The 113422-nt window shown below is 70.6% G+C and carries 99 protein-coding genes and 7 pseudogenes (1 of these 106 cut by a window edge); 64 read left to right on the forward strand and 42 right to left on the reverse strand.

Annotated elements, in window-relative coordinates:
- Window positions 1–163: 163 nt before the first annotated feature.
- Both OHA11_RS37520 and OHA11_RS37525 read left to right on the forward strand, forming a co-directional pair.
- Window positions 164–904 (forward strand): NUDIX domain-containing protein, encoded by a 741-nt coding sequence (locus tag OHA11_RS37520; RefSeq protein WP_266503962.1) that lies wholly within the window; start codon window positions 164–166, stop codon window positions 902–904.
- Window positions 901–1920, forward strand: coding sequence for an ADP-ribosylglycohydrolase family protein (locus OHA11_RS37525; RefSeq protein ID WP_266503964.1), 1020 nt, complete (start codon window positions 901–903; stop codon window positions 1918–1920). Before OHA11_RS37520 ends, OHA11_RS37525 begins: the two co-directional genes overlap by 4 nt.
- A gap of 45 nt (window positions 1921–1965) precedes the next feature.
- Here the strand turns inward: OHA11_RS37525 and OHA11_RS37530 are convergent, their stop codons facing one another.
- The 3 genes from OHA11_RS37530 to OHA11_RS37540 all read right to left on the reverse strand — a co-directional run bounded on the left by OHA11_RS37530 (window position 1966) and on the right by OHA11_RS37540 (window position 3784).
- On the reverse strand, window positions 1966–2412 hold the full coding sequence (locus OHA11_RS37530) for a Rieske (2Fe-2S) protein (RefSeq protein WP_266503967.1): 447 nt from the start codon (window positions 2410–2412) through the stop codon (window positions 1966–1968).
- Window positions 2409–2993, reverse strand: coding sequence for a DUF6529 family protein (locus OHA11_RS37535; protein ID WP_266503970.1), 585 nt, complete (start codon window positions 2991–2993; stop codon window positions 2409–2411). Before OHA11_RS37535 ends, OHA11_RS37530 begins: the two co-directional genes overlap by 4 nt.
- A 110-nt stretch (window positions 2994–3103) precedes the next feature.
- A complete protein-coding gene (locus tag OHA11_RS37540; protein WP_266503971.1) occupies window positions 3104–3784 on the reverse strand; it encodes a hypothetical protein in 681 nt (226 codons plus the stop codon).
- A 314-nt stretch (window positions 3785–4098) separates the two neighbouring features.
- Between OHA11_RS37540 and aroH the strand changes: the two genes are divergently transcribed.
- From aroH to der, 5 genes are all read left to right on the forward strand, one after another.
- Complete coding sequence (aroH, locus tag OHA11_RS37545; protein ID WP_266503973.1) at window positions 4099–4461, forward strand: chorismate mutase; 363 nt, start codon at window positions 4099–4101, stop codon at window positions 4459–4461.
- Entirely contained in the window at window positions 4458–5543 is a 1086-nt protein-coding gene (locus OHA11_RS37550; RefSeq protein ID WP_266503976.1) for a prephenate dehydrogenase, read from the forward strand. Before aroH ends, OHA11_RS37550 begins: the two co-directional genes overlap by 4 nt.
- Before the next feature lie 216 nt (window positions 5544–5759).
- Entirely contained in the window at window positions 5760–6455 is a 696-nt protein-coding gene (cmk, locus tag OHA11_RS37555; RefSeq protein WP_266503979.1) for a (d)CMP kinase, read from the forward strand.
- A 53-nt stretch (window positions 6456–6508) separates the two neighbouring features.
- Window positions 6509–7096 carry a 1-acyl-sn-glycerol-3-phosphate acyltransferase gene (locus OHA11_RS37560; protein WP_266507728.1) on the forward strand — a complete coding sequence of 196 codons (588 nt, stop codon included), beginning with the start codon at window positions 6509–6511 and terminating at the stop codon, window positions 7094–7096.
- Window positions 7097–7171: 75 nt separating this feature from the next.
- Window positions 7172–8644, forward strand: coding sequence for a ribosome biogenesis GTPase Der (gene der / locus OHA11_RS37565; protein WP_266503982.1), 1473 nt, complete (start codon window positions 7172–7174; stop codon window positions 8642–8644).
- A 94-nt stretch (window positions 8645–8738) separates the two neighbouring features.
- Here the strand turns inward: der and OHA11_RS37570 are convergent, their stop codons facing one another.
- Both OHA11_RS37570 and OHA11_RS37575 read right to left on the reverse strand, forming a co-directional pair.
- Window positions 8739–9170 (reverse strand): hypothetical protein, encoded by a 432-nt coding sequence (locus tag OHA11_RS37570; protein WP_266503985.1) that lies wholly within the window; start codon window positions 9168–9170, stop codon window positions 8739–8741.
- A 113-nt stretch (window positions 9171–9283) separates the two neighbouring features.
- Window positions 9284–10075, reverse strand: coding sequence for a hypothetical protein (locus OHA11_RS37575; RefSeq protein WP_266503987.1), 792 nt, complete (start codon window positions 10073–10075; stop codon window positions 9284–9286).
- A gap of 591 nt (window positions 10076–10666) precedes the next feature.
- Here OHA11_RS37575 and OHA11_RS37580 point away from each other — a divergent pair.
- Both OHA11_RS37580 and OHA11_RS37585 read left to right on the forward strand, forming a co-directional pair.
- Window positions 10667–11323 (forward strand): transglycosylase family protein, encoded by a 657-nt coding sequence (locus OHA11_RS37580; RefSeq protein ID WP_266503989.1) that lies wholly within the window; start codon window positions 10667–10669, stop codon window positions 11321–11323.
- A gap of 116 nt (window positions 11324–11439) precedes the next feature.
- Window positions 11440–12231, forward strand: a complete 792-nt coding sequence (locus OHA11_RS37585; protein ID WP_323186726.1) for a transglycosylase family protein — start codon at window positions 11440–11442, stop codon at window positions 12229–12231.
- Window positions 12232–12244: 13 nt separating this feature from the next.
- On the opposite strand, the pseudogene OHA11_RS37590 reads toward OHA11_RS37585, so the two are convergent.
- The 3 genes and pseudogenes from OHA11_RS37590 to OHA11_RS37600 form a co-directional block, all read right to left on the reverse strand.
- Window positions 12245–12895: pseudogene (locus OHA11_RS37590) on the reverse strand (ATP-binding cassette domain-containing protein); the annotation flags it as partial.
- The gene (locus OHA11_RS37595; protein ID WP_266503991.1) at window positions 12892–16071 is read right to left on the reverse strand and encodes an ATP-binding cassette domain-containing protein; all 3180 of its coding nucleotides are present in this window, start codon (window positions 16069–16071) and stop codon (window positions 12892–12894) included. The pseudogene OHA11_RS37590 and the gene OHA11_RS37595, both read right to left, overlap by 4 nt.
- A gap of 55 nt (window positions 16072–16126) precedes the next feature.
- A complete protein-coding gene (locus tag OHA11_RS37600) occupies window positions 16127–16624 on the reverse strand; it encodes a hypothetical protein (RefSeq protein ID WP_266503992.1) in 498 nt (165 codons plus the stop codon).
- Window positions 16625–16752: 128 nt separating this feature from the next.
- Here OHA11_RS37600 and OHA11_RS37605 point away from each other — a divergent pair, with 128 nt between their 5' ends.
- The 4 genes from OHA11_RS37605 (at window position 16753) to OHA11_RS37620 (ending at window position 20849) form a co-directional block, all read left to right on the forward strand.
- Window positions 16753–17307 (forward strand): hypothetical protein, encoded by a 555-nt coding sequence (locus tag OHA11_RS37605; RefSeq protein ID WP_266507729.1) that lies wholly within the window; start codon window positions 16753–16755, stop codon window positions 17305–17307.
- Window positions 17282–18574 (forward strand): ABC transporter substrate-binding protein, encoded by a 1293-nt coding sequence (locus OHA11_RS37610; RefSeq protein ID WP_266503994.1) that lies wholly within the window; start codon window positions 17282–17284, stop codon window positions 18572–18574. Before OHA11_RS37605 ends, OHA11_RS37610 begins: the two co-directional genes overlap by 26 nt.
- 143 nt (window positions 18575–18717) lie before the next feature.
- Window positions 18718–19986 (forward strand): glycosyltransferase family 4 protein, encoded by a 1269-nt coding sequence (locus OHA11_RS37615; RefSeq protein WP_266503996.1) that lies wholly within the window; start codon window positions 18718–18720, stop codon window positions 19984–19986.
- Entirely contained in the window at window positions 19983–20849 is an 867-nt protein-coding gene (locus OHA11_RS37620) for a hypothetical protein (protein WP_266503998.1), read from the forward strand. Before OHA11_RS37615 ends, OHA11_RS37620 begins: the two co-directional genes overlap by 4 nt.
- Here OHA11_RS37620 and OHA11_RS37625 read toward each other — a convergent pair.
- A pseudogene (locus OHA11_RS37625) lies at window positions 20838–21981 on the reverse strand (epoxide hydrolase N-terminal domain-containing protein). The gene OHA11_RS37620 and the pseudogene OHA11_RS37625 sit on opposite strands and share 12 nt — an antisense overlap.
- Window positions 21982–22044: 63 nt before the next feature.
- On the opposite strand from OHA11_RS37625, the gene OHA11_RS37630 reads away from it, so the two are divergent.
- Both OHA11_RS37630 and OHA11_RS37635 read left to right on the forward strand, forming a co-directional pair.
- On the forward strand, window positions 22045–23064 hold the full coding sequence (locus tag OHA11_RS37630; protein ID WP_266503999.1) for a YafY family protein: 1020 nt from the start codon (window positions 22045–22047) through the stop codon (window positions 23062–23064).
- Window positions 23065–23387: 323 nt separating this feature from the next.
- Entirely contained in the window at window positions 23388–23603 is a 216-nt protein-coding gene (locus tag OHA11_RS37635; protein WP_266504001.1) for an I78 family peptidase inhibitor, read from the forward strand.
- Window positions 23604–23757: 154 nt separating this feature from the next.
- On the opposite strand, the gene OHA11_RS37640 is transcribed toward OHA11_RS37635, so the two are convergent.
- Entirely contained in the window at window positions 23758–24780 is a 1023-nt protein-coding gene (locus OHA11_RS37640) for a phosphatase PAP2 family protein (protein WP_266504003.1), read from the reverse strand.
- 237 nt (window positions 24781–25017) lie between these two features.
- The gene (locus OHA11_RS37645; RefSeq protein WP_266504005.1) at window positions 25018–26187 is read right to left on the reverse strand and encodes a glycosyltransferase family 39 protein; all 1170 of its coding nucleotides are present in this window, start codon (window positions 26185–26187) and stop codon (window positions 25018–25020) included.
- 436 nt (window positions 26188–26623) lie between these two features.
- On the opposite strand from OHA11_RS37645, the gene OHA11_RS37650 reads away from it, so the two are divergent.
- Both OHA11_RS37650 and OHA11_RS37655 read left to right on the forward strand, forming a co-directional pair.
- Entirely contained in the window at window positions 26624–28246 is a 1623-nt protein-coding gene (locus OHA11_RS37650) for an MFS transporter (RefSeq protein WP_266504007.1), read from the forward strand.
- 318 nt (window positions 28247–28564) lie between these two features.
- Window positions 28565–29737, forward strand: a complete 1173-nt coding sequence (locus OHA11_RS37655) for an acyl-CoA dehydrogenase family protein (protein WP_266507731.1) — start codon at window positions 28565–28567, stop codon at window positions 29735–29737.
- A 49-nt stretch (window positions 29738–29786) separates the two neighbouring features.
- On the opposite strand, the gene OHA11_RS37660 is transcribed toward OHA11_RS37655, so the two are convergent.
- A complete protein-coding gene (locus OHA11_RS37660) occupies window positions 29787–30233 on the reverse strand; it encodes a cell division protein SepF (RefSeq protein WP_266504008.1) in 447 nt (148 codons plus the stop codon).
- A gap of 290 nt (window positions 30234–30523) precedes the next feature.
- Here OHA11_RS37660 and OHA11_RS37665 point away from each other — a divergent pair, with 290 nt between their 5' ends.
- From OHA11_RS37665 to OHA11_RS37710, 10 genes and pseudogenes are all read left to right on the forward strand, one after another.
- A complete protein-coding gene (locus OHA11_RS37665) occupies window positions 30524–31696 on the forward strand; it encodes a DUF5685 family protein (RefSeq protein ID WP_266504010.1) in 1173 nt (390 codons plus the stop codon).
- Window positions 31697–32334: 638 nt separating this feature from the next.
- Window positions 32335–34179 carry an FAD/NAD(P)-binding domain-containing protein gene (locus OHA11_RS37670; protein ID WP_266504012.1) on the forward strand — a complete coding sequence of 615 codons (1845 nt, stop codon included), beginning with the start codon at window positions 32335–32337 and terminating at the stop codon, window positions 34177–34179.
- Between the two features lie 105 nt (window positions 34180–34284).
- Window positions 34285–35166 carry an amino acid ABC transporter permease gene (locus OHA11_RS37675; RefSeq protein WP_266504014.1) on the forward strand — a complete coding sequence of 294 codons (882 nt, stop codon included), beginning with the start codon at window positions 34285–34287 and terminating at the stop codon, window positions 35164–35166.
- A gap of 62 nt (window positions 35167–35228) precedes the next feature.
- Window positions 35229–36013 (forward strand): annotated as a pseudogene (locus tag OHA11_RS37680) (amino acid ABC transporter ATP-binding protein).
- A gap of 90 nt (window positions 36014–36103) precedes the next feature.
- Window positions 36104–37075 (forward strand): ABC transporter substrate-binding protein, encoded by a 972-nt coding sequence (locus tag OHA11_RS37685; RefSeq protein ID WP_266504015.1) that lies wholly within the window; start codon window positions 36104–36106, stop codon window positions 37073–37075.
- Window positions 37076–37161: 86 nt separating this feature from the next.
- A complete protein-coding gene (locus OHA11_RS37690) occupies window positions 37162–38277 on the forward strand; it encodes an LLM class flavin-dependent oxidoreductase (protein WP_266504017.1) in 1116 nt (371 codons plus the stop codon).
- A complete protein-coding gene (locus tag OHA11_RS37695; protein WP_266504019.1) occupies window positions 38274–39611 on the forward strand; it encodes an NtaA/DmoA family FMN-dependent monooxygenase in 1338 nt (445 codons plus the stop codon). The genes OHA11_RS37690 and OHA11_RS37695 overlap by 4 nt, the downstream gene beginning before the upstream one ends.
- Window positions 39612–39615: 4 nt before the next feature.
- The gene (locus OHA11_RS37700; protein WP_266504021.1) at window positions 39616–40476 is read left to right on the forward strand and encodes a DUF1684 domain-containing protein; all 861 of its coding nucleotides are present in this window, start codon (window positions 39616–39618) and stop codon (window positions 40474–40476) included.
- Between the two features lie 237 nt (window positions 40477–40713).
- Window positions 40714–41619: a S1 family peptidase gene (locus OHA11_RS37705; protein ID WP_266504022.1), complete on the forward strand. Its 906-nt coding sequence runs from the start codon at window positions 40714–40716 to the stop codon at window positions 41617–41619.
- A gap of 254 nt (window positions 41620–41873) precedes the next feature.
- Window positions 41874–42146, forward strand: a complete 273-nt coding sequence (locus tag OHA11_RS37710; protein ID WP_266504023.1) for a hypothetical protein — start codon at window positions 41874–41876, stop codon at window positions 42144–42146.
- A gap of 69 nt (window positions 42147–42215) precedes the next feature.
- On the opposite strand, the gene OHA11_RS37715 is transcribed toward OHA11_RS37710, so the two are convergent.
- Entirely contained in the window at window positions 42216–43097 is an 882-nt protein-coding gene (locus tag OHA11_RS37715) for an alpha/beta fold hydrolase (protein ID WP_266504025.1), read from the reverse strand.
- A gap of 89 nt (window positions 43098–43186) precedes the next feature.
- Here OHA11_RS37715 and OHA11_RS37720 point away from each other — a divergent pair, with 89 nt between their 5' ends.
- Window positions 43187–44203 carry a slipin family protein gene (locus OHA11_RS37720; RefSeq protein WP_266504026.1) on the forward strand — a complete coding sequence of 339 codons (1017 nt, stop codon included), beginning with the start codon at window positions 43187–43189 and terminating at the stop codon, window positions 44201–44203.
- Window positions 44204–44488: 285 nt separating this feature from the next.
- Window positions 44489–45571, forward strand: coding sequence for a S1 family peptidase (locus OHA11_RS37725; protein WP_266504028.1), 1083 nt, complete (start codon window positions 44489–44491; stop codon window positions 45569–45571).
- 259 nt (window positions 45572–45830) lie between these two features.
- Here OHA11_RS37725 and OHA11_RS37730 read toward each other — a convergent pair.
- Window positions 45831–46016, reverse strand: a pseudogene (locus OHA11_RS37730) (FBP domain-containing protein); the annotation flags it as partial.
- Window positions 46017–46087: 71 nt separating this feature from the next.
- Between OHA11_RS37730 and OHA11_RS37735 the strand changes: the two are divergent.
- The 5 genes from OHA11_RS37735 (at window position 46088) to OHA11_RS37755 (ending at window position 50701) form a co-directional block, all read left to right on the forward strand.
- Window positions 46088–46657: a TetR/AcrR family transcriptional regulator gene (locus OHA11_RS37735; protein WP_266504031.1), complete on the forward strand. Its 570-nt coding sequence runs from the start codon at window positions 46088–46090 to the stop codon at window positions 46655–46657.
- A 94-nt stretch (window positions 46658–46751) separates the two neighbouring features.
- Entirely contained in the window at window positions 46752–47927 is a 1176-nt protein-coding gene (locus OHA11_RS37740; RefSeq protein WP_266504034.1) for a GDSL-type esterase/lipase family protein, read from the forward strand.
- Between the two features lie 137 nt (window positions 47928–48064).
- Entirely contained in the window at window positions 48065–48805 is a 741-nt protein-coding gene (locus OHA11_RS37745; protein WP_266504036.1) for a 2-phosphosulfolactate phosphatase, read from the forward strand.
- 66 nt (window positions 48806–48871) lie between these two features.
- Complete coding sequence (locus tag OHA11_RS37750; RefSeq protein ID WP_266504039.1) at window positions 48872–49705, forward strand: SDR family oxidoreductase; 834 nt, start codon at window positions 48872–48874, stop codon at window positions 49703–49705.
- 273 nt (window positions 49706–49978) lie between these two features.
- The gene (locus OHA11_RS37755; RefSeq protein WP_266504041.1) at window positions 49979–50701 is read left to right on the forward strand and encodes a dienelactone hydrolase family protein; all 723 of its coding nucleotides are present in this window, start codon (window positions 49979–49981) and stop codon (window positions 50699–50701) included.
- A 28-nt stretch (window positions 50702–50729) separates the two neighbouring features.
- Here the strand turns inward: OHA11_RS37755 and OHA11_RS37760 are convergent, their stop codons facing one another.
- On the reverse strand, window positions 50730–50873 hold the full coding sequence (locus tag OHA11_RS37760) for a hypothetical protein (protein WP_266504044.1): 144 nt from the start codon (window positions 50871–50873) through the stop codon (window positions 50730–50732).
- A 39-nt stretch (window positions 50874–50912) separates the two neighbouring features.
- On the opposite strand from OHA11_RS37760, the gene OHA11_RS37765 reads away from it, so the two are divergent.
- The gene (locus OHA11_RS37765; protein ID WP_266504046.1) at window positions 50913–51566 is read left to right on the forward strand and encodes a M15 family metallopeptidase; all 654 of its coding nucleotides are present in this window, start codon (window positions 50913–50915) and stop codon (window positions 51564–51566) included.
- 29 nt (window positions 51567–51595) lie between these two features.
- The gene (locus OHA11_RS37770; RefSeq protein WP_266504049.1) at window positions 51596–52120 is read left to right on the forward strand and encodes a GNAT family N-acetyltransferase; all 525 of its coding nucleotides are present in this window, start codon (window positions 51596–51598) and stop codon (window positions 52118–52120) included.
- 54 nt (window positions 52121–52174) lie between these two features.
- Here the strand turns inward: OHA11_RS37770 and OHA11_RS37775 are convergent, their stop codons facing one another.
- A complete protein-coding gene (locus tag OHA11_RS37775; protein WP_266507733.1) occupies window positions 52175–53170 on the reverse strand; it encodes a dipeptidase in 996 nt (331 codons plus the stop codon).
- A 221-nt stretch (window positions 53171–53391) separates the two neighbouring features.
- Here OHA11_RS37775 and OHA11_RS37780 point away from each other — a divergent pair, with 221 nt between their 5' ends.
- The 4 genes and pseudogenes from OHA11_RS37780 to OHA11_RS37795 all read left to right on the forward strand — a co-directional run bounded on the left by OHA11_RS37780 (window position 53392) and on the right by OHA11_RS37795 (window position 59241).
- Window positions 53392–57018 carry a DNA polymerase III subunit alpha gene (locus tag OHA11_RS37780; RefSeq protein ID WP_266507734.1) on the forward strand — a complete coding sequence of 1209 codons (3627 nt, stop codon included), beginning with the start codon at window positions 53392–53394 and terminating at the stop codon, window positions 57016–57018.
- Window positions 57015–57989, forward strand: coding sequence for a hypothetical protein (locus tag OHA11_RS37785; RefSeq protein ID WP_266504052.1), 975 nt, complete (start codon window positions 57015–57017; stop codon window positions 57987–57989). The genes OHA11_RS37780 and OHA11_RS37785 overlap by 4 nt, the downstream gene beginning before the upstream one ends.
- 28 nt (window positions 57990–58017) lie before the next feature.
- Window positions 58018–58194 (forward strand): annotated as a pseudogene (locus OHA11_RS37790) (MarR family transcriptional regulator); the annotation flags it as partial.
- Between the two features lie 171 nt (window positions 58195–58365).
- Window positions 58366–59241: a triacylglycerol lipase gene (locus tag OHA11_RS37795; RefSeq protein WP_266504054.1), complete on the forward strand. Its 876-nt coding sequence runs from the start codon at window positions 58366–58368 to the stop codon at window positions 59239–59241.
- Between the two features lie 14 nt (window positions 59242–59255).
- On the opposite strand, the gene OHA11_RS37800 is transcribed toward OHA11_RS37795, so the two are convergent.
- Window positions 59256–60350, reverse strand: a complete 1095-nt coding sequence (locus OHA11_RS37800) for a lytic polysaccharide monooxygenase (protein ID WP_266504057.1) — start codon at window positions 60348–60350, stop codon at window positions 59256–59258.
- Between the two features lie 165 nt (window positions 60351–60515).
- Here OHA11_RS37800 and OHA11_RS37805 point away from each other — a divergent pair, with 165 nt between their 5' ends.
- A complete protein-coding gene (locus OHA11_RS37805) occupies window positions 60516–61004 on the forward strand; it encodes a GNAT family N-acetyltransferase (RefSeq protein ID WP_266504059.1) in 489 nt (162 codons plus the stop codon).
- 29 nt (window positions 61005–61033) lie between these two features.
- Here the strand turns inward: OHA11_RS37805 and OHA11_RS37810 are convergent, their stop codons facing one another.
- On the reverse strand, window positions 61034–61168 hold the full coding sequence (locus OHA11_RS37810) for a hypothetical protein (protein WP_266504061.1): 135 nt from the start codon (window positions 61166–61168) through the stop codon (window positions 61034–61036).
- Window positions 61169–61383: 215 nt separating this feature from the next.
- On the opposite strand from OHA11_RS37810, the gene OHA11_RS37815 reads away from it, so the two are divergent.
- Complete coding sequence (locus OHA11_RS37815) at window positions 61384–62070, forward strand: bifunctional 2-polyprenyl-6-hydroxyphenol methylase/3-demethylubiquinol 3-O-methyltransferase UbiG (protein WP_266504063.1); 687 nt, start codon at window positions 61384–61386, stop codon at window positions 62068–62070.
- A 127-nt stretch (window positions 62071–62197) separates the two neighbouring features.
- On the opposite strand, the gene OHA11_RS37820 is transcribed toward OHA11_RS37815, so the two are convergent.
- Both OHA11_RS37820 and OHA11_RS37825 read right to left on the reverse strand, forming a co-directional pair.
- Window positions 62198–62698, reverse strand: coding sequence for a DUF402 domain-containing protein (locus tag OHA11_RS37820; protein WP_266504066.1), 501 nt, complete (start codon window positions 62696–62698; stop codon window positions 62198–62200).
- Window positions 62679–63599 carry a GNAT family N-acetyltransferase gene (locus OHA11_RS37825; RefSeq protein ID WP_266504069.1) on the reverse strand — a complete coding sequence of 307 codons (921 nt, stop codon included), beginning with the start codon at window positions 63597–63599 and terminating at the stop codon, window positions 62679–62681. Before OHA11_RS37825 ends, OHA11_RS37820 begins: the two co-directional genes overlap by 20 nt.
- Before the next feature lie 71 nt (window positions 63600–63670).
- Here OHA11_RS37825 and OHA11_RS37830 point away from each other — a divergent pair, with 71 nt between their 5' ends.
- Complete coding sequence (locus OHA11_RS37830; protein ID WP_266504071.1) at window positions 63671–64051, forward strand: GntR family transcriptional regulator; 381 nt, start codon at window positions 63671–63673, stop codon at window positions 64049–64051.
- Window positions 64052–64340: 289 nt separating this feature from the next.
- Window positions 64341–64715, forward strand: a complete 375-nt coding sequence (locus tag OHA11_RS37835; RefSeq protein ID WP_266504074.1) for a hypothetical protein — start codon at window positions 64341–64343, stop codon at window positions 64713–64715.
- A gap of 194 nt (window positions 64716–64909) precedes the next feature.
- Here OHA11_RS37835 and OHA11_RS37845 read toward each other — a convergent pair whose 3' ends face one another.
- Window positions 64910–66004, reverse strand: coding sequence for a DUF5925 domain-containing protein (locus OHA11_RS37845; protein WP_266504077.1), 1095 nt, complete (start codon window positions 66002–66004; stop codon window positions 64910–64912).
- Window positions 66005–66252: 248 nt separating this feature from the next.
- Here OHA11_RS37845 and OHA11_RS37850 point away from each other — a divergent pair, with 248 nt between their 5' ends.
- Complete coding sequence (locus OHA11_RS37850; protein WP_266507736.1) at window positions 66253–67674, forward strand: xylan 1,4-beta-xylosidase; 1422 nt, start codon at window positions 66253–66255, stop codon at window positions 67672–67674.
- 148 nt (window positions 67675–67822) lie between these two features.
- On the opposite strand, the gene OHA11_RS37855 is transcribed toward OHA11_RS37850, so the two are convergent.
- From OHA11_RS37855 to OHA11_RS37880, 6 genes are all read right to left on the reverse strand, one after another.
- Window positions 67823–71767, reverse strand: a complete 3945-nt coding sequence (locus OHA11_RS37855) for a lipopolysaccharide biosynthesis protein (RefSeq protein WP_266504080.1) — start codon at window positions 71765–71767, stop codon at window positions 67823–67825.
- Window positions 71760–72578 (reverse strand): polysaccharide deacetylase family protein, encoded by an 819-nt coding sequence (locus OHA11_RS37860; protein ID WP_266504082.1) that lies wholly within the window; start codon window positions 72576–72578, stop codon window positions 71760–71762. The genes OHA11_RS37855 and OHA11_RS37860 overlap by 8 nt, the downstream gene beginning before the upstream one ends.
- The gene (locus OHA11_RS37865) at window positions 72575–73570 is read right to left on the reverse strand and encodes a glycosyltransferase family 2 protein (protein WP_266504084.1); all 996 of its coding nucleotides are present in this window, start codon (window positions 73568–73570) and stop codon (window positions 72575–72577) included. Before OHA11_RS37865 ends, OHA11_RS37860 begins: the two co-directional genes overlap by 4 nt.
- Window positions 73567–74385: a glycosyltransferase family 2 protein gene (locus tag OHA11_RS37870; protein ID WP_266504087.1), complete on the reverse strand. Its 819-nt coding sequence runs from the start codon at window positions 74383–74385 to the stop codon at window positions 73567–73569. The genes OHA11_RS37865 and OHA11_RS37870 overlap by 4 nt, the downstream gene beginning before the upstream one ends.
- A gap of 366 nt (window positions 74386–74751) precedes the next feature.
- Window positions 74752–75846: a GNAT family N-acetyltransferase gene (locus tag OHA11_RS37875; protein ID WP_266504090.1), complete on the reverse strand. Its 1095-nt coding sequence runs from the start codon at window positions 75844–75846 to the stop codon at window positions 74752–74754.
- 1 nt (window position 75847) lies between these two features.
- Complete coding sequence (locus tag OHA11_RS37880) at window positions 75848–76225, reverse strand: hypothetical protein (RefSeq protein WP_266504093.1); 378 nt, start codon at window positions 76223–76225, stop codon at window positions 75848–75850.
- Between the two features lie 340 nt (window positions 76226–76565).
- Between OHA11_RS37880 and OHA11_RS37885 the strand changes: the two genes are divergently transcribed.
- Entirely contained in the window at window positions 76566–77375 is an 810-nt protein-coding gene (locus tag OHA11_RS37885) for an SGNH/GDSL hydrolase family protein (protein WP_266504094.1), read from the forward strand.
- 47 nt (window positions 77376–77422) lie between these two features.
- Here the strand turns inward: OHA11_RS37885 and OHA11_RS37890 are convergent, their stop codons facing one another.
- From OHA11_RS37890 to OHA11_RS37905, 4 genes are all read right to left on the reverse strand, one after another.
- Entirely contained in the window at window positions 77423–79099 is a 1677-nt protein-coding gene (locus tag OHA11_RS37890) for a serine/threonine-protein kinase (protein WP_266504097.1), read from the reverse strand.
- A gap of 44 nt (window positions 79100–79143) precedes the next feature.
- Window positions 79144–80856: a sulfite exporter TauE/SafE family protein gene (locus OHA11_RS37895; protein WP_266507737.1), complete on the reverse strand. Its 1713-nt coding sequence runs from the start codon at window positions 80854–80856 to the stop codon at window positions 79144–79146.
- 44 nt (window positions 80857–80900) lie between these two features.
- Entirely contained in the window at window positions 80901–82349 is a 1449-nt protein-coding gene (locus tag OHA11_RS37900) for a lipopolysaccharide assembly protein LapB (protein WP_266504099.1), read from the reverse strand.
- 134 nt (window positions 82350–82483) lie between these two features.
- The gene (locus tag OHA11_RS37905; RefSeq protein WP_266504101.1) at window positions 82484–84025 is read right to left on the reverse strand and encodes a DUF4331 domain-containing protein; all 1542 of its coding nucleotides are present in this window, start codon (window positions 84023–84025) and stop codon (window positions 82484–82486) included.
- Between the two features lie 258 nt (window positions 84026–84283).
- Between OHA11_RS37905 and OHA11_RS37910 the strand changes: the two genes are divergently transcribed.
- The 3 genes from OHA11_RS37910 (at window position 84284) to OHA11_RS37920 (ending at window position 85996) form a co-directional block, all read left to right on the forward strand.
- On the forward strand, window positions 84284–84826 hold the full coding sequence (locus tag OHA11_RS37910; protein ID WP_266504104.1) for a sigma-70 family RNA polymerase sigma factor: 543 nt from the start codon (window positions 84284–84286) through the stop codon (window positions 84824–84826).
- Window positions 84823–85611, forward strand: coding sequence for an anti-sigma factor (locus tag OHA11_RS37915; protein WP_266504106.1), 789 nt, complete (start codon window positions 84823–84825; stop codon window positions 85609–85611). The genes OHA11_RS37910 and OHA11_RS37915 overlap by 4 nt, the downstream gene beginning before the upstream one ends.
- A 115-nt stretch (window positions 85612–85726) precedes the next feature.
- A complete protein-coding gene (locus tag OHA11_RS37920; RefSeq protein ID WP_200399247.1) occupies window positions 85727–85996 on the forward strand; it encodes a hypothetical protein in 270 nt (89 codons plus the stop codon).
- Window positions 85997–86052: 56 nt separating this feature from the next.
- Here OHA11_RS37920 and OHA11_RS37925 read toward each other — a convergent pair whose 3' ends face one another.
- The 3 genes from OHA11_RS37925 to OHA11_RS37935 form a co-directional block, all read right to left on the reverse strand.
- Window positions 86053–87273, reverse strand: a complete 1221-nt coding sequence (locus OHA11_RS37925; protein WP_266504112.1) for a CaiB/BaiF CoA-transferase family protein — start codon at window positions 87271–87273, stop codon at window positions 86053–86055.
- A gap of 121 nt (window positions 87274–87394) precedes the next feature.
- Window positions 87395–88177 (reverse strand): ABC transporter permease, encoded by a 783-nt coding sequence (locus OHA11_RS37930; protein ID WP_266504114.1) that lies wholly within the window; start codon window positions 88175–88177, stop codon window positions 87395–87397.
- Window positions 88174–89154: an ATP-binding cassette domain-containing protein gene (locus tag OHA11_RS37935; protein WP_266504116.1), complete on the reverse strand. Its 981-nt coding sequence runs from the start codon at window positions 89152–89154 to the stop codon at window positions 88174–88176. Before OHA11_RS37935 ends, OHA11_RS37930 begins: the two co-directional genes overlap by 4 nt.
- 83 nt (window positions 89155–89237) lie before the next feature.
- Between OHA11_RS37935 and OHA11_RS37940 the strand changes: the two genes are divergently transcribed.
- Together OHA11_RS37940 and OHA11_RS37945 are read left to right on the forward strand one after the other, a co-directional pair.
- Window positions 89238–89957, forward strand: a complete 720-nt coding sequence (locus OHA11_RS37940) for a TetR/AcrR family transcriptional regulator (RefSeq protein ID WP_266507738.1) — start codon at window positions 89238–89240, stop codon at window positions 89955–89957.
- A 999-nt stretch (window positions 89958–90956) separates the two neighbouring features.
- A complete protein-coding gene (locus OHA11_RS37945; RefSeq protein ID WP_266504118.1) occupies window positions 90957–91505 on the forward strand; it encodes a snapalysin family zinc-dependent metalloprotease in 549 nt (182 codons plus the stop codon).
- A 194-nt stretch (window positions 91506–91699) separates the two neighbouring features.
- Here the strand turns inward: OHA11_RS37945 and OHA11_RS37950 are convergent.
- From OHA11_RS37950 to hmgA, 4 genes and pseudogenes are all read right to left on the reverse strand, one after another.
- Window positions 91700–91971: pseudogene (locus OHA11_RS37950) on the reverse strand (hypothetical protein); the annotation flags it as partial.
- A 62-nt stretch (window positions 91972–92033) separates the two neighbouring features.
- On the reverse strand, window positions 92034–93233 hold the full coding sequence (locus tag OHA11_RS37955) for a type ISP restriction/modification enzyme (protein ID WP_266507739.1): 1200 nt from the start codon (window positions 93231–93233) through the stop codon (window positions 92034–92036).
- Window positions 93234–93274: 41 nt separating this feature from the next.
- On the reverse strand, window positions 93275–94024 hold the full coding sequence (locus OHA11_RS37960; RefSeq protein ID WP_266504120.1) for a GntR family transcriptional regulator: 750 nt from the start codon (window positions 94022–94024) through the stop codon (window positions 93275–93277).
- A 93-nt stretch (window positions 94025–94117) separates the two neighbouring features.
- On the reverse strand, window positions 94118–95548 hold the full coding sequence (gene hmgA / locus OHA11_RS37965; protein WP_266504122.1) for a homogentisate 1,2-dioxygenase: 1431 nt from the start codon (window positions 95546–95548) through the stop codon (window positions 94118–94120).
- Between the two features lie 179 nt (window positions 95549–95727).
- Between hmgA and OHA11_RS37970 the strand changes: the two genes are divergently transcribed.
- The 9 genes from OHA11_RS37970 to OHA11_RS38010 all read left to right on the forward strand — a co-directional run bounded on the left by OHA11_RS37970 (window position 95728) and on the right by OHA11_RS38010 (window position 107543).
- Entirely contained in the window at window positions 95728–96360 is a 633-nt protein-coding gene (locus OHA11_RS37970) for a hypothetical protein (RefSeq protein WP_266504123.1), read from the forward strand.
- A gap of 130 nt (window positions 96361–96490) precedes the next feature.
- Complete coding sequence (locus OHA11_RS37975) at window positions 96491–97111, forward strand: TetR/AcrR family transcriptional regulator (RefSeq protein WP_266504126.1); 621 nt, start codon at window positions 96491–96493, stop codon at window positions 97109–97111.
- A gap of 278 nt (window positions 97112–97389) precedes the next feature.
- Complete coding sequence (locus OHA11_RS37980) at window positions 97390–99645, forward strand: molybdopterin oxidoreductase family protein (RefSeq protein ID WP_266504128.1); 2256 nt, start codon at window positions 97390–97392, stop codon at window positions 99643–99645.
- Window positions 99646–99767: 122 nt separating this feature from the next.
- Window positions 99768–101243: a CitMHS family transporter gene (locus OHA11_RS37985; RefSeq protein ID WP_266504131.1), complete on the forward strand. Its 1476-nt coding sequence runs from the start codon at window positions 99768–99770 to the stop codon at window positions 101241–101243.
- Window positions 101244–101299: 56 nt separating this feature from the next.
- On the forward strand, window positions 101300–102595 hold the full coding sequence (locus tag OHA11_RS37990) for an MFS transporter (RefSeq protein WP_266504133.1): 1296 nt from the start codon (window positions 101300–101302) through the stop codon (window positions 102593–102595).
- A 202-nt stretch (window positions 102596–102797) separates the two neighbouring features.
- On the forward strand, window positions 102798–104141 hold the full coding sequence (locus OHA11_RS37995) for an ABC transporter ATP-binding protein (RefSeq protein WP_266504134.1): 1344 nt from the start codon (window positions 102798–102800) through the stop codon (window positions 104139–104141).
- 257 nt (window positions 104142–104398) lie between these two features.
- Entirely contained in the window at window positions 104399–104887 is a 489-nt protein-coding gene (locus OHA11_RS38000; RefSeq protein WP_266504137.1) for a DUF3574 domain-containing protein, read from the forward strand.
- Between the two features lie 149 nt (window positions 104888–105036).
- On the forward strand, window positions 105037–106425 hold the full coding sequence (locus tag OHA11_RS38005; RefSeq protein ID WP_266504139.1) for an aldehyde dehydrogenase family protein: 1389 nt from the start codon (window positions 105037–105039) through the stop codon (window positions 106423–106425).
- Window positions 106426–106439: 14 nt separating this feature from the next.
- Complete coding sequence (locus tag OHA11_RS38010; RefSeq protein ID WP_266504141.1) at window positions 106440–107543, forward strand: Zn-dependent alcohol dehydrogenase; 1104 nt, start codon at window positions 106440–106442, stop codon at window positions 107541–107543.
- 37 nt (window positions 107544–107580) lie between these two features.
- Here the strand turns inward: OHA11_RS38010 and OHA11_RS38015 are convergent, their stop codons facing one another.
- Window positions 107581–108243: a helix-turn-helix transcriptional regulator gene (locus tag OHA11_RS38015; protein ID WP_266507741.1), complete on the reverse strand. Its 663-nt coding sequence runs from the start codon at window positions 108241–108243 to the stop codon at window positions 107581–107583.
- Window positions 108244–108495: 252 nt separating this feature from the next.
- A complete protein-coding gene (locus OHA11_RS38020; protein ID WP_266504142.1) occupies window positions 108496–109134 on the reverse strand; it encodes a TetR/AcrR family transcriptional regulator in 639 nt (212 codons plus the stop codon).
- A 122-nt stretch (window positions 109135–109256) separates the two neighbouring features.
- Between OHA11_RS38020 and OHA11_RS38025 the strand changes: the two genes are divergently transcribed.
- The 3 genes from OHA11_RS38025 to OHA11_RS38035 all read left to right on the forward strand — a co-directional run bounded on the left by OHA11_RS38025 (window position 109257) and on the right by OHA11_RS38035 (window position 111487).
- Window positions 109257–110408 carry an acyl-CoA dehydrogenase family protein gene (locus tag OHA11_RS38025; protein WP_266504144.1) on the forward strand — a complete coding sequence of 384 codons (1152 nt, stop codon included), beginning with the start codon at window positions 109257–109259 and terminating at the stop codon, window positions 110406–110408.
- Between the two features lie 60 nt (window positions 110409–110468).
- The gene (locus tag OHA11_RS38030) at window positions 110469–110756 is read left to right on the forward strand and encodes a YiaA/YiaB family inner membrane protein (RefSeq protein ID WP_266504147.1); all 288 of its coding nucleotides are present in this window, start codon (window positions 110469–110471) and stop codon (window positions 110754–110756) included.
- 104 nt (window positions 110757–110860) lie between these two features.
- Window positions 110861–111487, forward strand: coding sequence for a TetR/AcrR family transcriptional regulator (locus OHA11_RS38035; RefSeq protein WP_266504150.1), 627 nt, complete (start codon window positions 110861–110863; stop codon window positions 111485–111487).
- Window positions 111488–111594: 107 nt separating this feature from the next.
- Here OHA11_RS38035 and OHA11_RS38040 read toward each other — a convergent pair whose 3' ends face one another.
- On the reverse strand, window positions 111595–112056 hold the full coding sequence (locus tag OHA11_RS38040; RefSeq protein ID WP_266504153.1) for a MaoC family dehydratase: 462 nt from the start codon (window positions 112054–112056) through the stop codon (window positions 111595–111597).
- 162 nt (window positions 112057–112218) lie between these two features.
- Here OHA11_RS38040 and soxR point away from each other — a divergent pair, with 162 nt between their 5' ends.
- Window positions 112219–112728: a redox-sensitive transcriptional activator SoxR gene (soxR, locus tag OHA11_RS38045; RefSeq protein WP_323186727.1), complete on the forward strand. Its 510-nt coding sequence runs from the start codon at window positions 112219–112221 to the stop codon at window positions 112726–112728.
- Window positions 112729–112978: 250 nt separating this feature from the next.
- Here soxR and OHA11_RS38050 read toward each other — a convergent pair.
- A pseudogene (locus tag OHA11_RS38050) lies at window positions 112979–113422 on the reverse strand (RNA ligase (ATP)) (its annotated part continues 284 nt past the right edge of the window); the annotation flags it as partial.

Here is a 113422-nt window from a genome sequence, read left to right on the forward strand (position 1 = left end):
GGGGTTGTGGCGACCCGTTCCGCTATTTATAGTCGTACTGACCATTAAGGGAACGCCCTCGCCGGGCGCGGCCGTTGGAGCAGGGCCCACGGGGGTGGTCCCGGTCCGGAGGCCGTCGCCCGGCGAGGTGCAGGACGGCCGTGCAGGCCACGAGGAGGGGGCAATGGAGGGCTACGACAAGCACGCCTTCGAGCCCTTCGCCGTCACCGTGGATCTCGCGGTGTTCACGGTCCGGGCGGGCGTACTGCAAGCCCTGCTGATCGAGCGAGGGCAGGAGCCGTACGCGGGCCACTGGGCGCTGCCCGGAGGGTTCGTGCTGCCCGAGGAGTCCGCCGGGACGGCCGCCCGGCGCGAACTCGCCGAGGAGACCGGTCTTGCGGACGTCTCGGGGCTGCATCTGGAGCAGTTGCGCACGTACAGCGAACCGGACCGCGATCCCCGGATGCGGGTCGTCTCCGTCGCGTACACCGCGCTTCTGCCGGACCCGCCCGAACCGCGTGGCGGCGGCGACGCGGCGAGCGCGCGCTGGCTGCCGTACGACGGGCTCGGGCCGCTCGCCTTCGACCACGACCGGATCCTCGCCGACGCCCATGAACGGGTCGGGGCCAAGCTCGAATACACCTGCCTCGCCACGGCGTTCTGCCCGCCGGAGTTCACGCTCGGGGAACTCCAGCAGGTCTACGAGACCGTGTGGGGGACCGCGCTCGACCGGCCGAACTTCCGGCGCAAGGTCCTCGCCACTCCCGGATTCGTCGAGCAGATCCCCGGTGCGGCCCGGCTGACCGGAGGCCGGGGGAAGCCCGCCGCGCTGTATCGCGCGGGCGACGCCACCGCACTGCACCCACCACTGCTGCGACCGGCATCACCGTCACCGTCACTGTCGTCGAAAGGACGATCCTCATGACCACCACCGTCAGGAAGCACGCCGCCACCGGGGCGCTGGTCGGGCTCGCCCTCGGGGACGCGCTCGGCTTCCCGACCGAGTTCAACGACGTGCCCTCGATCCTCGCCAAATGCGGGCCCTGGCGGGAGATGGAGCTGCCTACCCCCGCGTTCGTCACGGACGACACGCAGATGACACTGGCGCTGGGACGGGGGCTGCGGACGGCCATGGACAGGGGGCTGCTGGGCCCCAAGCGACTGGAGCGGCCCGTACGCGAGGAGTTCGTGGACTGGTATCAGTCGCCGGAGAACAACCGCGCACCCGGGCGTACGTGTCTGGTCGCCTGCGAGAAGCTGAAGCGTGAGGATCTGCCCTGGCAGGACGCCAGCCAGATCCACTCCAAGGGCTGCGGCGCCAACATGCGTGTCGCGCCCCTCGGCCTCATCTCCGGGCTCAGCGACGAACAGCGCGCGGGCGCCGCCCAGTTGCAGGCCGCGCTCACGCATGGGCACCCCACGGCGCTCGCCGCGTCCGACCTCACCGCGCACGCGGTGCGGCTGCTCGCGCGGGGCGCCGAGCCGACGGGACTGGTCGGCCTGCTGCGTTCGTACGCGTACGAGAACCGCACGCGGTACCACGAGCGCTGGCTCGGCGACCTGTGGACCCGCGCCCAGGACCCGAACCCGACGCACTTCATCTCGCGGGGCTGGGACGAGTGTCTGGAGGTCCTGGAGCGGCTTCAGCGGGCCCTGCGGTCGCCGTCGCCCGAGACCGACCCCTGTCTCGCCACGGGGGCCGGCTGGATCGCCGAGGAGGCCCTCGCCACCGGCCTGTTGTGCTTCCTGCTCTTCGTGGACGAGCCGGTGACGGCCCTGCGCCGGGCTGCCTGTACTTCGGGTGACTCGGACTCGATCGCGTGTCTGGCCGGCGCCTTCGCGGGGGCATACCTCGGCGCCGATGCGTGGCCTACGGAGTGGGCCGACAGGATCGAGTACCAGGGGGACCTGATGGCGTTGGGCGCGCTCTGGGACGACTGACCCGTCCCCGCAACCCACCGTGGGCGGTGGGTCGGGCGAGGCGGATCAGGCGAGGCTGATCGAGTCGCCCGTGACCGTGATCTGCTTCGCGGGGAGCGGCTTCTGGGCCGGGCCCTTGGCCACCGAGCCGTCGGCGATGCGGAACTTGCTGCCGTGGCAGGTGCAGTTGATCGTGCCGTCCGAGACGTTGGCGACGATGCAGCCCATGTGTGTGCAGACCGCCGAGAAGGCCTTGAAGCCGCCCTGCTCGGGCTGGGTGACGACGACCTTCTCGTCCTTGAAGATCTTGCCGCCGTCGACCGGGATGTCGCCGGTCTTGGTCAGCGCCTCACCGGCGGGCGCCTCGCTCCCGGTCCCGCTCTCCGCGGGGGCGACGGAGGACGCCTCCTCCTCGCCGCCCCCGCCGTTCTCGTCCCCGTAGTTGCTGCAGCCGGCGATCAGCGCGGCCGCGCCCGTCGCGAGAACCGCGCGCCGCGTGGAGGGGTTGGTCATGTCGTCACTCCGAACGTGCGGAAGAACCAGAGGGCGGAGGTCAGCCAGACCACCGTCAGGGCCGAGAAGACCAGTCCGCCGACGATGGGCAGCACCCAGCCGGGCAGACGCTCCGAGCGGAGCAGCAGCATCTTGGCACTGAATGCACCGAAGAAGAAGCAACCTAGGACCGAGTGCCACAAAACGCGCGGTTCGTACGTCTGGTAGCCCAAAGCGTAGAGACAGTGCACAGCGACCGGAACCGCCAAAAGGAACGCGATTCGGCCCGACCAGCGGTGCAGCACTCCCGACCAGCTCGGGCCCGGCAGTCGGCCGTACATCATGAGCGCCGAGACGAACTGCGCGACCGCGAAGGTCATCGCGGCCGTGGCGAGCCACGACTTGACCGCGCCCGTGCTGCTGAACCCCGCCAGGTTGAAGGCGGTGCCCGCCGGGTCGTGCACTTTGCCGTAGACGCCGAGACCGACCGCGACCGCGCCCGCGACGAGGGCCGGTACGAGATAGCGGGCGGCTCCCGGGGGCTTGCGCGTGCGGTCGGGCGACGGGAAGCCCTGGGTGGCGGCGTTCGGGTCCACGGTCATGGTCGGCTCCCTGCGGTCACGAGGTCACGAGGTCATGGAGCAAGGGGCGGAGCGAAGAGCGCAGTGCGGGGTGGAGCGGAGGAACGGGCGAGGGGATCACGGGGTCGGGATCACGGGGTCACGGGCTTGGCCGTGAGCCGCTGTCCGTCGACCGTCACGGCGCCGGTCTCGGGGTCGATGCGGGGTGCGGGGGAGGGCTTGCCCGCGCGGTTGAGGATGCCGACCTGCTGTCCGCTCGGCAGGACGATCCAGCCGCCGTCGACCTCGGCGCCGCGCACGGTGGCGGTGGCGCGGTACAGCCCGGAGGGCTTGATGGCCTTGTCGGCCGTGAAGCCGTACTTCCGCTGTCCCATGTCGACCGTGCCGCTGATCCGCTTGCCCTTCAGCCGGCCGGTGAGGACGTTGCCCTTCTGGCCGGTGAGCCGCATGCTGCCGTCGGCCTTGACGTCGCCCTTCAGCCACGACTCCTGGTCCTTGCCGTCGCAGAAGTACGCGATCGCCTTGCCGTCGCGCAGGGTGACCGCGACCGCGGAGGAGTCGTCGTCGGTGCGGCCCGCGTAGTCGCCGTTGGGCACGGCGGTCTTCGACGGGCTGGGTGACGGCGACGGTGACGGCGACGGCTTGCCCGACGGGGGCGAGGCCGTGGGTGTCGGGCTCGCCGACACGACATCGGCTGAGGACTCGCTCCCGGTAGACGTACTGCGCGTCCCTGTCGTCGCGTTGAGCGACAGCATGAACAGGGCGAGCAGCAGTCCCGCGAGGAGCGTGAAAAGTGGTCCGGAACGCTTCATCGTGCCTCCCCCGAGGCCTGGCGCGGACAGCCTCACCATGCAAGCGGACCCGCGGCCCCTGCGTCCAGAGGCGCACAGGAGCGACTTCGCGGAGATTGAAGGACGATCTCACCGTAGAGGACAACTTCACTCCAAATAGCACTAAGGAGTGATTCAGGTGACATTGACGGAATCCGGGATGTGCGGGTGCCCCTTTCGGGAGCGCGCGGCGGTCGTCTCGGCAGGCGGGCGCCGACTGCCGGGCCACCGGGGGCTGACTAGGCTGGACGCACCGAGAGCCGAAAGCGGTACGTAGATCAGTGAGGAGCATCACCGTGGCGGTACGAGCGGTCCGGGGCGCCGTCCAACTGGAGCGGGACGAGGCCGGCCACATGGACGAGCAGGTCAGCGACCTGCTCACCGCCATCCTTGAGCGGAACGGGCTGACCACCGACGACCTGATCAGCATCTGGTTCACGGCGACGCCCGACCTGCACAGCGACTTCCCGGCGGCCGCGGCACGCAAGCTCGGCATCGTCGACGTACCGCTGATCTGCGCGCAGGAGCTGGACATCGAGGGCGCGATGCCCCGGGTCGTCCGGGTGCTCGCGCACATCGAGTCCGACCTGCCGCGCTCCGAGGTCGCACACGTCTACCTGGGTGCCGCGGGCGCGCTCCGCAAGGACATCGCCCAGTGAGAACCGCACTCGTCATCGGTACCGGACTCATCGGTACGTCGGCCGCGCTGGCCCTGGCGGGACGTGGCGTCTTCGTGCACCTCGCCGACCACGACCCGGAGCAGGCCCGTACGGCCGCCGCGCTCGGCGCGGGTACGGACGAGGAGCCCTCGGGGCCCGTCGACCTCGCGATCATCGCGGCGCCGCCCGCGCACGTGGCCGCGGCGCTCGCCGACGCGATGCGGCGCGGTCTCGCGCGCGGCTACCTCGACGTGGCCAGCGTGAAAGGCGGGCCGCGCCGCGAACTGGAGTCGCTGGGCCTCGACCTGTCCGCGTACATCGGCTCGCACCCCATGTCGGGCCGCGAGAAGTCGGGCCCGCTGGCCGCGACCGGTGACCTCTTCGAGGGGCGCCCCTGGGTGCTGACGCCGACCCGGGACACGGACACCGAGGTGCTCAACCTCGCGCTGGAGCTCGTCTCGCACTGCCGGGCGGTCCCGGTGGTGATGGACGCGGACGCCCACGACCGTGCGGTCGCCCTCGTCTCCCACATGCCGCACCTGGTGTCGAGCATGGTCGCCGCGCGACTGGAGAACGCCGAGGAGGCGGCCGTACGCCTCTGCGGGCAGGGCATCCGTGACGTGACCCGGATCGCCGCCTCCGACCCGCGGATGTGGATCGACATCCTCTCCGCGAACCCCGGCCCGGTCGCCGACCTCCTCGCGGACGTCTCGGCCGACCTGGACGAGACCGTGCAGGCCCTGCGCGCCCTGCAGTCCTCCGACGAGGCCAAGCGGAGCGAGGGCGCCACCGGCATCGAGGACGTCCTGCGCCGGGGCAACGCCGGCCAGATCCGCGTCCCCGGCAAGCACGGCGCAGCCCCGACCGTGTACGAGAGTGTCGTCGTCCTCATCGACGACCAGCCGGGCCAGCTGGCCCGCATCTTCGCCGACGCGGGCCGCGCGGGCGTCAACATCGAGGACGTCCGCATCGAGCACGCGACCGGCCAGCAGGCGGGTCTCGTCGAGCTGATGGTGAAGCCCTCGGCGGCGCCCGTACTGTCGGCGGCGCTGCGGGAGCGGGGCTGGTCGATCCGGCAGTAGGGCATCCACCGGTCCGGCAGTAGGGCATCCGCAGGCAGGGCCGCGCGGGAGCTGTGACAGCGGTGCTCCGGGGGCTGTGGCAGAGGCGGTGGCAGGGGCCGTGGCAGGGGCACCGCGGGGTCCGTAAATCGGGCTCCGGGGAGCCAGTAACCTTGTTCGGGGCGCGATCGTGCCCGTTCCAGCCCACCACCCCGTACCAGGAAGGTGTCCGCACCCGTGGAAACCACCGCCGCCCGGACCGCCCCGGCCGTGATTGTCGCCATCGACGGTCCCTCCGGCACGGGCAAGTCGAGCACCTCCAAGGCCGTCGCCGCGCAGCTCGGCCTGAGCTACCTGGACACGGGCGCCCAGTACCGGGCGATCACCTGGTGGATGGTGACCAACGGCATCGACGTCACCGACGCCTCCGCGATCGCGGCCGCGGCCGGTAAGCCCGAGATCGTGTCCGGTACGGACCCCTCGGCGCCGACGATCACGGTCGACGGCACGGATGTCGCGGGCCCGATCCGCACGCAGGAGGTCACCGCCAAGGTCAGCGCGGTCAGCGCGGTGCCCGAGGTGCGGGCCAAGATCACCGAGCTGCAGCGCTCGATCGCCTCGGCGGCCGAGGGCGGCGTCGTCGTCGAAGGCCGGGACATCGGTACGACCGTGCTGCCCGACGCCGACCTGAAGATCTTCCTCACCGCGTCCCCGGAGGCCCGCGCGGCCCGCCGCAGCGGTGAGCTCAAGGGCGCCGACGTCAACGCCACCCGCGAGGCCCTGATCAAGCGGGACGCGGCCGACTCCAGCCGCAAGACTTCGCCGCTGGCCAAGGCGGACGACGCGGTCGAGGTGGACACCTCCGACCTCACGCTCCAGCAGGTCATCGAGTGCGTCGTCACTCTCGTCGAGGAGAAGCGGGCAGCGAAGTGACAGCACCTTCGGAGCGGGGCGCCGAGGTCGGGCGCCGCATCGGTGTCGGCCTGATGTACGGGCTGTGGAAGCCGCGCGTCCTGGGCGCCTGGAAGGTTCCCGCGACCGGCCCGGTGATCTTCGCCCCCAACCACTCCCACGTCCTCGACGGCCCGATGGTCATCGGCGTGGCGCCCCGGGCATCGCACTTCCTGGTCAAGAAGGAGGCGTGGATCGGCCCGATCGCCTCCTTCATGCACGCCACCGGTCAGCTGAAGGTGGACCGCTCGATCGCCGACCGTACGGCCATCACCCAGGCCCTGGACGTACTGGCGGCCGGCGGAGTCCTCGGGATCTTCCCGGAGGGCACCCGCGGCGAGGGCGACTTCTCCTCACTGCGCGCCGGGCTCGCGTACTTCGCGGTGCGCAGCGGCGCTCCGGTCGTCCCGATCGCCGTCCTGGGAAGCGCGGACCGGCCCGGACGGTTGATAAAGGGGCTGCCTCCGCTGCGCAGCCGGATCGACATCGTCTTCGGCGACCCGTTCGAGGCGGGCGACGGCAGCGGACGGCGTACGCGCAAGGCGCTCGACGAGGCGACCGAACGCATCCAGAAGCAGCTCTCCGCGCACCTGGATAACGCCAGGCGCCTCACGGGGCGCTAACTGACACTTGAGTAGTGGATCACCCGATACGGGCTGTCCACCGATCACCACGATGAACGACGAGGTACGGACTTCATGAACGACCACATCCAGCCCGACGGCTCTGCCGAGCACGAGCACGGGGCACTTGGCGATGCCGAGTACGCGGAGTTCATGGAGCTCGCCGCGGAAGAGGGTTTCGACGCCGAGGACATCGAGGGCGCGATCGACGCGGCGGGTCACGGCCCGCTCCCGGTCCTCGCCGTCGTCGGCCGCCCGAATGTCGGCAAGTCGACCCTGGTGAACCGCATCATCGGCCGCCGTGAGGCGGTCGTCGAGGACAAGCCGGGCGTCACCCGCGACCGCGTCACCTACGAGGCCGAGTGGGCGGGCCGCCGTTTCAAGCTCGTCGACACCGGCGGCTGGGAGCAGGACGTCCTCGGCATCGACGCGTCCGTGGCCGCGCAGGCCGAGTTCGCGATCGACGCGGCCGACGCGGTCGTCTTCGTCGTCGACGCCAAGGTCGGTGCCACCGACACCGACGAGGCGGTCGTGCGCCTGCTGCGCAAGGCCGGCAAGCCCGTCGTCCTGTGTGCCAACAAGGTCGACGGCCTGAGCGGCGAGGCCGACGCCGCGTACCTGTGGGCCCTCGGCCTCGGCGAGCCGCACCCTGTCTCCGCGCTGCACGGCCGCGGTACCGGCGACATGCTGGACGCCGTCCTGGAGGCGCTGCCCGAGGCCCCGGCGCAGACCTTCGGTGCCGCGCTCGGCGGCCCGCGCCGCATCGCCCTCATCGGCCGTCCGAACGTGGGCAAGTCGTCCCTGCTGAACAAGGTGGCGGGGGAGGAGCGCGTGGTCGTCAACGAGGTCGCGGGCACCACCCGCGACCCGGTCGACGAGCTCATCGAACTCGGCGGTGTCACCTGGAAGTTCGTCGACACGGCCGGTATCCGCAAGCGCGTCCACCTCCAGCAGGGCGCCGACTACTACGCCTCGCTGCGCACGGCCGCCGCCGTCGAGAAGGCGGAGGTCGCGGTCATCCTGCTGGACGCCAGCGAGACCATCAGCGTCCAGGACCAGCGCATCGTGACGATGGCCGTCGAGGCGGGCCGCGCGATCGTCCTCGCCTTCAACAAGTGGGACTCCCTGGACGAAGAGCGCCGCTACTACCTGGAGCGGGAGATCGAGACCGAGCTCCTCCAGGTGGCGTGGGCGCCGCGGGTGAACGTCTCGGCGCGTACGGGCCGGCACATGGAGAAGCTGGTCCCGGCGATCGAGGCCGCGATCGCGGGCTGGGAGTCGCGCGTACCGACGGGCCGGCTGAACGCCTTCCTGGGCGAGCTGGTCGCCGCCCACCCGCACCCGATCCGGGGCGGCAAGCAGCCGCGCATCCTCTTCGGCACCCAGGCGGGCACGAAGCCGCCGCGGTTCGTGCTCTTCTCCTCGGGCTTCATCGAGCACGGCTACCGCCGCTTCGTGGAGCGCCGACTGCGCGAGGAGTTCGGCTTCGAGGGCACGCCGATCCACATCTCGGTGCGGGTGCGCGAGAAGCGCGGCAAGAAGAAGTAGCCGCCCGGGACGTGTACGGGTGTACGGACATGGGTGAGGGCCCCGCAGCACTGCTGCGGGGCCCTCACCCATGTCCCTCAGCGCTCCCGGTGGATCAGCGCTCCCCGCGCGGCCCGGGCGGCAGGGCCGGGATCAGACCGGTGGCGTGCTGCCGCGCCACCGGCTGCCAGACGGACGGGACGGTCGGGCTCTGGTGGGGCGACACCTGCCCGGTCTGGTGCTGCCCGACGCCGTGCCGCGTGCCGTACGAAGTCGGCGTGTACGCACCCGAGTGGTACGAGCTCGCGCTGAGCAGCCCCGAGCCGTACAGCCCCGTGCCGTGCGGCCCGGTCCCGAAAGCCGTGAAACCGTGCTCCTCCTCGCCACTGCGGTCGCCCGGCAGGGTCCGGAAGGACTTGCGGTACTCCGTGCAGAGCGCGTCGTAGATCGGCGTGGCCGAATGGATGCCCGCAGTGTCCGGTACCGGCCGCATGGCCGGGATCGGGGACGTGTACGGCAGGCGGCGGGGGGCGTCGTAGGTGTGCACGTCTGTGCCAACGACCCCGCCGCCCTTCGGATGCGGTCGACGGTCCGTACGGGCCGGTCACCAGGAGCGTTTCCGGCGCATTCGTGGACCGGGGCCCGCGTTCACGTACCGGCTCAGGTGCCGGCCAGGGGCATCGCGCTCGCCACCAGCTGGCCATTCGCGGCGGCCTTGTCGAGGGCGTTGCGCAGCAGGTCCTCGCGGGGCTGGCGGCCGATCGAGCCGACCGGGGCCGCGAACAGCAGCACCTGCTGGTGCTTGTTGGCGGCCGCCCGCCAGCTCTCGGTGACCTGGAGCGGCTGGTGGGCCTGCCACCAGGCGAGGGGCGAGGTGCCGCCGGTGCCGGGCTGCAGGATCGCGTGCAGCTGGCCCATGGCGAGCAGCACGGACCAGCCGTGCAGCACCGGCGGCACCTCGGTGAGCCGGCTCACCGGCATGAAGCCCTGCTCGATGAGGAGCGGCAGGAAGTCGTCGCCGCTGCCTCCCGTCGTGCCGGGCCGGGTGATACGGCCGGTCGGCTCGACGACGAGCGCGGGGTGCAGTTTGCCGCCGAGCATGACGAGTCCGCTGGTGACACCGAGGACGGCCTGCTCGGGCAGGGCCTCGGCGGGGCGCTCGTCCCCGGTCATGGAGTCGCCGGTGATGGAACGGACGGCGCCCTGCAGTTGCTCCTCGGTCACCTGGACGACCTGCGAGGGCAGGCAGGTGGCGTGGGCGAAGGCGAGTACGGCGGTCTCGTCGCCGATGAACAGGACGGTGCTGGTGCGCTCCTGTTCGGAGTCGCCCTGGGTGCGGCAGGAGGTGCAGTCGTAACTGCCCGGGGCGTTCTCTCCGGCGAGCAGCCGGGCGGCTTCTTCGTCGCCGATCTCGGCGCGTACGTCGTCGCTGACGTCGAGCATGCGCGGCACGGGTGGCTCCTCGGGATGCGGTGCGTGTGTGCGGCCGGGGGGCTCCCGGCCCATGAACCGGATGGGTTCCCGGCTCATGAAGAAGACAACGGACGATCTGTGGCCGGAGTCACGCCCGAGAGCGAACGGAATCGAACCATCCTGCGCACAGGGTGAAGCCGGCCGCGGAATCTGTTACTCCACGCCAACTTCTCGGGGTTCCAAGGAAGTTGATCCGGTGAGGTGAGTCACAGATCGTCAGGTCCGTTGGTCGACAAATCCGGAAATCAGCGAATGAAGTGGGTGGCTGAATTTCGACGATACTCCGGGTAACGGCTAACTGGCCTGGAATGACAAGGAGTTGGTTGATTTCGGGCCTCCCGAGTCCCTACATTGCTCCGCCGTGTGCAACGAGCACCGCTCGGGTACGTCCGCCGAACCGCACCGCAAGCAAGCCAGAAGCACCACCCGCACCACCAGAAGCGCCACCAGTACCAACCAGCACCACCAGCACGATCTCCGGCGGACGGGGTGAAACGGGAAGGGCCGCGTCGAAACGCGGTCCGTTCCGTGCCGCCTTGGGGGAGCCCGGGTCCTTGGAGAGGGAACTACATGTCCGAATGTGCCGATACCACTCGTAAGACCCGCACCACGGCGGTCCTCGCCGGGGCGGCACTGCTCGCCCCGCTCGGACTGCTTGCCGCCACCGGCAACGCCGCGGCGGCGGACAGCGGAGTGTGGGACCGCATCGCCCAGTGCGAGAGCGGCGGCGACTGGCACATCAACACCGGAAACGGCTACTACGGAGGGCTTCAGTTCTCCGCCGGCACCTGGCGCGCGTACGGCGGTTCGGCCTACGCGTCCACCGCCGACAAGGCCTCCAGGGCGCAGCAGATCGCTGTCGCCACCAAGGTGCAGCGCGGGCAGGGCTGGAGCGCCTGGCCCAGCTGCTCGGCACGCGCGGGAGCGTCGGGCAGTGCGCCCGCGGCGGGCGCGCCCGGCACCCCGACCACGAAGGCCGCTCCTTCGAAACCGTCGAAGCCGGTGAAGGCGGCGAAGGCGGCGAAGGCGGTGAAGGCGCCGGAACGGCCGACCGGCCACACCGGCCGCGGCTCGTCCCGCGGCGACTACACCGTCCGCAGCGGCGACACGCTGAGCGCCATCGCGGCGCGGCACGGGACCACCTGGGAGGGGATCTACTCCGCCAACAAGGCCGTCATCGGCGGGGACCCCGACGTGATCGTCCCCGGGCAGCAGCTGGAGCTGTGAGCACGAAGCTGTGAGGGCGAAACGGTACCCCACCCGGTCCTCCGACCGGGTGGGGCACCGCCGGACGCCTGCGCGGCTCGCCCAAGGGCCGACACCGGCCCGCATAACGTGGCCCGATGTCGATCAAGCGCATGCGGTACGTGGCTGTCGTCGCCGTCGTCCTGGCCGTACTCGCCCCCGCGGCGGAGGCGGTAGCGGCGCCACCGTCTCCGGCACCCGGTTCGGCGGCGGTGCCAGTGTCCGAGTCCCTGCCCCTGCCCGTGCTGTACGGCTGTGCGAAGGACCAGAGGCCGTGGGGCTGTCTCGCGCAGTGCGAGAGCAGTGGCCGCTGGGACACGAACACCGGGAACTCCTTCTACGGTGGGGTGCAGTTCTGGCAGCCCACCTGGAAGGCGTTCGGCGGTCTCGCCTACGCGCCGCGCGCGGACCTTGCCACGCGGGCCGAGCAGATCCGGGTCGCGGAGGAGGTGGTGAGCGTCCAGGGATGGGAGGCGTGGCCCGTCTGTGCCAAGAGGTACAAACTCAAGGGCCGGGCCCACTTTGTGAAGCGCGGCGAGTCCCTCACGTCGCTCGCCCGCCGGTACCGCATCAAGGGCGGCTGGCCGGCGCTCTACAAGCTCAACCGGAAGCTGGTCGGGGCGGATCCGGATCGACTGAAAACCGGCACCATGCTGGCGCTGCCCAAGGGGGCGGCATCGGGACGGCAGGTCACTTCGTCGGCTCCTCCCACGCTCCCTCCCGCGGTCACCCCGGAGGACACGGTCAGCGACTCCCAGAGTCTCCCGGGCGTGTCGGACCCGGCGGCTCCGGCGGAGCGGGCGGTTCCGCAAGCCCCGCAGTCGAGGCGGAGGGTCCCCTCCGCCTCGGCGTCCCTGCCGGTCCTGATGGGTCCGCCGCTGCCGACGTAGCCCTCTCGCCTGTCTCCGTGGCCTCGCCGCTGAACACGATCGCGCCGCGCCGGAGTTCGTACACGATCGGCGCCGCGCCGTGCAGGCCGGGCGGCAGGCGCTGTTCGGCCACGATCACGCACGCGTCGAGGCCGCTCAGCAGTGCGTAGGTACGGGCGGCGACCTTCGGGGACATGCCCTGTGCGGGTTCGTCGACGAGGACCACGCGCGCGCGTGCCAGGAGGGCGCGGGAGAGGGCGAGCATGCGCTGCTCGCCGCCGGAGAGAGTCCCCGCCTTCCGGGGGAGCAGGGAGACCAGCTGGGGGTACGCCTCCAGGGCGGGTGCGAAGCCCTGGTCGGAGGCGGCGAGTTCGAGGTTCTCGCGGACGGTGAGGGAACCGAAGACGGCCTGGCGGTCCGGGACGAGGCACAGGCCGCGGCGGGCCCGTTCGTACGCGGGCATCCCCGTGACGTCGGTGCCGTCCCAGACCACGGCCCCGCGGGACAGGGGCACGGTTCCGGCGAGTGCGCGCAGCGCGGTCGTACGGCCCGAGCCGTTGCGGCCGAGCAGGACGGCGACGCCGTGGCCGGGCGCGAAGAGGGTCACTCCGTGCAGCGCCTCCAACGGGCCGTACCGCACGCGCGCGTGGCGCAGGGAAATCCCGGGCGGACCGAGCGGGCTCATTCGTCGACCGCCGTTCTGACTCCTTGGCCGAGTACGTGGTCGGCCGGGCCGGAGGTGACGACGCGGCCCGCCGTCATGACGTGCACGGTGTCGGCCAGGTCGGCCACGAGGTCCAGGTCGTGCTCGACGACGAGCAGGGCCGTACCGTCCGCCGCCAGGGCCCGCAACACGCGGGCCAGCGCCGCCACTTCGCCCGTGTCCAGCCCCGCCGCGGGCTCGTCGAGAAGCAGGACACGCGGGCTTCCCGCCAGAGCCCGCGCGAGTTCGACACGACGCAGTGTGCCGGTCGGCAGGTCCGCCGCCGGGAGGGCCCGTACGGGCCCGTCGAGCCCGAGCAGCCGCAGGACCCGTTCCACGGCGTCAGTGTCCACGACGCGCCCCCGCTCCGCACCCACGCGTACGTTCTCGGCCACCGTCAGGGTCGGGAAGACGGCGAGTTGCTGAAAGGTGCGGGCGATGCCGAGCCGGGTCCGCGCGTGGGCGGGCAGCCGGGTGATGTCCCGTTCCCCGAACCCGATCCGCCCGGCATCCGGCCGTACGGTCCCGGCCAGACAGTGGAACAGGGTGCTCTTCCCGGCCCCGTTGGGCCCGACGACCGCGGTGATCCGGCCGCGGGGCAGATCGAGGTCGACGCCGTCCAGCGCGGTGAACCCGGCGTAGGAGACCCGGAGACCGCGGGCGTGGAGGAGGGGGAGGGCGAGAGGGATGGCGGGCGTGTCGGGGGAGGGGCGGGGGCGGGCTGGCCGGCGTGCCGCAGGGCCTGCCGTACGGGCGCCGGATCCGGTGGCCCGCGGCGGGGCGGTCGCGCCCGGTTCACCCTCTTCGGAGGTCGGGACGGGCGGGGTGGGCGCTGCGCCGGACGGGGGCGACGCGGGTTGGTCGCGGCCTGCGGCCCGAGCCGCGTCGGGCACACCGCCCGTAGCGGCCCGAGGGGTGCCGGGCGGTGAGACGGGACGTCCGTGAGCTACAGCGGGCCCGGCGCCCTCCGTCAGCTCGGTGCTCTCCGTATCGGGCGTGTCCGGTCCTCGAACCGGGTCCTCGCGCCGGTTTGCGCCAGGCGCCGACGGCACGTCGGAGTCCGTGGCCCTGGGCGCGCCGATACGCCCCGGCGCCTCGGACGTCCAGGGGACGTCGGCCGTCCACGGCGAGCCCGACCCACCTCCCGCCGGAGCGGATGGTCGTCCCGGCCGTTTCACCAGCGGGCGCCCGCCCGCGCCGAGAACGCCTCCTCCCGTGGTCGCCACCGTGGCGGCGGCCGTACCCGCCAGCGGCGTCGCCCCCGCCGAGGCCGTCGGCCGGAGCCGCGTGCCCGGGCCCATGCGCGTCGCCCGGAGTCTGCGCCGCACCCCAGTGCCCAGCGGAGTGAGCGTCACCTCGCGCCCCGGTCGCAGGCGTTCGGCCGCCAGGCGGAGGGCCTCGTACGGGCCGCCCGGGAAGCGGCCGACGAGGACCGCCAGGAAGCCGATCAGCGCAGCCGCCACACCGCCGCGCGTCCCCGCGTCCAGGCCGACCAGGAGGGCCGCCGCGAGCAGTGCGCCGAGGACGCTGTCGGCGCCGAGGACGACGATCGCGGCGAACCACAGCAGACCGCGGACCGGGTCGTACGCGGCGGGGTCGAAGGCGCGCAGGCCCATGCCGAGCATGCCGCCGCCGAGCGCGGCCAGCGCGGCGCCCGCCACGAAGGCCGTCAGTTTGAGCGCCGGCACGCCGACGCCCGCCGCCGACGCGCCCGCCTCGTGGTCGCGCATCGCCGCCAGGGCCCGGCCCGTACGGCCCCGGCGCAGCGCGTGGGCGGCGAGCAACGCACCCGCGAGGAGGACGAGTTCGAGTACGTAGTACGCGCGGTCGCCGTCGAAGCCCGCCGGGCGGCCCAGGGTCAGGCCCGACGTCGCGTACGGCTGGGCGAAGACGAAGCGGCTGACGCCGACGCCCACCGCGAAGGTGGCCAGGGCGAGGGCGAGGCCGTGGCGGCCGATGGCGGGCCAGCCGGTCAGCAAGCCCAGGGGCGCCACCAGCAGGACGGCGACCGCGAGCGCGGCCAGTTCGGGGAGCCGCGGCAGGCCCGGGAAGCGGCCCGCCGCCAGCAGCGCCGTGAAGAGGGCGCCCAGACCCGCGTACGCCGCCTGGCCCAGTGAGATCTGGCCGCCGCGGCCCGTCACCACGACCAGGGACAGGAGGATGACGCCGAGGGCCGGTACCTGGACGGACGTGTGCAGGTCCCGGCCCGCGAAGCCCAGAGGGAGCAGGAACAGGACCACGGCCACGATCCACGCGCCCGGCGGGGTCGCCACCCGCGCGCTCGCCGTGCGCGGCAGCGCGTCGCGCGTGCCGATGCCCGGCAGGACCAGGGCCGCGATCAGCAGGGCGACGACGAAGAGGTTCGCGCCCACCGCCTGGAGCAGCGGTTCCCGCCAGCCCGTCGGGTGCAGCCGTGTCAGCTGGCTCTGGGCGACCCCGATGCCGAGGGCCACGACCAGGGCCACCGGCAGGCTGCGCATCCGGGCGGCCACGGCGACCGCCACCACCTCCATCACGAGCAGTGGCATGCCGTACGGATCGAGGCGTACGTACGGGGCCAGCAGTACGCCCGTCAGGCCCGCCGTGAACGAGCCGAAGGCCCAGCCCGCCGCGGCCACCCGGTCCGCGTCGATGCCGCCCAGGACGGCGAGCGAACGGTCGTCGACCACCGCCCGCAGCTCCCGGCCGAAGCGCGTCCAGCGGATCACCGCGCCGACACCGACGGCCAGGACGAGGGTCACGGCCAGCTGGCACCAGGGGTCCGCCGAGACGAGCGTCGGCGCGTCGGCGCGTGCGCCGGGGCCCCAGATCAGCGCCGCGCCGCCGACGAGCAGCACGAACACGCCGATGGACGCGACCAGGGTCTGGGCGGGGTCGCCGCCGAGGACGGACAGGGGACGGAAGACGAACCGTTCCAGCGCCATGCCGATGCCCGGGGCCACCACGAGCAGGGTGAGTGCCGCGGCGAGCGGGAGCGGCCAGTCCCACTCGACCGTGAGCTGCCACAGCAGATAGGCGCACACCATGGCGATCGCGCCGTGCGCGAAGTTGAGGACGCCGGTCGCCCGGTAGGTCACGATCAGGCCGATTCCGGTGAGCGCGGCGGCGCTGCCGACGGAGAGCCCGGCGAGCGTGAGGTCGTACGTCAGCGACGCCATCAGTCACCAGCCATCAGTCACCAGCCATGAGTCATCAGCCATCAGCGATCGGCCATCAGCCGTCCTCCCCGGACGACCGGGCGTCCGAGGCGGTGGGCTCGCAGATCGGGCAGGGGTCCAGGTCCCCGCCCGCGAGGACCCGGGAGTCGACCGGCAGGGCCTCCGGCTTCCCTGCCACGAGCGGGCAGTCCGCGCGGTGCCACAGCGTGCCGCCGGGCACCATCAGCAGGTCTCCGCTGACGGCCACGGGCGCGGCGGCCACCTGCCCGGACTCGTCGGCGTCGGCGGGGTCGGCCGCCACCAGGAGCCCGTACAGCTCTTCCACGCGGGCCGCCGCGAGGGCGTTCCTGCCGTGGGTGAGGAGCACCGCGGCCGCGATGATCAGCGCGGCTCCCGGCACCGTGCAGGACGCGAGGTACGGCAGCTGGCGTTCCGCGAAGCGCTCGCCGGAGATCCCGTACCAGCCCAGGACGCACAGCACCGCTCCCGCGGCGAGCGCGGCCCACCCGGCCCACAGGACGGGGTGCACGGTCCGCAGTCGAGCTGTCCGCATGGAGGCTCCCATGTCATGTGTCTGACAGTCTTCCAAGTCCGCCGATGGACTTGCACTATGCCCTCTGGAAGCTGACCCTGAAAGCTCCGGGCGCCCATGGCCCGGACCGACACCCGGTGGTGAGCCAGATGGTTCTCGGGAGTGACCTCAGGCGGGGGACAGGCCGGGGGCTGGCGGTGGCGGTACTCGTCCTCGCCTCGGCTCTGACGGCCTGCGGCGACGACAGCGGCGGTGACGACACGACTCCGCCCTCGCCCTCCGTGGAGCAGCCCACGACGGAGCAGCCCACGACGACCGAGCCGAGTCCGAGCGCGAGCGCTCCGGACGATCCGGCGGCGGCCGAGAAGGAGATCAAGGAGAACTGGAAGAAGTTCTTCGACCCCGCCGTCCCCCTGAAGGACAAACAGGCCCTCCTGGAGAACGGCGACAACCTGGCGCAGGTCCTGGAGGGCTTCAGCGGCGACGAGCGCGGCGGGCAGGTGGAGGCGACCGTCGACCAGGTCGAGTTCACCGGGCCGACCGCGGCGAACGTGACGTACACGCTCACCCTGAAGGGCGCCACGGTCCTGCCGAACGCCGCGGGGACCGCCGTCGAGCAGGACGACACGTGGAAGGTGTCCGTCAAGACGCTGTGCGGTCTGGTCGGGCTGAGCGGTAATGCGTCGCCGGGTCCGGGTTGCTGAGTGCGCTGTCGTGGGTCTGCTGCTCCTGGTGGGCACGGCCTGCGGCAGCCGTCTCCCGGAGAGCGACTTCGAGGACCGGCCGGGCCGTACGCCCACGCGGAGCAGTACCGCGGAGCCCCTGCGCGTAGGCATCATCACGAGCGCCACCAGTCCGGTCGGCGGAAACGCCTTCACCGGGCCGCGCGACGGCGCGAAGGCGTATTTCGACGCGCTGAACGCGCGCGGCGGCATCGACGGCCGCCGGGTCGAGGTCCGTACGTGTGACGACGGCGGCAGCGGTGTCGGCAACAACGAGTGCGTGCACAAACTCGTCGACGAGGACAAGGTCGTCGCCCTCGTCGCCACCACCGCCCTCGACTACGCGGGCGCCTCCCGTGTGTCACGCGCGCGCGTGCCCGACATCGGCGGCCAGCCCATCGGCGCGGCGTACGACACCTATCCGCACCTCTACGGGATCTACGGCAGCCTCGCCCCGCGGGACGGAAAGCCCGGCTGGGACGGCAAGCTGTACGGCGGCACCGAGATCTACCGCTATTTCAAACGCGAGCAGGGCGCCCGTACGGCGGCCGTCGTCTCGTACAACCAGTCCGCGTCGGCCGCGTACGCCCGGCTCGTCGCCCGGGGCCTGAAGGCCGAGGGCTACAAGGTGGTCACCGAGCAGGTCGACTTCGCGCTGCCCAACTTCCGTGCCGCTGCCGCCGACCTGAAGGAGCAGGGCGCCGACGTGGTCTTCGACGCCATCGACACGTACGGCAACGCCCAGCTGTGCAAGGCGATGGACGACGTCGGGGCCGATGTCCTCGCCAAGGTCACCAACCCGCAGAACTGGACGTCCACCGTCCGCGAGGACTACAAGGACGCGCCGCGCTGCCGCAACGCCCTGTGGGCGACGGGCGCGAGCCGCAACTTCGAGGACACGGACCACAAGGCCGTACGGGAGTTCCGGGACGGCACGAAGAACCTGAAGACCCATTCCCAGTGGCAGCTGGAGGGCTGGGCCGCCGCGATGTGGTTCACGGACGCGGCGCGGTCGTGCGCGCAAACGGGCGTCACGCGCGCGTGCGTCGACCGCTTCATGGACACGGGGAAGCCGTACACCGCCGACGGCCTGCTGCTGCCCGTCCGGTACGAGCGCCTGCCCGAACCCCCGACGACCCGCAGGACCTGCCTCTCGGTGGCCCGCTGGGAGGACGCCCGCGGATGGGTCCGTCAGGGCGACATGAACGACACCTGCTTCGACGTGTCGCAGTTGTCCTACGAGCCCTGATGCGTACCGACGTGAAAAGGTTCCCTTGCTTGGTTACCGATGACACAACTCTTGGGGAACAGGATGGTAAGGAGACCCAACCATCCCACCAACTCCCCGGTCTAACCCTGAGGTAGCTGGATTAGACGGAGATACGGGGACGCATGCAGATCTCTTTCCTGATACACAACGCCTACGGAATCGGGGGGACGATCCGGACGACGTACAACCTTGCGAACACGCTCGCAGAGCAGCACGACGTCGAGGTCGTCTCCGTGTTCCGGCACCGTGACGAGCCGGTCTTCGCACCGGATCCACGTGTGCGTGTACGTCACCTTGTCGACATCCGCCCGGACAGTCCGGGATACGAGGGCGACGATCCGTCCTACCGGGCGCCGGCCCAGGTCTTCCCGCGTGGGGAGGTCCGCTACGACCAGTACAGCGTTCTCACCGACCGCCGTATCGCGGACCACCTCTCGAAGGTCGACGCCGACATCGTGATCGGTACGCGGCCGGGGCTCAACGTGCATCTGGCGCGCGAGACCAGACGCGGCCCGATCCGCGTCGGCCAGGAGCACCTCACGCTCGACGCCCACGCAGAGTCCCTGCGCACCGAACTGCGCGGGGTCTACCCGCGGCTCGACGCGCTCACCACCACCACGGAGGCGGACGCCGGCGCGTACCGCACGAAGATGCGGCTGCCCGGCGTACGCGTCGAGGCCGTCCCCAACCCGGTGCCCGCGCCCGGCATCGAGCCCGCTGACGGCTCCGGCAAATGGGTCGTGGCGGCCGGGCGGCTCGCCCCGGTCAAGCGGTACGACCTGCTGATCAAGGCATTCGACCGGGTGCGCGAACAGCGGCCCGACTGGCGTCTGCGGATCTACGGCGGCGGCAAGCAGAAGGACAAGCTGCGCAGGCTCATCGACGAACGCGGCCTCTACAACCACGTCCTGCTGATGGGCCCGGCCCATCCCATCGAACCGGAGTGGGCCAAGGGGTCCATCGCCGCCGTCACCTCCAGCATGGAGTCCTTCGGCATGACGATCGTCGAGGCCATGCGCTGCGGCCTGCCCGTCGTCTCCACGGACTGCCCGCACGGCCCGGGGGAGATCATCGACAACGGCGTGGACGGACGTCTCGTTCCCGTCGGCAACGTCAAGGCCATCGCCGGCGGACTGCTCGAACTCATCAACGACAACGAGCTGCGGCAGCGGATGGCGTCCGCGGCCCTCAAGGACTCCGAGCGCTTCGACCCCGCCCGGATCGCCGAGCGCTACGAGTCGATCTTCTCCGGTCTCGTCTCACGCGGTGGCGCCTCGAAGCTGGGCCGGATGCGCGGCTCACTGCATCGCACGCGGGGAGCGCTGCTCGGTGGCGTGTACGCCGTTCGGGATGCCGGACTGACCGTACTCGGGAAGGAGCGTTCCGTATGACGACGCTGGCTCCGCGGGCTTCGCACCGGCACTCCGACGAGGACGCGACCATGCCCCTGTGCGCCGACTGCGTCGCCGATTCCGCGGGCGGGCTCATCTTCTCCGTCACCGTCACTGTCACCGGCCTCGGTCCGGCCGCCGCGGCCGGCGACGCGTATTTCGTCCTCCGGCACCGCGACGACGGGCAGGAGGTCCGGCTGCCGCTGACCCCGGCCGCCGACGGCCGGCCGCGCGCCGCGCTGCCGAGCGGTGTCGAACTGCCCGAGGGCCGCTGGGACGCCTACGTCCAGGTCGCCGACGGCGAGCCGCGGCGCCTGTCGCCCGGCCTCAACGACCTGCGCTCGCTCGTCGACCGGGTGTCCGGCGACGCCCGCGGCCAGGTCGCCGTCCGTATCCCGTACGGCACGAAGCACGGCAACCTCTCCGTCCGCAGCTGGCTGCGCGTCCCGCATGCGGAGGCGGGTGAACTGCATATCGGAAAGGGCGAGTTGGGCGTACGGGGCCAGGTGTACGGCACCGAACTCACCCCCGACGCCTACGCCGAACTGCGCGGCCGCGACGAGCCGGAGACCGTACTGCGGACCGAAGTCGCCCCGGACCGGGCGCGGTTCCGGTTCACGGTGGCCTACTCCGAGCTGACGGCGGGGGTGTGGGACCTGTGGCTGCGCCCGGCCGGGGAGACCGGGCCGCGGGTACGGATCGCCCGGCTGCTCGACGACATCGCCGACAAGAAGCCGATCTTCAGCTACCCGACGGTCTCGGTGGAGACGGCGTACGGCCCGGTGGCGGCCGGGCCGTACTACACGAGCGACAACGACCTGTCGGTGACCGTCAGTCCGGCCACGGCGGCCTCAGCGCAGTGAACCGAAGAACTCCCTGATGTCACCGGTCAGCAGGTCCGGCACCTCCAGGGCCGCGAAGTGCCCGCCGCGGTCGAACTCCGTCCAGCGGACGACGGTGTTGGTCTCCTCGGCCCAGCGGCGGATCGCCACGTCCTCGCCGAAGTTCGCGACGGCGGTGGGCACTTCGGAGCGCGTGACGGGGAACCAGTCGCCGACGTGGCCGTTCTCGTAGTACATCCGTGCCGCCGAACCGGCCGTCGCGGTCAGCCAGTACAGCATCACGTTGGTGAGCAGCGTGTCCCGGTCGACCGCGTCCTCCGGCAGTTCGGCCGAGGAGTGCGTCCATTTTCGGAGCGGCGTGACGAAGCGGGCGGGCTGGCCGACGAGGTCGGCCAGCCCGCAAAGTCGGATCCCACGAGGAGGTCGACTGGAGGGCGTTTTGACGTCCTTCCCGGTGTGAGCGGGAATTTCCGGCCTGCCGTTCGTGGTGAGCGGCTTCCGGTGGGTTCCTGCTTCGTTGCTCCGAGCCAGGATCGCTCCCGGTCTTACCAGTGCTCCACAAGCGTTTTCCGTCTCCGTCCGTCCGGCGGCGACTGCCAGGCTGTGTCCTTCCTGACGCTTCGGAGCTTCCGGAATCTCACCCTTCGCCCCGCACGGCAACTACCGTACCACGCTGTGTAGTTGAATCGTTCCCCTGTGTGAAACTGGGCGAGCTGAAGCCGGGGACCGCTGGGATCACCAGATGGAAGGCGTCGGCCGGGTCGCCGCCGTGCGCGCGCGGGTCGCTCAGCGGGCCGATCAGGCCGAGGAACTCCACGATCGAGCCCGGCCAGCCGTGCGTCAGGATCAGCGGCACCGCGTCCGGCTCGGGGGAGCGGACGTGCAGGAAGTGCACCTGGGCGCCGTCGATCTCCGTCACGAACTGCGGGATCTCGTTCAGGGCCGCCTCGTGCTTGCGCCAGTCGTAGGCGCCGCGCCAGTGGCCGGCCAGGTCACGGAGATACGGCAGCGACGCTCCGTACTCCCAGCCCACGCCCGGCAGTTCGTCGGGCAAGCGGGTCAGGTCCAGGCGGGTACGCAGATCGTCGAGCTGAGCCTGCGGGATGTCGATCCGGAAGGGGCGGATCTCTTCGCTTGCGCTGTTGTCTGCCATGTCTCGTAAGGTACGCACCCTTGCGGACAAGTACTGTCCGCAATTCCTGGCAGACTCGGATCCATGTTGGAGACCTCGGCACGACTCCTGCGTCTGCTCTCCCTGCTGCAGGCGCACCGCGAATGGTCGGGTGCGGCCCTGGCCGACCGCCTCGGCGTCACCCCGCGCACGGTCCGCCGTGACGTGGACCGGCTGCGCGAACTCGGCTATCCGGTGAACGCCAGCCCCGGCACGGGCGGCGGCTACCAGCTTGGTGTGGGCGCCGAACTGCCGCCGCTGTTGCTGGACGACGACGAGGCGGTCGCCGTGGCCGTCGGCCTGCGCACCGCCGCCGGACAGGGCATCGAGGGCATCGGCGAGACCTCCGTACGTGCCCTCACCAAGCTGGAACAGGTGCTGCCGCACCGGCTGCGCCGCCGGGTCGGTGCCCTCAACGCCTTCACCGTGCCGATGCTGCGCGGCCCCCAGCCCTCCGCCGTCGACCCGGCCGTCCTGACCGACCTGGCCGCCGCCTGCCGGGACTCGGAGCGGCTGCGCTTCGAGTACCGCGACCACGGCGGCTCCACGTCCCGCCGCACGGTCGAGCCGCACCGCCTGGTGTGCACCGAGCGCCGCTGGTACCTGGTCGCCTGGGACGTCGACCGCGACGACTGGCGTACGTTCCGGGTGGACCGCGTCACGCCCCGGCCGCCGCACGGACCGCGTTTCACGCCCCGGCGGCCGCCCGCCGACGACCTGGCCGCCTATGTGTCCAAGGGGGTCTCCGTCCGCGCCTACGCCTCGCACGCCGTCATCCGGCTGCTCGCGCCGATCGAGGAGGCGGCCGAGCGGATCTCGCCCTCCGCCGGGACGCTGGAGGCGGAGGGGCCCGGCAGCTGCGTGCTGCGCACCGGGGCCGCGAGCCTCGATGTCATGGTGATTCACGTGATGCTGATGGGCATCGAGTTCGAGGTGCTGGAACCCGTGGAGCTCGTCGAGGCGATCAGGACGGCGCGGGACCGGCTGACCCGGACGCTGGAGCGGGCTTCGCCGGGGGCGCGGCGTACACCGGGGACTCGGAGCGGATCCGGGGCAAGGTCGTGAAGTTGTGCCGCGGGGGGTGTACGTGGGTTCTGTGCTGGAACCATGAATTTCCTATGGTGCGTCAGCTTCTGGAACACACCGCCGAATCGGAAAAGAAAGGCGCGGGCGCGGTGTCGGCGGCGCGATTTTCCGCCATCTATTCGGACCGCGGTCACCGTAGTCCCGGGTACTCCCGAATTACGTTCGAAGGCGGGCGGAACGCCCACGGAACCGCTCGTACGAGTGTCGTTGTCCTGTGACAGAAGCGTGACCGGAGAGGGACCGTGACGGAAGGTGGCGGGCCCGGGCTTCCCCGTCCGCATTCCGCCGCCTAACGTGGCGGCATGGCACCGATTCCCACTCCTCCCGCAGAGCCCTCGGACACCCCGGACGCGTACGTCGGACTGGAGGCGAGCGGCGCCGAACGACTGGCCCGTGAACGCGGTTGGTCCACGGTACGGTCGCTGCCGCCGGGCGCGATCATCACGATGGAGTACCGCGTGGGGCGGCTGAACTTCGAGGTCACCGGCGGTCGGGTGACGCGCTGCTGGAAGGGTTGACCGTCCGCCACCCGTCCGCACCTGTCCACCACGTTGTCCGCCACCTGTCCGGACAACGTGCAGCATGGCGAAGGCCCCGGCTCCAGAAGCCGGGACCTTCGCCATGCGCGGGGCGTGGTGTGTGCGTACCGGCCCCGCCGTCCGTTGTTCCTGCTCAGCCGCCCGTCAGCGGGCGGGCCGAGGTGGTGCCACGTGTCACTCGGTCCGACTGCGGAGGCCTGCGGCTTCCGATGGGCGTCACCGGCGTGCGCTCCGAGCGGGCCAGATGCGGGCCGGGCGCCAGATAGCCCGGCGGGCGGGGCGGCAGGGAGGCGGCCACCGGCTCGCGTACGGCGGGCTCCGCTTCGGCCGGGCTGCCGAGCGGGGAGAGCGTCACGGGAGCGTCCACCGGGGCGGCCGGAACCGGCGCGGTGCCGCGCCGGCGGGCGCGCCAGGCGTCGCGCAGGTCGAAGATGGCGGTCTCGGCGCGCGCGATCAGCGGCTCGCACCAGGGCAGCGCGAGGAGGATCAGCAGACCCGCGGCCCAGCCGAGCACCACGTCGCTCAACCAGTGCGTACCGAGGTAGACCGTGGTCAGGCCGACGCCGAGGGAGACCACGGCGGAGATGGCCGACAGCCAGCGGCGGGCCCACGGCGTCGAGGCCAGATAGGCGAGGATGCCCCAGGTCACGACGGCGTTCGCGGTGTGGCCCGAAGGGAATATGTCGCCGCCCAGCCACATCTCGTTCGAGCCGACGTTGGTCGCGTAGTGCGGGCCGAGGCGGCCCATGCTGAGCTTGGCGGCGCCCACCGTGATGTTCAGCAGCAGCAGCGAGACGCCCAGCGTGAGCAGCGGGCGCAGGGTGTGCTGCCGCCAGGAACGCCAGCCCAGCCAGGCCGCGATCATCACGGCGGTGGGGCCGCGCTGGCCCAGGACCACGTAATAGTCGAGGAAGGCGTGGATCTCCGGCCACTGCTGGTAGGGCCGGAAGAACATGACCTGCCAGTCGAACCGGACCAGCCACGACGTGATCACGATGGCCCACACGATGGCGACGTAGAAGGCGAGCGTGGACGCGAAGAGGACCACTCGGTGCCGGCTCATCCTGGGCACGTCGATGTGGGCCGGTCGTTCCGGCTCACGGTCCAGCCGGGCGAAGACCCGGTCCAGACGAGTCAGCTTTCGTTCGGTACGCACTCAATCGACGTTACAGCGAGTGAGGTGTGTTCCACGTCGAAGCACCCTCTTTGTGATGACGATGTGATGTGGCATTGCTCTCAGGAGGGGGTTTATTTCCTTGGATTATGGAATGCCTCGTGCGCTCTTCCTTCCATTCGATTGATCATTCCAATGTGAAGTTTTATGGTGCTTTTGAATTCGTTCACCGAATGCTTGCGTGGGCGTCTCCGGCTGCTCACCCGCGACATCGGGTGTTCATGGTGGACCGGAGCCGTTCAGCCAGAAGGCGCCGTACGCCGCCGAAGCCAACGCCACACCGCCCAGCACCCACGCCGACCTGGAGGTTCGCAGCCGGGCCAGAGCCAGGGCGAGGGGCAGCAGCAGGGGGAAGGCGGGCAGCAGAAGGCGTGGTTTCGAGCCGAAATAGCTCGATGCGCACAGGGCGAGGGCGGTGACGACCCCCGCGTACACCAGAAGCGGCAGCGGCTGCCGCTGCCGTACGCAGATCACGTACAGCCAGATCAGCAGGCCGACTCCGATGATCAGGGCGGTTCCGGCGAGGGCCGACGGGAACGAGGTGAACTTGTCGGCGACGAAGCGGGCGAAGGCGTAGCCGCCGTCAAAGCCGTTGCGCCAGCCCGCCTGGACGTCGAGATAGCCCAGCGGGCCCTTCCCCGTGCGATGGCCGACCCACAGGACGTAGCCCCCGGCGCCGAGGGGCGCGACCAGCATCGCCAGGGCGCGCCGCAGGCGCAGCGCGCTGTCCCGCGCCGGAACACCCCGTTCCCGTACGAACGAGGCAATCGCCGTCACCCACACGGCCGCGACCACCGCGGCGCCCACCGGGCGGGTCAGGCCCGCCAGCGAGGCGAGCAGGCCCGCGGTCAGCCAGCGGCCGGTCAGGACCGCGTACAGCGACCAGGCCGCGAGCGCGGTGAACAGCGACTCGCTGTACGCCATCGACTGGACGATGCCGACGGGCAGGACCGCCCACAGCAGGACCGCGCAGATCCCGGCCCGTCCTCCGTACACATGGTCCGCGACCGCGAAGATCCCCCAGGCCGCGGCGAGCGAGGCCAGCACGCTGACCAGCAGGCCCGCGTCCGCGTACGAGAGCGGGGTGACCGCGGCGACGGCCCGCTCCAGCCAGGGCAGCAGCGGGAAGAACGCCAGGTTCGAGTGCACGTCCCCGTTGGGCAGGCGCACCTCGTGGCCGTAGCCGAACTCGGCGATCCGCGTGTACCAGAGGGAGTCCCAGCGGGCCGAGAGCAACTGGTGCGGGCTCTTGTCCCGGGCGGCGCTCCATACGGCCAGCGCCACCAGGCCCAGCGCGCGCACCGCCGCGTAGCCGAGGAGAGCGGGCGCGGCACGGCGCCCGCCCGGACCCGCACGGGGCGGCACGACGGGCGTTTCAAGATCGGTCACGGGCTCGATTATCGACGCCGCCCGGAACCGGGGGCCCCGCGCGGGGCGTGCTCGGACACATGGGAGCGTGGTGCATGCCACACGCGTCTTAAGGGAACGTGAGAGGTCCGCCACCTGACATTGGCGGGAACTCGCGTACTCTGGCGAATCACTCGCCTTTGTGCTGGGCCCTGTCGTCAAAGTGCCGTCGGCCGCCCGCAGGGCGAGCCGCGCGGTGTCCGGTGCGTGCGATCGCAGGGCGCCGGAAGGGTCTCGTAGCGGAGCTACTAGGATCTTCCGGCAACGCCGCGAGTGTGCGTGCCGGACATCGCGCGGCAGTCGGCACTTTGACGACAGGGCCCAGAGGCCGGGACACCGCTCCTCCCGAGCCGCAGCCGCAGGGAGTCCCCACCCAGCGGATCCGCCGAACGCGAGGGAACATCTGGGAGGTACGTACATGTCCGGGACGACCACGGCCGCTGCGCGTTGCCGTCGGGAAGCCGGGGCCGGTGCAAACCGCTGGGTCGTCCTCATCGTCCTCTGCGTCAGTCTGCTGCTGGTCGCCGTCGACGCCACCGTGCTGCACGTCGCCGTGCCCGCCGTCACCGAGGACCTCACACCCGGCGCGATAGAGCTGCTCTGGATCGTCGACATCTACCCGCTGGTCTGCGCCTCGCTGCTGATTCTCTTCGGCACGCTGGGTGACCGCATCGGCCGCAGGCGCGTCCTGCTCCTCGGGTACGCCCTCTTCGGCGTCGCGTCCGCCATCGCGGCCTTCGCGGACAGCGCCCAGGTGCTCATCGCGGCGCGCGCCCTGCTCGGTGTCGGCGGCGCGATGATCATGCCCGCGACGTTGTCCATCCTGCGGCAGGTCTTTCCCGACCGGCACGAACGGGCGCTCGCGATCGGCGTCTGGAGCGCCGTCGCCGCGGTGGGCGCGGCCGTCGGCCCCCTGCTCGGCGGGTTCCTGCTCGAACACTTCTGGTGGGGCTCGGTCTTCCTCATCAACATCCCGCTGATGCTCGTCAGCCTGCCCGTCGGGCGGCTGCTGCTGCCCGAGTCGACCGGTGACGGCCACGGCCCGTGGGACGTCGTCGGCGCGCTGATGGCCGCGGCGGGCCTCTTCGGCGTCGTTCTCGGCGTGAAGCGGCTCGGCGCCGGGGAGGCCCCGCTGAGCGTCTTCACGGCGCTGCCGCTCGTCGTGGGCGCCGGGCTCCTCGTCCTCTTCGTATGGCGACAGCGGCGGCGTCGGCATCCGCTGGTCGATCTGAAGATGTTCGCGCGGCCCGCGTTCAGTACGTCCGTCGGGTGCATCGTGCTCGCGATGCTCGCGCTCGTCGGTCTTGAGCTGATCGCCGCGCAGTATCTCCAGCTCGTACTGCGCCTCTCTCCGCTGGAGACCGGGCTGCGGCTGCTGCCGCTCACCGTCGCCGCGATGGCCGCGGGTCTTGTCGGGGCGAAGATGCTCCAGCGGTTCGGGCCGCGGACCATGGTCTGTTCCGGGTTCTGCCTCACCGCCGCGGCGGTCGCCATGCTGACCGGGATGGGCAGCCATGACAACGCTCCACTGCTGCTGTCCGGGTTCCTGCTGCTGGGGTTCGGGCTGGAGGTGACGCTCTTCGGGGCGTACGAGTCGATGCTGAGCGAGGCTCCGCAGGAGCAGGCCGGTGGGGCGGCGGCGATCGGGGAGACGTCGTACCAGCTCGGGGCGGGGATCGGGATCGCGCTCCTCGGGAGCGTGATGAACGCCTCGTACGCGCCCGGGCTGGCGTCCGTTCCCGGGGTGTCCGCTGCGGAGTCGGCTGCGGCGGGGCACTCGTTGGGGGAGGCGTACGAGGTCGCTGCGGGGCTTGGCGGGGGGCCGGGGGAGGCGTTGCGGCACGCTGCTCGGCATGCGTTCGTGCATGGGCTGCATGTGACGTTGCTGGTGAGTGTGGGGTTGTTGTTGCTGGGGGCTGTGATGGCTCTGCGGTTGCCTCGGGTCATGGAGTGTGGGGCCGGGGTCGAGCTGCCGGCGCCTCGGGACGCGCTGGAGGCGCGGGAGGCGGAGGTCTCGCTGCGGGTGGAGTCTGTCGGCTGAGGGGTTCGTTGTGGCCCGGGCCCAAGACTCTCTCCCGCCCACGCACCGCCCGTTCAGCCCGCTCATCCCGTACGGGTTTCCCGCGGGGGCACCGCACCGCCGGCGGCTGCGGGCTCGTGCCGGGTGAAGCTCCCTGGGTGAGCCCCGGGCCTCGCCCCTCCACGTAAGGTGCCGTGGTTCTGGACGTGTGTTGCGGTGCGTCGTAGCGTCTGACTTCGTCCGTGATTAACAGTGCTAGTTTTTCGTACCGGAGGCCCCGCCGTGTCCGCTTCCTCCTCCTCTTCCTCTTCCTCTTCCTCTCCTTCCCCCTCCTCGAAGCTGCCCCCCTTCGATCCCGCCGACCTCCTCGGTATCGATGACCTGTTGAGCGCGGAGGATCTGGCGGTTCGGGGGACCGTGCGTGACTGGGCGGCTGATCGGGTGCTGCCCTATGTCGCCGAGTGGTACGAGAAGGGGGAACTGCCCGGGATTCGGGAGCTGGCGCGGGAGTTGGGGGAGATCGGCGCGCTGGGGATGTCGCTCGACGGGTACGGGTGTGCCGGGGCCTCCGCCGTGCAGTACGGGCTTGCCTGTCTGGAGCTGGAGGCCGCCGACTCCGGGATCCGGTCGCTCGTCTCCGTGCAGGGATCGCTGGCGATGTACGCCATCCACCGCTTCGGGAGCGAGGAGCAGAAGCAGGCGTGGCTGCCGCGGATGGCCGCCGGTGAGGTCATCGGGTGCTTCGGGCTCACCGAGCCCGATCACGGGTCCGATCCCGGAGGCATGCGGACGTACGCAAAGCGGGACGGTTCGGACTGGGTGCTCACCGGGCGGAAGATGTGGATCACCAACGGGTCCGTGGCGGGCGTGGCCGTTGTGTGGGCTCAGACCGATGACGGGATCCGGGGGTTCGTCGTGCCTACCGACCGGCCCGGGTTCTCCGCGCCCGAGATCAAGCACAAGTGGTCGCTGCGCGCCTCGGTCACCAGTGAACTGGTCCTCGATGAGGTTCGGCTGCCCGCGGACGCTGTGCTGCCCCAGGTCACCGGGCTCAAGGGGCCGCTCAGCTGTCTGTCGCACGCCCGGTACGGAATCGTGTGGGGCGCGATGGGCGCCGCGCGGTCGAGTTTCGAGGCTGCGGTCGAGTACGCGAAGACGCGCGAGCAGTTCGGACGGCCCATCGGCGGCTTCCAGCTCACCCAGGCCAAGCTCGCCGACATGGCGGTCGAACTGCACAAGGGGATTCTGCTCGCCCATCACCTGGGGCGGCGCATGGACGCGGGACGGCTCCGTCCCGAGCAGGTCAGTTTCGGCAAGCTCAACAACGTACGAGAAGCGATCGACATCTGCCGTACGGCACGCACGATTCTCGGCGCCAACGGGATCTCGCTCGAATACCCCGTCATGCGGCATGCCACGAATCTCGAATCGGTGCTGACCTACGAGGGCACCGTCGAAATGCACCAGTTGGTACTGGGCAAGGCGCTCACCGGTCTCGACGCGTTCCGGTAGGACCATTCCTACCGCGACGCCAAGAAGTGGCCCCGGTGAGCGGCCCTGCTCAGCTCTGGTTGAAGAAACCGTCCGGCCGACGGCCGACGGGCTCCCCGCTGACGATCTCGGTGTCGGCGGGGGTCAGTAGGAAAACCCGGTTCGACACGCGCTCGATCGAGCCGCGCAGGCCGAAGATCAGGCCGGCCGCGAAGTCGACGACGCGCTTGGCGTCGGCGGCCTCCATGGCCGTGAGGTTCATGATGACGGGGACGCCGTCGCGGAAGAGCTCGCCGATGCCACGGGCGTCCCGGAAGCTGTCCGGGGTGACCGTGCCGATCCGGCGGCCCTTGTCCTCGGCCGCGTCCGACGCCACCTTCACGCGCGGATCCGTGACCCAGGCATCTCTGGCCCCGGTCTCGGACCCTTCGGCGTAGTTGTCGTCGTCGTAGTAACGCTCGTCATCGTTGTCGTCGACGAGGCCAAGCCAGGCACTCGCCTTGCGCACCGATCCCATGGACGCCTCCTCTCACAGCGGTGTTTCTTTTCTCCGCATCCCCATGGTCGTGCATGATGCGGATGTCGCGCCAAGGGGATAGACGCCGCGCGGGGGTTTCGTGACGGTACTGGTGCACAGCGAATTCGTCGAGAGCCCGCGTACCCCAAGGGTCGTGCCGTACACCGCTGCTGACTGAGAGTGAAATATGATTCTTCACGGCGGACGGGTGACGACTAGGGCATATGGGTGAACGGGGTGATCGGTACGATGCCGCAGCTCAACGTCCTGCACACATCGGGGGGATCATCGTGTTCGGAATCGTCAGACCCTGCCGCCATCGGCTTGGAGAAAGACTCAAAACCCAATGGATGGCGCATTTGTGCGGGCTGTGTCTCGCACTGCGCGGGGATCACGGGCAGTTCGCGCGGGTCGTCACGAACTATGACGGCTTGCTGATATCCGTTCTGACGGAGGCTCAGGCGGAACGGGCCACAGGATGGCGGCGCACGGCCGGGCCCTGTCCATTGCGCGGAATGCGGAGTGCCTCGGTCGCTCAGGGTGAGGGAGCCCGTCTCGCCGCCGCCGTCTCGCTGGTGCTCGCCTCGGCGAAGGTGCGCGACCACGTGGCCGACGGGGACGGGCTGTTGGCCCGCCGGCCGGTGGCGCTCGCGGCCCGCCGCGTCGCCACGAACTGGGGGCGGGCGGGTGCCCGGACCGGTTCCGACGTCGGCTTCGACACCGCCGTGCTGGTCGACGCCGTCGACCGGCAGGTGGGCATCGAGGCGCTCGCCGGGCCCGGCACCCCGCTGCTGACCGTCACCGAACCGACCGAGACCGCGACCGCCGCGGCCTTCGCGCACACCGCGATCCTGGCCGGGCGGCCCGGCAACGCGGAACCGCTCGCCGAGGCCGGCCGGCTCTTCGGACGGCTCGCCCACCTCCTGGACGCCGTGGAGGACAGGGAAACTGACGCCGCGTCGGGCGCCTGGAATCCCCTGACCGTCACTGGTACGTCCCTCCTGGAGGCCCGGCGGCTCGCCGACGACGCGCTGCACGGGATACGGCTCGCGCTGCGGGAGGCGGAATTCGCGGACGCGAAGCTGGCGCATGTGCTGCTCGCCCATGAGCTGCGGAACGCGGTGGACCGGGCCTTCGGCACCGCCGCGTGCTCGCACCACCAGGCCGAGTTGTACGGGCCGCCTCCCGGCAATCCGTACGCGCCGTCCGGGCCCGGCGGTCCGCCGCCGCCTCCCGAGCCGCCACGCCGTGACCGGCGCGGACTCCTCGCGGGCTGCGCCGTGTGGATGGGCCTGGCCTGTACGTGCCAGCTGTGCTGCTGCGACTACGACGACCCGTGGAGCGGGGAGCGCAAGGAGGGATTCTGGCAGCGGTGCGACGACTGCAGCGACTGCTGCGACAGCTGTAACTGCTGCGGCAATTGCTGTGACGGGTGCGGATGCGATTGCGGTTGCAGCGGCTGACTCTCCTCTCCAGGAGGAGGCTGCTCCCCTTCCCCCTGGAGAGGGGAAGGGGAGCAGGCGAGATGAACAGAAAGAAGAGAAAAAGAAGAGAGAAAGAAGAGAACAGGAGAAGCGCGAGGGGAGGAGTGCGCGTGTGAAGGCGTGGAGAAAGGTGGGAAACGCTTAAGGCGCCCGCCCATGAAGGGCTCGGGCGCGCAGGGGGTCAGCTCAACAGGACGAGGACCACACTCGACCGAAGTCGATGTGGGAGCGCGTGACCAGCCACTGCTGCGAATGCATGAGAGCAAGTGGAACAGGCATCCGGTTTGGCGTCAACTGACGTGAGACGTATCGCTCACAGTGTGGACAGCCTTGACACCGAGGGGAAACGCCCCCGTACTCTCGGTGGACGGCCCTGCTGAGGGGCTCGGCCGTGCACGCCGTACGACGTCCTCGTGGCGTCCGCGTGATTCGCGTGACCTGTGTGAAGGCACCACCCGTGTTCGACTCGACGTATCACGGAGCCTTCGCATGTCCTCGCAGACCCTTACCAAGGTGGCCGCGCCGGAAGTCGCGGTGCCCTTGCCCATCGTCCCGTGGCGCCGTCCCGGTCTCACCACCCTCAGTCCGACCCTTCGTGTGTCCCGGGCGGGCTCCCGGTGAGGCCGTCGATCGTCATTGTGGGAGCCGGGCCGCGGGGGACCGGACTCCTGGAGCGGATCGCCGCCAACATGCCCGAGCTGTACGACGGTTCGGGGCAGACCGGTCCGAGGCATGCCGTTTCGGCGCAGACCGTTTCGAGGCAGGCCGGTTCGGAGCAGGCCGCAGCGGGGCTCGACATTCATCTCGTCGATCCCTTTCCGCCGGGCGGTGGCCGGATCTGGCGCGAGGCGCAGCCACCGCTGCTGTGGATGAACTCCGAGGCCCAGGACGTCACGATGTTCACCGACGAGACGGTCGACATGGCCGGGCCGGTGCGCGGGGGCCCCACGCTGCACGAGTGGGCCGCACTGGACGGCCGTGTCTTCGCGGACCGGCAACGGCAGGGCACGTACCTGCGCTGGGTCTTTGAGCGGACCGTCGCCGCGCTGCCGCCGGGTGTCCGCGTCCACCATCACCCCCGCCGTGCCCTGCGGGTCGGGGGTCCGCGCGAGGGGCGCCAGCAGGTGTGGCTGGAGGGCCGGCCGCGCCCGCTCCTCGCCGACCTGGTCGTCCTCACACTCGGCCATCTGGACGCCGAACTCGACGATGAACAGCGCGAGTTGGCCGCGTACGCCCGCGCCCACGACCTCGTCCACCTGCCGCCGGACTTCACCGCCGACAGCGACCTGTCCGCGCTCGCGCCGGGCGAACCGGTGCTCGTACGCGGTTTCGGGCTCGCCTTCGTCGACCTGATGGTGCTGCTCACGGAAGAGCGTGGCGGGCGCTACGAGCCGGGCCCGGACGGGGAGTTGACGTACCGGGCGTCCGGGCGCGAGCCCGTGCTGCACGTCGGGTCGCGGCGCGGGGTCCCGTACCACTCGAAGATCGGCTACGACCTGACCGGTGAACGGCCGCCGCTGCCACGGTTCTTCGGGCCGGGCGAGGTGGACGCACTGCTCGCGCGTCCCGAAGGCTTCGACTTCCGGCGGGACGTGTGGCCGCTCGTCGAGAAGGAACTGGGCTTCGCGCACTACCACCGGCTGTTCACGGTGCACCCCGAGCGCACGGGCATGGCCTGGGCGGACTTCGAGGAGAAGTACGCGGCCGGTGACAGCGCCGAGATCCAGGGCCTGGTCGCCTCGGCCGTGCCCGATCCCGCCGACCGGCTCGACCTGTCCGCGCTCGACCGTCCGCTGGACGGGGTGCATCATGCCTCGTACGACGCACTCCAGGATGGTCTGCGGGCCTACATCGAGGGGGATCTGACCCGGCGTCATGATTCCGCGCACAGCCCGGATCTGGCCGTCTTCTTCGGACTCCTCTCCGTCTACGGGCAGTTGGTGCGGCTCGGTGACATCGGGTCCTGGTGGCACGGCTTCTTCAGCTATCTGGCGTCCGGGCCGCCCGGACCGCGGCTGCGGCAGATGCTCGCCCTGTCCCGGGCCGGAGTGCTCAGGTTCCTGGGCGCCGACATGACCGTGACGGCCGCGGACGGCGTCTTCCGGGCCGGGAGCGCCACCGTGCCGGGGGAGTACGTCGAGGCGCGGGCACTCGTCGAGGCGCGGCTGCCGCACCCCACGGTCGAGCGGACCCGCGACTCGCTGCTGCGCGAGCTGCACGCCGAAGGAGCCGCGGCCACGCCCGAGGGGCTGCTCGCCGTGGACCCCGCCGACGGGCGCGTCCTCGACCGCTCCGGCACCCCGCATCCCCGGCGCTTCGCGCTCGGGCCGCACACCGACGCCCGGGGCTCCGGCGCGTTCACCCGGCCGCGCACCGGAGGGCCCGCCTTCCGGCAGAACGACGCCACGGCGCGTGCCGCGCTGGCCTTTCTGCGCGCGCTGTCCTGTAGCGCCGCCGCGTAACCACGCCTCGCGTCACCGCACCCGTGTTGCCACATCCCGCGTAGCCACGCTCCGCGTCACCACACCCCCGCGCATTTCTCGCGCCCAGAGGACCAGAGGACTCCCATGTCGCTGACCAGTGATCCACCCCTTGCCAGAACATCCGCCGAGCCCGAGGACTACGGCGCGCTCAAGGTGGTGCCCGTACGCCATCCCTGGCGCTGGGCAGCGGTGGTCGTGACCGCCGTGCTGCTCGCCCAGTTCGCCCACGGGCTCGCCACCAACCCCGGCTGGGAGTGGGAGGTGTTCGTCGAGTTCTTCACCGCCGAGGTGATCCTCAAGGCGGTCTGGGTCACGCTTCAACTCACCTTCTACGGAACGGCGTTGGGCTTCGCCCTCGGTATCGTCCTCGCGTTCATGCGGCTGTCGGCGAGCCCGTTCCTGAAGGCCGTCTCCTTCGCGTACATCTGGGCGTTCCGGTCGATCCCGCTGATCGTGCAGCTGCTCTTCTGGTTCAACCTCGCCTATCTCTACAAGGAGTTGGAGTTCGGTATCCCCTTCGGGCCCGGCTTCTTCTCCTTCGACACGATGGGTCTGGTCGGCGCGATGAGCGCGGCGGTGCTGGGGCTGGCCCTGCACCAGGCCGCGTACGCCGCGGAGATCGTGCGCGGTGGCGTACTGGCCGTCGACAGCGGGCAGTTGGAGGCGGCCGCCGCGCTCGGCATCCCCAGGCTCCGGCAGATCCGGCGGATCGTGCTGCCGCAGGCGATGCGCTCCATCCTGCCGAACGCCGCCAACGAGGTGATCTCCCTCTTCAAGGGCACCTCGATCGTCTCCGTCATGGCGATCGGCGAACTCTTCTACCAGGTCCAGGTCATCTACGGCCGCAACGGCCGGGTCGTACCGCTGCTCATGGTCGCGACCGCCTGGTACATCCTCCTGACCACCGCGCTCTCGGTCCTCCAGCACTACGTCGAACGGCACTTCGCGAAGGGAAGCACCCGATGAGCGTGCCGCGCGCCGCGGACGGGGCGACCGCCGCCGTCCCCACGGCCTCTCCCCTCTCTCCCATGGTCGACATCAAGTCCGTGCACAAGAGCTTCGGCACGCTCGAAGTCCTCAAGGGCGTCGACCTGGAGGTGCGGGCCGGTGAAGTCACCGTCATTCTCGGCCCGTCCGGCTCGGGCAAGTCCACGCTGCTGCGCACCATCAACCACCTGGAGAAGGTCGACCAGGGCTGGATCAGCGTGGACGGATCGCTGGTCGGATACCGGCGCTCCGGCGACAGGCTGTACGAGCTGCGCGAGCGGGAGATCCTCCGACAGCGCACCCGGATCGGGTTCGTCTTCCAGAACTTCAACCTCTTCCCGCATCTCACGGTGCTGGAGAACGTTGTCGAGGCCCCGGTCTCCGCGCTGAAGCGGCCCCGCAAGGACGTCACCGTGACCGCGCGCGGGCTGCTCGACCGGGTCGGACTCGCCGACAAGGCCGACGCCTACCCGAAGCAGCTCTCCGGCGGACAGCAGCTGGGGGTACCCCCAGGCCCTTAAGGCACTGGGGGAGCGTGGCCATCGCCCGCGCGCTCGCCCTGGAGCCGAAGCTGCTGCTCTTCGACGAGCCGACGTCCGCGCTCGACCCGGAGCTGGTCGGTGAAGTCCTCGACGTCATCAAGGACTTGGCCCACCAGGACACCACGATGATCGTCGTCACGCACGAGATCGGCTTCGCCCGCGAGGTCGCCGACACCGTCGTCTTCATGGACGACGGCCGCATCGTCGAACAGGGCACCCCCGGTGACGTACTCGACCGGCCGCGGCACGAGCGCACCCGCGCTTTCCTCTCCAAGGTTCTCTGATCTCTCCGAGGTCCCCTGAGCCTTCTCTCTCCCCAACTCCCCACCCCTGTTTGTCCCTTGTCCGTCCCTTCTCATTTCAGGAGTTCATCCGTGATATCCCGACGCACCCTCGCCGCCTCCGTCGTCGCCCTCGTCGTCGCCCCGCTGCTCAGCGCCTGCGGCGGTGACAGCGACGCGGCGACCGGGACGGGCACCTCCGGGACCAAGCAGGCCGGCGGCGTCAACATCGGCCCGGAGCAGAACCGGATCCGCGCCAAGAAGGTCGACGAGATCGCCTCGCTCGTCCCGGCGGACATCCGCAAGCGCGGCACGCTGAAGCTCGGCCAGAGCGCCGACGCCTCGCCGCCACTCGGCTTCTACGCGACCGACGACAAGACCAGAATCGGCTCCGAGATCGACCTCGCGACCCTCGTCGCCGACACCCTCGGCCTGAAGCTCGACAACGAGGAGGTCTCCTGGGAGAACCTCTTCGTCGGCCTCGACAGCGGCAAGTTCGACGCCGTCTTCTCGAACGTCACGGTCACCGAGGAGCGCAAGGAGAAGTACGACTTCGCGACCTACCGCCTCGACAACATCGCGTTCGAGGCGAAGAAGGGCACCGACTGGAAGATCCAGGGTCCCGAGGACGTCGCGGGCAAGACGATCGCGGTCAGCTCCGGCACCAACCAGGAGAAGATCCTCGTCGACTGGAGCAAGCAGAACGAGAAGGCGGGCCGCAAGCCCGTCGACATCAAGTACTTCCAGAAGGACACGGACTACTACCTCGCTCTCCAGTCGGGCCGTATCGACGCCTACCTGGGCCCCAGCCCCTCCGCCGCCTACCACGTGGCCACCGCGAAGCAGTCGATCGTCGTGGGCACGCTCTCCGGTGCCGGGGACGGCCTCCAGGGCAAGATCGCCGCCACCACGAAGAAGGGCAGCGGGCTCGTCGACGCGTACGCGGCGGCCCTCGACCACGTGATCGAGGACGGCAGTTACGAGCGTGTGCTCAAGCGCTGGGGCCTGTCGAGCGAGGCCGTGCCGAAGTCGGAGATCAACCCGCCGGGTCTGCCGAAGATCTAGGAAACCGCCGTTCCCCGTCGCCGCGGCGACCTGCCGCGGCGGCCGGGAGTTCCTCCAACGGAAGTAGCCCAGAAAGGTTCTCTCCCATGACGCCACCGAACGGCCGGGGGCTCCTGCACCTGGCCGCCGCCGTCGATCAGGAGGCGGCCTGCGACGCCTCCGGATACGTCGAGTTGGCGGGGCTCGCGGAGCGCGGCGGGCTCGACTTCGTGACGCTCGGCGACTCCTTCGCGCGGCCCGGGCCCGACGCGCTCGCCGTGCTGTCGCGGGTCGCGCCCGCCACCGCGCGGATCGGTCTGGTGCCGACCGTCACGACCACCCACACCGAGCCGTTCCAGGTCCAGGCGGCCGTGGCCACCCTCGACTGGGTCAGCCGTGGCCGCGCAGGCTGGCGGGTCGATGTGTCGACGACCGAGGGCGAGGCCCGCCTTTTCGGCCGACGGCATGCCGCCCCCGCCGACACGCTGTGGCACGAGGCGGGCCAAGTCGCCGACGTGGCCTGCCGGTTGTGGGACAGCTGGGAGGACGACGCCGAGATACGCGACGAGACGACCGGCCGCTTCATCGACCGCGACAAGCTGCACTACGTCGACTTCGAGGGCGCCTCCTTCTCCGTACGCGGACCGTCGATCGTGCCGCGGCCACCGCAGGGGCATCCGGTGCGGGTCGTCGACGCCACGGACCGGCACGCCCGTGAGGCCGCCGCCCGGCACGCCGACGTGGCGCTGGTCCAGGGTGTGAACCCCGCACAAGTCGCCGCCGTACGCGCCGAGTTGCATGCTCTGGCCCTCGCGCACGGCCGCGATCCGGACGAGCTGCGCGTGCTCGCGGCCCTCACCGTCGACCTCGGTGACGGCGAGCGCGCGGCCGAGCCGGGCCACGGCGGGGGCGGCCCACGGCAGACCGCGCAGGGCCCGCTGTACCGCGGCGGCCCCGTCGACCTCGCCGAACTGATCGTCGTCTGGCACGGGACCGGCGCCGTCGACGGCTTCCACCTCACACCCCTCGAACCGCGCCGCGACCTGGAACGCCTGGTCAACGGCACGGTGGCGGTGCTCCAGCACCGCGGACTCTTCCGCACCTTCTACCCGGGCAGCACGCTCCGCGAGCACCTGGGCCTGGCCCGCCCCGCCAACCAGTACGCCATGACAGCCGGGACAACCGAGACAGCCGGGACAACCGTGACAGGGGGAGCGTCATGACCGCACCCACGCCTGGCCGTAAGTCCCGCGGCCGGAAGCCGCCCGACAAGCACCTTCATCTGGCCGCGCACTTCCCCGGTGTCAACAGCACCACCGTCTGGGCCGATCCGCGGTCGAAGTCGCAGATCGACTTCGCGTCCTTCGAGCATCTCGCGCGCACCGCCGAACGAGGGCTGTTCGACTTCTTCTTCCTCGCCGAGGGGCTGCGGCTGCGCGAGCGCAAGGGGCGCATCCACGACCTGGACGTGGTCGGACGGCCCGAGTCGATCACCGTACTGAACGCGCTCGCCGCCGTCACCGAGCGGCTCGGGCTCGCCGCCACGGTCAACGCGACCTTCAACGAACCGTACGAACTCGCCCGCAGGCTCGCCACGTTGGACCACCTCAGCGGGGGCCGCGCCGCCTGGAACGTGGTGACGTCCTCCGACGCCTTCACCGGCGAGAACTTCCGGCGCGGTGGTTTTCTCGACCGGGCGGACCGGTACTCGCGTGCCGCCGAATTCGTCGAGGTCGCACGGGAGTTGTGGGACTCCTGGACACCGGACGGAGTCTCGCGTCCCTTCGCCCATCGCGGCCAACACTTCGACATCGCGGGCGAGTTCACCGTCCCGCGCTCGCCGCAGGGCCACCCGGTCGTCATCCAGGCCGGGGACTCGCCGGAGGGCCGCGAGTTCGCCGCGTCGGCCGCCGACGTCATCTTCACGCGGCACGGAAGCCTGGAGGCGGGGCGCGAGTTCTACGCCGATGTGAAGGGCCGCCTCGCCCGGTACGGCCGTGCTCCCGAAGACCTGAAGATCATGCCCGGGGTCACCTTCGTGCTCGGCGACACCGCCGCCGAGGCACAGGAGAAGGCCGCCGAGGTCAGGCGGCAGCAGGTCTCGCCGCAGAACGCGCTCCTCGCCCTGGAGCAGATCTGGGGCGTCGACCTCTCCTCGTACGACCCCGACGGCCCCCTCCCCGACGTCGACCCGGTGCCGGACACCGGACTCGTCCAGGGCAGGGTGCGGGTCGCCGACCCGTTCGCGGTGGCCGCGAAGTGGCGGGCCCTGTCGCGCGAGAAGGGCCTGTCCATCCGGCAGACCGTGATCGAGGCGTCCGGCCGGCAGTCCTTCATCGGCACTCCCGGTGCGGTCGCCGCCGAGATCGACGAGTTCGTACGGACCGACGCGGCCGACGGCTTCATCCTCGTGCCGCATCTGACGCCGGGCGGCCTCGACGAGTTCGTGGACCGGGTCGTACCGCTCCTCCAGGAGCGGGGCGCGTTCCGGACGAAATACACCGGAACGACACTGCGCTCACACCTCGGGCTGCCGGAGCCCGTGTGGAAGGGTTGATCACATGACGACGGAACACGTGACGACGGAACACGGCGCGGTCGAACACGGCGCGGTCGAACACGGGGCGGTCGAACACGGGGCGGCGGAAGCCTCCGAGGACTGGAAGCACTGGCACGAGCACCGCGTCGAGACGGTGTCCGCGCCCCACGGCCCGCTCGCTCTCAGTGGCACGCACTGGATCGAGGACTATCCGGAGGGGCGCCTTCCGGACATGCCCGGCCGGTGGGCCGCGGACGGCGACGCGGTCGTGCTGACCGCCGCGGCGGCCGACGGCCTCCTCGTGGACGGACGGCCCTTCACCGGTGAGGTCCGGCTCGGGGCCGACCCGGGTCCGGCCGCCGAGGCCCGGGTCGCGTACGCCGAACGCCGGTTCGCCGTCCTCGTACGCGAAGGGGTCTGGGGCGTACGCGACTTCGACCCCGCCTCCCCGGCCCGGCACGAGTTCCGGGGCATCGAGGCCACGCCGTACGATCCGCGCTGGTCGGTGCCGGGCCGCTTCATACCGTACGAGGAGGACCGGACCGTGCGCGTGGCGAACGCCGACGGGCGGGAGCGCGGGCTCGGGCTCGGCGGTGAACTCGCCTTCCGGCTCGACGGGCAGGACCTGACGCTTCAGGTGGCGGTCCAGGCGGACGGCTCGCTGTGGGCTGTTTTCGGCGATGCGACCAGTGGGAACGGCAGTTATCGTTTCCGGTTCCTGCGCACGGCGGCTCCGGACGCCGAGGGGCGCACGACGGTGGACCTCAACCGGTCCCTGCTCCCGCCCTGCGCATTCGCCGACCACTTCATCTGCCCATTTCCGCCGCCGGGCAATACGCTCGGCGCGGCGATTGCCGCGGGGGAGCGCGATCTGCTCCGATAATCCGCACGCAATCCACACATCGGCGCCGATGAGATCAACTCCCACGGGACATACGTAAGTTGAACGCCGTACGGCCGAAAGGCGCCCTTGCGCCCGTCGGGTGTGCGGTCGAATACTCCCCCCAGCGCCTTGTCAGGGGCACGGCGTGTCCGGTATCCGGGCATTCTTCCTCTGGCGTGCGCCTCACGGGCCCCGACCCCACGCGGGCCCCCGACTTCCCTTTGGAGGGAATGAACAGTGAGGACCAAGCGCACTACCCCCCGCAGCGGTATCGCGAGACGGACCCGGCTGATCGCAGTGGCCTCCGGACTCATGGCCGCAGCCGCATTCACCATCCCTTCCGCGAACGCGAGCGACGCGCAGACGTTCAGCACCTCCCAGCTGAAGAGCGCCAGCTCTTCGGTGCTCAAGGCCGATGTGCCGGGCACCGCATGGGTGACCGACGCCAAGACCGGCAAGGTCGTGGTCACGGTCGACAGCACCGTCTCCAAGGCGGAGATCGCCCAGATCAAGCAGGCCGCGGGCACCAACGCCGGCGCCCTGCAGATCAAGTCCACCCCGGGCAAGTTCAACAAGCTGATCAAGGGCGGCGACGCTATCTATGCGAGTAGCTGGCGCTGCTCGCTCGGCTTCAATGTCAAGAACAGCGCGGGAGCCGACTACTTCGTGACCGCCGGTCACTGCACCGACGGCGCCGGTACCTGGTGGTCGAACTCCGGGCACACCACCACCCTCGGCACGACGGCCGGCTCCAGCTTCCCGACCAACGACTACGGTCTGGTGCGCTACACCAACACCACGGTCGCCAAGGAAGGCACCGCGGGCAGCGTGAACATCACCAGCGCCGCCACCCCGGCCGTGGGCACGAACGTCATCCGCACCGGTTCCACCACCGGCACCCGCACCGGACGCGTCACCGCCCTCAACGCGACCGTGAACTACGGCGGCGGCGACATCGTCTACGGCATGATCCAGACCAACGTCTGCGCCGAGCCCGGCGACTCCGGCGGTTCGCTCTACGGCAGCAACGGCGTCGCCTACGGTCTGACCTCCGGCGGCAGCGGCAACTGCACCTCCGGCGGCACCACGTTCTTCCAGCCGGTCACCGAGGCGCTGGCCGCCTACGGCGTCAGCGTATTCTGACCGGTACGCGACACATCGACACCCGCGTGACCTGACTGCAGCCAGCAGCAGACGAGCCCCCGCCCGCCGTTCGCGGTGCGGGGGCTCGTCCTTGGCCGTGCGGGATCGCCCGGGTGCACGAGAACGACCGGGGGAACAGGGAAGTGGCTTCCGAAGCACGCCGTGGTGGAGCGGGTGGAGTACCAACTCGGGCCGCACGACGGGGCTCCCGGGGCCTGGACCGACCACGCGGGCTGCTGAGGGAGCTCGCCGCGGTGAGGCTCGTGCACGGCAAGCACTACCGGCAGATGTTCGTCGGCGCGGGCTTCCCCCTGCCGGGCGCCACCGGGTACGAGGCCGCGCCCCACGGCGCGTACACCCAGCGGTTCGTCGACGAGATCGACGAGATCGACGAGCTGCGGCTTCGGCTGCGGGTGACGGACGCCGTGGGCGACAGCCATGAGCGGGTGATGGACCTGATGCGCGGGGCACGGCTGGAGCGGCCGGGGACCGCGGGAAGCGGGCTCATAGTGGGGCCCGGAGTGTGAGGTGGCCGCCCGGAGCGTGAAGTGGTTTCGGGGCGTGAGTTGGTTCGGGGCGTGAGGCGGTGGCCCGGGTCAGGTGTCGGTCCGTGGTGTCGCGCACAGCCAGTCCAGTACGTCCGGGAGGGCCTCCAGAGCTGAGAAGTGGCTGCCCTTCGGGTCCAGGACCGGGCGGGCGCGGGGGATGTGCTCGGCCAGCCACTCGAAGTGGCCCACCGGGGAGAAGGTGTCCTCGGCGCCGTGCCACAGCAGCACGGGGCGGGTGATCCGCGCAGGGTCGAAGCCCCAGTGGCTCAGCAGCGCGAGGGTGTCGTCGAGCCAGCCGTAGGCCGACTCGCGCAGTGCCTCACGGTAGTTGCGCAGCAGCATCTCGCTCACGGCCGGAGTGGAGACGATCCGGCGGTCGGTGTCGGTGAGGCCGTCCCTGATCGACGCGAGGAGCTGTGCCGGGTCCGCGCGGATCGCGGCGGCCCGGGCGGCGAGCCGGTCCGCGAATTCCAGGGGGTCGGTGAGCGCCTGCGTGAACTCCTCGACGGTGGACGTCGCCATCCCGTCGAACCAGTTCAGCGTCTCGGCGACAGGCGGCGCGAGACTCGCCATCGCCGCCACCCGGCGCACCCGCGAGGGCAGCAGCGCCGCGCAGGCCAGCGCGTGCGGGGCACCGCCCGAGCGGCCGAGCACCGCGAACCTCCCGAGCCCGAGCGCGTCGGCCAGCGCCGCCACGTCCCGCGCGGCCTGCGCCACCCGGCGTCCGGGACCGCGGTCCGAATCCCCGTACCCCGGCCGGTCGTACGCGATGAACCGCGCCCCGGGACGCTCGGCCATCAGCTCCGGCGGTACCACCCCGAGCCGGCAGCCCGGTGTGCCGTGCAGCAGTACCACCGGGCTGCCGTCCGGGTCCCCCCACTCCTCGAACGCCAGCAGTCGTCCGTCCCGCATCCGTATCCCGTTCGGCACCTCGGTCCTCCATCTCCCCTTCGCGTGCGCGCCGGAGTTACCGTCGAAGTACACACCTATTGCGCTCGATACGGACCCTGGGGGTCGTAATGGTCGAGGAGCTGGTGACGGCGGGAGTGGCCCTCGTGTCCGTCGGAGCGGTGTACGCGATGGCGGCGGCCCGCGTCGTCAAACAGTACGAACGGGGCGTGGTGCTCCGGCTCGGCAAGCTGCGATCCGGGGTGCGTGGTCCGGGATTCACCATGATCGTGCCCTTCGTGGACCGGCTCCAGAAGGTCAACATGCAGATCGTGACGATGCCGGTGCCCGGGCAGGACGGCATCACGCGGGACAACGTCACGGTGCGAGTGGACGCTGTCATCTACTTCAAGGTGGTGTCCGCCGCCGACGCGGTCATCCAGGTCGAGGACTACCGGTTCGCGGTCTCGCAGATGGCGCAGACGTCACTGCGGTCGATCATCGGCAAGAGCGAGCTGGACGATCTGCTCTCCAACCGCGAGAAGCTCAACCAGGGCCTGGAGCTGATGATCGACAGTCCGGCCGTGGAATGGGGTGTCTCCATCGACCGCGTCGAGATCAAGGACGTGTCGCTGCCGGAGACGATGAAGCGGTCCATGGCCCGGCAGGCGGAGGCCGACCGCGAGCGGCGGGCCCGGGTCATCAACGCGGACGCCGAACTGCAGGCCTCCAAGAAGCTGGCGGAGGCCGCCGGAGTGATGTCCGAGCAGCCCGCCGCGCTGCAACTGCGGCTGCTGCAGACGGTGGTGGCGGTCGCGGCCGAGAAGAACTCCACGCTCGTGCTGCCCTTCCCCGTCGAGCTGCTGCGCTTCCTGGAGCGGGCGCAGCAGCCGGTACAGCAACAGCCGGCGCAGCAGGCGGCGCCTCCCGCGCCCCCCGCGCCTCAGGTGGGGCAGCCGTCGGACCGGACGGCTCAGACGCAGCCGTCGTTGCCCGAGGCGCAGCAGCGTCCGATCCAGCCACAGGAGCTGTCGGCGCAGGCGCAACAGCTGTTGGCGCAGTGGCAGCAATCGGTGCAGGAGCAACTTCCGCCCGTCGAGACACCGTTGGATCCGGACTTCGGAGGGTCGAAATCCGGACAGGACTAGACCTTACGGTCCGCCGTTCATTACTCGCTCGTAGTGTTTGCGATGGGGATCAACGTGGTGTGACAGCGACTTGTCAACGCGCGTCAACCGTGAGGGGGCGCGCGTCCGTTGTGGGGTGCGCGTCCTGAAGTCGACCTTGTGTGCTCCCGTCCGACCTCGGGATAGTGGTCGGCGTCCGTTGGCATGGACGCGGCTTTTTTTGTGAGTCGGGCCCATGCCCGCACGTCTTTCGGTCGCGATGGCCCCCACAGCCGCCGCGTCCGACCCCCCACAGGAGGACACAAGTTGAAGCACCGACGCATACCCAAGCGGCGGGTCGCCGTGGCGGGTGCGGGCATCGCCGCACTGGTCGTCGCGGGAGTCACCTTGCAGAGTGCGAACGCGAGTGAGGCCGCGCCCGCTCCCGAACTCAAGATCCTCTCGGTCACGGCGGCCGGAAAGCTCGCCTCGACGCTCGGCAAGGACCTCGGCGCGGACGCGGCGGGAACGTACTACGACGCAAAGGCGAAGAGCCTCGTCGTCAACGTGCTCGACAAGGCCGCGGCCGAAACCGTCGAGTCGGCCGGCGCCAAGGCCAGAATCGTCGAGAACTCCCTCGCCGAGCTGAAGGGCGCCCGTACGACCCTGAAGCAGGACGCGACCATCCCCGGCACCGCATGGGCGGTCGACCCGGCGACCAACAAGGTCGTCGTCACCGCGGACCGTACGGTCGCCGGTGCCGAGCTGACCAAGCTGACCAAGGTCGTCGACGGGCTCGGCGGCACCGCCGAACTCAAGCGCACGAAGGGGGAGTTCAAGCCCTTCGTCGCCGGCGGTGACGCCATCACCGGTGACGGCGGCCGCTGCTCCCTCGGCTTCAACGTGGTCAAGGGCGGCGAGCCGTTCTTCCTCACCGCCGGGCACTGCACCGAGGGGATCACCACCTGGTCCGACCCGTCCGGCACCGAGATCGGCTCGAACGCGGACTCCAGCTTCCCCGGCAACGACTACGGCCTGGTGAAGTACACCGCGGACGTGGACCACCCGAGCGAGGTGAACCTCTACAACGGTTCCGCTCAGGCGATCACGGGTGCGGCCGAGGCGACCGTCGGGATGGAGGTCACCCGCAGCGGGTCCACCACCCAGGTGCACGACGGATCGGTGACCGGACTGGACGCCACCGTGAACTACGGCAACGGCGACATCGTGAACGGGCTCATCCAGACCGACGTCTGCGCCGAGCCCGGTGACAGTGGCGGGTCGCTCTTCTCGGGGAGCAGCGCGATCGGACTCACGTCCGGCGGCAGCGGTGACTGCACCTCCGGCGGGGAGACCTTCTTCCAGCCGGTGACCGAGGCGCTGTCCGCCACGGGTACGCAGATCGGCTGACGGTTCCACTGAGTTCGGACCCCGTTCCCACCGGCCTGGTGGGGGCGGGGTTCTCGTGTTGTGCGGGGTGTCTGCGGGTTCGTTCGAAAGGTTCGAAGGGTTCGAAGGGTACGAAGGGGTGCCGCGGTGCTTCTCAGCAGCGCATCCCGGCAACGCGTCCGGCAGCGCATCCCGGCGCACATCCCGTACGGCAGGTGGGGTGTGCGTGGCCGACTGCTTCACGCGGCGACCTTGGCGATGAACGCGGTGAGTTTCGCGACGGACGGCCCTCCAGCTCGGCGGCGAGGTAGGCGCGGTCGGGGGCCTGGGGGTCGCGCCAGCCCAGGAAGTCCAGGTCGTCCCAGGGCCGCTCGGCCAGGTGGCGGGGGACGGGCAGCCGCTTCACCTCGCCCTTGGTGCAGTTCACGAACGCGGTACGGATCTCTTGCTCGGTCAGCGAGTTCATGAGCGGCAGGCTAATTTGCCTAAAGGCATTAGGCAAATGCATAATAGCTTTCGCTGAATGAGAGGAACGTTATGGTTCGAGCGGGACTGACGCCGGAGCGCCTGACCTGGGCGGGAGCGGAACTGGCCGACGAGGTCGGCTTCGACCAGGTGACCGTCTCGGCGCTCGCCCGGCGGTTCGACGTCAAGGTCGCGAGTCTGTACTCGCACCTGAAGAGTTCCCAGGACCTCAAGACCAGGATCGCCCTGTTCGCACTGGAGGAACTCGCCGACCGGGCCGCCGACGCCCTGGCCGGGCGGGCCGGCAAGGATGCCCTGGCCGCCTTCGCGGACGCCTACCGCGACTACGCCCGGGAGCACCCCGGCCGCTACGCCGCCGCCCGCCTCAGGCTCGACCCCGAGACGGCGGCCGCCGGCGCCGGGGTACGGCACGCACAGATGACACGGGCGATCCTGCGCGGCTACGACCTGACGGAGCCGGACCAGACACACGCGGTCCGGATGCTGGGCAGCGTCTTCCACGGCTACGTCAGCCTGGAGCTGGCCGGAGGCTTCAGCCACACCGCCGTCGACTCGCAGGAATCCTGGGCCTGGACCCTGGATTCGCTCGACGCTCTGCTGCGCAACCGGGCTGTGTCCTGACCGGAGGGGGCCGTATCGCCGGAGGCGGCGGCCTGCCGCGCCGTGCACGGGCGGATCCCCACCATCCGAAGATCTTGATCAACAGGCTGAGGCAATGAACGCTGAACACGACTGGATCACCACACCTGTCACCGCGGACCTGCTGCGCGGTTTCCTCGACGTGGAATCGACCGCGCACGGCCTGCTGCCGCATCGGCTGCCCGCTCGGGCGCGCCGGCAGATTCCCGACGACCGACTGGCCGTGGCCGAGGCCCAGCCCTCCGGCGTGCGGTTGGCCTTCCGTACCCGGGCCACCACCGTCGAACTGGACACGCTGCCCACCAAACGGGTCTACCGAGGTTTCCCGGCCCCGGCGGACGGCGTGTACGACCTGCTGGTCGACGGCCGTCTCGCTGCCCAGGCCACGGTGGCCGGCGGCAACGTCCGCACGATCACCGACATGGTCACCCAGTCCGTCGAACTGAGTGAAGGACCCGCGGGCACCGCCCGGTTCACCGATCTGCCGACGGGCGACAAAGACGTCGAGATCTGGCTTCCGTACACGGAGATCACCGAGTTGATCGCCCTGCGCACCGATGCCCCGGTCGAGCCGGCGCCGGACAGCGGGCGCAAGGTGTGGCTGCACCACGGCAGTTCCATCAGCCACGGCTCGAACGCCGCCCACCCGACCGCCATCTGGCCGGTCCTGGCCGCGGCCCGGGGCGGCGTGGAGTTGGTCAATCTGGGGTTCGGCGGCAGCGCGCTGCTCGACCCGTTCACCGCCCGTGCGATGCGGGACACCCCCGCGGACCTGATCAGCCTCAAGATCGGCATCAACGTCGTCAACGCCGACGCGATGCGCCTGCGCGCCTTCATCCCCGCGGCCCACGGCTTCCTCGACACCATCCGCGAGGGGCATCCGACCACGCCGCTGCTGGTCGTGTCCCCCGTCCTGTGCCCGGTCCAGGAGGACACTCCCGGTCCCCTCGCGCCCGACTTCGACGGCGTGACCCTGCGGTTCAAGGCCACGGGCGATCCAGCCGAACGCGCCGCCGGGCGCCTGACGCTCACCGTCATCCGCGAGGCCCTCGCCCGGATCGTCGAACAGCGCGCGGCTGACGACACGAACCTGCACTACCTCGACGGCCGTGACCTCTACGGCGAGAAGGACTACGCCGAATTCCCGCTGCCCGACGAGATCCACCCCGATCCGGCAGGACACCGCCGCATCGGCGAGAACTTCGCACGGCTCGTGTTCGGCGACGGGGGCCCGTTCGCCGGGCCGGTCTAGCCAGTACGAGGGCCGGTTCAGCAGTACCAAGTACGGTCTGGCAGTTCTAAGTACGGTCTAGCAGATCTAAGGCCGAGCCAGCGGTCCGCCATATTAATCGTGTCCTTCGGATGATCCAGGAGCCTCAGAATGGCGCGATGGACCATCACTTCGTTGGCATCCCGGAGTTGACCGGCGTTCCCCGTGTCGCAGTCGTCATCGACGTCATGCGCGCCTTCACCGTGGCTGCCTGGGGCTTCTCGCGTGGCGTCGAGAGGATCGTCCTGGCCTCGACGGAGAGTGAGGCACTTGCCTTGAAGGAGAGTCACTCGGGTTGGCTGGCTCTGAAGGACGGACCTCCGGCAGCGGGCTTCGACGCGGTGAACTCACCCGGCTTGCTCAGGTCACGCGATTTCGCCGGCCGCACGCTGGTGCAGAAGACGACGGCAGGAACCGTGGGCGCGCTGGCCGTCGCGAACGCGCCGCTGGTCCTGTGCGCGAGCTTCGTGGTGGCCGGCCCGACCGCGCGGTTCCTGCGGACGTTCCCGCAGACCAAGGATTCCGGTCCGGTGACGTTCGTTGTCACCGGCGAGGGAGGCCAGGCCGAAGAGGACCTGGCCTGCGCTGAATACATTGCTCAACGCATGGCCGGGGGTGATGTCGAGGCGGCCCCGTATCTCCACCGCGCGAGGACTTCTCGTGCCGCGGCAGACCTGGCCGGTGGGCTGCGGAGCGGATACCACCCGGACGATGTCGATCTCTGCCTGGAAATCGACAGGTTCTCCTTTGCGATGGTGGCTCGCCAGGAAGAGTCTCTGACGGTGCTCCGTCCCGTCCCGTCCTGGCCCGTCGCGTCCCGTTCCGTCGCGGGCAGCGGGAAGGACCCGGGGTCTCCTTGACCTGAAGTGCGATTGAGTTTCTAGCGTGTCCTCAAGTTGATCATCTGACGACAGGAGAACACGCCCGTGATCCTCGTGACCGGAGCCACCGGAAACATAGGACGTGCCCTGCTGAGGGAGTTGCAGGCATGCGGCGCGGGGCCGCTGAGAGGGCTCACCCGTGATGCCGCACGGGCCACATTCCCTCAAAACGTCGAGGCCGTTGAGGGCGATTTCGCGGAGCCGGAGTCATTGAAGCCCGCTCTGGAGGGGGTGCGTTCGCTGTTCCTCGTGTCGCGTCTGGGTTCGGATGCCGACATCCTCGACGCCGCCCAAGCGGCGGGTGTGGAGCATGTGGTGCTGGTGTCGTCCATCACCGCCCAGACCCATCCGCACCTGGGGCCCGCAAAGGAAAACCTGGCGGTCGAGCGGCTGCTCAAGGAAAGCGGTATGGCCTGGACGATTCTGCGGCCGACTCAGTTCGCCTCGAACGCTCTGATGTGGGCCGCGTCGATCCGTGACCGTGAGGCGGTCCGTGCGCCGTATGCGGACACCGGGCTGCCCACGATCCACCCCGCCGACATCGCGTCGGTGGCGCGGGCGGCTCTGACCGAGCCTGGCCACCAGGGGCGGACGTATGCCCTGACCGGTCCGGAGCCGGTGACCGCCCGGCAGCAGGTCGAGGCCATCGCGGCAGCACTCGGGCGGGATGTGCCCTTCATGGAGATCAGCCGGCAGGAGGCTCACGCTCGGATGGCCGCGGTCTTCGGGGACGAGGCCGCGGATGCCGTGCTCGATGTCACGGGCGGAGACGTCAACGACGAGCTGCTGGCGGTGCGCGACACGGTGTCACGGGTCACCGGCTCCCCGGCCAGACCGTTCCAGCAGTGGGCTGCGGAGAATGCCGGCATCTTCCGCTGAGACACCCGGCCCGTCGGCCTCGACGGTGCCATCCGCGCCCAACGACGCCATCCGCGCCCAACGACAAACGACATCGCATCCGGCCACGGAGGCTCCGTAAAAACCCGTTGGCGGACCTCGGCGACCACTGCTACTTTTCCGGAGGCCGTGCGAGAGAACGAGGAGGTGGTACCCGTGAACACAGTATCGACATGGGTGCTTCCCTCCGGGGTCACGGTCGGGCGATAGGTCGTCCGGGAGCGCCATTCCAGAGCACTCCCGAAAGGCATGACCATGCAATTCACTTCCGAGCAGCGCCTCGACGACGGCGTCCTCGAACGCGAATTCACCCTCGGCGAGATCCCCGGCACCCTGTGGACGCCTGAGTCTCCCGCGCCGGCCCCGCTGATCCTGATGGCCCACAACAACGGCCTGCCCAAGAGCCAAGCCCGGCTGGTGGCCCGGGGGCGGCACACAGCGGCGTACGGCTACGCGGTGGCCACCATCGACGCCGCCGGGTGCGGTGAGCGGCCCCGTTCCGCCGCCGACGAGCAGACCCGCGCCGACCTCCGCCGGGCGATGCAGGCCGGCGAGCCGGCAGATGAGATCTTCGAGTCCCTCGTCGGCCCGCTGGTCGAAAACGCGGTCCCGGAATGGCGGACCACTCTGGACGCCCTCCTTGCGCTGCCCGAGATCGGCGGCCCGGTCGGGTACTCGGGGTGGATGGCTCTCGGCATCCGACTCGCGGTGGTCGAGCCGCGCATCGCCGTCGCCGGGTTCTTCGCCGGGGGTTTCGTGCCCCGCGCCCAGCGCGAGGAGGCCCGGCAGGTCACCACTCCGCTGCTGATGCTGCTGCAGTGGGACGACGAAGGGAATCCCCGGCAGCGGGCCCTGGACCTCTTCGACGCCTTCGGTACCAAGGAGAAGACGCTGCACGCCAATATGGGCGGGCACACCGGCACCCCGTGGTTCGAGGGGGAGGACGCGAACCGGTTCTTCGGCCGGCACCTGAAGTAAGGCCGGGCCGCCTGGCCGGCCGCAGACGCTAGGCGCTGCCGGCCAGGATGCCGCTCACCGAGGACAGGCCCCGGCCCTCCTCGATGACGGCGCCCGGCAGATGCACAACCGCCCCGATCGCGGCGGTACCGTCCATCGACGGTACCGGCCGGTCGGGGCGGCGCCCGGCCACCAGCGCCTCCACCAGCTGGGTCCAAGGAGAGAGATGCGTATGAACGAGATCGTGCTGATGTCAGATCCAAAGATCGCGGCGATCCCTGTAACCGACTGCGGTGAACCGCTCGTTGACGTCCGGCTTGGGGGATCCCTTGCTGTCGATTCTCGCAGGGTCGATGAATCAGGAGCCTTCGCGCATCTGCGAGAAGGGGTTCTGACCCGTCTTCTCAAGGCTCAGCGGCTGCTCCCGGACGGCATCCGGCTGCTGTTCATCGAGGGCTACCGGCCGCCCGCGCTGCAGCGCCACTACTTCGAGCGCTACGCCAACGAACTGCAGGCCGACAATCCGAGCTGGTCGCCGACGCAGCTTCGCGACGCCGCGAGCCGGTACGTATCTCCGCCGGAGATCGCGCCTCACAGCGCCGGTGCCGCGGTTGACCTCACCCTCATCTCCGCCGCCGGGCGGGAACTCGACATGGGAACTCGGGTGAACGCCAACCCGGAGGAGAGCGACGGCGCTTGTTACATGGACGCCGGTAACGTCAGCTCCGAAGCGCGGGCCAACCGGCGGGTGCTCGGTGACGCACTGACCGCTGTGGGCCTGGTCAACTACCCCACCGAGTGGTGGCACTGGTCCTACGGCGACCGATACTGGGCCCTTGCCACCGAAGGCGACAGCGCGATGTATGGGCCTCGGGAACTCGGTTGAGCTGCGCGAGACGGACATGTACTGCCACGATGATCTCCATGTCGGCTTCGGTCATACCCCTCGCGCAGTACACCAAGGCGGAACGTGACGAGATCACCGGCGGTGCCGTCGATCCATCCAGGGTGGCTGCAACCGGCCTGACATGGCTCGACAAGGAAGTGCACTTCGGTGTCAAGCAGCAGGGCCGTCTGGTGGCGCACGCCGGATTGGTTGAGGTACCGGTCTCAGTCGGTGCTGTCCGACTGCAGGTGGCCGGCCTCGGCGCCGTCATCGTGGCACCCGGCCTGAGAGGACAGGGGCTGGCACGCCTGGTGGTCACGGCCGCTATGGATCACGCCCGCGGCCTTGGCATCGAACGGGGGCTGCTGTTCTGCTGGCCGGATCTGATTCCGTTGTACGAGCGGATGGGCTGGCGGGCCCTGCCCGATGACGATGTGCAGGTCCAGCAGCCCGACGGGCCGGTCCGCATGCCGTTGCGGGCCATGTGGACGCCGCTCGCAGACGGCGCGGAATGGCCGGCCGGGCAGGTACGTCTTCTCTCCCTTCCCATGTGAGGAGCGGCGGGCCGGCCTGAGCAAGGGCGGAGTTCGGGCTAATCGCAGTTCGGGCTAATGCCACACCAGCGCGGCGACGCGGCGGAAGTTACCTCCCAGAATCGCTGCCACGGTGTCGTCGGGGTATCCCCGGGCGAGAAGCGCGCCCTCGACCGTCAACAGCCCTTCCGGGGGAAGGAAGTTGATCGGCCCCCAGCGCGTGTAGCAGTCGGGGTACAGCTCCGGGCTCTGTTCGAGCATCGTGTTGAAGTCCTCATGGTCGAACGGGTAGTCGGTGGATACCCCGACGTGCTCCGGGCCGACGAGGTCGACGGCGTAGTCGATGTGCCGTACCAGCGCGTCGACGGTGCCGTCGTTGGGACCCAGGAAGATCCCGACGCCGGTGATGCCGATGACCCCGCCCGTGGCGGCACATGCCTTGGCCTGCTCGTCGGTGATGTTGCGGGGGTGGTCCCACACCGAGCGCATGCTGGAATGGCTGTAGATCACCGGCTGTTCAGAGACCTCGCACATGTCCAGCCCGGTACGGGCACCGCAGTGAGATCCGTCCGCCACCATGCCGACGGCGTTCATCTCCCGCACCAGCGCCCGGCCGTAGGCGGTGAGCCCCTCGTCGGCCTCGTCCAGACAGCCCCCGCCGGCCGCGTTGCGGTTGTTGTAGCTCGGCAGCAGCGTGCGGACACCGAGTTCGTAGAATTCGCGCACCCGGTCCAACCGCCCCTCGAGCGGCCCGGAATCTTCAAGATCGAAGGCCACCGCCACGTCACCCGCACGCCCGGCGGCGTCGACGTCGTCCACAGTCACCGCCGGCCGCAGACGGTCATCCGCGTCGATCTTCCCCCGCCAACTCGCGATCAGACCGGTGACGTCCTTCGCGCCGTGCGGAACATAGCCCACGTTCACCGAAACGAAGCTGCCCCCGGGCCTGCGGTAGCGGGCCAGTTCGCCGATGTCCGCGCGCTGCTCCAACGGCAGGCAGCAGTGCTGCTCCCACAGCAAGGGCGGGCGGCGCAGTCCTGAAGATTCTGATTCGTTCGACACGGTGCGCATCATGCCCGTGCCCCACCCGCTCCAGACTCGGCAGCGGAGCGATCACGCCATGACCAGGCGCCAACAAGCCTGAACGGTCACAAACCCGACGTTTGCGCAGGTGAGGCGGGCCCGGACAGGTATCGCACGCGCATTCGATAATTGGTCTATGGTGGGGGTGAGGGAGTAGGGAACACATGTTCGAGGGCTGGCGTGGGAGCCCCTGGGTGATGGAGGTGCGCGTGCCGGACTTCACGCATCTGCACACCCTTTCCGGGTTCTCCCTGCGATACGGGGCCTCACACCCGGAGCGCCTCGCCGAGCGCGCCTCCGAGCGCGGCATGGACGCGCTCGCCCTCACCGACCGGGACACCCTCGCGGGCACGATCCGCTTCGCCAAGGCCTGCGCCGAGCATGGGGTGCGCCCGCTGTTCGGCGCCGAACTCGCGGTCGGGGAGCCCGTACGGGCCCGGGAGTCCGTACGGGCTCCCCGACCCCCGCGAAGTGGGGGATCTGTCCGGGCCGGGGAGTCGGTACGAACCGGGGGGTCCGTGCGAACCGGAGAGCCCGTACGGGGAGGGCGGCGGCGGGCCCCCGTGCGGGGCGGTGCCTTCATCGACGAGTCGACACCCCGGGTCACCTTCCTGGCCCGGGACGGCGCGAAGGGCTGGGCCGATCTCTGCAGAATCGTTACTGCGGCACATGCGGGCAACGAGGGCGACACGAGCGGGCCGCAGCTGCCCTGGGCGGACAACCACGCCGACGGCCTGACCGTCCTGCTCGGGCCCGCCTCCGACGTCGGCCGGGCGCTCGTCGCCGGGCGCCCCGACCGGGCCGCGAAACTGCTCGCGCCCTGGCGGGAGGTCTACGGCGACGCCCTGCGTCTCGAAGCGGTCTGGCACGGGCGCGAGGGCACCGGCCCCGGCTCGCTGCGGCTGGCCGCCCGTACCGTCGGCTTCGCTGCCGAGCAGCGGGTGCGGCCGGTCCTCAGCAACGCCGTCCGGTACGCCGACCCGGGCATGGGCCCGGTCGCCGACGTCCTGGACGCCGCCCGCCGGCTCGTGCCGGTCGACCCCCGCAAGGAGCTGGACAGCGGCGAGGCCTGGCTCAAGGACGCGGGCGCCATGCTCGGCGCCGCCGAACGGATCGTCGAGGCCGCGGGCTATCGCCGCGACACCGCGTACCGCCTGCTCGAACAGACGCGGGCCACCGCCGCCGAGTGCCTCGTCGACCCGGAGGACGACCTCGGCATCGGCTCCGTGCACTTCCCCGAGCCGCACCTCGTCGGCGCCGGACGACGCACCGCGCAGCGCGTACTGGCCTCGCGGGCGGCGGCGGGAATGGTGCTGCGCGGCTACGACCGTTCTCCCGAAGCGCGCGACTACTGGGAGCGGATGCACCGCGAGCTGGACATCATCGCCCACCACAACTTCGCCTCCTACTTCCTGACGGTCGCTCAAGTCGTCGACGACGTAAGGGAGATGGGCATCCGGGTCGCCGCGCGGGGCTCCGGCGCGGGCTCGCTCGTCAACCACCTCCTCGGCATCGCGCACGCCGACCCCGTCGCACACGGGCTGCTGATGGAACGCTTCCTGTCCAAGCGCCGCCCGGTCCTGCCCGACATCGACATCGACGTGGAGTCCGCCCGCCGGCTGGAGGTCTACCGCGCGATCATCGGCCGGTTCGGCACCGAGCGGGTCGCGACCGTGGCGATGCCGGAGACGTACCGGGTGCGCCATGCGGTACGGGACGTCGGCGCGGCCCTCTCCATGGATCCGGCCGACATCGACCGCATCGCCAAGTCCTTCCCGCACATCCGCGCCCGCGACGCCCGCGCGGCACTGGAGGAACTGCCTGAACTGCGCTCCCTGGCAAAGGAGTTCCGGCAGGAAGGGGCGGCCGGGTACGGGCGGTTGTGGGACCTGGTGGAGGCACTGGACGCCCTGCCGCGCGGAGTCGCCATGCACCCGTGCGGAGTGCTCCTCTCCGACGCCTCGCTCCTCGCCCGTACGCCCGTCATGCCGACCAGCGGCGAGGGGTTCCCCATGTCGCAGTTCGACAAGGAGGACGTCGAGGACCTCGGGCTGCTCAAGCTCGACGTGCTGGGTGTGCGGATGCAGTCCGCGATGGCGCACGCGGTGGCCGAGGTGGAGCGGGCCACGGGGGACCGGGTCGACCTGGACGCGGTCGAGGGGGGCGACCCTGCCACGTATCAACTCATCCGGTCCGCCGAGACGTTGGGCTGCTTCCAGATCGAGTCGCCGGGCCAGCGGGACCTGGTCGGCAGACTCCAGCCCGCCACCTTCCACGATCTCGTCGTCGACATCTCCCTCTTCCGGCCGGGGCCGGTAGCGGCCGACATGGTGCGGCCGTTCATCGAGGCGCGGCACGGCCGGGCGCCGGTCCGCTTCCCGCACCCGGACCTGGCGGGACCGCTGCGGGACACGTACGGGGTCGTGGTCTTCCACGAGCAGATCATCGACATCGTCGACATCATGACCGGCTGCGGGCGCGACGAGGCGGACCGGGTGCGGCGCGGGCTGTCCGACCCCGAGTCGCAGGGGCGGATCCGGGTGTGGTTCGCGCAGCACGCCGCCGCGCGGGGGTACGACGCGGAGACGATCCGGCGGACCTGGGAGATCGTCGAGGCCTTCGGGTCGTACGGCTTCTGCAAGGCGCACGCGGTCGCCTTCGCCGTGCCGACGTACCAGTCGGCCTGGCTGAAGGCGCACCATCCCGCCGCCTTCTACGCCGGGCTGCTCACCCACGATCCCGGGATGTATCCGAAGCGGCTGCTGCTCGCGGACGCGCGGCGGCGGGGGGTGCCGATCCTGCCGTTGGACGTGAACCGGTCGGCGGTCGCCCATCGCATCGAACTGGTGTCTGAATCTGAGGGGTTCGAGGGGTTCGGGGGAACGGCCGGGGGGACCCCCAGGGGGTCCGGGAAAGCCTGGGGTGTGCGGCTCGCCCTCTCCGACGTGCACGGCATCAGCGAGGCCGAGGCGGTGCGGATCGCGGCCGGGCAGCCGTACGCCTCGCTGCTCGACTTCTGGGAACGGGCCCGCCCGAGCAGGCCACTTGCCGGGCGGCTCGCACAGGTCGGCGCGTTGGACGCCTTCGGAGCCAACCGCCGTGATCTGCAACTGCACTTGACCGAGCTGCACCGGGGAGCGCGTGGCGGTCGCGGGGACCAACTTCCCCTGGCCGGCGGGCAGAAGACCGCGTCCGCCGGGCTGCCCGACCTCTCCTCGGCCGAGCGGCTCAGCGCCGAGCTGGGTGTGCTCTCCATGGACGCCTCACGGAATCTGATGGACGATCACCGGGAGTTCCTGGACGAGCTGGGCGTGGTCACCGCGCGTCGGCTGCGGGCGGCCCGGCACGGTGAGACGGTCCTGGTCGCGGGCGCCAAGGCAGCCACCCAGACCCCGCCGATCCGCTCCGGCAAGCGGGTCATCTTCACCACCCTGGACGACGGTACGGGCCTGGTCGACCTCGCCTTCTTCGACGACTCCCACGACGCGTGCGCCCACACCGTCTTCCACTCCTGGCTCCTGCTCGTACGCGGAGTGGTGCAGCGGCGCGGCCCGCGCAGTCTCAGCGTGGTCGGGGCGACCGCCTGGAACCTCGCCGACCTGGTGGAACTGCGGCGCGAGGAAGGCCTGGACGGAGTGGCCCTGCGACTTGCCGAGCCGCAGGGGGAGGACGGGGCCGAGGACGGCTCGCGGGACACGGGAGATCCGACGGGCGGCCGTCGAATCAAGATGCCCACGGGATACGAAATGCATCCGTGGGCGGATCTGCGCCCGGCGGGCGAAGGGCCCGCCGGTGGAAGGAAGTTGTGGCACCAGAGCCCGGGGAGTGCGGGATGACCATCCTCTGCGTACGTTTCCAACTGCCTCCGGCGCACGAGGCCGCCCTGCCCGGGCTCCTCGGCACGCTGGAGGAGTTCACCCCCGTCGTCGAAGCGCTGCCGCCCGACGGAGCGCTGGCCGATCTGCGGGGCGCCGAACGGTACTTCAAGCGGGACGTCGCCGAACTGGCCGCGCTGATCCGGGTCCGGGCGCTCGCCTGGCACGGCGTCGACTGCGCGATCGGGGCCGGACCCGGGCCGATGTTCGCGCGGATGGCCCTGCGGGAAGCCGCCCCCGGAACGACCCGCGTGGTGCCCGAAGACCCCTGCGCCCTCGCGGAGTTCCTGGCGGAACAGCCCGTGCGAGCGCTGCCCGGAGTCGGCACCGCCACCGCCCGCACCCTGTGCGAGTACGGCCTCGACAGCGTCGGCAAGGTGGCCGCCGCACCCCTGTCCACACTGCAACGGCTCACCAGTGCACGCATGGGCCGCGAACTGCACGAGATGGCCCAGGGCATCGACCGCGGCCGGGTCGTACCGAACGCCGTCTCCCGCTCACTCGCCGCCGAACGTCCCTTCCCGCGCGACGAGTTGGACCCGGACCTGCACCGGCGCGCCCTGCTCTCCGCAGCCGAGGAACTGGGTGCCCGGCTGCGTGCCCTGGAGAAGGTGTGCCGCATGCTCACCCTCACCGTCCGCTACGCCGACCGCTCCACGACGACCCGCAGTCGCACGCTCCCCGAGCCGACCGCCCACTCCTCGGCGCTGACCGATGCCGCGTACCGCATGTACGAGGCGCTCGGGCTGCAGCGGGCCCGGGTCCGCGGCATCGTTCTGCGGGCCGAGGGGCTTGACCCTGCCGAACGGGCCTCCTGTCAGCTCACCTTCGACCCGGTGGACGAGAAGGTCCGTCGCGTCGAGGAGGTGGCGGACCGGGTCCGGGCGAAGTTCGGGCCGCGGGCGGTAATGCCGGGTTCGTTGGTGGCGTAACCGCTTCGCGCGACGCCCCGTGGGGAGACGGGGGCGGCTGGTCGTACTGACCGAGCGGGGCCGGGCCTGCACGCGCGCGGCGGAGGAATCGGCCGCGGAGGCCGTCGGCCCCTGGGTCGAACTGCTCGGGGAAGGTGAAGTCCGGGCGTTGCGTGACCGTTTGCTGCGCATTGCACCCTATGGCCCCATCAGGCCTGCCTGGTGACAGTTCAACGGCACGTGTCAGTGCTCCTGGTCGGCGCCGGAAGTTTTTACTGACGCGTAACTTCACACTTCTACTACTCGACCGTAACTTGGCAAAAGAACAGCATCCTCGTGATCCGGATCACAGGGCGTACGCCGTCGTAACTCCCTTGAGCCGCAAGGAGATCACTCGATGCTGCCCTGGAAACGCCTGCTCAGACCCCTGGCTGTGCTGCTGCTGACCGCCGCGGTCACCGTCGTCCCCACCGCCACCGCCACCGCCGCTACCGCAGAGACCGAGTCCGCGTCGAGCAGCGGCTGGAACGACTACTCCTGCAAGCCGTCCGCCGCCCACCCGCGCCCCGTCGTCCTCGTCCACGGCACCTTCGCCAACTCCGTCGACAACTGGCTGGGCCTCGCGCCCTATCTGGTCAACCGTGACTACTGCGTCTACGCCTTCGACTACGGGCAACTGCCCGGCGTGCCGCTCTTCAACGGCCTCGGTCCCATCGACAAGTCGGCGGAGCAACTGAAGACCTTCGTCGACAAAGTGCTCGCCGCGACCGGCGCCGCCGAGACCGATCTCGTCGGCCACTCGCAGGGCGGCCTGATGCCCCGTCACTATCTGAAGTTCCTCGGCGGAGCCGCCAAGGTGAACGCCCTCGTCGGGATCGCCCCCGACAACCACGGCACCACCCTGAACGGACTCGCCAACCTGCTCGCGTACTTCCCCGGCGCGGCCGACCTGTTGTCCATGTCCACTCCGGCCCTCGCCGACCAGGTGGCCGGATCCGCCTTCCTGACCAAGCTCAACGCGGGCGGCGACACCGTCCCGGGCGTCCGCTACACGGTCATCGCCACCAAGTACGACGAGGTCGTCACGCCGTACCGCTCGCAGTACCTCGACGGTCCGAACGTACGCAACGTCCTGATCCAGGACCTGTGCGCGCTGGACCTCTCCGAGCACGCGGCGATCGGACTCATCGACCGCATCGCCTTCCACGAGGTGGTGAACGCCCTGGATCCGGCACACGCCACCCCGACGACCTGCCTGTCGGCAGTCGGCTAGCCAACCGGTCGCCTCTATCGGCTGTGGCGACCGCCGCTCACCGCACGGCGACGAACCGACGCGAACACCCCCGCCGCGCCCATCGCCAGGGCGGTCGCCCCACCGATCGCGACGTACGAAGTGGTGCTCGAACCGCCGGTCTCGGCGAGGTTCTCCGAGCTGCCGGCGGGCTCGGCGTCCCTCGCCGAGTCGCCCGTCGCCTCGGAGGGATCTGCCGACTCGGCGGATTCCTTGTCGGAGCCGGAGCCGGAGCCGGAGCCGGTGTCCGAGGTGGTGTCCGAGGTGGTGTCCGTGGCCGCCGTGGCGTCGGCCTGGGTCTTCGGGTCGTCGTCGCCGTGACCGCCGTGCTCCACGGACGACTTGTCGGTGCCGTCCGCGATCTCCTGGTCGGACGGCGCCGACGCGGTCGGGGCCGTGGAAGCCTCGGCGCCGCTCCCGCCCCCACCCCCGCCTTCCCCGAACACGACGTCCGAGCAGGTGTAGAACGCCTCGGGGGAGTCCGAGCGCTGCCAGATCGAATAGATGAGGTGGCGGCCCGACTTGACCGGGACGACGCCGTCGAAGACGTAGTCGCCGCTCTCCAACCTCGGGTCGGTGACCTTGAGGAACGGCCTTGCCTCCAGGTCCGACCACTTCAGGGGCTTCGTCGGGTCGTAGCCGTCCTTGGTGACGTACAGCTCGAACGAGCCCTTGTGCGGGGCGGTTCCCTTGTAGCGGAAGGTGCGGTTGCCCGACGTCAGCTGGGTGGCCGGCCAGTCGGCGCGGGCCAGGTCGAGGCCCTTGAACTTGTCGTTGCCCGCGCTGCACAGCTTCCCGTCCGGGATGATCTGCTTCGACTTCCCCGCGGCATTGGCGATGTTGACGCCGTTCCAGTCGTAGAGGGCCTGCGTACCGCCGGCCGCGACCGCCGCCTTGCACGCGGCGGACTTCGGGCTCTCCGGACCCTCCGCGTAGCAGCCCGCGACCCTGCTCACCGGGTCCGTCATCGAGCCGTGCGCGACCGCCGGGGCGGCGGCCAGCCCGGTCAGCGCGAGCGGGGCGACGCCGACGGCGGCGACCGTTGCGACCGTGGCGAGGCGGGTGCGGGTGACCTTGCGGCGAGCGGGCATGGGGGACTCCTCGAAGCGGGTCTGGGGGCGCCTTGATGCCTGGGGGCGATGAGCAAGCTAGCCCCTCGAAACCGCGAAATCGCCTGTTGGGAGGGGGTGAAGGCGATCCTTAGGCTCCGCTTAAGGGAGTACTGAGACTGCGATCAGGTAGATACCGTTCCGACCATGACGAAGACCCCGAAAGGCGCCCCGGCCGATACTCCGTACGACACTCGGATCCGCCCCGCCGTCGCCTCCGACACGGCAGCCGTGAAGGCCGTGACCGATGTGGCGTACCGCCCCTACATCGAGCGCATCGGGGTGGTTCCGCGGCCCATGGAGGCGGACCACGCGGCCGACATCGCCGCTGGGCGGGTGTTCGTCACGGGGGAGCCCGTGACCGGACTCGTGGTGATCGAGGCGCACGAGGACCATCTGTTCCTCGACAGCATCGCCGTCCACCCGGACGCCCATGGGCAGGGTGTGGGGCGTCGGCTCCTGGCCTTCGTGGACGCGCAGGCGCGGGCGCTCGGGCTGCCCGAGGTCAGGCTCTACACGCACTCGATGATGTGGGAGAACCAGAAGATCTATCCCAAGTACGGGTACGAGCTCGTCGAGCATCGGGTGGAGGGGCCGTACGACCGCCTCCACTACCGCAAGCGGCTGGCGCCCTGACGGCCGCGACCGGCCGGCGCCCTGACGGCTCAGCCGTCCGGCCACCATGTGCGTGCGATGTCCTTTCGGACCTCCGGGCGCTCGGCGGGGCGCTCGTCGGCCTCGTCCCGCACGCGACGGGTGTCCGACTTCCTCAGGGGCTTCTGCACGGTTATGCGGCGCATGGCTGCCTCCTTGCGTCTACCGGGTTCCGCGTTCGTACGGGGGTAGACCGTTCCGGGGAGAGTGACTCATCGGTGCCCGCTTGTCAGTGGCGGCTGTCACGTTTCACCTGTGAGTCCACATGTCGGACACCTGGGGTTCGGTGTGGGTTCGGCGCAGGTCCGCCGCCGGACTCGCGCCCCGGCCCGTTGTCAGTGGCAGGTGTCACTCTGGGCACATGACGAGTAACAGCGCCAGTGAAGAAGTGAAGGCCGGCGGAGAAGTGAAGACCGGTAGAGAAGTGAAGACCGGTAGAGAAGCGAAGACCGGTGAAGAGCGGTTCGGTGTCGACTGGGACGCCGAGTCCGTGACGTTCGACGACGAGCCGGACCACGGACTGCGGGATCCCGTCGTGCGCGAGGCCTGGGCGGCCAGGCTGCGCGGGTGGCTGACGCGCGGCCCGGCCGACGTGCTCGATCTGGGGTGCGGCACCGGCAGCCTGTCGCTCCTCGCGTCCGAGCAGCGGCATCGGGTCACCGGAGTCGACCTCTCGCCGCGCATGGTCGACCTCGCCCGCGCCAAGCTGGCGGGGCGCGACGCGACGTTCCTGGTCGGCGACGCGGCCGCCCCGCCCGTCGGGGAGCAGCGCTTCGACGCCGTCCTGGTCCGCCATGTGCTGTGGACGCTGCCCGATCCCGGCCGCGTCCTGCGGCACTGGCGCGGACTGCTCCGCCCCGGCGGCCGGCTCGTGCTGATCGAGGGCGTCTGGGGCACGGTGAGCCCGGTCGGCATATCCGCCGACCGGCTGACCGGACTGCTCGCACCCCTCGCAGAGGACGTCCGCGTGGAGCGGCTGTCGGACGACCCGCTGCTGTGGGGGCGTGAGGTGGAGGACGAGCGGTACGCGGTGGTGGCCGTGCTCTGAGGGAACCCGAGGGAGACGGAGTGAGGCGGTGGTGCGGGCTGTGGTGTGGGGTGCGGTGCGGGGGTGCCGGTGTGGGGCGCCCGTATCGGCGATGTCTCCAGGCCCCCCAGTGCCCAGCCCCCAGCACCTAGGTCAGCAAGGCCTCGAAGTCGTCCTCGCGGGCGCGGAGTTCGAGCTCGTCCAGGGCGGACCGGGCTGCGGCTGCCGCCTGCGGATCGGTGGTCTCCAGGCCGCTCGCCGCGAACTCGTCCTCGTCCAGCCGCAGTACGGCCCTGCCGTCGGCGGAGCGCCACAGGTCGAGGTCGAGATCCTCGACGACCACTTCTCCCTCGGAGACGGTGGCCGGGCGGGTGATGTCGCAGTACCAGCCCTTCAGCACGCCGTCGGGACCACGGACCTCCTTCACCGCGTACCACCGGTCGCGCCAGTAGTGCTCGGTGAAGACGTCGCCCGGTTCGAAGCGTACGAAGCCGAAGTCGCGGACTCCGGCACCGGCCCAGGCCGCGCGGACCGTGACGTGCGTGCCGTCGTCGTGGAGCAGCTCGGCCGGGTAACGGATCTTCGTACGGCCCGCTTTGACCAGGACGATCTCCAACTGGAGGGGGGAATCAGCCGAGTTCGCGGACATGCTGCACCTCCGTCGCGCAGATTTCGTAGCCGAACCATCTGTTGATCGCCAGCATGGGTTCGTTGCCCGCGTCGTTGCCCGTGAACGCCTCCGTGAAGCCGGCGGCGCGGGCGCGGTGCAGGGAGTCGTTCTTGGCGAGTTTGGCGAGGCCGCGGCCGCGGTGGGCCCGGGCGGTGCCGGTCATCACGGTGCCGTAGCGGGTGCCGCCGTCGGTACGGGCGGCGCTGAACGCCGCGGGGCGGCCGTCGACGACCGCCACCGTGGTCAGTTCGTGGCTGAGGAGAGGGTGGTGCCAGGTCTCCTTCAGCCAGGCCGCGTAGTCCGTGAACTCGTGGGCGATGTCGCTCGGTTCGTCCGCCAGCGTCTCCGCGTCCAGGTCGAACAGGGGGCGGGGGTCGTCCGCGAAGTCCGCGGCCGTGCGCAGTTCGACGTCCGCGGGCGGTTCGTGGAGCGGCGGCAGTGTGCAGGTCGCCAGGTCCAGGCGGAGGAAGTGAGTGGAGCGGCTGGGGCGGTAACCGCGCCTCTCCGCGAAGGCGCGGTTCGCCGGCTCGTCCACGACCCGGACGAAGAGCCTGGTCGTGTCCAGGGCGGCGAGGCGCTCCTCCGCGGTCCTCACGAGGAGCGAGCCCGCGCCCCTGCCCTGGCGGTCCGGGTGCACGTACACGTTCAGATAGCCCTGGCCGGGCTGCGGGCTGTCGTACACGATGCCGACCTGGGCCGTACCGACGAGTTCGCCGTCCTCTTCCGCGATCAGCGGCTGGAAGTGGGCGTCCGGGTGGATGTGCGCGGCGTCGTAGGTGATGGCCTCGGGGGTGGAGAGCATGAAGGGGAGCGCCAGGTGCCGGATACGGGCGAAGCCCTCGGCGTCTGCCGCGCGGAAGTCGCGGACGATCACAGTCATGACGTCGCACGCTACGCGGCGGCTGCGGCCGGATGCCTCTCATTTTCCCGCCGGTGCGGGACAATCACTGCGTGACGCTGAAGATCGACATCGATGACGGCGCGGGGATCGCGCCCTACGAGCAGGTGCGCGCCCAGATCTCCGAGCAGGCACGGGCCGGGGCGCTGCCGGTGGGATACCGGCTGCCGACCGTGCGGGGGCTGGCCGAGGAGCTCGGCCTCGCCGCCAACACGGTCGCCAAGGCGTACCGGGCTCTTGAGTCGGACGGGGTCATCGAGACGCGGGGGCGCAACGGAACGTTCGTCGCCGCCGCGGGCTCGGCGGCGGAGCGGGAAGCCGCGACGGCCGCGCAGGCCTACGCGGATCGCGTGCGACGCCTCGGGCTGTCCGAATCCGCCGCCCTCGACGCGGCTCGGGATGCGCTGCGGGCGGCGTACGGGACGTCCGGCTGATGCCTGATGCCACGTGTCTGACGCCCGATGCCTGATGCCCGATGCCGCGCATGCCAGCGCGATGGTGGTGGCCACCGCCTCGTGAGCGCGGCGCGGACACCCGCGGACGGCGGACGGCGGAAGGAAGCAGTAACCCCGCCCTCGGACCCCTGAACTTCGCGACCCGGCCTACCAGGATCGGGCCGCTGCGACCTACCAGGATCGGGCGGCTGCGAGCAGGGCGTCCCGGACCTGGGTGGCGTCCCGGCAGAGCACGGAGCCGGTGCGCTGGGCAAGGAAACCGGTGTTGATGGGTGGGTCCTCGGGCGCCGTTCTCGTCGGCATCGCCATCGCCTTCGGGTTCGCCACTCTCCCCGCCATCCTGCTCTCCGCCGTAACCCGGACGCAGACCGGCGTGGCCAACGGCATCAACTCTGTTTCCCGCTCGGTCGGCAGCGCCGTCGCCAGCGCCCTGCTGGGCACGCTCCTCGCGGCCGGTAAGGCGGCGGGGGTGCCCGCCGAAAACCGCTTCACCCTCGCCTTCGGTCTCGCCGGCGGGGCGTTCGCGATCGTCGCCGGTCTGGCTGTGTTCGGACTCCGAAGCCCTGGCGGCCCGCGTCCCCCGCTGCGGGACCTCCCCGCCGAGCGGGTCGGCGAACGCCGTACGGCCACCTGCACCCGCTGACCCCACCCGCACCTGCTGACCCGCAACGGTCATGAACTGCGCCTCGCGGTCAACTACGTCGCTCCCGTACTGCTCACCCGGGAACTCCTGCCGCTGCTGAAGCGGGCCCAGCCCTCCCGGATCGTGAACGTCGTCTCGGTCGGCCAGCAACCGGTGGACTTCACCGATCCGCAGCTCGAACGCGACTGCGCTCCCTACAGATACAGACCCGCGTCCGCGCCCTCTCGTTGGTCCGGGACCGATGTCGGGGTGGTGCCACGGCGCAGGGCGTACAGCTCGGCGAGGGTGGCGCCGTCCCGGGGGAGGCCCTCCTCCGTGCCGAGCCAGGCCGCGGACTCGCGGCGGGTGAGCGGGCCGACCTCGATACGGGCGAGGCAGCGGCCGGGGCGGACCACGGCCGGGTGGAGGCGCTCCAGGTCCTCGTTGGTGGTGACGCCCACCAGGACGTTGCGGCCCTGGCCCAGCAGACCGTCCGTGAGGTTGAGCAGGCGGGACAGCGCCTGGCCCGCCGTGTGCTTGGCCTCACCGCGGATCAGCTCGTCGCAGTCCTCCAGCAACAGCAGCCGCCAGCGGCCCTTCCCCGTGCCGTCCTCCTCACCGATCGCGATGTCCATCAGATAGCCGACGTCGGAGAAGAGCCGCTCCGGATCCAGGACGCAGTCCACCTGGCACCAGTCCCGCCACGAGCGCGCCAGCGTCCGCAGCGCCGACGTCTTGCCCGTACCCGGCGGACCGTGCAGCAACAGCAGCCGGCCCGCGATGTCCTCCGGCGTCGTCTTCATCAGGCCGTCCATCGCGTCCGCCACGGGCGCGGTGTAGTTGGCGCGCACCTCTTCCCACGTACCCGCCGAGATCTGCCGGGTCGTACGGTGCGGTCCGCGGCGCGGCGACACGTACCAGAACCCCATCGTCACGTTCTCCGGCTGGGGTTCGGGCTCGTCGGCCGCGCCGTCCGTGGCCTGGCCGAGCACCTTCTCGGCGAGGTCCGCGCTGGTCGCGGTGACGGTGATGTCGGCGCCCCGGTTCCAGCGGGAGACCAGCACCGTCCAGCCGTCCCCCTCGGCGAGGGTCGCGCTGCGGTCGTCGTCGCGCGCGGACCGCAGCACACGTGCGTCGGGCGGGAGCAGCGTGGCCCCGGACCGTACGCGGTCGATGTTCGCCGCGTGCGAGTGCGGCTGCTCGCCCGTCGCGAAGCGGCCGAGGAACAGCGCGTCGACGACGTCCGACGGTGAGTCGCTGTCGTCGACGTTGAGCCGGATCGGCAGAGCGTCGTGTGGGTTGGCAGACATGTCGCCATGATCTGTCACGCCGACGACCCGTGCATCCGGTTTCCGCGTTGCGCGCCGAAGGGGTGTGCCGAAGGGGTGTGCCGAAGGGGTGCGCCGGAGGGCGTGCTGGAGGGCGTGCTGGACGGAGCGGTGTGTCGTTGCGCGTCGGCCGGACCCCGAGGTCCCGGTGTATCCCTTCCGTCCTGTTACAGGGCTGTGGTCGACGGAACCTGTTCCCCCGCCGACCCGCGCCGTTACTGTTGCCCATGATGGGACGTCATGGGTGGAATTCGGGGGCTCGGCGGTGGCGCTTCACCGCTCTGCTCGGTGTGGGCATGGCCGCTCTGGCCCTGGTGCTGACCCTGATCAACACACTCCCCGGCGACGCGGGCAGCGAGGCCGGCACGACCCGCGACGGTGCCAAGGTGCACGGCACGCCGGTCGTTCCCCCGTCCGAGCCCAAGCCGGAGGTGGGCTGGGGCTTCACCCACACCCAGTTCAGTGCCGACGAGGGCAGCGGTGCCGCCACGAAGCGAGTGGAGAAGCGCCTCGGCGAGCAGCCACTGCCGCAGATCCAGCACATCATGGGCTGGGGCGCGGACAACCCCGAACCGGTCAAGGGGCGGTACGACTTCGAGGACATGGACCGCCGGATCGACTTCGTCCGGGAGACGGGCGGCACGCCGGTCGTCACGCTGTGCTGCGCCCCGGACTGGATGAAGGGCGGCACACCCGGCTCCGACAAGACCGACTGGAGCCAGGCGGCACTGGAGACGGCTCCGGACCGCGCCCACTACAAGGACTACGCCGCCCTCGCCGCGACCGTCGCCAAGCGCTACCCGGACGTACGCCACTTCATCGTCTGGAACGAGTTCAAGGGTTTCTGGAACGACGCCGAGGGCCGCTGGGACTACGAGGGCTACACCGAGCTGTACAACCTCGTCTACAAGGCGCTCAAGAAGGTCGACAAGGACATCGAGGTCGGCGGGCCCTATCTGGTGATGGACAGCCTCGACCCGCGCCAGAAGGAAGACGCGTCGACGACGCTGAAGGGCAGTTGGGGCACCATGGACCAGCGGGTCCTGGACGCCTTCGACTACTGGAACAAGAACAAGGCCGGCGCGGACTTCGTCGTCGTCGACGGGTCCAGTTACACCAAGGACGACGACCTGCTGCCGAACGAGTTCGGGGCCACCGACAAGTTCACGGCCGTCAGCCGGTGGGTGCGGGAGCGGACCGGTGACCTGCCGCTGTGGTGGGCCGAGTACTACGTGGAACCCGCCGACGGCGAGGACGTACGCGACGGCTGGTCCGAGCCGCACCGCGTCGCCGTCCAGGCCTCGGGGCTGATCGCGATGGCCCGCGGCGGTGCGACGTCCGGGTTCTACTGGAACCCGGAGACGGAAAAGGGCGCGACCTGTGCGGGGTGTCTGTGGACTCCGACCGATCGCGCGGGTGGGGGTAAGGCGTTGTCGATGTTCGACCTTGTCTCCCGGTTCAACAAGGAGTTCCCGCCGGGGACGGCGTACGAGTCGGTGTCCGTTGCCGCGGACGACAAACCCAATGTGCGGGTGCTTGCCGACGACAAGGCGGTTCTCGTGGTGAACACGCTTGATCGGGAGATCAGTGCGGAGGTTGACGGGAAGCGGTTTGAGATGGGGGCGTACGAAGTGAAATGGCTTCGCCGGTAGCCCTCCGGGGGAGGGGGTGGGCGTTGTTCGAAGCCTGCGGGTTCGTTGTGGCTTGTCGCGCCCCGCGGCGGAGCCGCAAATGTCAGAGCCCCGCGCCCCTAAATGGCGCGCCACCCCAAAGGGGCGCCCCCTGCCAGGGCGCGCCCCCTCACGCCATCGTCAAGAACCTCTGCACCAGTGAAGCCAGCAGCACCGCCAGCAACGGCAGTGAGAACCAGAAGCTGTTCTGTAGCCACTGGAGTTGGCGGATGCTCGGGCGTACTGCTACCCGTACCACTTCGCGGGTCGTCAGCAGGACGATCAGGGCGATCGCCGCCAGGCCGCCGACGACCGACCACGGCGTCCAGGTCACCTGGGGGCCGATAGGACCGGGGTCCGCCTTCGCGACCTGGCCTTCCGGCTGTTTGCGCAGGGTGTAGATCGTGACGTCGTCGTTGGCGAAGGTTTTGCGGAGCTCCTGGCGGGCGTCGAGGTTGTGGACGAGCCGGGTGTCCCACGTCTTGGAGTAGCCCACGTCCAGCTGGAGATAGGTCACCTGGCTGCGGTTGACCATGAGGAACGAGTTCGGACCCGCGTCCTTGAGGGACTTGACCAGTCCCGACACGAGGACCGGATCGGGCGGCGCCTGCGTCGGCAGGTACTCCACCTTCTCCATGTCCCGGGCGCCCCAAGGCATCGCGGGCGTCACGTTGTTGACCGTGTCGTCGCTGAGCCACAGCAGCCGTACCGTCGGCTTGTCGTGTGCGTACACGTACTCCATGCCGGCGACCTCGCCCGGCCGGATCCGCTCGAACGGCTCGTTGCCCCAGCGGGCCACCAGGAAGCCGCCCATCAGGACGAGGCCCGCCATCAGGGCGGCGAGCGGGGCGAGGCTCACCCGGTCCTTGTCCCGTTCCTTCGGGGTGACGCCGGTGCGCGGGAAGAGAGCGAGTGCGGCGAGCAGGGCCGCCCCCGGCAGGGCGAACATGAAGACGCGCAGCGCCATTTCGCCGCCGTACGACTGCATGCCGAAGCCCAGGAACGGGACGAAGGTGAGGACCAGCAGCGACCGTTCGCGGTACTTGTGGTCACGCCGTCGCCACCAGCCCCAGCAGGCCAGCGCCATCACACTGCCGGCCAGCGCCACGCGCGCGTACAGGACGAGTTTGTGGCTCGAACTGCCTTCCCCGATACGGCCGGAGACCGACGACGACACATTGCTGCCCACCCCGCCGACGCCGCCGAACAGCTCGTCGAAGTGCCCCGACCAGTACGGCTCGGCGAGGAAGCCGATCCACACGGAGACCATGACCGCGAACAGGATGGGCAGGCCGCGCAGTTCGGAGCGGCCCACCAGCACGAGGACCGCGAGGACGCCCAGCATCACGAACGGCGTCAGCTGGTGGGCCGGGACCGTCGCCATGAACAGGCCGATCAACACCGCGAGCAGTACGGCCCGTTGGCGCCGGTCGGTGGGCTCGACCTCCAGCTCGCCGGGCCGCGCCTTCGTCCACAGCACCCGCGGCGCCCGGAACCACACGAGCAGGATCGCCACGAAGACGAGATAGAGGAGGTACGTGAAGCCTTGAGGGGAGAAGTAGTCCTGGCCCACCCAGCCGCTGAGCACGAAGATCCAGATGCCGGTCCACTTGGCCCGCCAGCTCGCGCGCATATGGCGTACGAGCAGGAACAGCGGTGCCAGATAGAGGAGTTGGATGGTCATCGGCCACCAGCGGATGACCTCGCTGAGGTCGCTGACCCCGCACGCCTTCGCGACGAACGCGGCCCCCGCGAAGAAGCCCGGCCAGCTCCAGCGCGCGTCCAGGTCGGGCACGGCGGACCCGGTCCGGTCGATGTAGTCGATGAACCCGAGGTGCTGCCAGGCCGTCGCGAACCGCGGCTCGGTCTCGATCACCGCGGGCAGCGCGTGCAGCGACACCACGGTGGCCAGCAGCGTGACGAGCAGCAGGGCCCGGTGCTCGCGGCCCAGCCAGAGCAGCGAGGCGAACACCGTGGCCAGCAGACCGGCGCCGACCAGCGTCGGCGTCGGCAGCACGGAGATCAGGCCGAGCCCGCCCATATCGTCGAGATCGCGCTCGCCGAGTCCGGCCGCGGGCACCCAGTACAGGACCAGCGCGGCCGTCAGCAGACAGCCGAGCACCACCCCGAGCCGGGTCGGCCGCAGCTGCTCCCACCAGGACAGCGGCGGCACGGACGGACCGGACTGCCCACCCGTCTCATGCCCACCCGCCTCAAGCGCGAGCTGCGAAGACCCCCTCCCGCGTACGGACCCCGACGCGCCGGCCGCGCTCCGTTCGCGTGCGCCCTCCGGCTCGTCGCCGGCCGCCGCCATCCCCTCCGGCGGCTCGAAGGGTGCGTCGACCTCGACCTCGGACGGGCCGAGGGAGGTCTCGGAGCCCGGCTCCCGTTCCTCGACGGGCAGGCCCACCTCCACGCGGGAGGAGGGGAGTTGGAGGGGCGCCTTGAGCGCCCAGGTCGGCCGGTGGTCAGGACGCGGCTCGCTGCGATGCTCCGGCCGTTCGACCTTTGGCGTCCCGACGGGCGGTGTCCCCGGACCGGGCCGCACGTCCGGCCGCCGCTCCAGGTGGTCGAAGTCGAGCTGCACCCCGAGCGCCAGCGTCTCCGTGTCGAGCCGCTGCGCCCAGGCCGGGCCGCGCCCCTTCTTCGGCGTGTCCTGCCGCGACGCGGGCACCTCGGGGGCGCCCAGGTCCGCCAGGTCCCCATCGGGCGCCGCGCGCTCGGGCACGGCGTCGGCCGGCGCGGCCTTGACGATCCGGTACAGCTTCGGCGCGGCGAGTGCCACGATCACCGCGAGGCTGGAGATCTCCGCCACGCCCGCGCCGGTCAGGCCCATGCGGGGGAGCAGGATCACCGTCAGCCCGAGCACCAGCAGGCACAACAGGCCCTGCAGCCAGGCGAGTCCAGAGGTGCGGCTCTGCGCGCGCAGCACCGCGAAGTAGGTCTCCATGACGACCCGCAGCACCGCGCCGACCGCGAACCAGCGCAGCAGCGGCGTCGCCGCGTCCGCGTACCCCTGGCCGAACACGCCGAGGATCCAGGGCGCCCCGAAGAACAGCACACCGGCCACCGGCAGCATGATCCGCGCCATCCGGCGCAGCGCGGCCCGGGTGTTCGCCGCGAGCCGCGCCGGATCGTGCGAGCCCTCGACGGTCAGTGAGGCGCCCATGTTGATGGCGAGCAGGTTGACCGTGCCGCCTATGGTCGTGGTGATGTAGAAGTACGCGTTGTCGACGTTGCTGACCTGCGCGGCGACGATCACCGGGACGAGATACACCACGGCGAGCGAGAACAGCGAGCCGGTGTAGTCGCCCGCGAGGAACCGCCCGATCTCCCTGGTGGTGGGGGGTTCGGCGTGCTCCGCGGTCGCCTTCACATGCCGCGGCACCAGGCGGCGGAACACCAGCCAGCCCAGCGGCAGCACGGACACCGCGATGGCCGCGACCCACGACACGAAGACACCCATGGTCGGGATCGCCGCCGCGAACGCCACCAGCAGCACCAGCTTCACCGCCGAGAACACGGTGTTGCCGACCGGCACCCACAGCGCGCTGCGCAGCCCGGTCAGCACCCCGTCCTGGAGCGTCAGCACCGACCAGGCGACGACGGCCAGCACGAAACCGACGGCGATCAGCGGGCCGTGCAGGAAGCGGTACGAGGAACCCCAGAGGTTCAGGGTGAGCAGGAAGAGGCCCGCGGCCAGCGCCACGACCACCGAACTGCCCGCGTACGTACGGAAGATCAGCCGTCCGGTGCCTCGCCCCGCGACCGGGATGAAGCGGGCGAGCGCGCCCGTCAGCGTCACCGCGGTGAGCCCCGCGAGGAGCTTCATCGCGGCGATCGCGGCGGAGCCCTGGCCGACCGCCGACTCGGAGTAGTACCGGGCGGCGGCCAGCCAGAAGCCCAGCCCCAGCACGGCGGAGATCCCGGTGTTCAGCATCAGGGCGTAGGCGTTCCGGAACAGCGGGCTGCCTCCGGACGACCGGCCGAGGCCGGGCAGGCGAAGGCGGCGCCCGGACCGTTCGGGTGCCTCGGGCGTGGGAGTGTCGGCCTGGGCCGTGGTCGTGTCAGACACGGGAACGGATGGCCTTCCGGCGAACCTGTCGTGCTCTGCGGACCAGCGCGTACCCCTTGGTGAGGGCGCGGTCCCTGGCGAAGGTACGGGCGATCGCGCGTCCCTCCACGAGCCGCCCGAACTCCTCGATACCGGTGCTGCGGCGCACGGTGACCCGCCGCAGCGCGTACGGCCCCTGGCGGCGCCGGGCGAGGCTGTTGCCGACGGCGAGTGCCTGGGCGAACCCGGCCTCGCGCACGATCCGGCGCACCCGGCCGCTGGAGTAGCCGTACGGGTACGCGAACGACGCGGGGCGGGTGCCCAGTTCGTCGGCGACGATCTCCCGGCAGCGCAGCAGCTCGAACCAGAGCGAATCGTCGGTCAGCTGGTCCAGCTGCGGATGCGTGTGGCTGTGGCCGCCGATCTCGACGTCCGCGCCCGCGAGTTCGCGCACCTGGTCCCAGTCGAGCATCTCGTCGAGGGCGCACCCGGTGTCGTACGCGCCGCGCAGCCAGCCGGTCGACACGAACAGCGTGGACGCGAAGCCGTGTTCGGCGAGCACGGGCAGCGCGTGCCGGTGCACGCCCTCGTAGCCGTCGTCGAACGTGATCAGCACGGGACGCTTGGGCAGCGGCTTCGACGCACGCCAACACTCCGCGAGCGCGGCGGTGTTGAGCGGCGTGAACCCCAGGTCGCCGAGGAGCGCCAGCTGTTCGGTGAACGCCTCGGGCGCCACGGACAGCTCCCGGGTCGCGTCGTTCGGCGCGGTCGCGACGGCGTGGTACATCAGAATCGGCACGCGCGCATCGCACGGATCACGCGGGTCACTCATTGTTTCGCCCCCTCGATCTGGGCGACCGAGACCACCGAGAAATCAGCCCCACCCCTGCGTGCCCGGACGCTGCCGAGAACGTACCCGCCCGCCGCCGTCACCACTCCGGTGACGATGGCGGCCGCCCGGCCCGCGCCGCCGGGGCGGGCGAGCAGGGCGTCACGCAGCCCGCGCGCGACCCCGGCGGGCAGCACGCGCGTGGTGTAGCGGCGCTCGGACTCAAGCCCCTTGTCGGCGCCCACACTCCGCGCGACCAGCGCCTTCGACAGACCCTCGGCATACGTGCGCGTACGGAAGTACGCGAAGTGCTCGCGTGCCTCGGGCACCCGGTGGTGGATCACCGCGCGGTCGTCGATCAGCAGGACCGCGTCCGGCCGGGCGTGGGTGAGGCGGATGCACAGCTCCGTCTCCTCGCAGCCCAGCGGACGCTTGTCGCCGTCGCGCCCGATACCGGTCGCGAAGCCGCCCGCCGCGTCGAAGGCACTGCGCCGGAACGACGCGTTGCCGCCGAGCACATTGCGCACCTGGACCCGGCCGGGCGGCAGCCCCTTGTACGTGCAGCCCACGACCCAGTCGAACTCCTCGGGAAACCAGGCCGGCCGACGGCCCGACGCCCAGATCGGCATCGTACGGCCGCCGACGGCCATGACCAGCGGATCCTCGTACCCCTCGGCGAAGTGGCGCAGCCAGTCGCGCTCGGCCACCGCGTCGTCGTCGAGGAAGGCGATGACGTCGCCGTACGAGGCGGCGATGCCGGTGTTGCGGCCCGCGGAGAGGCCGCGGGGGCCCGCGTTGGCGAGCACCCGCACCCCTTCGGTCTCCTTGTACTCCTTCGAAAGCCGGTCCAGGAGCGCCTGGTTGTGGTCCACCACCAGGAGCGTCTCCAGGGCCGGCCGGGACTGCGCCCGCACCGAGGCGACCGCCGCGAGGATGTCCTCCCAGCGGTCCTCGGTGTAGACGCAGACCACCACGGAGATGTCCAGGGTTCTCAAGACACCTCTCCCGGCCTGGAGTTGAGTGCCGCGGCGTGCGGACGGCGGCGCAGCGAGCGCCGGTTGGAGCGTTCCTTGAGGATCACCTTGAGCACCCGCAGCCCGTCCCGTACGGCCCGCAGATTGCTCGTGCCGTGGATCCGGAGGTACTCGTGGCTCGGTATCTCCTGGACCTTGAGCCCCGCCTTGACCACCCGGATGTTCATCAGGGTCTCCACCTCGAAACCGGTGCAGTCGAGGTCGATCTTGTCCAGGCAGTGCCGCCAGAAGGCGTTGTAGCCGTAGCAGAGGTCGGTGTAGCGGGCGCCGAACTTGCGGTTGACGGCGGTGCACAGCGCCCAGTTGCCGAGTTTGCGGATCGGCGTCATGTCGTCCGTGCCGCCGCCGTTGGCGAACCGCGACCCCTTCGCGAAGTCCGCCCCGGAGACCAGCGCGGAGACATAGCTGACGATCTCCTCGCCGTCGGCCGAGCCGTCCGCGTCGACCATGACGATGATGTCGCCGGTGGAGGCCGCGAACCCGGTGATCAGGGCGTCTCCCTTGCCCTTGCCGACCTGCTTGACGACCTTGACGTCGGGCCACAGTTCGCGGGCGACCTCGACGGTGTTGTCGGTGGAATTGCCGTCGACGAGAACCACTTCGTGGATCCAGTCCGGCAGTGTCTTGAAGACGTACGGAAGATTCTCCGCCTCATTCATGGCGGGAATCACGACGCTCACCGGAGGCGCTATGGCCAGGTGAGTCGATATGGGCCGGTACTTGCCGGCTGTGAGCGGATCTTGGTCCGACACCGCCGGGCGCAGAAAAGAACTCATGAGTCTGATCCCTCTCGTCCGGTGGACCGCCCGCCCCTGGGCGGTCCGGCATTTTGTCCGGTTCGAAAGGGGGGTTTTGTCACTTACGGCATGCCGAAATCGATCTCCGTGCAAGCCGGGTGAGCTGGCAAAGCTGGCCGACTGGCTGGGTCGGTCGCGCGGCGGCACTCGGCACAGAAACGGTCACCGAGTACGGCACCCCCCTACCGCGCCCCGCGCCGGGCCCTCGTCGCGATCCTGAGCCCTCCCCTGAATCGCATGTGCATGATGGTCCGATGCGGGTGGATGTACGACGGTATTGATGATTGAGACGATATGGCAAGACCTGGAACGTGGCCTCACGTTTTTTATTGGTTTGGACGTTACCTAACGGCCCGAGCGGATTTTTCCCATCCGTTTGAGCGCTTTGTCGGCCGGCTCGAACAACTCCGGCCGCGCCAGCACCGCGTTGCGCAGCGCCCGGACCGGGGCGCGCCGCGCCCGGTGCCCGAGCGCCACGGGATGGCGGCGCGTCACCAACCCCTCGGACACGGCGAGTTCGCGTGTCTTCAGGGAGTCCTTGTATTCCTTCTGCCCCCGGCCGAGATCCAGATAGGCGATGCCGTCGGCGGCTGCCGCCTCGGCCATCCGCAAATGCAGGACAAGGCCCGGGGAGTACTTGGAGAACGCCGGGTCGTACGCGGGAAACCAGCACGCCAGAACGCGCTCGGAGCGCAGCCCGAAGTGCGCGGCGATCGGTTTTTCGCCCGCATAGAGCACCGACAGGATTCCGGCGAACGGCTCGGCACGGGTGTGGAAGAGCTGGTGGGTCAGCCGGGTGATCCAGGCCTGCGCGAAGCGGTCGCTGCGCCCGGTCCTGCGGTACTGCGCCGACTTCCACTCCATCAGCGTGAGCAGCGCCTCGGGAGCGCGCTCGTCGTGCACGTAGCGCACCTCGCCGTGGTCGCGGCCGAGCTTGCGGTCCTTGGCCAGTGTGGTCCGGGTGAACTTCGGTGACCGGTCCCGCAGTTGAGCCAGATACGTCTCGTACCCCCGGTCGACGTCCATGACCGGGGAGGGGAAGGTGCCGGAGGCCTCGGCCTCGAACGGCGCCTGGCCTTCCACCAGGTGGTCGAACTCCCACACCGCCAGCCCGCAGGCCCGCAGTAATTCCTGTGCGTCCCAGGTGAAGCCGGGCCCGTGGACGAGGCCCTGGCAGTCGGAGACGCCGAGGCCGACGGCCCGGCCGACGCCGGTGGTGGTTCTCTGGAACGGGAAGAAGGCCACGGGTTCGCCGCCCTCCCGGATGACGGCTATCCGTACGCCGCGCCGGCAGCGTCCGACGGCGAGCGCGAACTCCGGTGACAGGAACGGGTTGGCGAGTTCCGGCGAGCCGTGCAGATGTGCCTTCGACTGAAGAGCCGACCACGCCGCCCGGTCGGCGGCGGTCAGTTCGCCCGGTCGGTACACGCTGATGTTCACGTCAGGAAGCCCGTCTTCTCGCCTTACGGCCGCGAAGCCGCCGTACCAGGACCAGCAGGAGAATGAGGGAGCTGAGCGCGGCCACGGCCGCGATTCCGCCACGGACCGACCACCTGTGCACCGCGAGCATGCCTTGGGCGACCAGGAGGTTGAGAGCTACTGCCGCTGACAGAGACGCCACGGTGCGGCCGAACGGTTCCATGCCCCGCAGGGCGATTCCGACCGCGGTTCCCGGAGCGGCCAGCAGGAAGAAGAGCGCGAACGGAGCGCGCAGCGGCGAGTCCACGTCGGTCAGGGCCAGCACGGCGCCGACGCCCGCGATCGTCGCGGCGACGCCGGCGAGCAGGGGGATCAGGTCCCTCCCCGGATCCTGGTCCAACCGCTCGTCACCACCCGATGGAGATGGGCCCGATGAAGATGGCTTGATACGTAAGGTCTGCATTGGCGACTTTGCCCCCCGACGCGCCGGATGCCGGGCTTCAATGTGGCCCAGCCCGGCCCGGGGCGTCAAGATGCGGAAGCCGCCGTTGTTCGTTCGTGTGCGGGCTGGTGTGGGTCGGCCGCGCCGCATGCGTTTGTCATGGGCATGTCGCCGAACGTGTGGTGAACGTCCGGCGGAGGTCCCGTTAGGTCCGGAAAAGTCTTGGCATGGACACTTCCAGTCAACACGCGTAGCTGCTACGAAAGTTATGGCAGAGATCCTGCTATAGGGAGGTTCCATGAGACGTTCCCGATTTACGGCATACGTGACCTCGCTCCTCCTCGCTTCCGCCGTCGCCCTCACCGGGGCGATCACGGCCGAGGCGTCCGAACAAGCCGCCGCTACCGGCTATGTGGCGCTCGGCGACTCCTACTCCTCCGGTGTCGGCGCGGGCAGCTACATCGGCTCCAGCGGTGACTGCAAGCGCAGCACGAAGGCCTACCCGCAGCTCTGGGCAGCCGCCAACGCACCCTCGTCGTTCAGCTTCACGGCCTGCTCGGGCGCCCGTACGGGTGATGTTCTCGCCAACCAACTGGGCCCGCTCGGCTCCGGCACCGGGCTCGTCTCGATCACCGTCGGCGGCAACGACGCCGGCTTCTCCGACGTCATGACGACCTGTGTCCTGCAGTCCGACAGCGCCTGCGTCGCCCGCATCAACACGGCGAAGGCGTACGTCGACTCGACGCTGCCCGGCAAACTCGACTCGGTCTACTCGGCGATCAGCGCGAAGGCCCCGGCCGCCCATGTGGTCGTCCTGGGCTACCCCCGGTTCTACAAGCTGAGCGGCAGCTGCCTGGCGGGCCTCTCAGAGACGGAACGAACCGCCATCAACAGCGCCTCCGACCATCTGAACAACGCCCTCGCGAAGCGCGCCGCCGACCACGGCTTCACCTTCGGCGACGTACGGCCCACGTTCACCGGCCACGAGATCTGCTCCGGCAGCTCCTGGCTGCACAGCGTCAACTGGCTGAACATCGGCGAGTCGTACCACCCGACAGCCGCGGGCCAGTCGGGTGGCTATCTGCCCGTCCTCAACGCCTCGGACTGATCACAGCCGAAGCCCGATCCGCCGAGTCCCGACCCATTGAGTCCTGATCAGCGCCGAGGCTTGATCGCTCCGTTCGGCGCGAGTGCCTGCGGAGCGTACGGGGAGGAGGTCCCGCTCGACGGGGCCTCCGTCTCGCACGTCACCGAGAACGGCACCTGGTCCGACTCCGCCTCCTCGGGGGCACGGACCTCCACACCGATCTTGTTCTCGTACGTCCCCGACGCGTCGTACGTCGTCACGGCGACCGTGTTCTGCTTGGTCTTCCCGCCGTTCGCCGGGAACGACAGCGTCTTCCAGCTCGGGTCGGACACCTCACCCGTCTCCGTCACCCAGCGGTACTCCACATCCGCCGGCACGACGCCCACCGTGAACGTCGCCGTGAAGGTCGGAGCGTCGGTGCGGGAAGGCGGGCAGGCGCCCTTGTACTCGGTGTGCGAGCCCGAGACGGTCACCTTCACCGACTGGGCGGGCGGTTTACTGGTCTGACCGCCATCGGTGCTCGAACCGCCGTCCCCGCCGTTCGAGCCGGAGCTCTCCGTGGTCGAGCCGCCGTCCGTGCCGCCCCCGCTGCTCCCGCCGTTGTCGGTGCCGCCCGTCGAGACGCCGCTGCTCGATCCGCTGGAGGAACTCTCGTCCCCGTCGCCTCCGTTGTTCCGGTTGACCAGGGCGTACGTCAGTCCCGCCAGGGCGAGCGCGAGCGCGACGAGACCCGCGATCACCGCGAACGTGGCGCGCCGGGGATGGGCCGGCCCCGTGGTGGTGGTCGTCGCGGACGGGGGCTGCTGCGGGGTGTAGGCGGGCGGTGTGTACGTGGGTGTGGGGGCGGGCGGGGTCGGGGCGGGCTTTGGCAGCTCCGCGACCGTCGGCGCATAGGCGGGGCCGCCTGTTTGGGGTGTGCCGCCCGCCGAGACGAGACGCAGGTCCCGTTCGGCGTCCTCGGCCGACAGGCGGTCCGCCGGGTCCTTGCGCAGCAGGCCCTCGATCACCGGAGTCAGCGGGCCCGCGCGAAGCGGCGGGGGCAACTCCTCGTCGACGACCGCCCGCAGCGTGCTCAACGGGGTGTTCTGGCGGAACGGCGAATTGCCCTCGACCGCCGCGTAGAGGAGCACACCGAGCGACCACAGGTCGGACTCGGGCCCCGGCGTACGCCCCAACGCCCGCTCGGGTGCCAGGAATTCGGGCGAGCCGATGACCTCGCCGGTCATGGTGAGCGCCGAACTGCCCTCGACCGTGGCGATGCCGAAGTCGGTGAGGACCACCCGGCCGTCGTTCGACATCAGTACGTTGCCGGGCTTGACGTCCCGGTGCAGGACCCCCGCCTCGTGCGCGGCCCGCAGCGCGGCGAGCACCTCCGCGCCGATGTGCGCGGTGCGCTGCGGCGACAACGGTCCCTCGGCGTCCAGCAGATCGGACAGCGCGATCCCGCGGATCAGCTCCATCACGATCCACGGGCGCCCGTCCTCCATCGCCACGTCGTAGACCGTCACCACATTGCGGCTCGCGACCCGGGCCGCCGCCCAGGCCTCGCGCTCCAGCCTGGCGTACATCCGCTCGACGTCAGGGCCCGGCAGCCCGCCCGGGGCGCGTACCTCCTTGACGGCCACCTCGCGGTGCAGCACCTCGTCACGGGCGCGCCACACCGTCCCCATCCCGCCCTCGCCCAGCGGAGAGAGCAGACGGTAGCGCCCCGCGATCACTCGTTCACTACCTGGTTCCTCAGACACGGGCGCCCCCCATTAGCATCCGCACGATTCTGAACAAAAGTAGCTCAACCGAGAACGGTTGCCGCTCCCTGGAACACCAATCCAGCCCCAAGGGCCACCACGACGAACGCGGATCCGATCGGCACGGTCCGCCGGAGCAGAGCCGCGGTCCGGCCGCCCGACCACCGGGCGCCGCTCTCGATGGCCTTCGCGACCTTGCTGCCGATCTTGACCACGGCGAACCCGGCCGCCGTGAGGGTGAGCGCGAGCCCCGCCCCGAAGGCCAGCACGAGCAGCAGCCCGAACCAGGCCTTGCCGAGCGCCGCGGCGCCGACGAGCACGACGACCGCGGAGGGACTGGGCACGAGCCCCCCGGCGAAGCCGAGAAGCAGGCTGTCCTTGAGCCTGAATGAGGGGGAGGGGGAGTGGGCGTGCGGGTGGGGGTGAGTGTGGTGGTGCCCGTCGTCGTGGGTGTGGGGAGCCTCGTGGTCGTGGTCGTGGTCGTGGTCGTGGTCGTGGCTGTGGGACGGGCCGTGGTCGTGCGTCTGCTGGTCACCGTGTACGTGGTCGTCCCCGTCTGTGTGGACGCCCTTGGGACCGTCCTCGTGGCCGTGCGCCTGTGCGAGAACGAGCTCGCGATCACGGCTGGGAGCGTGAGCGTGCCCATGGCTGTGACCATGACTGTGGCCGAACCCGTGACTGTGGCTGTGTCCGAGCCCGTGGGAGTGGCTGTGCCCATGTCCGCGCTGGCGCCAGGCCCGTCGGGCGAGGGTCGCGCCGGCCAGCATGACGATGACGCCGCTCGTCATGCCCAGCCAGGCGATCACCGAGGGCGCGGCGGCCGAGCCCGCGGTCACGAGGATGCCGAGGGCCACCACGCCCAGCGTGTGGGTGACGGTCACGGACAGGGCGAGCGGCATCACGTCGCGCATCGTGGCGTTGCCGCGGGCCGCGGCGGTGGCGGCCATGATCGTCTTGCCGTGGCCCGGCGCCAGGGCGTGCATCGCGCCGAGCAGTACGGCGATGCCCAGGGCGAGCGCGGCGAAGCCGAGGGTCAGGTCCTGGCGGGACACCAGCTCGTCCAGCGCCCGGGTGAAGCGGTCGGCGCCGCGCGGCAGGATGGAGGAGGCGGGGGCGTCGGAGTTCTCCTCGACGAGCGCGGGACCGCCGGGGCGTACGCGCAGCGAGGCCGTCGCCGTGTCCGCCGGGGACGACAACAACTCCGCGGGGTACTTGGTCAGTTCGCCCGAGACGGACTTCTCGGGTACGTCCGAGGCGGTGAGGGTCATCCGGTCGCCGCGCGCCGTGACCTCGCGCCAGCCGGGGCCGTCGTCCACGGCGGCGTGGAAGCGCACGGCCAGGTTCTGCTCCGGCTTCTCCGGCAGCGCGGCCGTCCAACGGCACTCCAGCCGAAGGGTGTTGAGCCCCGCCTGTCCGGGACGCACCCGGGCGAGGCTCTCGCCGACGGTCAGCGCGACCGCCTCCCCGCCGATGGTCACCCGGCTCTTGTCGGCCGCCGTCTCGCACCGCTCCCGGGCCCAACTCGCCATGCCCGCCTTGTCGATGGCGGGCTTGGCCTGGGTCGCCGGGATCTCCGCGAGGTCCTCCACATGGTCGACCCGCAGCTTCCCGGGAGCGACGACGAGACCGTCGTACCGGTTGACGGTGAAGTTCCCGAGCGGATGCGCGGACGCGGTTCCGGAGGGGACAAGGACGAGCGCGCAGGCCGCCACGAGGACGGCCGCAGCGGACGTGAACGCGCGGCGGCGCACGGACATCCGTCGGGCGAGCCGGACACGGAGGCCGCGCGCGGCGGAGGCGCTCACTTGGCACCGCCCAGCGAGCTCAGCGTCTTCTCGGCCAGCTTCGCGCCCACCGGCGAGAAGCCGGGGTTGAGCTTCAGCGCCGCCGACAGGCTGCTGCGGGCCTCCTTCTTGTGGCCCGTGGCCTGTTCGATCATGCCGCGGTGGTAGAGGAACGTCGCGTCGCGGTAGCCGGTGGCCGTGGCGCGCCGGGCGTAGGGGAGGGCCTCGTCGTCGCGGCCGTTGACGTGCAGGGCCCAGGCGAGGGCGTCCGCGGTGTGCACGGTCTCCCGGCGCTTCCACTCGGCGCGGGCGGCGCGCAGGGCGGCCTTGCGGTCGCCGTGGTCCGCCGCCGCGAGGGCCGTGTCGAGGTCGGCGTTGACGCCGTTCGCCCGGGCCAGCGCGGTCCAGGCGTTCACCAGGGCGTACTGGTCGCGGGCCTTCGCCTTGTCCTCATCGCCGGCGCGGGCCTCGTACAGCTCGCCCAGCACGACCAGCGGGCCGGGCAGCGGGAAGCGGCTCACGACGTCCTCCATGCCGCGGATCGCGGCCGCGCGGTCGCCGTTGGCGGCCTGCGCCCGGGCACGGCCCTCCAGCGCCGGGAGGTACACCTTGTCGGCCCGCAGGGCCTGCGCGTAGTACGTCAGCGCCGTCTCGTACTCGCCCTCGCGCCAGGCGAGTTGGCCGAGCGCCGTCGCCACGTACGCGATGTCCCCGGGGGCGGAGGCACTGGCGAGCGCCTGCTTCAGGACGCGCCGCGTCGTGGTGACATCGCCGCGCAGCTCGCGTACGTAGGCGTAGCGGGTGAAGACCGGGATGCCGGGGCGGCGGGCGTCGGCCTCGTCGGCGGCCTTCGAGGCCTCCTTGTAGCGGCCGAGTTCGACGAGGGCGTCGATGCGGGTCGACAGCGCCCGCTCGTTGTACGCGTTCTCGTCCAGCGCCTCCTCCGCGTACCGCAGCGCGTCGGGGAAGTCGTGGCGGGCCGCGGCCAGTGCCGAACGGCCCGCGAGCGCCGGGTCGTTGTCCGGCTTCAGCTTCAGCGACCGCTCCAGCGCGCGCTCCGCCTGCGGATAGCGGGACGGATCGCCGTTCGTACGCGCCTGCTCGATGTAGGCGACGCCCAGCGTCGACCAGCCGCCGTAGTCCTTGGGCTGTGCCTTGAGGTGGGTCTGCAGTGCGGAGATGCTGGCGGCCAGGCTCCCGGTGGACAGCAACTCGGGGGCGACACCGGGCGCGGACGCCACCGTACGCACGCCGTCGTCGTCCCTGCTGCCCAGCACCACGGCCCCCGCGGTCATTGCGACGGCGAGGGCGGCCACGCAGGCGCCGAGCCGCAGCATGCGCGCCCGCGGTGACTCCGGCCGCTCTGCGGGCCTGCTGGGCCGGTCGGACCTGTCCTCGGCCTCGGGCGGCGGGGTCGCGTCCGCGCGATCCCTGTCCTGCGCGTCCTCGTTCGTACCCGGGGCCATGCCCTCTCCTCAATCTCCTTGATGGAAGCGGTGGTTCAGAAGCCGTGGTTCAGAGCGGTGGTTCAGGGGGAGCGGCGCGGCCCGTGCGCCGTGGGGGACGGAAACGCGCGGGCCGCGCCAGTTAGGGGTGTCGGTCAGTAGGCCCGGCGGCGGCTGCGCCACCACATGAGACCCGTGCCGATGAGCAGGAAGCCGGCCGCACCGGACGCCGCCGAGACGGCGATCAGGGTGGTGTCGTCCATGTCGGCCACACCGCTCGTGGTGCCCGCGGGCTGCAGGGCGTCACCGAGCTGGTTGCGGACGTCGTTCGTGCCCGTGGTGCCCTTGGCGAGCGGACCGCGCGAGCCGGAGGTCGGCAGCGCGACGTACGGGAACGCCTTCTCGAACTTCTGGTCGTTCTTGTCGACCGCGTCACCCAAGTCGTTCTTGGAGCCCACCAGTTCGCCTTCGACGACCTGCAGGGCGATGTCCAGCACGTCGTCGCCGAGGCGGCGTCCGTTCGGGAAGCCCGCGTTGTCGCCGTCCAGCACGCCGAGCCGCTTCTCCTTGGCCGCCGGCTTGATCGAGGTGTTCAGACGCAGCATCTCCGAAGCACGCACGTGCGGGGGCTGGTTGAGGCCCTCGACGCCCTTCAGGAAGACGTCGACCAGGTCGTTCCTGGGCTCCTTCGGCGCGGGGATCTTGTAGATCGCCTCGATGAGCTTCGGCAGTTCGGGGTTGGTGACGTTCTCCAGGAAGTCGCCGTCGTTCCAGGGCGAGGACGCGTTGAACTTGTCCTTGTCCTTGATCGGGTTGACGACCTCGTTCACCAGCGGCATACCGAGGCGCGAGACCTGCCGGTACTTGCCGCTCGCGCTCTTGCGCTGCGTCGTCGACCAGATACCGATGATCGGCTGGTCGGCCGACTCCTGGATCATGTCGGTCGGCACCTGGAGGGCAACGGAGTTGACGTTGTATTCCTTCAGCGTGTCGTTGCCGACCTCGGAGAGGTTCCCGCCGTACAGCAGGTCGAAGACGCGCAGGTCCAGGAAGAACGGGTCGTCCGCCTGGCCGGCGAACGTCTTTGCCCCACCGGGGAGTTCGTGCACGGCCTGCTCGCGGAGCTTTGCGTAGTCCGGCATGGACGCCTGGCCGACGTTCGACGGGGCGACAGGCACGTCGTCCGCGTACTTCGTCTTCTTGACCACGTACTGGTCCTTGAGCTGCAGCAGATCGATGTCGTAGGTCTGCGTGATGTTGAGGTCCGGGTCGTCGAGGCTCTCGACCGGGCCCGTGTTGTACAGGAACGTCTTGTCGTTCTTGACGTGCGTCTTGAACGTGTAGCGGAAGACGAACTCGCCCTGCGCGTCACCGTTGTTGTCGATGTGCAGGTCGTACTGCGCGTCCTCGGCGAACGTGAAGAAGTTCGGCCCGCCGGCTGGTTCCTCGAACGGGATCCAGTTGGCGACGAGCGTCGTCGTGTCCGGGTGGTCCGGGCTGACGAACGCGTACACGTCCGTGTTGTCGAACTGCGGTTGCCCCGAGATGAGCGGAGCCTCCCGGTGGCTGGATGCGCTCGCCGCCCCCGGTACGAGCGCTGTCACGCCGACGGCGGCGAGCCCGCCGGTGGCCAGCGCACCGCAGACAAGGGTCGCAAGGCTCCTGCGTCCCACGAACCCGCTGGTGAAAGGTGTCATGCCGTCCGTCCTCTGTCCCAAAGCTGTATCCCGGCGGCGCCGAGTGCGAGAAGCGACCCGTCGACTGGTCTTCTCCCGCGCTCGTGCCGCGTCGGTCGGTGTTGCCTGATGCACGCCATTCGGAGCGGGTGCTCGGAAGGATTGGTTCGGGATTCACCCGCGTTTTCCAGCAGTTGATCCGTAACCCCATCCGAAGGCGTTCCTGCGCCGAATACGTGAGGAAGAGGCGGGCCGTTCAGGCCGGAGAGGGGGAAACGAGTGGAGGCGGACGAACTCCTGGTGCTCGTGGCCGGAGGCGACCAGCAGGCCTTCGAGGAGTTGTACGGTCTGGTGTCCGGACCGGTCTTCGGGCTGGTAAGGCGCGTGGTGCGGGATCCGGCCCAGTCGGAGGAGGTGGCCCAGGAGGTGCTCCTCGAACTCTGGCGCTCCGCCGGACGCTACGACCCCGGCCGCGGCAGCGCCCTGTCCTGGGTCCTCACCCTCGCGCACCGCCGGGCGGTCGACCGGGTGCGCAGTGCCCGCGCCGCCGGGGAGCGCGAACTGCGCATGGCCCGGCGTGCGAACGGCCCCGCCTTCGACCAGGTCGCCGAGGAGGTCGAGGCCGGCCTCGAACGAGAATGGGTGCGCCGCTGTCTGGACCGGCTCACCGCCCTGCAACGCCAGTCCGTCACCCTCGCCTACTACGACGGCTACACGTACCGTGAAGTGGCCGAACGGCTCTCGCTGCCGCTCGGTACGGTCAAGACGCGCATGCGCGACGGACTCACGCGGTTGCGCGACTGCCTGGGAGGTGTCGCATGACCAGCCTCTTCCGGCGGAGTGATCTGCACTCCCTGGCCGCCCCCTACGCGCTCGACGCCCTGGAACCCCACGAGCACAAGCGGTTCGAGAAGCACCTGAGGCGCTGTGACAACTGCGCCGAGGAGGTGCGCGCGCTGCGCGAGGACGCGGTCCGCCTCGCCTGGTCCACGGCCGCCCCGGCGCCGACCGCCATGCGCAACCGGGTCCTGATGGCCGTACGGACGACTCCTCAGGAACCGGCGGCCTTCGCGGAACCGCAGGCACGCGCGCGTGCGCAGCGGCCGCAGCCGCGCGCCCGCCGCTCGGGCTTCTCGCCGTTCCTCATCCCGCTCGCGTCCACCACGGCCGCCGCCGCGCTCGTCGTCGCCGCCCTCTTCGGTATGCAGGCGGCCCGCACCCAGGACCAGCTCGACCAGGAGCGTGCCCAGGCGCGTGAGATCGCCCACGTTCTCGCCGCGCCGGACGCACGCGCGAGCGCCGGACGCGACGCGCAGGGCCAGGGCATCAGCGTCGTCGCGTCCGCCTCACAGCGCACCGCGGTGGTGACCGCGGCCGGTCTCGGCGTCCCCTCGAACGGAGGGGTTCACCAACTGTGGCTCATGCGACCGGAGGTGAAACCGCAATCCCTGGGGCTCCTCGACGGCGACACGCCCTTGATTGCCACCGGACTGAACAAGAACGCGACATCACTCGCTGTCACCGTGGAGCCGTCAGGCGGTTCCCCGCAGCCCACAACCGCACCAGTTGTCCAACTCGCGCTGAAATCAGTCGGATTCGGAGAGTAGCCGTCAACACCCTTGCCGGAAAGGTGAATCCCGCGACCGGGATACACGGGTGTGTCGAGGGAGCGATAGGGTTAACCTGCCCGGGCCGGGTGCCCTCGTATGGGTGGGGAGTGACATGGAACAGATAACGGTGCGTGGCAGGGCGCGAGTCCCTGCGATCACCTGTGGGAGCAGCGCGACCAGTTCGCGCCTCGACCGCCATCTCTCGGTGATGGGTGGCCCCGCCATCCCTCAGCGCGAGGCGGCAGAGGCGACGGACCTGATGCGCGAGCTCACCGCACGTGACACCGCGCACGACCGCACCGGCAGGGGCGCGCGAGTGAGGCGGGTCTCGCTCTTCGCACCGCTGCGCCGGCTGCGCCGTTCCCTGTTCGGCGGTCGCTGACCGGCGACCCCGGTCGCTGACAGGCGGCCGAATCCGAGCAGGACCCCGACCCGCGCTCAGGCGGTCACACCGTCCCGGCGCAGTGCTGCGATCTCATCGTCCGCCATCCCCACGGCACGCAGCAGCGCCCCGGTGTGTTCCCCGAGCGCGGGTACGGGCCCCATCCGCGCCGTGTCCCCGCCCGGCAGCGTGATCGGCGGCAACAAGGCCCTCAACGGCCCGACCGGTGACTCCACTTCCCGCCACCGGTCCCTCGCCGCCAGCTGAGGATGCTCCGCCACCTCCCGTACGTCCCGTAGCCGCGCGCAGGCGATCCCGGCCGCCTCCAGCCGCGCCACCGCCTCGTCCGTGCCGAGCACCGCCAGCGCCTTGCCGACCAACTCGTCGGTACGCTCCCGGTGTTCGACCCGCGCCGCGTTCGTCGCGTACGCCGGATCCTGCGCCAAGTCCGGCCGCCGCAGCACCTGCTCGGCCAGCCGACGCCACTCCCGGTCGTTCTGCACCGACAGCAGCACGCTCCCGCCGTCGGCCGTCGGATAGGCGTCGTACGGGGCGATGACGGCGTGCGCGAGGCCGGTGCGCGCCGGGGGAGTGCCGCCGTGCATCGCGTGATGCAGCGGATGCCCCATCCACTCCGTGAGCGCGTCCAGCATCGACACTTCCACCGGCCCGCCGCGCCCCGTCGTACCGCGCCGCACCAGCGCCGCCAGCACCCCCGAGAACGCGTACATCGCCGCCGCGATGTCGGCCGCCGGGATCCCCGCCTTCACCGGCCGATCGGCCGTCCCCGTCACGGACACCAGCCCCGCCTCGCACTGCACGAGCATGTCGTACGCGCGCTTGCCGGCGTACGGACCAAAGGCCCCGTAACCCGAGATGTCCACGGCGATCAGCCGCGGGTCGGCCGCACACAGCGTCGCCGCGTCCAGGCCGAGCCGCGCGGCCGCGCCCTGTGCGAGGTTCTGCACGAAGACGTCGGCGTCCGCGACGAGACGGCGTACGACGTCCAGGCCGCGCGGGTCCTTCAGGTCGAGGGCGATGGACTCCTTGCCGCGGTTGCACCACACGAAGTGCGAGGCGAGACCGGCGGCCGCGGTGTCGTAGCCGCGCGCGAAGTCACCGCCGTCGATCCGCTCGACCTTGATCACCCGGGCCCCGAGATCGGCGAGCTGCCGGGTGGCGAAGGGCGCCGCGACGGCCTGCTCGACGGCGACGACGGTGATGCCCTCCAGGGGGAGCGGCAGACGGGAGGCGGGCTCCTGGGGATGTGGCTGCATGCGGCGGATCATGCCGCGCGCGTGACCGCTTTGTCATGCGTGGACGGCGAGCTGGGCAGCGGGATGCACGGGTGGACGGGCCGGCAGATGGGCAGGGAGTTCTCTGCCCAGAGGCGGGCGTTCACCGGCCGCCGTTCGCGTACCGGCGGACGGCGAGCGGCATGAACACCGCGATGAGGACCGCGCACCAGGCCAGCGACCCGGCGACGGGATGGGTCACCGGCCAGGCGCCGTCCGTCGGCACCGGCGCGTTCCCGAACAGGTCGCGCAGGGCCGTGGTCACCGCGCTGATCGGGTTCCACTCGGCGATCGTGCGCAGCCAGTCAGGCAGATTGTCCGTCGGGATGTACGCGTTCGACAGCAGCGGCAGGATGAACGTCGCGCCGCCCAGCTGGCCGGCCGCCTCCTCGCTCCGCGAGGCCAGGCCCAGCAGGATCCCTATCCACGTGGTCGCGAACCGGAAGAGCAGCAGCAGACCCACCGCGCCGGCCGCTTCCAGCGCGGAACCCTCCATCCGCCAGCCCACCGCGAGCCCCACCAGCAGCACCGGCACCGTGCCCACGGCCGTAACCACCAGGTCCCCGACTGCCTGTCCGAGCGGTACGGCGGCCCGGCTGATCGGCAGCGTGCGGAAGCGGTCCATCACGCCCCGGTGCGAGTCCTGGGCGGCCTGGAACATCCCGGTCATGATCCCGTTGGCCGCCGTCGCGACCAGCAGCCCCGGCACCAGGAAGGCCCGGTACTCGTCGCCGGGCATCGCGAGCGCGCTGCCGAAGACGTAGCCGAAGAACAGCAGCATCGTGATCGGCATGGTCTGGGTGAGGATCAGCAGCCCCATGTTGTGCCGGATCCGCCGCAGCTGACGGCCCAGCATCGCGGTGCCGTCGTACGCCAACGCACTCATGTCACAAGCTCCTTGCTGTCGGTACGGTGACCGGTCTCGGCTTCGGTCGAGCCGTCGGTCAGGCGGAGGAACACGTCGTCGAGCGTCGGCGGACGCAGGTTCACGTCGAGCAACGGCACACCGGCGGCGTCGAGTTCGCGTACGAGGCGGGGGAGCGTGAGGGTCGGGTCGGTGGTGACCGCGCCGACCGCGTGCCGCTCCTGGTCGAAGTCGGGCCGTGAGCCCGTCAGTTGGTCCAGGACGGCCGCCGCGCCGGCCATGGCGTCCGCGTGGGCCACGACCGCTTCCGCGTACGAGCCGATGAGGGACTTGAGTTCGGCGGGCGTACCCGAATGCGCGACCCTGCCGCGGTCCACGAGGGCTATGTCGTCGGCGAGTTGGTCGGCCTCCTCCAGGTACTGCGTGGTGAGCAGGACCGTCGTGCCCTCCGCCTTCAGCGCGCGCACGGTCTCCCAGATCTGGTTGCGGCTGTGCGGGTCGAGCCCGGTGGTCGGCTCGTCGAGGAACAGCACCGCGGGCCGGGTGATCAGGCTCGCGGCCAGGTCGAGGCGGCGCCGCATACCGCCGGAGTAGGTGGACGCGGGGCGGTCCGCCGCGTCGGTGAGTTCGAAGCGGTCGAGGAGCTCGTCCGCGCGGGTCGCGGCCTTCGGGAGGCGGCGGAGCTTCGCGAACAGCCGCAGGTTCTCCCGCCCTGTGAGGTCGCCGTCGACCGAGGCGTACTGCCCGGCCACGCCGATCGCGCGGCGCACGGCGTCCGGCTCCCGGACGAGGTCGTGTCCCGCGACACGCGCGGAGCCGGCGTCCGGCCGCAGCAGTGTGGTGAGCAGCCGCACCGCCGTGGTCTTGCCCGCGCCGTTCGGCCCGAGCAGACCGCAGACCGTGCCCTCCGCCACGGCCAGGTCCAGTCCGCGCAGCGCCCGGACGTCTTTGAAGCTCTTCTCCAGACCTTCACTAAGTACAGCGTACGTAGTCGTCATGGTGCGACCCTATCTCATTACGTACGCTGTACGTAACTACGATGGGGCGACAGGATTCACCGATGGCAGGACTGGCGACATCGATGGCAGGACGTGCCGACGTACCCGAAGTGATCTGGTCCCGACCCGAGCGCACGGGGCGCGGGCCGCGGCCCGCGTTCAGCCGGGCCGACATCGCGGCCGCCGCGGTGCGGATCGCGGACGCCCAGGGGCTGGACGCGGTCTCGATGCGACACGTCGCGGCCGAACTGGGCTGCGGCACGATGTCGCTCTACAACTACGTGCCGCGCAAGGAGGACCTGTACGAGCTGATGGTCGACGCCGTCAGCGGCGAGCACGAGCTGTGGGAGCCGACGGGAGACTGGCGGGCCAACATGCTGCGGGTGGCGCGGCAGACGCGGGCGCTCATGCTCCGGCATCCGTGGCTGCCGGGGCTGATGTCGCCGGTGTACGGGTTCAGCCCGAATGCCCTGCGGTACCTGGAACACTGTCTGACGTGCCTGGACTCCTTCGAAGGGACGTACGGCACGAAGTTCGAGCTGATCGCGATGCTCAACGGGGTGGTGACCACGTACGTGGGCAATGAGCTGGCCACGGCTGAGCGGGTGCGGGCGTTGCCGTGGTCGGAGGAGCGGGAGAACGCGGTGCGGATCGCTTATCTGGGTGGGCAGGTTGCCACGGGGGCGTATCCGCGGATGGCGGCGGCGTTCATGGAGGATGCGGGGCCGATTGATCTGGAGGCGGTGTTTCAGCGGGCGCTGGAGAGGGTGTTGGACGGGTTCGCGCCCCGGGGCGGGGAGTAACTAGGGGGTGCGGGCGGTTCGTTGGGTGCGGGTGACCAGTCGGCCTGCGGCAGATGATGCCCTAGGCCCTGTCGTCAAATTCCCGTCTGCCTCGCGACGCCATGCACGCTCCCCCACTGCCTTAACGGCGTGGGAGGTGCCCCCACTCGCCGCACCGGGCACAGACCCACGTACGTCCAGTACGAGGGCCTGTGCCCGGCACTCCCCCAGCCTCCGGCCGGGGGGACCCCCAGAGCACGCACCTGACGCCGCGAGGCCGCCCTCCGGGCGACGACGCGAATTTGACGACAGGACCTAGGCCGGGCTGAGGAAGGCTTCGTGGATGTCGTCGCGGATCTCCCGGCGGATGCGCGGTCGTCGGAACCAGCGCCTACTTCCTGCGCGCAGCCGCCCTCGCGGCCGAGTACGGCTGCGGGCTCGGATTCATCCACGCCCACCCCCAAGGCAGGGGATGGCAGCGCCTGAACACGATTGATCGCGCGGCCGAGTCGTCCCTCGCCACCGCAGACCCAGGTGATCACCGGCCGTCCGCCGGTCGGCTGACCTTCGCGGGCACCGATGCCGGCTTCGGTGCCCGCATCTGGCAGCAGCAGGCCCCCATTGCTACGCCCCCAGTGAAGCGGAGAGCGTCCGCATGGTCGGCGGCCGCCTGGCAGTCACCGTCAACAACCGCCTTCTCGCCGAACCTCCGGCCACGAACCGGCAGTTGTGCACCGTCTCCGCCTGGGGACAGGCAACCCGGGACAACCTGGCGCGCCCGCATCGCTGCTCCCGCCCGCGCCTGCGTGGATGTTCACGGATGCCGAGCCCGCGTCCCTGCGCGTCGGCCAAGATCATCACCAACGGGGCTGAGCTCCGGCGCCAGGTCTGCGCCCGCCGCTGATCCCGCATCCGTTGGCCGGCATGACGCTGTGAGCCTTGGCCTAATGTGACCTTGAGGTGGACATGTAATGACATTACCTTGCCTTGACATCTGTCAATGCAAGAGAGGCAACTTCTGTGGCGCGAGTACTGAAACCGTTGTCGGCCGTCGTCCTGGCGTGCAGCGCCCTGCTGAGTGTCGGTACGCCGGCCGGCGCGGCCGCCCCGGCACCGGAGATCATCCCGATCGACCTGCTGCTTGCCAACTCCTACACCGATGCGGCCCGCGAGGCGATCGAGATCTGGAACAAGGCCGTCCCGACGATCAAGTTCGTCGAGCAGGACACTCCGGCGGCTCTGCGGGTCATGGAGTACAAGACGGCCCAGGGAGTCCAGTCCCACGTCTACATCGAGGGTGCGGGGCAGGGTTGGGTGTACCTCGAAGTCGGGGACGCCCAGTTGTACAAGCCTTCTCGTATCGTCGTCCACGAGCTGGGGCACATGCTGTCGCTCAACGATTCGGGCCCGGGCCCCTGCTCCAAGGTGATGACGGGCGCCTCGGCTGGAGCGGACTGCCCCAACGATCAGCCCGACACCGCGGAGGTCGCCGCCGTAGCCGACTTCTTCGCCAAGAACGACGTCGGTGACCGGATCCCGTGGTGGGGGTCGCGAAGCGCCGCACGGTAGGGGTGTTCGCCGCCGGGCCGGCGGCCGTGGCCCGGCTCTCCCCGGTCGTGGCCGGCCCGGCCGCCGGATCGAGGCTCAGTCCGACGGGGCGGACCGCGGCACCTCGGCGGATTCCGAGGGCGCTGTCACGTTGTTGGTCGGGCAGGTGTCCGATGGTGCGTCGTGGCGTGGTGGAGCTCGATTCCGGGCGGTGCTCAGGCCATGGTGGAGAGGCCGGCGACTCCGGCGATCTGCTCCCGGATTGCGAAGCGGACGGTCATCTCGGCTCGATGGTCGGATGCGGGGATCAGATGGTGCTTCGAGCCTGTTCGGGCACGGTCGACCGGGCTCGGTCCGGTTTTGGGCCGCCCTTCAGGGCCCGGACATGGGAACCGTCGATCAACGCCCTGGACCCAGTCCAGCGCTCGGCGGCGTGCAGTTCGGCCGGCAGTGACTCGTGCAGACGTTGCCAGACTCCCGAGTCGTTGTGAGGAGTTCCAAAAGTTGCGCCGTTCCCCGCGCCCCTGGAAGCGCCCGCCCCCGCGTCCCTCAGATCAGTGCGACCTGGCCCTCCGGGCCCTCCTCGTGGTGGTCAAGGACCGATGCCGGTTGGCGGGACGGGGGCGGGACCGGGAGTACGCCCGCTGTGCGTAGGTCGTTTGTCGTGATGGGGGTCTGGATCGTCAACTCGGCCTGCTGTGGGCGTAGTTCGGCGAGCAGGGACAGGACCGTGATGACTTCCAGGAGGTCGGATGTCCAGGGCTGGGGCCAGGTCGTGGGGCGGATCGCCTCCAGGGTGCCTGGTTCCGGTGGGGTGGTTCGGGCCGTGAACCACTGGTCCAGGACTCGGACGCCGCCGACCTCGAAGTCCCAGGCGGCGGGCGGTACCGGGGAGATGCGGCCCTCGTCCAGGTGGAGGGTCTCCTCGTCGCGGTCGTAGCGGAGTTCGAGTGGGTGGGACGGCAGCGGGGCGCGTACGTACGGGCGGCGGCCGCCGGGGAGTTTCGGGCGTTCGCCGGCGCGGCGCATCAGCCACAGCATGCGGTGGCCCAACTCGGTGCCGCGCGCCCAGAGTTCGGGGTCGGCCGTGAGCGGGACCGTGCATCCGCCGGGGCCAGGGCGGGCGACCGCGACCGTCCAGGCGAGGACGTCGAGGGGGGTGGGGGAGTGGCCCAGGCGCTTGGCCAGGAGGTCCAACAGGCCCGGCGCCAGGTTGGGTTCGCGGCCGTCTGGGCGCCGGTACAGGGGGCGGATCCTGCCCGGTCGGGCGGCGGGGACGGACTTCGACTGCGGCGTGACCACCGGTAGGGCCGACGCGACCAGGAGGGGCGGCCCGTCCGGTGCGGGGGCCTGCTCGATCGCGAACACCTGCTCGCCGTCCGCCACCCGCCACAACTCCGGCCGTGCCGCGTCGATCAGCCGGTGGTCGGGAATCAGCCACTGTTCGTCGAACGGCCCGTGCAGGACCCGTACCGGCTCCGCGCAGGGACCCGACGCGCGGGCCAGGCGGCCCGTTCCCGAGGACTGGCCCGGCAGTTGGCCCACCGCCGAGTGGAGCGTCCGCGCGCGCGTGACGCCGAACAGCGCCTCGCGGTCGGCCCCTTCGGCCTTCACGAAGGCGTCCCACCGCGCTTTCAGGGACGCCGCGTCGGGTGCCGTCGGCCACCCGCGGCCCAGCCGGGGCGGTGCGACGGACCACGGCATGAGGTCCGCGAGCAGCGGAGCGTCGTCGTGCGGCACGCTCGGCATCGTACGACGTGCGTCATGGGCGGCGACCTGGTCCCGCATGCTCAGTGGGCGTCGAGGGTGACCGTGAAGGAGAAGCGGTCGCCGCGGTACTGGATACGGGCCACGTCGAGCGCCCGGCCGTCCTCGCCGTGTACGACGCCCGTGTAGTGCAGGATCGGGCTCAGCAACGGGACCTGGAGCAGCCGCGCCGTCTCCGGGTCCGCGAGCCGCGCCTCGACCGTGTCGGTGATCTGGCTGATCTTCGCCCCCGCGACATCCCGCAGCACCTTGGTCATGGGCCAGCGGACCAGGTCCTCGGGGTCGATCAGGGCCGCCAGTTCGGGCCGGACGTAGTTGCGCGCGTGATTGGTCGGCTCCCCCGTCTTCTCGTCGCTGCGCAGCCGGTGGTAGGCCGCCACCTCCGTCAAGTCCGGGAAGTGCTCGGACAGCTCGGCCGACACGGGCTCGATGCCGTGGTCGAGGAGCCGGATGGTCATGCCCGACTGCTGGGCCACGATCGCGTCCACCGAGCCGAGCAGCCGGACCGGGGCGCCCCGCGTGGCGCCCGGCTCGATGAACGTGCCGCGCCTGCGATGGCGGGTGATCAGCCCCTCGTCCTCCAGCTCCTTGAGCGCCTGCCGCATGGTCAGCACGCTCACCCCGTAGTGCTCCGCCAGCTGTTCCTCGGTGGGCAGCCGCAGCGGATCCTGCGGCGACCGTCCGAGTATCGAGGCGCGCAGGGACTGCGACACCTGATACCAGAGCGGCAGCTTGCGGTTCAGGACGATCGAGTCCGGGGCGAAGGAGGTCACGAGGGTATCCGTACCGTTCGCGGGCGTTCGGTGCAACGGGTTGTCATGCCCCGTCATGCCTGTTCACGCCCGTTCATCCCTGTTCTTGCTCGGTCATGGGTGCTCCGCGGGCCGGAAGTGCCGTTGCAGGCCCTGCCATACATCGTCGTACGCGCGTTGCAGATGCTCGGCCCGGGCGGCCTGCGCGGTGGCGGTGACCGGCCAGCGCGTCTCGAACATGAAGGCCAGGCCGTCGTCGATCTTCTGCGGCCGCAGCTCGGCGGCGCTCGCCCGGTCGAACGTCTCCCGGTCGGGACCGTGCGCCGACATCATGTTGTGCAACGACCCGCCCCCCGGGACGAAGCCCTCCGCCTTGGCGTCGTACGCGCCCTCGATGAGCCCCATGTACTCGCTCATCACGTTCCGGTGGAAGTACGGCGGCCGGAACGTGTCCTCACCCACCAGCCAGCGCGGCGCGAAGACGACGAAGTCGACGCCCGCAAGGCCCGGAGTGTCGCTCGGTGAGGTGAGGACCGTGAAGATCGACGGGTCCGGGTGGTCGTAGCTGATGGTGCCGATCACATTGAAACGGCGCAGATCATAGGCGTACGGCACATGGTTGCCATGCCAGGCGACGACATCCAGCGGAGAGTGGTCGTAGACGGCCGTCCAGAGGTTGCCGCAGAACTTGTTCACCACCTCCACCGGGCCCTCGACGTCCTCGTACGCGGCGACGGGCGCCCGGAAGTCGCGGGCGTTCGCGAGTCCGTTGGCGCCGATCGGGCCGAGGTCGGGGAGCTGGAAGGGGGCCCCGTAGTTCTCGCACACATAGCCCCGGGCCGTCGGGCTCGGGCCGTCGTCGGACGCGGCGTCCAGCAGCTCCACACGGAAGCGCACCCCACGAGGGATCAGCGCCACATGTCCTGGCTCCACATACAGCAGCCCGAACTCGGTGCGCAGCAGCAGCCCGCCGCGCTCCGGCACGATCAACAGCTCGCCGTCGGCGTCGCTGAACACCCGCTCCATCGAGGAGTTGGCGTGATAGAGGTGCACGGCCATGCCGGTGCGCTGCGTCGCGTCGCCGTTGCCGCCGAGCGTCCACAGGCCCGCCAGGAAGTCGGTGCCCGGTGCGGGCTCGGGCAGCGGGTTCCACCGCAGCCGGTTCGGGTCGGGCACCGACTCCGTGAAGGGCGCCGTGCGGATGGCTCCGTTGCCGGTGGGGGCGAAGGCGGGATGTGCGGCCGACGGGTGGATCCGGTACAGCCACGAACGGCGGTTGTGCGCCCTCGGCTCCGTGAACGCCGAACCGCTCAGCTGCTCCGCGTACAGCCCGAGCGGGGCCCGCTGCGGGGTGTTGCGGCCGTGCGGCAGCGCGCCGGGCACCGCCTCCGAACTGTGCTCGTTGCCGAACCCGGTGAGATACGTCAGCGTCTCGACGGTCTTCCGCAGCGACTCGGCGCTGGTCCGTTGCGCCTCGGCGCTGTTCCGCAGCGTTTCGGCGGTGTTCCTCAGTGTCTCGGTGGTGATCCGCCCGTCCCCGCTCATGATCGCTCCCTCGTTCCTGATTCCTATGCATCACCGTAGGATTCGAGAAATCGGCGCGCAAGAGGGAGATGTCCGTATGTCCGGGGGAGACCGCGCGATCGCGCCAAGACCGCTGTGCTGGCCAGGAACCCGACTTCAGGGGGATTCGGCTGTCGGAGCGGTGCTCTAATCTCCCCGGCATGTCGTGGACGCGCGTACTTCTCACCGCGCTCGCGGTCTGTGCCCTGTTAGGCGCTCTGCTCGTCGGAGCGACGGGCTGCGGGTCCGGCGAAGCGCACGAGGACGACGGGGTGAAGCCGTCACCGGTGGGCAAGGTTCTGGAGGACACGGACGAGGAGGGGCGGCACTACCGTGAGATCGACAAGAAGCACGCGCCGAGAGTCGCGATCGAGATACAGCCCGACGCCGACAGCGACGGCTGGGACGTACGTCTGACGGTCCACGACTTCCGCTTCTCCCCGGCCGGTACGAGGAAGACGGCCGAACCCGGCCGCGGCCACGCCCTCCTCCGCCTCGACGACCGACCCCTGTCCTTCCTCCGCGGGCCGACCCACCACATCTCCGGCGGTCTCGTGCCGCGCGGCACCCACCAGGTGACCGTGCGCCTGCACGCCGACGACGACACGGTGTGGGCCGTGGACGGCGAACCCGTCGGCAGCACGGCGGACATCACCGTGTCCGACCCCGGGCCGACGGACACGGAGTCCGCCACCGCCGGGCGGACGCGTGCGGAGCCCGAGCCCGGGTCCGGCCCAGGTGCGGCCCGGACGCGACCGGCGCCGGCGACGAGCGGTCCGGGCACCGGCCGATGAGCGGACCGGGCACTGGCCGATGAGCGACACGTGTAAGCGGACGAGTGACACGTGTACGCAGGTGAGTGGCATGAGCACCGACATGTGTACCTATGGGCAAAGCTTCACCGGACCCCGGCGGAAAGGCATCATGAAGCCTGTGCCTCCTGCGACCTCGCTGCGCCGCGCGCCGGTTCAACGCCGTAGCGCCGAAAGACTCACCCGTATCCTCGACGCCTGCGCCGACCTCCTCGACGAGGTCGGCTACGACGCCCTCAGCACCCGCGCGGTCGCCCTGCGCGCCGGCGTGCCCATAGGGTCCGTCTACCGCTTCTTCGGCAACAAGCGCGCCATGGCCGACGCGCTCGCCCAGCGCAACCTCGACGTCTTCACCGAACGTGTCACCAGCCGTCTCCAGGAGACCGCGGGCGCGGGCGGCTGGCGCGCGGCCATGGACACCGTCCTCGATGAATACCTCGCCATGAAGCGCACCGCGCCGGGCTTCTCCCTCGTCGACTTCGGCAACCAGATACCCGTCGGCACCCGCGACGCCGAACCCAACACCCGTGTCGCCGACCGCCTCACCGACATGCTCTCCGCGGTCCTGGACCGTGAACCCGACGACGACCTTCGCCGCACCTTCCTCATCGCCGTCGAGGCCGCCGACACCCTCGTCCAACTCGCCTTCCGCCTCGACCCGGCGGGTGACGAACGCGTCATCGCGGAGACGCGGGAGCTGTTGCGGGCGTATCTGGCGCGGTCGCTCGACTGATCGCCCGGCCTGCCCCTCGCCCGGCCTGCCCTTCGGTCGACCGACTACTCGACTGACCGTTCGACCGAGCGCTCGACCGCCAGGGAGGCCGGGCGACGGCCCCGCCAGGCGTTGCCCGGCCCGTCCGGCCCCGCTCATCGTGGCCGCCCGAACAGCACGCCAATTTCCGGTGTGAGTCCCGCCGCCCTTCTCCATCCCCTCCCCACCGTTCGTACCGGTCGGTATGCTCGGGTGGGTCAAGTGCGCCACCGTTGCCGCCACCCCCTCCGGGAGGACCCGTGTCCACCACCGCCGACTCCCGTACAGCCCTCCGCATCTGTCCCCTCTGCGAGGCGACCTGCGGGCTGACGCTCACCATCGAAGGGACCCGGGTGACGAGCGCGCGCGGGGACCGCGACGACGTGTTCAGCCACGGGTTCATCTGCCCGAAGGGCGCCTCGTTCGGGGCGGCCGACGGCGACCCCGACCGGCTGCGGACACCGCTGGTACGCAAGGACGGCGAGCTGCGCGAGGCCACCTGGGAGGAGGCCTTCGACGCCGTCGCCGCCGGGCTGCGACCGGTCGTCGAGCGGTACGGGCCGCATGCCGTCGGAGTCGTCCTCGGCAACCCGAACGTGCACACCATGGCCGGTGGCCTCTACCCGTCCGTGCTGCTCGCCGGACTCGGCACCCACAGCGTCTTCACCGCGTCCACGCTCGACCAGATGCCCAAGCACGTCTCCAGCGGCCTCCTCTACGGCGACGCGAACGCGATCCCCGTGCCCGACCTCGACCGCACGGACCACCTGCTGCTGATCGGCGCCAACCCCCTGGAGTCCAACGGCAGTCTGTGCACCGCCCCCGACTTCCCCGGCAAGCTCAAGGCCCTCAAGGCGCGCGGCGGCACCCTCACCGTCATCGACCCGCGCCGCACCCGCACCGCCAAGCTCGCCGACCGGCACGTGGCCGTCCGCCCCGGGACCGACGCGCTGCTGCTCGCGGCCATGGCGTACGTCCTCTTCGAGGAGGAGCTCACCGATCTCGGCGAGCTGGCCGAGCTGGTGCAGGGGATCGACGAACTCCGCGAGGCGGTAAGCGACTTCACCCCGGAAGCCGCCGCCGAGGCGTGCGACGTCGACGCCGACACCATCCGCGCGCTGGCCCGAGAACTGGCCGCCGCGCCCACCGCCGCCGTGTACGGCCGCATCGGCAGCTGCACCGTCCCGCACGGCACCCTGGCCAGCTGGCTGGTCGACATCCTGAACATCCTCACCGGCAACCTCGACCGGACCGGCGGCGCCCTCTTCCCGCAGGCCGCCACCGACCGGACACCCCGCCCCGCCGGACCTGGCCGCGGCTTCGCGCTCGGCCGCTGGCACAGCCGCGTCAGCCACCACCCGGAGGCCAAGGGCGAACTGCCGACCGCCGCGCTCGCCGAGGAGATCGACACCGCGACCGCCGAGGGTGAGCCGATCCGCGCCCTCGTCGTCATCGCCGCCAACCCCGTCCTGTCCGCGCCCGACGGCGACCGCCTCGACAAGGCCCTCGGCTCGCTCGACTTCATGGTCAGCGTCGACCCGTACCTGAACGAGACCGCACGGTACGCCCACGTCGTGCTGCCGCCGCCCCCGCCCTCGCAGAGCCCGCACCACGACTTCGCCTTCAACACCCTCGCCGTACGCAACCAGGTCCGCTACACCCGCGCCGCCGTCCCCCTGGAACCGGGCCGGATGGCCGAGACCGAGATCCACGCCCGGCTCGTCCTCGCCGCGACCGGCATGCACGGCGCCGACCCCTCCGCCGTCGACGACCTGGTCATCGGCCAGACCCTCGGCAAGGCCGTCAAGGAGGCCCACTCCCCGGCGTACGGCCGCGACCCGCGCGAGCTCGCCGCACGGCTCACCGGCGAGACCGGCCCGGAACGGCGCCTCGACATGATGCTGCGCCTGGGCCCGTACGGCGACGGATTCGGCGTACGGCCCGAAGGGCTGACCCTGGAGAAGCTCCTCGACCAGCCCCACGGCATCGACCTCGGACCGCTCCAGCCGCGCCTGCCGCAGCCCCTCAAGACCCGCAGCGGACTTGTGGAGCTCCTCCCGCAGCCGCTCGCCGACGATCTCCCGCGGCTCAGGGACGCACTGCGCAGGCGCCCCGAGGGGCTCGTCCTCGTCGGCCGCCGGCACCTCCGCTCCAACAACAGCTGGATGCACAACATCCCCGCCCTCACCGGCGGCACCAACCGCTGCACCCTGCACATCCACCCCGACGACGCCGAACGCCTCGGCGTCACCGACGGCGCGCCCGTGCGGGTGAAGGGCGCCGGGGGAGAGGTCGTCGCGCCCGCCGAGATCACCGATTCCGTACGACGCGGAGTCGTGAGCCTGCCGCACGGCTGGGGACACGACCGTCCCGGCACCCGGACGACCCACGCCAGTGGGGACCCCGGCGTCAACGTCAACCAGCTCCTCGACGGCAGCCTGCTCGACCCGCTGTCCGGCACGGCGGTACTCAATGGCGTACCCATCGATATCGCGCCAACAGGCATAACGCTGTGACCTGGAGTTTTGCGCTTATTGCTCGCGTGTCAACATCTTGTTAAGCCTTGCGTGGCCGTCCTAACGTCACTCGAACCGCCGTCCCTGGTGGGAGTTCAAGGGCGAACGTTAGGTATCCACTCATGCTGACCATCCTCGGCTTCACCATGATCGCGACCTTCCTGGTCCTGATCATGATGAAGAAGATGTCGCCGATCGCGGCGCTCGTACTGATCCCGGCACTCTTCTGTGTGTTCGTCGGAAAGGGTGCCCATCTCGGCGACTACGTCATCGAAGGGGTGGGCAACCTCGCGCCCACCGCCGCGATGCTGATGTTCGCCATCGTGTACTTCGGCGTCATGATCGACGTCGGCCTCTTCGACCCGATCGTCCGAGGCATCCTCAAGTTCTGCAAGGCCGACCCGCTGCGCATCGTCGTCGGCACGGCCCTGCTCGCCGCGATCGTCTCGCTCGACGGCGACGGCTCGACGACCTTCATGATCACGGTCTCGGCGATGTACCCGCTGTACAAGCGCCTCAAGATGAGCCTCGTCGTGATGACCGGCGTCGCCGCCACCGCCAACGGCGTCATGAACACGCTGCCCTGGGGCGGCCCGACCGCCCGCGCCGCCACCGCGCTCAAGCTCGACGCCGGTGACATCTTCGTCCCGATGATCCCGGCGCTCGCCGTCGGCCTGGTCGCCGTGATCGCCCTCTCGTACGTCCTCGGCCTCCGCGAGCGCAAGCGGCTCGGCGTGCTGGACCTGGACGACGTGCTGGTCGAGGAGGAGAAGAAGCAGCTGGTCGGGGAGCCCGAGACCGAGTCCGAGACGGTGCTGGTCGGCGCCGGCGCCGGCGCGGGTGCGGTCGGCGGCCCGGGCGACGGCAAGGTGCGGATCACCAAGGCCACGGGCGGCGCGGGCTCCGGCACCGACGCCTCCGACGACGACGGCGACGACGAGGAAGACGACGTACGCCTCCAGGGCCTGGACCCGAACCGTCCGACACTGCGTCCCAAGCTGTACTGGTTCAACGCGCTGCTCACGGCGACGCTCCTCACCGCCATGATCATGGAACTGCTGCCGATCCCGGTCCTGTTCCTGCTCGGCGCCGCGCTCGCCCTCACGGTCAACTTCCCGCACATCCCCGACCAGAAGGCGCGCCTCGCCGCCCACGCCGACAACGTCCTCAACGTCTCCGGCATGGTCTTCGCCGCCGCCGTCTTCACCGGCGTCCTCCAGGGCACCGGCATGGTCGACTCCATGGCCAAGTGGCTCGTCGACGGCATCCCCGACGGCATGGGCCCGCACATGGCCATCGTCACCGGCGTCCTGAGCCTCCCGCTCACCTACTTCATGTCGAACGACGGCTTCTACTTCGGTGTCCTGCCGGTCCTCGCCGAGGCGGGCGCCGCCCACGGGGTCTCGCCGCTGGAGATCGCCCGCGCCTCGCTCGTCGGCCAGCCGCTGCACATGTCGAGCCCGCTGGTCCCGGCCGTATACGTTCTGGTCGGCATGGCCAAGGTCGAGTTCGGCGACCACACCAAGTTCGTGGTCAAGTGGGCCGCCCTCACCTCCCTCGTGGTCCTCGGGGCGGGGATCCTGTTCGGCATCATCTGAGCCTCGGCTCCAGAGCCTGGCCAGGAGGCCGATCTCATCCGATGGAGGGTGTCACTGTGAGGCCCGGTGGGAACCGAGGCTGGCTGCTCCGCCTGGTCATCGCCTTCAGCTTCGCGCAGGGGGCGGTGTCGATGGCACGGCCCGCCGTCTCCTACCGGGCCCTCGCGCTGGGCGCGGACGAGCGCGCGATCGGTGTCATCGCGGGCGTCTACGCGCTCCTGCCCCTGTTCGCCGCCGTACCGCTCGGACGCAGGACCGACCACGGCCGGTGCGCCCCGCTGCTCCCGGTCGGCGTCGTCCTGATAGCAGGGGGCTGCGCCCTCAGCGGTACGGCGAACTCCCTCGCCGCGATGGCGGCGTGGAGCGGGGTGATGGGCCTCGGCCACCTCTCCTTCGTGATCGGCTCCCAGTCGATCGTGGCCCGCCAGTCCGCACCGCAGGACCAGGACCGCAACTTCGGCCACTTCACCATCGGCGCCTCACTCGGCCAGCTGGTCGGACCGATCGCCGCGGGCGCCCTGATCGGCGGCCCCGACATGGCGGGCACCAGCGCCCTCGCCCTGCTGGTCGCGGGCGCCGTCGCCGCGGTCTCGTTCGTCTCGCTGTGGCGCATAGAGCACCGTGCGCAGCCCAAGTCCCGTACCGGGCGCGGCGATCGCGTCCCCGTGCACCGCATACTGCGCACCCGGGGCGTGCCCGCGGGCATCTTCATCAGCCTCGCCGTGCTGTCCGCGACGGACATCCTCACCGCGTATCTGCCGGTGGTCGGCGAGCACCGGGGCATCGCGCCGTCCGTGATCGGCCTGCTGCTCAGCCTGCGCGCGGCGGCGACCATAGCGTGCCGCCTGGTGATGACCCCCATGCTGCGACTGCTCGGCCGGGCCGCGCTGCTCACCACGACCTGTCTACTGGGCGCACTGCTGTGCGCCGGGATCGCGCTGCCCGTGCCGGTCTGGGGCCTCGCCGTGATGCTCGCCCTGCTCGGCTTCTGCCTGGGCGTCGGCCAGCCCCTGTCCATGACCACGGTCGTCCAGGCGGCCCCGGACGACGCCCGCTCCACCGCCCTCGCCCTGCGCCTGACCGGCAACCGGCTCGGCCAGGTCGCCGCGCCCGCCACCGCGGGCCTGGTCGCCGGAGTCGCGGGCGTCGCCGCGCCGTTCGTGATGCTCGGGGCGCTGCTGCTGATCGCCTCGGGGCTGGGACTGCGACAGGGGCGTACGGGAGCCGCCGGGTCGGAGCCGGACCCGGACCAGGAGCCAGACCCGGAGCGGGAGCCGGAGTCGGAGAGGGAGCGAACGCTGACGGAGCGTAGGGGACGTACGCCATCTGCACCAGAGCGCGAGAGACACTGAACAGATCTCTTTCGCACCGGAGTTGGTGAGAACTCCTTGTCTCACAAGGGGACACTCCTCGCGGCCCGTCAGATTTCGCCGTTTGGCTTCCCCGGGGTGTGTGCGGTCCGTTAGCTTCCGTGACTCATAGGTCTCGTACGACCCGCGAGACCTCCGATCGCGGAGCACCAGCGCCCTGTGAGAACCCCCGGGGGCATGTCCCATGTCACGCGCCATCTCCCTGCACCAAGTCAGCAAGTCGTACACGCGCGGGGTCCCCGTGGTGGAGCGGCTGTCGCTCGACATCGCGCCCGGCGAATTCCTGGTACTGCTCGGGCCGTCCGGCTGCGGAAAGTCGACCGTGCTGAGGATGATCGCCGGTCTCACGGATCCGGACGAGGGCCAGGTGCGGCTCGACGGCGCGTACGCCAACCACCTGGATCCCGCGGACCGGAACATGGCGATGATCTTCCAGAACTTCGCGCTCTACCCGGGCATGAGCAGCCGCGAGAACATCGGTTTCCCCTTAAGAATCGAGACCCCCGGAGCGGACCCGAGCCCGCGCGTCGACGCCACGGCCCGCATGCTCGGCATCGAGGACCTCCTCGACCGCTTCCCCCACCAGCTCTCCGGCGGCGAACGCCAGCGCGTCGCGATGGGCCGGGCGATCGCACGGCACCCCTCCGCCTTCCTGATGGACGAGCCGCTGGCCAACCTCGACGCCAAACTCCGCAACCGCCTGCGCTCCGAAATCGCCCGCCTGGCAAGGGAGTTGGACGTCACCACGGTGTACGTCACCCACGACCAGGCGGAGGCGATGTCCCTCGGTGACCGGGTCGCCGTCCTGCGCGGTGGCACCCTCCAGCAACTCGGCACCCCGCGTACGGTCTACGCGCTGCCCGAGAACGTCTTCGTCGCCGCCTTCATCGGCACCCCGCGCATCAACCTCCTCCGCGGTGTCGTCCTCGCCCCGCTCGACGGCGCCATGTCGATCAGCCTCGGCAAGCAGGCCCTCGTCCTGCCCGAACCCCTGTGCCTGGACCACCGGTTGCTCCGCGTGCACCAGGGCCGCGAGGTCATCGTGGGCCTCCGCTCCGAAGCCGTACGTATCGCCAAGCGGGCCGAGGCCCGGCCCGGCGAGGTGGCGATCAGCGGGCTCGTCGAGCACGTGGAGTTCCAGGGGCACGAGGTCTTCGTCCACTTCAACACCGGCTCGCGGCCGGCCGTCGTACCCGACCTGGAGGCGCCGCGCCCCACGGCCAGGCCGCGTCGCCGTCGTCGCGAGGGCGGTGTCCTGGACCGCCTGCGGTATCGCGCGGGCGCGTTGCGGGCCGGGCCCGTCGTGGTGATGGAACACCCCGGCGACGCCGATCCGGACCCGGTCGAACCGCCGCCTCCCGGGGGCCGGTTGCCGGGCGACCTCATCGTCCGTACGACACCCGACCACGAACTCCGGTACGGCATGCAGATCCCCCTCCTCGTGGACCTCGCCCATCTGTTCGTCTTCGACCACCAAGGCGTACGGATCAGCCCGGCCCCGGCGCGCCTGCCCGACCTGGACGACTGAGGCCCGCCAGGTCCTGTCGTCAAACTCCCGCCTGCCACGCGGCGCCATGCACGCTCCCCCACTGCCTTAAGGGCGTGGGGGAGCGTGCCCCCACTCGCCGCACCGGGCACAGCCCCACGTACGTCCAGTACGAGGGCCTGTGCCCGGCACTCCCCCAGCCTCCGGCCGGGGGGACCCCCAGAGCACGCACCTGACGCCGCGAGGCCGCCCTCCGGGCGGACGGCGGGAGTTTGACGACAGGACCTAGGCATACGTTCATGATCAGGAACACCACGCGCACCCGCCTCGCCGTCGCGACGGCCTCCGCCCTCCTCTTCGCGGGCGCCCCGGCCGCGTACGCCGCCCTCGCCGACGCCGAGCCCCGGCAGACGACTCCGACGGTCCCGACGGCCACGGTGGCCTCGACGGCCACGGGAGCGGCGTACGTCGAGACCCGCCTCTTCTTCGGTACCGAGCGCCCCGACGGGGGTTCGGCCGTCACCGACCGCCAGTTCATGGACTTCGTCGACCGGAAGATCACCCCCGCCTTCCCGGACGGACTCACCGTGCAGGACGGGCGCGGGCAGTGGCGGGACGAGAACGGCGTCATCGAGCGCGAGCGGTCGTACGAGCTGATCCTGCTGTATCCCGTGGGGCGGGCGAAGGCGGCCGACCCCGGCATCGAGCGGATCCGGGACGCGTACGAGAAGGAGTTCGGCCAGGAGGCGGTGGCCAGGCTGGACGAACCGACGCGGGCGGACTTCTGAGGGCCCCGGACAGGCCTGAGGGAAGCGTGCGGGAGGCCTGGGATCCTTGGGGCCCTGGGGCCTGGCGTCCAAAAACTAACACCGCTAGTTTAGGCTCCCGGACGACGGCTAGGTTGGGCGGCGCAGACGACGCCCCCCGGGAGGAACCCATGAAGGCACACGACGGCATGTACATCGACGGCGCGTGGCGACCGGCCGCCGGGACGGACACGATCGCCGTCGTGAACCCGGCCGACGAGCAGGTCATCGCCCATGTCCCGGCGGGCACCGCCGACGACGTGGACGCCGCCGTACGAGCCGCGCGCCGGGCCCTCCCGGCCTGGGCCGCCACACCGCCCGCCGAGCGCGCCGCGCGGATCGCCGCGATCAGGGACGCCCTCGTCGCCCGCAAGGACGAGATCGCCGGGACGGTCACCGCCGAACTCGGCTCGCCCCTGAAGCTCTCGCAGGCCGTGCATGTCGGACTGCCCATCGCGGTCGCCGGTTCGTACGCGGAACTGGCCGCCTCGTACGCCTTCGAGGAGAAGGCCGGCAACTCGACCGTCCACCTGGAACCGGTCGGCGTGGTCGGCGCGATCACGCCCTGGAACTACCCTCTCCACCAGATCGTCGCCAAGGTCGCCCCGGCCCTCGCGGCGGGCTGCACGATCGTGCTGAAGCCCGCCGAGGACACCCCGCTGACCGCGCAGCTCTTCGCGGAGGCGGTCCACGAAGCGGGCCTTCCGGCCGGGGTCTTCAACCTCGTCACAGGGCTCGGCCCGGTCGCGGGCCAGGCACTCGCCGAGCACGAGGGCGTGGACCTGGTCTCCTTCACCGGCTCGACGGCCGTCGGCAGGCAGATCGGTGCGACCGCGGGCGCCGCCGTCAAGCGGGTCGCCCTGGAACTCGGCGGCAAGTCCGCCAACGTCATCCTGCCGAGCGCCGACCTCGCCAAGGCGGTCAACGTCGGCGTGGCCAACGTGATGTCCAACTCCGGCCAGACATGCAGCGCCTGGACCCGCATGCTGGTCCACGACTCCCAGTACGAGGAGGCGGTCGCGCTGGCAGTGGAGGCGGCCGCGAAGTACGGCGAACGCATAGGCCCCGTCGTCAACGCCAAGCAACAGCGGCGCGTACGGGGTTACATAGAGAAGGGCGTCGCGGAGGGCGCGCGACTGGTGGCCGGAGGACCCGAAGCCCCGCGCGACCAGGGCTACTTCGTCAGTCCGACCGTCTTCGCGGATGTGACCCCCGAGATGACGATCGCGCAGGAGGAGATCTTCGGCCCGGTCCTCTCGATCCTCCGGTACGAGGACGAGGCCGACGCGCTGCGGATCGCGAACGGCACGGTGTACGGGCTGGCGGGCGCCGTGTGGGCCGGCGAGGAGACGGAGGCCGTGGCCTTCGCGCGGCAACTCGACACCGGACAGGTGGACATCAACGGCGGACGCTTCAACCCCCTTGCGCCGTTCGGCGGTTACAAGCAGTCGGGGGTCGGCAGGGAGCTGGGCTCGCACGGCCTGTCCGAGTACCTCCAGACCAAGTCCCTGCAGTTCTAGGAGGGGTGGACGACATGACGCGTGTGACGCGCACGGTACGCGCCGCTGTCCTGCCCGCGGTCGGTTCTCCCCTGGAGATCACCGAGATCGAGCTGCCGGAGGGGCCGGGCCCCGGGCAGGTGCGGGTGCGGCTCGCCGCCGCCGGGGTATGCCACTCCGACCTCTCCCTGTCCAACGGCACCATGCGGGTGCCGGTGCCCGCGGTGCTCGGCCACGAGGGGGCGGGGACCGTCGTCTCCGTCGGGCCCGGGGTCACGCACGTCGCGCCCGGCGACGGAGTGGTCCTCAACTGGGCGCCGTCCTGCGGCAGTTGCCACGCCTGCTCGCTGGGCGAGGTATGGCTGTGCGCCAACGCGCTGGTGGGGGCGGGGGAGGTGTACGCGCGGCGCTCCTCCGACGGGACCGAGCTGTATCCCGGACTGAACGTCGCCGCGTTCGCCGAGGAGACGGTGGTGGCGGGCGCATGCGTGCTGCCGGCGCCGGCCGGGATCCCGCTGACGGACGCGGCCCTGCTCGGCTGCGCCGTGCTCACCGGGTACGGGGCCGTCCACTACTCGGCGCAGGTTCGGCCCGGTGAGACGGTGGCGGTCTTCGGGGTGGGCGGGGTCGGTCTCGCGGCGGTCCAGGCCGCGCGGATCGCGGGCGCGTCGACGATCGTGGCGGTGGATGTGTCGCCGGAGAAGGAGGCCCTGGCGCGGGCGGCCGGGGCGACGGAGTACGTCGTCGCCTCCGACACCACGGCCCGTGAGATCCGAGGGCTCACCGGCAAGCAGGGTGTCGATGTGGCGGTGGAGTGCGTGGGCCGGGCGGTCACGATCCGCACGGCCTGGGAATCCACCCGCCGTGGCGGCCGCACGACGGTCGTCGGCATAGGCGGCAAGGACCAGCAGGTGTCCTTCAACGCCCTCGAACTCTTCCACTGGGGCCGCACCCTCTCAGGCTGCGTCTACGGCAACTCCGACCCGTCCCGAGACCTGCCGCTCCTGGCGGACCACGTCCGCGCCGGCCGCCTGAACCTGGACTCCCTGGTGACGGAACGCATCACCTTGGAGGCCATCCCATCGGCTTTCGAGAACATGCTGGCAGGGAAGGGCGGGCGGGCGTTGGTGGTGTTTTAGGGGCGGCGGGAGCGAAAAAACCAGGGCCAGCCCAGGGTCAGCGCAGCGCCTCCGACTGGATTCCCAGTAGTTCCGACAGCGCCCGTTCGCCCTTGGGAGTGACCTTTACGGCTCGCTCCGAGCCGATGCGTACGCACCAGCCCGTGTCCAGGGCGTGTCGGCACAGTGCGGCTCCCGCGATGCCGGCGAGGTGGGGGCGCCGTTCCGTCCAGTCCAGGCAGGCCCGGGCGAGGGGGCGGCGCCCGGTGGGTACGAGGGGGACGCCGAGGTCGTCGAACCAGCTCACCCCGGCTTCCGTCAGCGTGAATCCGGCGTCCTGGCGCAGCAGCCCGAGCCCCGTCAGCGCGTCCGTGACGGCGATGCCGAGCCGGCCGGCGAGATGGTCGTAGCAGGTGCGGCCGCGGGCCATCGCGCTGCCCGCACTCGACTCGCGCAGGGTGCGCGGTCCTACCGCCGTCGTCGGCGCGACCTGGGCCGTGAGGTCCTCGACGAGGTGGGCGACCCGGGCGTCGGCCAGTCGTACGTACCGGTGCCGCCCCTGCCGTTCCTCGGCGAGCAGCCCGCCCGCGACGAGCTTGCCCAGATGCTCGCTGGCCGTCGACGCGGCGACCCCCGCGTGCCGGGCCAACTCCCCGGCGGTCCACGCCCGCCCGTCGAGCAGCGCCAGCAGAAAACCGGCCCGCGTCTCGTCGGCCACCAGGGCGGCGAGCGCCGCGAGCCCGCCGGCCTCGGTGCGCGCACCGCTTGTAGCGCCTGTAGCGCCTGTAGCGCCTGTAGCGCCTGTAGCGCTTGTACGGCTCGTGCGGCTCGTACGTGAGGAGGTCATGCATCCAGCATGTGTGACGCATGCTTCGGCGCCGACCGAACTATGGGAGCGCCCCCTCACCATGGGCGCGGGGCGCGTGCGTCCGGCTACGTACGGCCCGCAGGCACACAACGGCAAGCGGAACGCCTACTCCCCGCGCTGCCCCTCATATTGCAGCGCCAACCCGTCCAGCAAAGCCCTGAGCCCCGTCTCGAAGGCCCGTTCGTCGATCTTCTCCTGCTGGTCGGCCAGGAGATGGGCCTGCCCGAGGTGGGGATAGTCGGCGGGATCGTACGCGGTCTCGTCGTCCACGAAGCCCCCGGCGAACGAGCCCAGCGCGGAGCCCATCACGAAGTACCGCATCAGCGCGCCGATGGACGTGGCCTGCGCCGCGGGCCAGCCCGCCTCGACCATCGCGCCGAAGACGGCGTCGGCGAGCCGCAGTCCGGCCGGGCGGCGGCCGGGGCCGCGGGCGAGGACCGGGACGATGTTCGGGTGGTCGCGCAGGGCCGCACGGTAGGAGGCGGCCCAGTCGTGCAGCGCGGTGCGCCAGTCGCGCCCGTCCTCGAACATCGACAGGTCGACCTGCGCGCTCACGGAGTCCGCGACCGCCTCCAGGATCTGGTCCTTCGTCCGGAAGTGGTTGTAGAGGGACGGACCGCTCACACCCAGCTCGGCGGCGAGACGGCGCGTCGAGACCGCGGCCAGGCCCTCGGCGTCCACCAGCGTCCGAGCCGTCTCGACGATCCGGTCGGTGCTGAGGAGGGGCTTGCGCGGTCTGGCCATGGCGCACATAGTAGGGCTGCCGCGCAGAAACTAGCAGTGCTAGTTTCAGGGCCTGTCATTCGCGTCGCGTCACCGTTTGCCTGCCACGACCTTCGCGCGGCCTTCGACCGGGAGGACTCTTCATGAACCTGGAGCTCAGCGAGGAGCAGACCGCCGTCCGACGGCTCGCCAGGGACTTCGTCGACCGCGAGATCACCCCGCACGTCGTCGCCTGGGACCGCGCCGAAGAGGTCGACCGCTCGATCGTCAAGAAGCTCGGCGAGGTCGGCTTCCTGGGCCTCACCGTCGACGAGGAGTACGGCGGCTCCGGCGGCGACCACCTCGCGTACTGCCTGGTGACGGAGGAGCTGGGCCGGGGCGACTCCTCGGTCCGCGGCATCGTCTCGGTCTCCCTCGGCCTCGTCGCCAAGACCATCGCGTCCTGGGGGAGCGAGGAGCAGAAGCGGCAGTGGCTGCCGGGGCTCACCTCGGGTTCGTACGTCGGCTGCTTCGGCCTCACCGAACCGGGCACCGGCTCCGACGCGGGCAACCTGTCGACCAGGGCGGTACGCGACGATGACGACTACGTGATCAGCGGCAGCAAGATGTTCATCACCAACGGCACCTGGGCGGACGTCGTCCTCCTCTTCGCCCGCTCGACCGACGCCCCCGGCCACAAGGGCGTCTCCGCCTTCCTCGTACCCACCGACACCCCAGGCCTGACCCGCCGCACCGTCCACGGCAAGCTCGGACTGCGCGGCCAGGCCACCGCCGAGCTGGTCCTGGAGGACGTCCGCGTGCCTGCCTCGACGATGCTCGGCCCCGAGGGCAAGGGCTTCGCCGTCGCCATGTCCGCGCTGGCCAAGGGCCGGATGTCCGTCGCGGCCGGCTGCGTCGGCATCGCCCAGGCCGCGCTGGACGCCGCCGTGACGTACGCGACCGAGCGCGAGCAGTTCGGGAGGACCATCGCCCACCACCAGCTCGTCCAGGAGCTGCTCACCGACATCGCCGTGGACGTGGACGCGGCCCGGCTGCTCACCTGGCGGGTCGCCGATCTCGTCGACCGCGGCCGGCCGTTCGCCACCGAGTCCTCCAAAGCCAAACTCTTCGCCTCGGAGGCCGCCGTGCGCGCCGCGAACAACGCCCTCCAAGTCTTCGGCGGCTACGGCTACATCGACGAGTACCCGGTCGGCAAGCTGCTGCGCGACGCCCGCGTGATGACTCTCTACGAGGGCACCAGCCAGATACAGAAGTTGGTCATCGGGCGTGCGCTGACTGGCGTTTCGGCCTTCTGAGTACGCGAGTGAGTACGCGCGCGGATGTGGTTCCGGCCACGTCGGCCGATCCTGGTGCGCATGAGTGAGACACCGGTCAAGCAGCAGAACACCGCGGCCTTCTACGGCCAGGCGGTCCTATCGTTCGGCGTCGCCATCGCCGCCACCGCCATCGGCATCTTCAACCTGGAGGCCGACATCTGGGTGCGCGCCTTCCTGGGAATCGCCGTCCTCTACCTCGTCACCTCCGCCTTCACCCTCGCCAAGGTGATCCGCGACCGTCAGGAGGCCGGGCAGATCGTCAGCAGGGTCGACCAGGCCCGTCTGGAGAAGCTCCTCGCCGAACACGACCCCTTCGAGAAGCTGTGAAGCTCCGAGCGGGCCCCCCTCCCACCTCTGATCGGGCACGCTAAGCGGTCGCTCAGCATCAGAGGTATGGTGTTCGTTCTGCCAGTGGAAGGGGCGAACGAGCGATGAGTACGGCGGAGGAGACGGCCGGCGCGGAGATGTCGCCGTGGGCCGAGGTCACCCCGGACGCGGCCCGGCGGCTGCTTGTCGCCGCCGTGGAGGCCTTCGCCGAGCGCGGGTACCACGCGACGACGACCCGTGACATCGCGGGCCGCGCGGGGATGAGCCCGGCCGCGCTGTACATCCACTACAAGACCAAGGAAGAGCTCCTCCACCGGATCAGCAGGATCGGTCACGAGAGGGCTCTGGACATCCTCCGGACGGCGGCCGGGCGCGAGGGCGGCGCCGGCGAGCGGCTCGCGGACGCCGTGAGTTCTTTCGTCCGGTGGCACGCCGGGGGGCGCACCACCGCACGGGTCGTGCAGTACGAACTGGACTCGCTCGGCCCGGACGCCCGCGCCGAGATCATCGCGCTGCGCCGCCAGGTCGACGCCGAGGTGCGCGGCATCATCGAGGACGGCGTGGCGGCGGGCGACTTCGACGTCCCGGACGTCCCGGGCACCACCCTCGCGGTCCTCTCCCTGTGCATCGACGTGGCCCGCTGGTTCAACGTGAACGGCCCGAGGACGCCGGACGAGGTGGGCGCGTTGTACGCGGACCTGGTCCTGAGGATGGTCGGGGCCAGGGAGTAGCCCGCTGGTCACGTGTGCCGGCCTCTGCGCCCCTTGGAGGCGCGGGGAACTGCGCGACCAGCGCGACCAGCCACAACGGCCCCGCAGCCCATACGCAACCAGAGAGTCTAGAAGTAGTACCGGGAAACAGACTCGGCCGCGCAAACCGGCTTGTCGCCTCCCTCGCGCTCCACGGTGAACCCGACAGACACCTGCACGCCATCAGGCACCTCATCCACCCCGGTGATCTTCGCCGTGGCGCGCAGCCGCGAACCGACCGGTACCGGAGCGGGGAAGCGGACCTTGTTCGTCCCGTAGTTGACGCCCATCTTGGCACCCTCGACCTTGATCAGCTGAGGCCCGAACAGCGGCAGCAGCGACAGCGTCAGATACCCGTGGGCAATGGTCGTCCCGAAGGGACCCGCCGCGGCCTTCTCGGGGTCCACGTGGATCCACTGGTGGTCCCCGGTCGCGTCGGCGAACAGATCGACCCGCTTCTGGTCGATCTCCAGCCAGTCGCTGTATCCCAACTGCTCACCCACCGCCGCCTTCAGTTCGTCGGCGGACGTGAAGATCCTCGGCTCTGCCATGTCGCTGGCCTCCCGCGTAGCAATGTCTAAGCAACTGCTTAGCATGGTAGGGAGAGGGTTCCCTGTCAACGGACCGGAAGCGTGACGCGTGACGAGGTAGGCGGGCGGAAGACGGGCGGAAGGCGTGCGGGCCGGGTCGACGGGATGGGTAGGCTTCGAGGGGTGCCCCAGATTCCCGAGAAGATCCACGAACTCACGGTCGGCCAGCTGGCGGCCCGTAGTGGCGCCGCCGTCTCGGCCCTGCACTTCTACGAGTCCAAGGGCCTGATCAGCAGCCGCCGCACCACGGGCAACCAGCGCCGCTACCACCGCGACGCGCTGCGTCGGGTCGCGTTCGTACGGGCCGCGCAACGCGTCGGCATCCCGCTGGCCACGATCCGCGAGGCGCTCGCCGAGCTTCCCGAGGAGCGCACCCCGACGCGCGAGGACTGGGCCCGCCTCTCGGAGGCGTGGCGTTCCGAACTCGACGAGCGCATCAAACAGTTGGGCCGCCTGCGCGACCACCTCACGGACTGCATCGGCTGCGGCTGTCTCTCGCTGGAGAACTGCGTGCTGTCCAACCCCGACGACGTCATCGGCGAGCGGCAGAGCGGCTCCCGCCTGATGGTGGAACGCCAGGGCGCGATGAAGCAACCCGAGCAGCCGACGCAGGAGCCCAGAGGCTGCGGCTGAAGCAGCCCTGGGCTTCCGGGCTTCTGGGCTTCTACGCCCCCGGGCCCCTGAGGGATTTCGTTGGCGAATCCGCCGGGAGAAGTACGGGCGAAGTAATTGTCGCGGGAGTCCCAGCGACACGCCCGGTTTACGGCGTGTCGCTGGGACTCACAACCCACTTGCTGGAGGTCTGACGGGATTCGCCACCAGCGTCCCCTGAGGCCCGCGGGCCTCTGAGGCCGCGCGGGGATCAGAGACCCCGGTCCCCGCCTCACTCGTACTCCGTGCCGCCCTTCCGTGTCAGGTAGGCCGGGCTGATCGCCTTCGCGACGGCGCGGCCGCCCGTCACGGGGCTGTAGCGCTCGGTGGCGGGCCTGATTACGACCCCCTCGCGCAGATGCAGGTCCCGCCCGGAGACCGTCTCGCGCCCGGAGGCGAGCTCCAGGACGTGGCCGATGTCGTACGGGCCCTCGTAGAGCCGTGGCACGAGCGGCAGTTCACCGGTCAGCAGCTCCGCCGCGTCCAGCCAGCGGACCTCGCCGTCGATCTCCGCGGACACGTCGAACACCGCGTACCGAGCGTCTCGCGGCGGCCGTCGGCGCCGTACGTGAGGTCCTGTACGCCCGCTCCGTACACCTCGCCGAAGATGCCGACCCGGCGTGCCCCGAGCTGCTCGGCGAGTCCGGCGGCGGCCCGCGCGACACCGTGGCCGTGG

The sequence above is a fragment of the Streptomyces sp. NBC_00878 genome, assembly GCF_026341515.1.
Taxonomy (GTDB): domain Bacteria; phylum Actinomycetota; class Actinomycetes; order Streptomycetales; family Streptomycetaceae; genus Streptomyces.

What these genes read in the sequence shown, in the direction of transcription:
- OHA11_RS37520 (WP_266503962.1), top strand. Translation starts at nt 164, where the DNA reads ATGGAGGGCTACGACAAGCACGCCTTCGAGCCCTTCGCCGTCACCGTG.
- OHA11_RS37525 (WP_266503964.1), top strand. Translation starts at nt 901, where the DNA reads ATGACCACCACCGTCAGGAAGCACGCCGCCACCGGGGCGCTGGTCGGG.
- OHA11_RS37530 (WP_266503967.1), bottom strand. Translation starts at nt 2,412, where the DNA reads ATGACCAACCCCTCCACGCGGCGCGCGGTTCTCGCGACGGGCGCGGCC.
- OHA11_RS37535 (WP_266503970.1), bottom strand. Translation starts at nt 2,993, where the DNA reads ATGACCGTGGACCCGAACGCCGCCACCCAGGGCTTCCCGTCGCCCGAC.
- OHA11_RS37540 (WP_266503971.1), bottom strand. Translation starts at nt 3,784, where the DNA reads ATGAAGCGTTCCGGACCACTTTTCACGCTCCTCGCGGGACTGCTGCTC.
- OHA11_RS37560 (WP_266507728.1), top strand. Translation starts at nt 6,509, where the DNA reads ATGTACGGGCTGTGGAAGCCGCGCGTCCTGGGCGCCTGGAAGGTTCCC.
- der (WP_266503982.1), top strand. Translation starts at nt 7,172, where the DNA reads ATGAACGACCACATCCAGCCCGACGGCTCTGCCGAGCACGAGCACGGG.
- OHA11_RS37580 (WP_266503989.1), top strand. Translation starts at nt 10,667, where the DNA reads ATGTCCGAATGTGCCGATACCACTCGTAAGACCCGCACCACGGCGGTC.
- OHA11_RS37585 (WP_323186726.1), top strand. Translation starts at nt 11,440, where the DNA reads ATGTCGATCAAGCGCATGCGGTACGTGGCTGTCGTCGCCGTCGTCCTG.
- OHA11_RS37595 (WP_266503991.1), bottom strand. Translation starts at nt 16,071, where the DNA reads ATGGCGTCGCTGACGTACGACCTCACGCTCGCCGGGCTCTCCGTCGGC.
- OHA11_RS37600 (WP_266503992.1), bottom strand. Translation starts at nt 16,624, where the DNA reads ATGCGGACAGCTCGACTGCGGACCGTGCACCCCGTCCTGTGGGCCGGG.
- OHA11_RS37605 (WP_266507729.1), top strand. Translation starts at nt 16,753, where the DNA reads ATGGTTCTCGGGAGTGACCTCAGGCGGGGGACAGGCCGGGGGCTGGCG.
- OHA11_RS37610 (WP_266503994.1), top strand. Translation starts at nt 17,282, where the DNA reads ATGCGTCGCCGGGTCCGGGTTGCTGAGTGCGCTGTCGTGGGTCTGCTG.
- OHA11_RS37615 (WP_266503996.1), top strand. Translation starts at nt 18,718, where the DNA reads ATGCAGATCTCTTTCCTGATACACAACGCCTACGGAATCGGGGGGACG.
- OHA11_RS37620 (WP_266503998.1), top strand. Translation starts at nt 19,983, where the DNA reads ATGACGACGCTGGCTCCGCGGGCTTCGCACCGGCACTCCGACGAGGAC.
- OHA11_RS37630 (WP_266503999.1), top strand. Translation starts at nt 22,045, where the DNA reads ATGTTGGAGACCTCGGCACGACTCCTGCGTCTGCTCTCCCTGCTGCAG.
- OHA11_RS37635 (WP_266504001.1), top strand. Translation starts at nt 23,388, where the DNA reads ATGGCACCGATTCCCACTCCTCCCGCAGAGCCCTCGGACACCCCGGAC.
- OHA11_RS37650 (WP_266504007.1), top strand. Translation starts at nt 26,624, where the DNA reads ATGTCCGGGACGACCACGGCCGCTGCGCGTTGCCGTCGGGAAGCCGGG.
- OHA11_RS37660 (WP_266504008.1), bottom strand. Translation starts at nt 30,233, where the DNA reads ATGGGATCGGTGCGCAAGGCGAGTGCCTGGCTTGGCCTCGTCGACGAC.
- OHA11_RS37675 (WP_266504014.1), top strand. Translation starts at nt 34,285, where the DNA reads ATGTCGCTGACCAGTGATCCACCCCTTGCCAGAACATCCGCCGAGCCC.
- OHA11_RS37690 (WP_266504017.1), top strand. Translation starts at nt 37,162, where the DNA reads ATGACGCCACCGAACGGCCGGGGGCTCCTGCACCTGGCCGCCGCCGTC.
- OHA11_RS37695 (WP_266504019.1), top strand. Translation starts at nt 38,274, where the DNA reads ATGACCGCACCCACGCCTGGCCGTAAGTCCCGCGGCCGGAAGCCGCCC.
- OHA11_RS37700 (WP_266504021.1), top strand. Translation starts at nt 39,616, where the DNA reads ATGACGACGGAACACGTGACGACGGAACACGGCGCGGTCGAACACGGC.
- OHA11_RS37720 (WP_266504026.1), top strand. Translation starts at nt 43,187, where the DNA reads ATGGTCGAGGAGCTGGTGACGGCGGGAGTGGCCCTCGTGTCCGTCGGA.
- OHA11_RS37735 (WP_266504031.1), top strand. Translation starts at nt 46,088, where the DNA reads ATGGTTCGAGCGGGACTGACGCCGGAGCGCCTGACCTGGGCGGGAGCG.
- OHA11_RS37740 (WP_266504034.1), top strand. Translation starts at nt 46,752, where the DNA reads ATGAACGCTGAACACGACTGGATCACCACACCTGTCACCGCGGACCTG.
- OHA11_RS37745 (WP_266504036.1), top strand. Translation starts at nt 48,065, where the DNA reads ATGGACCATCACTTCGTTGGCATCCCGGAGTTGACCGGCGTTCCCCGT.
- OHA11_RS37755 (WP_266504041.1), top strand. Translation starts at nt 49,979, where the DNA reads ATGCAATTCACTTCCGAGCAGCGCCTCGACGACGGCGTCCTCGAACGC.
- OHA11_RS37765 (WP_266504046.1), top strand. Translation starts at nt 50,913, where the DNA reads ATGAACGAGATCGTGCTGATGTCAGATCCAAAGATCGCGGCGATCCCT.
- OHA11_RS37770 (WP_266504049.1), top strand. Translation starts at nt 51,596, where the DNA reads ATGATCTCCATGTCGGCTTCGGTCATACCCCTCGCGCAGTACACCAAG.
- OHA11_RS37775 (WP_266507733.1), bottom strand. Translation starts at nt 53,170, where the DNA reads ATGCGCACCGTGTCGAACGAATCAGAATCTTCAGGACTGCGCCGCCCG.
- OHA11_RS37785 (WP_266504052.1), top strand. Translation starts at nt 57,015, where the DNA reads ATGACCATCCTCTGCGTACGTTTCCAACTGCCTCCGGCGCACGAGGCC.
- OHA11_RS37795 (WP_266504054.1), top strand. Translation starts at nt 58,366, where the DNA reads ATGCTGCCCTGGAAACGCCTGCTCAGACCCCTGGCTGTGCTGCTGCTG.
- OHA11_RS37800 (WP_266504057.1), bottom strand. Translation starts at nt 60,350, where the DNA reads ATGCCCGCTCGCCGCAAGGTCACCCGCACCCGCCTCGCCACGGTCGCA.
- OHA11_RS37805 (WP_266504059.1), top strand. Translation starts at nt 60,516, where the DNA reads ATGACGAAGACCCCGAAAGGCGCCCCGGCCGATACTCCGTACGACACT.
- OHA11_RS37810 (WP_266504061.1), bottom strand. Translation starts at nt 61,168, where the DNA reads ATGCGCCGCATAACCGTGCAGAAGCCCCTGAGGAAGTCGGACACCCGT.
- OHA11_RS37815 (WP_266504063.1), top strand. Translation starts at nt 61,384, where the DNA reads ATGACGAGTAACAGCGCCAGTGAAGAAGTGAAGGCCGGCGGAGAAGTG.
- OHA11_RS37820 (WP_266504066.1), bottom strand. Translation starts at nt 62,698, where the DNA reads ATGTCCGCGAACTCGGCTGATTCCCCCCTCCAGTTGGAGATCGTCCTG.
- OHA11_RS37825 (WP_266504069.1), bottom strand. Translation starts at nt 63,599, where the DNA reads ATGACTGTGATCGTCCGCGACTTCCGCGCGGCAGACGCCGAGGGCTTC.
- OHA11_RS37835 (WP_266504074.1), top strand. Translation starts at nt 64,341, where the DNA reads ATGGGTGGGTCCTCGGGCGCCGTTCTCGTCGGCATCGCCATCGCCTTC.
- OHA11_RS37845 (WP_266504077.1), bottom strand. Translation starts at nt 66,004, where the DNA reads ATGTCTGCCAACCCACACGACGCTCTGCCGATCCGGCTCAACGTCGAC.
- OHA11_RS37850 (WP_266507736.1), top strand. Translation starts at nt 66,253, where the DNA reads ATGGGACGTCATGGGTGGAATTCGGGGGCTCGGCGGTGGCGCTTCACC.
- OHA11_RS37860 (WP_266504082.1), bottom strand. Translation starts at nt 72,578, where the DNA reads ATGAGTGACCCGCGTGATCCGTGCGATGCGCGCGTGCCGATTCTGATG.
- OHA11_RS37870 (WP_266504087.1), bottom strand. Translation starts at nt 74,385, where the DNA reads ATGAGTTCTTTTCTGCGCCCGGCGGTGTCGGACCAAGATCCGCTCACA.
- OHA11_RS37885 (WP_266504094.1), top strand. Translation starts at nt 76,566, where the DNA reads ATGAGACGTTCCCGATTTACGGCATACGTGACCTCGCTCCTCCTCGCT.
- OHA11_RS37895 (WP_266507737.1), bottom strand. Translation starts at nt 80,856, where the DNA reads ATGTCCGTGCGCCGCCGCGCGTTCACGTCCGCTGCGGCCGTCCTCGTG.
- OHA11_RS37900 (WP_266504099.1), bottom strand. Translation starts at nt 82,349, where the DNA reads ATGGCCCCGGGTACGAACGAGGACGCGCAGGACAGGGATCGCGCGGAC.
- OHA11_RS37905 (WP_266504101.1), bottom strand. Translation starts at nt 84,025, where the DNA reads ATGACACCTTTCACCAGCGGGTTCGTGGGACGCAGGAGCCTTGCGACC.
- OHA11_RS37915 (WP_266504106.1), top strand. Translation starts at nt 84,823, where the DNA reads ATGACCAGCCTCTTCCGGCGGAGTGATCTGCACTCCCTGGCCGCCCCC.
- OHA11_RS37920 (WP_200399247.1), top strand. Translation starts at nt 85,727, where the DNA reads ATGGAACAGATAACGGTGCGTGGCAGGGCGCGAGTCCCTGCGATCACC.
- OHA11_RS37925 (WP_266504112.1), bottom strand. Translation starts at nt 87,273, where the DNA reads ATGCAGCCACATCCCCAGGAGCCCGCCTCCCGTCTGCCGCTCCCCCTG.
- OHA11_RS37930 (WP_266504114.1), bottom strand. Translation starts at nt 88,177, where the DNA reads ATGAGTGCGTTGGCGTACGACGGCACCGCGATGCTGGGCCGTCAGCTG.
- OHA11_RS37935 (WP_266504116.1), bottom strand. Translation starts at nt 89,154, where the DNA reads ATGACGACTACGTACGCTGTACTTAGTGAAGGTCTGGAGAAGAGCTTC.
- OHA11_RS37940 (WP_266507738.1), top strand. Translation starts at nt 89,238, where the DNA reads ATGGCAGGACGTGCCGACGTACCCGAAGTGATCTGGTCCCGACCCGAG.
- OHA11_RS37955 (WP_266507739.1), bottom strand. Translation starts at nt 93,233, where the DNA reads ATGCCGAGCGTGCCGCACGACGACGCTCCGCTGCTCGCGGACCTCATG.
- hmgA (WP_266504122.1), bottom strand. Translation starts at nt 95,548, where the DNA reads ATGAGCGGGGACGGGCGGATCACCACCGAGACACTGAGGAACACCGCC.
- OHA11_RS37970 (WP_266504123.1), top strand. Translation starts at nt 95,728, where the DNA reads ATGTCGTGGACGCGCGTACTTCTCACCGCGCTCGCGGTCTGTGCCCTG.
- OHA11_RS37975 (WP_266504126.1), top strand. Translation starts at nt 96,491, where the DNA reads ATGAAGCCTGTGCCTCCTGCGACCTCGCTGCGCCGCGCGCCGGTTCAA.
- OHA11_RS37985 (WP_266504131.1), top strand. Translation starts at nt 99,768, where the DNA reads ATGCTGACCATCCTCGGCTTCACCATGATCGCGACCTTCCTGGTCCTG.
- OHA11_RS37995 (WP_266504134.1), top strand. Translation starts at nt 102,798, where the DNA reads ATGTCACGCGCCATCTCCCTGCACCAAGTCAGCAAGTCGTACACGCGC.
- OHA11_RS38000 (WP_266504137.1), top strand. Translation starts at nt 104,399, where the DNA reads ATGATCAGGAACACCACGCGCACCCGCCTCGCCGTCGCGACGGCCTCC.
- OHA11_RS38005 (WP_266504139.1), top strand. Translation starts at nt 105,037, where the DNA reads ATGAAGGCACACGACGGCATGTACATCGACGGCGCGTGGCGACCGGCC.
- OHA11_RS38010 (WP_266504141.1), top strand. Translation starts at nt 106,440, where the DNA reads ATGACGCGTGTGACGCGCACGGTACGCGCCGCTGTCCTGCCCGCGGTC.
- OHA11_RS38020 (WP_266504142.1), bottom strand. Translation starts at nt 109,134, where the DNA reads ATGGCCAGACCGCGCAAGCCCCTCCTCAGCACCGACCGGATCGTCGAG.
- OHA11_RS38025 (WP_266504144.1), top strand. Translation starts at nt 109,257, where the DNA reads ATGAACCTGGAGCTCAGCGAGGAGCAGACCGCCGTCCGACGGCTCGCC.
- OHA11_RS38030 (WP_266504147.1), top strand. Translation starts at nt 110,469, where the DNA reads ATGAGTGAGACACCGGTCAAGCAGCAGAACACCGCGGCCTTCTACGGC.
- OHA11_RS38035 (WP_266504150.1), top strand. Translation starts at nt 110,861, where the DNA reads ATGAGTACGGCGGAGGAGACGGCCGGCGCGGAGATGTCGCCGTGGGCC.
- OHA11_RS38040 (WP_266504153.1), bottom strand. Translation starts at nt 112,056, where the DNA reads ATGGCAGAGCCGAGGATCTTCACGTCCGCCGACGAACTGAAGGCGGCG.